The 115,343-nt window shown below is 47.3% G+C and carries 89 protein-coding genes, 3 tRNA genes and 1 pseudogene (2 of these 93 running past the window's edge); 50 read left to right on the top strand and 43 right to left on the bottom strand.

Features of this window, described 5'->3' with window-relative positions; all coding sequences use genetic code 11:
* From BQ8005_RS13410 to BQ8005_RS13435, 6 genes are all read left to right on the top strand, one after another.
* A protein-coding gene (locus tag BQ8005_RS13410) for a DUF418 domain-containing protein (protein ID WP_075318407.1) crosses the window boundary here: on the top strand, nucleotides 1-93 show its 3' portion. 1,089 nt of this gene lie to the left of the window's left edge; 93 of the gene's 1,182 nt are visible here — the last part of the coding sequence; its start codon lies beyond the left edge, outside the window; the stop codon is at nucleotides 91-93.
* Between the two features lie 86 nt (nucleotides 94-179).
* Nucleotides 180-773, top strand: coding sequence for an RNA polymerase sigma factor (locus BQ8005_RS13415; RefSeq protein WP_075318408.1), 594 nt, complete (start codon nucleotides 180-182; stop codon nucleotides 771-773).
* A gap of 52 nt (nucleotides 774-825) precedes the next feature.
* The gene (locus BQ8005_RS13420; RefSeq protein ID WP_075318409.1) at nucleotides 826-1,803 is read left to right on the top strand and encodes a FecR family protein; all 978 of its coding nucleotides are present in this window, start codon (nucleotides 826-828) and stop codon (nucleotides 1,801-1,803) included.
* A 275-nt stretch (nucleotides 1,804-2,078) separates the two neighbouring features.
* The gene (locus BQ8005_RS13425) at nucleotides 2,079-5,336 is read left to right on the top strand and encodes a SusC/RagA family TonB-linked outer membrane protein (protein WP_234984094.1); all 3,258 of its coding nucleotides are present in this window, start codon (nucleotides 2,079-2,081) and stop codon (nucleotides 5,334-5,336) included.
* Between the two features lie 5 nt (nucleotides 5,337-5,341).
* The gene (locus BQ8005_RS13430; RefSeq protein ID WP_075319240.1) at nucleotides 5,342-6,982 is read left to right on the top strand and encodes a RagB/SusD family nutrient uptake outer membrane protein; all 1,641 of its coding nucleotides are present in this window, start codon (nucleotides 5,342-5,344) and stop codon (nucleotides 6,980-6,982) included.
* A 97-nt stretch (nucleotides 6,983-7,079) separates the two neighbouring features.
* Entirely contained in the window at nucleotides 7,080-8,645 is a 1,566-nt protein-coding gene (locus BQ8005_RS13435) for a sulfatase family protein (RefSeq protein ID WP_075318411.1), read from the top strand.
* A gap of 442 nt (nucleotides 8,646-9,087) precedes the next feature.
* Here the strand turns inward: BQ8005_RS13435 and BQ8005_RS13440 are convergent, their stop codons facing one another.
* On the bottom strand, nucleotides 9,088-10,551 hold the full coding sequence (locus BQ8005_RS13440) for a VapE domain-containing protein (protein WP_075318412.1): 1,464 nt from the start codon (nucleotides 10,549-10,551) through the stop codon (nucleotides 9,088-9,090).
* 652 nt (nucleotides 10,552-11,203) lie between these two features.
* Here BQ8005_RS13440 and BQ8005_RS13450 point away from each other — a divergent pair.
* The 13 genes from BQ8005_RS13450 to BQ8005_RS13510 all read left to right on the top strand — a co-directional run bounded on the left by BQ8005_RS13450 (nucleotide 11,204) and on the right by BQ8005_RS13510 (nucleotide 29,659).
* Nucleotides 11,204-12,694 carry an alpha-L-fucosidase gene (locus BQ8005_RS13450; RefSeq protein WP_075318414.1) on the top strand — a complete coding sequence of 497 codons (1,491 nt, stop codon included), beginning with the start codon at nucleotides 11,204-11,206 and terminating at the stop codon, nucleotides 12,692-12,694.
* Nucleotides 12,695-12,755: 61 nt separating this feature from the next.
* A complete protein-coding gene (locus tag BQ8005_RS13455) occupies nucleotides 12,756-14,978 on the top strand; it encodes an alpha-L-rhamnosidase-related protein (RefSeq protein ID WP_075318415.1) in 2,223 nt (740 codons plus the stop codon).
* Between the two features lie 14 nt (nucleotides 14,979-14,992).
* Nucleotides 14,993-16,171, top strand: a complete 1,179-nt coding sequence (gene uxuA / locus BQ8005_RS13460; RefSeq protein ID WP_075318416.1) for a mannonate dehydratase — start codon at nucleotides 14,993-14,995, stop codon at nucleotides 16,169-16,171.
* 100 nt (nucleotides 16,172-16,271) lie between these two features.
* On the top strand, nucleotides 16,272-16,739 hold the full coding sequence (rimP, locus tag BQ8005_RS13465) for a ribosome assembly cofactor RimP (RefSeq protein WP_021848123.1): 468 nt from the start codon (nucleotides 16,272-16,274) through the stop codon (nucleotides 16,737-16,739).
* A gap of 4 nt (nucleotides 16,740-16,743) precedes the next feature.
* A complete protein-coding gene (nusA, locus tag BQ8005_RS13470; RefSeq protein ID WP_021848122.1) occupies nucleotides 16,744-18,003 on the top strand; it encodes a transcription termination factor NusA in 1,260 nt (419 codons plus the stop codon).
* A gap of 128 nt (nucleotides 18,004-18,131) precedes the next feature.
* Nucleotides 18,132-21,110: a translation initiation factor IF-2 gene (gene infB, locus BQ8005_RS13475; protein ID WP_075318417.1), complete on the top strand. Its 2,979-nt coding sequence runs from the start codon at nucleotides 18,132-18,134 to the stop codon at nucleotides 21,108-21,110.
* Between the two features lie 148 nt (nucleotides 21,111-21,258).
* Complete coding sequence (locus BQ8005_RS13480; protein WP_075318418.1) at nucleotides 21,259-21,756, top strand: CvpA family protein; 498 nt, start codon at nucleotides 21,259-21,261, stop codon at nucleotides 21,754-21,756.
* Between the two features lie 36 nt (nucleotides 21,757-21,792).
* Nucleotides 21,793-23,247, top strand: coding sequence for a Fe-S cluster assembly protein SufB (gene sufB / locus BQ8005_RS13485; RefSeq protein ID WP_075318419.1), 1,455 nt, complete (start codon nucleotides 21,793-21,795; stop codon nucleotides 23,245-23,247).
* A gap of 108 nt (nucleotides 23,248-23,355) precedes the next feature.
* Nucleotides 23,356-24,114 (top strand): Fe-S cluster assembly ATPase SufC, encoded by a 759-nt coding sequence (gene sufC, locus BQ8005_RS13490; protein ID WP_021848118.1) that lies wholly within the window; start codon nucleotides 23,356-23,358, stop codon nucleotides 24,112-24,114.
* A 6-nt stretch (nucleotides 24,115-24,120) separates the two neighbouring features.
* Nucleotides 24,121-25,464, top strand: a complete 1,344-nt coding sequence (gene sufD, locus BQ8005_RS13495) for a Fe-S cluster assembly protein SufD (protein ID WP_075318420.1) — start codon at nucleotides 24,121-24,123, stop codon at nucleotides 25,462-25,464.
* A 27-nt stretch (nucleotides 25,465-25,491) separates the two neighbouring features.
* Nucleotides 25,492-26,706, top strand: coding sequence for a cysteine desulfurase (locus BQ8005_RS13500; protein ID WP_021848116.1), 1,215 nt, complete (start codon nucleotides 25,492-25,494; stop codon nucleotides 26,704-26,706).
* 89 nt (nucleotides 26,707-26,795) lie between these two features.
* A complete protein-coding gene (locus BQ8005_RS13505) occupies nucleotides 26,796-27,116 on the top strand; it encodes a heavy metal-binding domain-containing protein (RefSeq protein ID WP_021848115.1) in 321 nt (106 codons plus the stop codon).
* A 341-nt stretch (nucleotides 27,117-27,457) separates the two neighbouring features.
* A complete protein-coding gene (locus BQ8005_RS13510; protein ID WP_075318421.1) occupies nucleotides 27,458-29,659 on the top strand; it encodes a sodium-translocating pyrophosphatase in 2,202 nt (733 codons plus the stop codon).
* 78 nt (nucleotides 29,660-29,737) lie between these two features.
* Here the strand turns inward: BQ8005_RS13510 and BQ8005_RS17705 are convergent, their stop codons facing one another.
* Both BQ8005_RS17705 and BQ8005_RS17710 read right to left on the bottom strand, forming a co-directional pair.
* Complete coding sequence (locus BQ8005_RS17705; protein ID WP_075319242.1) at nucleotides 29,738-30,337, bottom strand: LysO family transporter; 600 nt, start codon at nucleotides 30,335-30,337, stop codon at nucleotides 29,738-29,740.
* Between the two features lie 90 nt (nucleotides 30,338-30,427).
* Nucleotides 30,428-30,661, bottom strand: a pseudogene (locus tag BQ8005_RS17710) (LysO family transporter); the annotation flags it as partial.
* Between the two features lie 85 nt (nucleotides 30,662-30,746).
* Between BQ8005_RS17710 and BQ8005_RS13525 the strand changes: the two are divergent.
* Complete coding sequence (locus tag BQ8005_RS13525) at nucleotides 30,747-31,352, top strand: ribonuclease HII (protein WP_075318422.1); 606 nt, start codon at nucleotides 30,747-30,749, stop codon at nucleotides 31,350-31,352.
* A 4-nt stretch (nucleotides 31,353-31,356) separates the two neighbouring features.
* Here the strand turns inward: BQ8005_RS13525 and BQ8005_RS13530 are convergent, their stop codons facing one another.
* Nucleotides 31,357-32,283 (bottom strand): magnesium transporter CorA family protein, encoded by a 927-nt coding sequence (locus BQ8005_RS13530; RefSeq protein ID WP_075318423.1) that lies wholly within the window; start codon nucleotides 32,281-32,283, stop codon nucleotides 31,357-31,359.
* Nucleotides 32,284-32,522: 239 nt separating this feature from the next.
* The gene (locus tag BQ8005_RS13535) at nucleotides 32,523-34,748 is read right to left on the bottom strand and encodes a TlpA family protein disulfide reductase (RefSeq protein ID WP_075318424.1); all 2,226 of its coding nucleotides are present in this window, start codon (nucleotides 34,746-34,748) and stop codon (nucleotides 32,523-32,525) included.
* Nucleotides 34,749-35,069: 321 nt separating this feature from the next.
* Between BQ8005_RS13535 and gpmI the strand changes: the two genes are divergently transcribed.
* The 3 genes from gpmI to BQ8005_RS13550 all read left to right on the top strand — a co-directional run bounded on the left by gpmI (nucleotide 35,070) and on the right by BQ8005_RS13550 (nucleotide 37,830).
* A complete protein-coding gene (gpmI, locus tag BQ8005_RS13540) occupies nucleotides 35,070-36,587 on the top strand; it encodes a 2,3-bisphosphoglycerate-independent phosphoglycerate mutase (protein ID WP_075318425.1) in 1,518 nt (505 codons plus the stop codon).
* Between the two features lie 325 nt (nucleotides 36,588-36,912).
* Nucleotides 36,913-37,494, top strand: a complete 582-nt coding sequence (locus BQ8005_RS13545) for a DUF3109 family protein (protein WP_075318426.1) — start codon at nucleotides 36,913-36,915, stop codon at nucleotides 37,492-37,494.
* A gap of 15 nt (nucleotides 37,495-37,509) precedes the next feature.
* Complete coding sequence (locus tag BQ8005_RS13550; protein WP_234984051.1) at nucleotides 37,510-37,830, top strand: DUF3784 domain-containing protein; 321 nt, start codon at nucleotides 37,510-37,512, stop codon at nucleotides 37,828-37,830.
* A gap of 21 nt (nucleotides 37,831-37,851) precedes the next feature.
* Here BQ8005_RS13550 and BQ8005_RS13555 read toward each other — a convergent pair whose 3' ends face one another.
* The 3 genes from BQ8005_RS13555 to BQ8005_RS13565 all read right to left on the bottom strand — a co-directional run bounded on the left by BQ8005_RS13555 (nucleotide 37,852) and on the right by BQ8005_RS13565 (nucleotide 39,811).
* Entirely contained in the window at nucleotides 37,852-39,201 is a 1,350-nt protein-coding gene (locus tag BQ8005_RS13555) for a retropepsin-like aspartic protease (protein WP_075318427.1), read from the bottom strand.
* A gap of 159 nt (nucleotides 39,202-39,360) precedes the next feature.
* Entirely contained in the window at nucleotides 39,361-39,579 is a 219-nt protein-coding gene (locus BQ8005_RS13560) for a winged helix-turn-helix domain-containing protein (RefSeq protein WP_075318428.1), read from the bottom strand.
* 4 nt (nucleotides 39,580-39,583) lie between these two features.
* Nucleotides 39,584-39,811 carry a winged helix-turn-helix domain-containing protein gene (locus BQ8005_RS13565; protein ID WP_021848104.1) on the bottom strand — a complete coding sequence of 76 codons (228 nt, stop codon included), beginning with the start codon at nucleotides 39,809-39,811 and terminating at the stop codon, nucleotides 39,584-39,586.
* Between the two features lie 312 nt (nucleotides 39,812-40,123).
* Here BQ8005_RS13565 and BQ8005_RS13570 point away from each other — a divergent pair, with 312 nt between their 5' ends.
* Nucleotides 40,124-41,410 carry an IS1380-like element IS942 family transposase gene (locus tag BQ8005_RS13570; RefSeq protein WP_055235773.1) on the top strand — a complete coding sequence of 429 codons (1,287 nt, stop codon included), beginning with the start codon at nucleotides 40,124-40,126 and terminating at the stop codon, nucleotides 41,408-41,410.
* 476 nt (nucleotides 41,411-41,886) lie between these two features.
* Here BQ8005_RS13570 and gyrB read toward each other — a convergent pair whose 3' ends face one another.
* The 3 genes from gyrB to BQ8005_RS13585 all read right to left on the bottom strand — a co-directional run bounded on the left by gyrB (nucleotide 41,887) and on the right by BQ8005_RS13585 (nucleotide 44,414).
* Nucleotides 41,887-43,860 carry a DNA topoisomerase (ATP-hydrolyzing) subunit B gene (gyrB, locus tag BQ8005_RS13575; protein ID WP_075318429.1) on the bottom strand — a complete coding sequence of 658 codons (1,974 nt, stop codon included), beginning with the start codon at nucleotides 43,858-43,860 and terminating at the stop codon, nucleotides 41,887-41,889.
* A 187-nt stretch (nucleotides 43,861-44,047) separates the two neighbouring features.
* The gene (rpsT, locus tag BQ8005_RS13580; RefSeq protein WP_075318430.1) at nucleotides 44,048-44,302 is read right to left on the bottom strand and encodes a 30S ribosomal protein S20; all 255 of its coding nucleotides are present in this window, start codon (nucleotides 44,300-44,302) and stop codon (nucleotides 44,048-44,050) included.
* A gap of 40 nt (nucleotides 44,303-44,342) precedes the next feature.
* Nucleotides 44,343-44,414, bottom strand: a tRNA-Glu gene (locus BQ8005_RS13585).
* 296 nt (nucleotides 44,415-44,710) lie between these two features.
* Between BQ8005_RS13585 and recO the strand changes: the two genes are divergently transcribed.
* Entirely contained in the window at nucleotides 44,711-45,439 is a 729-nt protein-coding gene (recO, locus tag BQ8005_RS13590; protein WP_075318431.1) for a DNA repair protein RecO, read from the top strand.
* Nucleotides 45,440-45,621: 182 nt separating this feature from the next.
* On the opposite strand, the gene BQ8005_RS13595 is transcribed toward recO, so the two are convergent.
* Nucleotides 45,622-46,755 carry a glycoside hydrolase family 88/105 protein gene (locus BQ8005_RS13595; protein WP_075318432.1) on the bottom strand — a complete coding sequence of 378 codons (1,134 nt, stop codon included), beginning with the start codon at nucleotides 46,753-46,755 and terminating at the stop codon, nucleotides 45,622-45,624.
* 659 nt (nucleotides 46,756-47,414) lie between these two features.
* On the opposite strand from BQ8005_RS13595, the gene BQ8005_RS13605 reads away from it, so the two are divergent.
* Nucleotides 47,415-51,707: a two-component regulator propeller domain-containing protein gene (locus BQ8005_RS13605; protein ID WP_075319246.1), complete on the top strand. Its 4,293-nt coding sequence runs from the start codon at nucleotides 47,415-47,417 to the stop codon at nucleotides 51,705-51,707.
* A gap of 257 nt (nucleotides 51,708-51,964) precedes the next feature.
* Here the strand turns inward: BQ8005_RS13605 and BQ8005_RS13610 are convergent, their stop codons facing one another.
* The 3 genes from BQ8005_RS13610 to BQ8005_RS13620 form a co-directional block, all read right to left on the bottom strand.
* On the bottom strand, nucleotides 51,965-52,387 hold the full coding sequence (locus BQ8005_RS13610; protein ID WP_021848313.1) for a SufE family protein: 423 nt from the start codon (nucleotides 52,385-52,387) through the stop codon (nucleotides 51,965-51,967).
* A gap of 20 nt (nucleotides 52,388-52,407) precedes the next feature.
* The gene (locus tag BQ8005_RS13615) at nucleotides 52,408-53,415 is read right to left on the bottom strand and encodes a M20 family metallopeptidase (RefSeq protein ID WP_021848312.1); all 1,008 of its coding nucleotides are present in this window, start codon (nucleotides 53,413-53,415) and stop codon (nucleotides 52,408-52,410) included.
* Between the two features lie 62 nt (nucleotides 53,416-53,477).
* On the bottom strand, nucleotides 53,478-54,407 hold the full coding sequence (locus BQ8005_RS13620) for a S66 peptidase family protein (RefSeq protein WP_075319248.1): 930 nt from the start codon (nucleotides 54,405-54,407) through the stop codon (nucleotides 53,478-53,480).
* 335 nt (nucleotides 54,408-54,742) lie between these two features.
* On the opposite strand from BQ8005_RS13620, the gene BQ8005_RS13625 reads away from it, so the two are divergent.
* Nucleotides 54,743-55,669 (top strand): phosphate acyltransferase, encoded by a 927-nt coding sequence (locus BQ8005_RS13625; protein WP_075318434.1) that lies wholly within the window; start codon nucleotides 54,743-54,745, stop codon nucleotides 55,667-55,669.
* 48 nt (nucleotides 55,670-55,717) lie between these two features.
* Nucleotides 55,718-56,800 carry a butyrate kinase gene (buk, locus tag BQ8005_RS13630; RefSeq protein WP_075318435.1) on the top strand — a complete coding sequence of 361 codons (1,083 nt, stop codon included), beginning with the start codon at nucleotides 55,718-55,720 and terminating at the stop codon, nucleotides 56,798-56,800.
* Nucleotides 56,801-56,838: 38 nt separating this feature from the next.
* Here the strand turns inward: buk and BQ8005_RS13635 are convergent, their stop codons facing one another.
* Both BQ8005_RS13635 and BQ8005_RS13640 read right to left on the bottom strand, forming a co-directional pair.
* Nucleotides 56,839-58,563: a M64 family metallopeptidase gene (locus tag BQ8005_RS13635; protein ID WP_075318436.1), complete on the bottom strand. Its 1,725-nt coding sequence runs from the start codon at nucleotides 58,561-58,563 to the stop codon at nucleotides 56,839-56,841.
* A 98-nt stretch (nucleotides 58,564-58,661) separates the two neighbouring features.
* On the bottom strand, nucleotides 58,662-59,051 hold the full coding sequence (locus BQ8005_RS13640) for a type IV secretion protein Rhs (protein WP_075318437.1): 390 nt from the start codon (nucleotides 59,049-59,051) through the stop codon (nucleotides 58,662-58,664).
* Between the two features lie 306 nt (nucleotides 59,052-59,357).
* Here BQ8005_RS13640 and BQ8005_RS13645 point away from each other — a divergent pair, with 306 nt between their 5' ends.
* Nucleotides 59,358-60,644, top strand: coding sequence for an IS1380-like element IS942 family transposase (locus tag BQ8005_RS13645; protein ID WP_055235773.1), 1,287 nt, complete (start codon nucleotides 59,358-59,360; stop codon nucleotides 60,642-60,644).
* A 764-nt stretch (nucleotides 60,645-61,408) separates the two neighbouring features.
* Here the strand turns inward: BQ8005_RS13645 and BQ8005_RS13655 are convergent.
* Together BQ8005_RS13655 and pnp are read right to left on the bottom strand one after the other, a co-directional pair.
* On the bottom strand, nucleotides 61,409-62,107 hold the full coding sequence (locus BQ8005_RS13655; protein WP_075318439.1) for a response regulator transcription factor: 699 nt from the start codon (nucleotides 62,105-62,107) through the stop codon (nucleotides 61,409-61,411).
* A 156-nt stretch (nucleotides 62,108-62,263) separates the two neighbouring features.
* Nucleotides 62,264-64,435: a polyribonucleotide nucleotidyltransferase gene (pnp, locus tag BQ8005_RS13660; RefSeq protein ID WP_075318440.1), complete on the bottom strand. Its 2,172-nt coding sequence runs from the start codon at nucleotides 64,433-64,435 to the stop codon at nucleotides 62,264-62,266.
* Between the two features lie 204 nt (nucleotides 64,436-64,639).
* On the opposite strand from pnp, the gene BQ8005_RS13665 reads away from it, so the two are divergent.
* From BQ8005_RS13665 to BQ8005_RS13675, 3 genes are all read left to right on the top strand, one after another.
* Complete coding sequence (locus BQ8005_RS13665; RefSeq protein WP_075318441.1) at nucleotides 64,640-65,794, top strand: thioredoxin-like domain-containing protein; 1,155 nt, start codon at nucleotides 64,640-64,642, stop codon at nucleotides 65,792-65,794.
* A gap of 184 nt (nucleotides 65,795-65,978) precedes the next feature.
* On the top strand, nucleotides 65,979-66,443 hold the full coding sequence (gene greA / locus BQ8005_RS13670; RefSeq protein ID WP_075319250.1) for a transcription elongation factor GreA: 465 nt from the start codon (nucleotides 65,979-65,981) through the stop codon (nucleotides 66,441-66,443).
* Between the two features lie 56 nt (nucleotides 66,444-66,499).
* Nucleotides 66,500-66,892, top strand: a complete 393-nt coding sequence (locus tag BQ8005_RS13675) for an HIT family protein (protein WP_075318442.1) — start codon at nucleotides 66,500-66,502, stop codon at nucleotides 66,890-66,892.
* 81 nt (nucleotides 66,893-66,973) lie between these two features.
* Here BQ8005_RS13675 and BQ8005_RS13680 read toward each other — a convergent pair whose 3' ends face one another.
* Complete coding sequence (locus BQ8005_RS13680; protein WP_021848300.1) at nucleotides 66,974-67,927, bottom strand: Rossmann-fold NAD(P)-binding domain-containing protein; 954 nt, start codon at nucleotides 67,925-67,927, stop codon at nucleotides 66,974-66,976.
* Nucleotides 67,928-68,082: 155 nt separating this feature from the next.
* Between BQ8005_RS13680 and BQ8005_RS13685 the strand changes: the two genes are divergently transcribed.
* The 9 genes from BQ8005_RS13685 to BQ8005_RS13725 all read left to right on the top strand — a co-directional run bounded on the left by BQ8005_RS13685 (nucleotide 68,083) and on the right by BQ8005_RS13725 (nucleotide 85,225).
* On the top strand, nucleotides 68,083-68,583 hold the full coding sequence (locus BQ8005_RS13685; protein WP_234984052.1) for an RNA polymerase sigma-70 factor: 501 nt from the start codon (nucleotides 68,083-68,085) through the stop codon (nucleotides 68,581-68,583).
* Nucleotides 68,584-68,986: 403 nt separating this feature from the next.
* Entirely contained in the window at nucleotides 68,987-70,180 is a 1,194-nt protein-coding gene (locus tag BQ8005_RS13690; RefSeq protein ID WP_075319252.1) for a FecR domain-containing protein, read from the top strand.
* Between the two features lie 416 nt (nucleotides 70,181-70,596).
* Entirely contained in the window at nucleotides 70,597-73,638 is a 3,042-nt protein-coding gene (locus BQ8005_RS13695; protein ID WP_234984053.1) for a SusC/RagA family TonB-linked outer membrane protein, read from the top strand.
* Nucleotides 73,639-73,665: 27 nt separating this feature from the next.
* Nucleotides 73,666-75,462: a RagB/SusD family nutrient uptake outer membrane protein gene (locus BQ8005_RS13700; protein WP_075319256.1), complete on the top strand. Its 1,797-nt coding sequence runs from the start codon at nucleotides 73,666-73,668 to the stop codon at nucleotides 75,460-75,462.
* Between the two features lie 105 nt (nucleotides 75,463-75,567).
* Nucleotides 75,568-76,425 carry a discoidin domain-containing protein gene (locus BQ8005_RS13705; protein WP_075318444.1) on the top strand — a complete coding sequence of 286 codons (858 nt, stop codon included), beginning with the start codon at nucleotides 75,568-75,570 and terminating at the stop codon, nucleotides 76,423-76,425.
* Between the two features lie 103 nt (nucleotides 76,426-76,528).
* Complete coding sequence (locus BQ8005_RS13710) at nucleotides 76,529-78,316, top strand: right-handed parallel beta-helix repeat-containing protein (RefSeq protein ID WP_075318445.1); 1,788 nt, start codon at nucleotides 76,529-76,531, stop codon at nucleotides 78,314-78,316.
* Nucleotides 78,317-78,363: 47 nt separating this feature from the next.
* Nucleotides 78,364-82,218: a TIM-barrel domain-containing protein gene (locus BQ8005_RS13715; protein WP_075318446.1), complete on the top strand. Its 3,855-nt coding sequence runs from the start codon at nucleotides 78,364-78,366 to the stop codon at nucleotides 82,216-82,218.
* Nucleotides 82,219-82,374: 156 nt separating this feature from the next.
* Nucleotides 82,375-83,922 (top strand): Gfo/Idh/MocA family protein, encoded by a 1,548-nt coding sequence (locus BQ8005_RS13720; RefSeq protein ID WP_075318447.1) that lies wholly within the window; start codon nucleotides 82,375-82,377, stop codon nucleotides 83,920-83,922.
* 124 nt (nucleotides 83,923-84,046) lie between these two features.
* Nucleotides 84,047-85,225 carry a porin gene (locus BQ8005_RS13725; RefSeq protein ID WP_021848290.1) on the top strand — a complete coding sequence of 393 codons (1,179 nt, stop codon included), beginning with the start codon at nucleotides 84,047-84,049 and terminating at the stop codon, nucleotides 85,223-85,225.
* Here the strand turns inward: BQ8005_RS13725 and BQ8005_RS13730 are convergent.
* The 10 genes from BQ8005_RS13730 to ribD form a co-directional block, all read right to left on the bottom strand.
* A complete protein-coding gene (locus tag BQ8005_RS13730) occupies nucleotides 85,222-86,472 on the bottom strand; it encodes a glutamate-5-semialdehyde dehydrogenase (protein ID WP_075318448.1) in 1,251 nt (416 codons plus the stop codon). The two genes, BQ8005_RS13725 and BQ8005_RS13730, sit on opposite strands and share 4 nt — an antisense overlap.
* Before the next feature lie 16 nt (nucleotides 86,473-86,488).
* Nucleotides 86,489-87,571, bottom strand: coding sequence for a glutamate 5-kinase (gene proB / locus BQ8005_RS13735; RefSeq protein WP_075319258.1), 1,083 nt, complete (start codon nucleotides 87,569-87,571; stop codon nucleotides 86,489-86,491).
* Between the two features lie 28 nt (nucleotides 87,572-87,599).
* Nucleotides 87,600-87,836, bottom strand: coding sequence for a DUF2007-related protein (locus BQ8005_RS13740; protein ID WP_021848287.1), 237 nt, complete (start codon nucleotides 87,834-87,836; stop codon nucleotides 87,600-87,602).
* 166 nt (nucleotides 87,837-88,002) lie between these two features.
* Nucleotides 88,003-88,848, bottom strand: a complete 846-nt coding sequence (gene murI / locus BQ8005_RS13745; RefSeq protein WP_075318449.1) for a glutamate racemase — start codon at nucleotides 88,846-88,848, stop codon at nucleotides 88,003-88,005.
* 144 nt (nucleotides 88,849-88,992) lie between these two features.
* Nucleotides 88,993-89,499 (bottom strand): OmpH/Skp family outer membrane protein, encoded by a 507-nt coding sequence (locus tag BQ8005_RS13750; protein ID WP_021848284.1) that lies wholly within the window; start codon nucleotides 89,497-89,499, stop codon nucleotides 88,993-88,995.
* Between the two features lie 61 nt (nucleotides 89,500-89,560).
* Nucleotides 89,561-90,076, bottom strand: coding sequence for an OmpH/Skp family outer membrane protein (locus BQ8005_RS13755; protein WP_075318450.1), 516 nt, complete (start codon nucleotides 90,074-90,076; stop codon nucleotides 89,561-89,563).
* 27 nt (nucleotides 90,077-90,103) lie between these two features.
* Nucleotides 90,104-92,728, bottom strand: coding sequence for an outer membrane protein assembly factor BamA (gene bamA / locus BQ8005_RS13760; RefSeq protein ID WP_075318451.1), 2,625 nt, complete (start codon nucleotides 92,726-92,728; stop codon nucleotides 90,104-90,106).
* A 46-nt stretch (nucleotides 92,729-92,774) separates the two neighbouring features.
* A complete protein-coding gene (locus tag BQ8005_RS13765; protein ID WP_075318452.1) occupies nucleotides 92,775-93,509 on the bottom strand; it encodes an isoprenyl transferase in 735 nt (244 codons plus the stop codon).
* A 21-nt stretch (nucleotides 93,510-93,530) separates the two neighbouring features.
* Complete coding sequence (locus tag BQ8005_RS13770) at nucleotides 93,531-94,847, bottom strand: DUF6242 domain-containing protein (RefSeq protein WP_075318453.1); 1,317 nt, start codon at nucleotides 94,845-94,847, stop codon at nucleotides 93,531-93,533.
* Nucleotides 94,848-94,981: 134 nt separating this feature from the next.
* The gene (gene ribD / locus BQ8005_RS13775; RefSeq protein ID WP_075318454.1) at nucleotides 94,982-96,007 is read right to left on the bottom strand and encodes a bifunctional diaminohydroxyphosphoribosylaminopyrimidine deaminase/5-amino-6-(5-phosphoribosylamino)uracil reductase RibD; all 1,026 of its coding nucleotides are present in this window, start codon (nucleotides 96,005-96,007) and stop codon (nucleotides 94,982-94,984) included.
* An 82-nt stretch (nucleotides 96,008-96,089) separates the two neighbouring features.
* Here ribD and prmC point away from each other — a divergent pair, with 82 nt between their 5' ends.
* From prmC to BQ8005_RS13810, 7 genes are all read left to right on the top strand, one after another.
* Nucleotides 96,090-96,926 carry a peptide chain release factor N(5)-glutamine methyltransferase gene (gene prmC, locus BQ8005_RS13780; protein WP_075319260.1) on the top strand — a complete coding sequence of 279 codons (837 nt, stop codon included), beginning with the start codon at nucleotides 96,090-96,092 and terminating at the stop codon, nucleotides 96,924-96,926.
* Nucleotides 96,926-97,405 (top strand): regulatory protein RecX, encoded by a 480-nt coding sequence (locus BQ8005_RS13785; RefSeq protein ID WP_394334105.1) that lies wholly within the window; start codon nucleotides 96,926-96,928, stop codon nucleotides 97,403-97,405. Before prmC ends, BQ8005_RS13785 begins: the two co-directional genes overlap by 1 nt.
* Before the next feature lie 88 nt (nucleotides 97,406-97,493).
* A complete protein-coding gene (gene pyrE, locus BQ8005_RS13790; protein WP_021848276.1) occupies nucleotides 97,494-98,132 on the top strand; it encodes an orotate phosphoribosyltransferase in 639 nt (212 codons plus the stop codon).
* A gap of 93 nt (nucleotides 98,133-98,225) precedes the next feature.
* Nucleotides 98,226-98,636: an SRPBCC family protein gene (locus BQ8005_RS13795; RefSeq protein ID WP_075318455.1), complete on the top strand. Its 411-nt coding sequence runs from the start codon at nucleotides 98,226-98,228 to the stop codon at nucleotides 98,634-98,636.
* Between the two features lie 25 nt (nucleotides 98,637-98,661).
* On the top strand, nucleotides 98,662-100,005 hold the full coding sequence (gene argH, locus BQ8005_RS13800) for an argininosuccinate lyase (RefSeq protein ID WP_075318456.1): 1,344 nt from the start codon (nucleotides 98,662-98,664) through the stop codon (nucleotides 100,003-100,005).
* 156 nt (nucleotides 100,006-100,161) lie between these two features.
* Nucleotides 100,162-100,237: transfer RNA gene (locus BQ8005_RS13805), tRNA-Gly, on the top strand.
* A 6-nt stretch (nucleotides 100,238-100,243) separates the two neighbouring features.
* Nucleotides 100,244-100,328: transfer RNA gene (locus BQ8005_RS13810), tRNA-Leu, on the top strand.
* Nucleotides 100,329-100,640: 312 nt separating this feature from the next.
* Here the strand turns inward: BQ8005_RS13810 and BQ8005_RS13815 are convergent.
* From BQ8005_RS13815 to argR, 13 genes are all read right to left on the bottom strand, one after another.
* Nucleotides 100,641-101,351, bottom strand: coding sequence for a hypothetical protein (locus BQ8005_RS13815; RefSeq protein WP_075318457.1), 711 nt, complete (start codon nucleotides 101,349-101,351; stop codon nucleotides 100,641-100,643).
* 3 nt (nucleotides 101,352-101,354) lie between these two features.
* Nucleotides 101,355-101,774, bottom strand: a complete 420-nt coding sequence (locus tag BQ8005_RS13820; RefSeq protein WP_075318458.1) for a hypothetical protein — start codon at nucleotides 101,772-101,774, stop codon at nucleotides 101,355-101,357.
* A gap of 2 nt (nucleotides 101,775-101,776) precedes the next feature.
* Nucleotides 101,777-102,070 (bottom strand): hypothetical protein, encoded by a 294-nt coding sequence (locus BQ8005_RS13825; protein WP_075318459.1) that lies wholly within the window; start codon nucleotides 102,068-102,070, stop codon nucleotides 101,777-101,779.
* A 1,056-nt stretch (nucleotides 102,071-103,126) separates the two neighbouring features.
* Entirely contained in the window at nucleotides 103,127-104,785 is a 1,659-nt protein-coding gene (locus BQ8005_RS13835) for an AMP-binding protein (protein WP_075318461.1), read from the bottom strand.
* A gap of 13 nt (nucleotides 104,786-104,798) precedes the next feature.
* Nucleotides 104,799-105,347 (bottom strand): helix-turn-helix domain-containing protein, encoded by a 549-nt coding sequence (locus BQ8005_RS13840; RefSeq protein WP_022021402.1) that lies wholly within the window; start codon nucleotides 105,345-105,347, stop codon nucleotides 104,799-104,801.
* Between the two features lie 31 nt (nucleotides 105,348-105,378).
* The gene (gene proC / locus BQ8005_RS13845) at nucleotides 105,379-106,155 is read right to left on the bottom strand and encodes a pyrroline-5-carboxylate reductase (protein WP_075318462.1); all 777 of its coding nucleotides are present in this window, start codon (nucleotides 106,153-106,155) and stop codon (nucleotides 105,379-105,381) included.
* Between the two features lie 213 nt (nucleotides 106,156-106,368).
* Complete coding sequence (locus tag BQ8005_RS13850; RefSeq protein WP_075318463.1) at nucleotides 106,369-107,493, bottom strand: aspartate aminotransferase family protein; 1,125 nt, start codon at nucleotides 107,491-107,493, stop codon at nucleotides 106,369-106,371.
* Between the two features lie 45 nt (nucleotides 107,494-107,538).
* Nucleotides 107,539-107,925 carry a four helix bundle protein gene (locus BQ8005_RS13855; protein WP_022021404.1) on the bottom strand — a complete coding sequence of 129 codons (387 nt, stop codon included), beginning with the start codon at nucleotides 107,923-107,925 and terminating at the stop codon, nucleotides 107,539-107,541.
* A 20-nt stretch (nucleotides 107,926-107,945) separates the two neighbouring features.
* Nucleotides 107,946-108,914 carry an N-acetyl-gamma-glutamyl-phosphate reductase gene (gene argC, locus BQ8005_RS13860; protein WP_075318464.1) on the bottom strand — a complete coding sequence of 323 codons (969 nt, stop codon included), beginning with the start codon at nucleotides 108,912-108,914 and terminating at the stop codon, nucleotides 107,946-107,948.
* A 21-nt stretch (nucleotides 108,915-108,935) separates the two neighbouring features.
* A complete protein-coding gene (locus tag BQ8005_RS13865; RefSeq protein WP_021846382.1) occupies nucleotides 108,936-109,148 on the bottom strand; it encodes a PspC domain-containing protein in 213 nt (70 codons plus the stop codon).
* A gap of 10 nt (nucleotides 109,149-109,158) precedes the next feature.
* The gene (locus tag BQ8005_RS13870) at nucleotides 109,159-110,373 is read right to left on the bottom strand and encodes an argininosuccinate synthase (RefSeq protein ID WP_021846383.1); all 1,215 of its coding nucleotides are present in this window, start codon (nucleotides 110,371-110,373) and stop codon (nucleotides 109,159-109,161) included.
* Between the two features lie 32 nt (nucleotides 110,374-110,405).
* On the bottom strand, nucleotides 110,406-110,963 hold the full coding sequence (locus BQ8005_RS13875) for a GNAT family N-acetyltransferase (protein WP_021846384.1): 558 nt from the start codon (nucleotides 110,961-110,963) through the stop codon (nucleotides 110,406-110,408).
* Between the two features lie 19 nt (nucleotides 110,964-110,982).
* Complete coding sequence (argR, locus tag BQ8005_RS13880; protein WP_021846385.1) at nucleotides 110,983-111,453, bottom strand: arginine repressor; 471 nt, start codon at nucleotides 111,451-111,453, stop codon at nucleotides 110,983-110,985.
* A 249-nt stretch (nucleotides 111,454-111,702) separates the two neighbouring features.
* On the opposite strand from argR, the gene BQ8005_RS13885 reads away from it, so the two are divergent.
* Entirely contained in the window at nucleotides 111,703-114,465 is a 2,763-nt protein-coding gene (locus BQ8005_RS13885; RefSeq protein WP_075318465.1) for an alpha-L-rhamnosidase, read from the top strand.
* A 146-nt stretch (nucleotides 114,466-114,611) separates the two neighbouring features.
* On the top strand, nucleotides 114,612-115,343 hold the 5' portion of the coding sequence (rhaB, locus tag BQ8005_RS13890) for a rhamnulokinase (protein ID WP_075319264.1). The gene runs 729 nt beyond the window's last position; 732 of the gene's 1,461 nt are visible here — the first part of the coding sequence; its start codon is at nucleotides 114,612-114,614; its stop codon lies off the right edge, out of view.

Genomic DNA, 115,343 nt, shown 5'->3' on the forward strand with positions numbered 1-115,343 from the left:
CTTTTCAGCCGCTGGTGGCTCAGTCGTCACAGGCAAGGACCGTTGGAATGGGTCTGGAAGAAGCTGACTTGGCTGGGAGCTAAGAGATTTTAGTAGGAGAATGTGTTGAGATTAGCTAAAAAAATCTATTTTTGCCCGTTGTATATGCAGATATTAAGCCTTGATACCTTTGATATGAAATGACATTGCAGGGAGAACATACATTGATTGCGGAACTGAAGCGTGGCTCTAAGGAAGCTTTCGACCGGATATACAAGCTTTATGCCGGTCGGTTGCTGGCCTATTGCGTACATTATACCAAATCTCGTGAGGATGCAGAGGAGATTGTGCAGGATGTGTTTGTTGCTTTATGGAATAGTCGTGAAACCATTCGTCAGGAAGAGACCTTGCATTCTTTGTTGTTCACCATTTCTAAACATCGCGTTATCAATGCCTATCGCTCTACCCTTAATTCTCCTGTTTATGAAGATTATGTGGATTATCAGAATGAGTTGTCTGCAGGCGAGGATTGTGATCGGGTAGAATACGAACAATATGTAAAGATTGTCAAGGATGCCATTCGTCGGCTGCCTTCTACCCAACAACGCGTTATTACTCTTTCGCGTTTCTCTCAACTATCCAATAAAGAGATAGCCGAACGTCTTTCGTTGAGCGAACAGACGGTAAAGAATCAACTTTCCGTGGGATTGAAAACTCTTCGTGAACTACTTGCCAAGGTTCTGGTACTTTCTGTGGCAGGCTTGATATTAAATATTGTGAATAGATGGCTTTAGCATGGTACGTCGAAGCAAAAAATAGTGTCTTTACTAATAGACTGTGAACAATATGGATAAACTGCAACAAAAATATAGAAACGACAACTTGACTCCTGACGAACTAAGACGTTTGCGTGAGGAAGTAAACTCGATGAGTGATGACCGTTTGGAAGATTCGTTACGTGAAGCTTGGGAGTCTGCTGAGGCTTCTTCGAGCGATACCCATCGTTTGGATGAACTGAAGATGCGGATCGACCAACGGCTATTCCCTTCGCATCGAGTTGTGCCTCTCTATTGGAAGGTGCTTCGGATCGCGGCAGCTGTTCTTCTTCCTCTTTTTATGATCGCTACCGTTTACTTGTATCAGGAGAATACCGTTCTTTCTCAGAAAGATTTTGTAGCCACTACAGGTAAGGGAGAACAGGTAACTATTTCTCTGCCGGATGGTACACAAGTAACGTTGAATGCCGAGTCACGCCTTTCTTATAATTTGTCCAATTTCAATTCTGACGAACGTCGGGTGGCATTCGATGGTGAAGGCTATTTTCGTGTAGCCAAGAATCCTTCCAGTCCCTTCTCCATTACTGCAAAAGGATTGAAAGTATCTGTGTTGGGAACCACTTTTAATCTTCGTGCCCGTTCAGCCGACGCCACAGCAGAACTTTCTTTGGAGGAAGGCAGTGTTCGTTTCCAATCCTTGAAGACCGGGCAGGGTGTTATCTTGTCACCCAATCAGAAAGCAATTTTAGATCAGATACATGGAACCGTAACTGTTGAGGAAAGTAGTTATACCACAGATGCTTCTGCCTGGAGACGTGGGGAATTGGTATTCCGTAATGTACCGTTTGCGGAGGTTCTAGAAGAGATAGAGGAGATCTATCATGTGTCTATTGCTATAGAGACAAAAGGATTAAACTATCAGGATGATTTGTTTACAGGGGTTCTGAGTCGTACGAATATCAATGAAGTATTGGAAGTGATCGAACACTCGTATCATCTGAAGGCCACGTTGAAGGATGGAACCATAAGGTTGGTGAATTTACACTAAAGATTGGATAGGGTAGCATTGGGTTAAATCCTATTTCTCAGCATAGTGCTTTAAGCTTTATGTACGGGAATAGGATTTTTTTGTTTTATATGTTCTTTAACATGTGTTTTCTTTGGTACGAATTTGCTTTGGTCTTGTCTTTACTTATAGACAAGCTTGTTAAACCTTTTAATTTTCAGTAATCATTAATCTAATAACCGAAAAGAAACATGAATAATCAATTAAAGTTGCAGAGATTGCTTTGCGTGGCGGTTTGTTTCTTCTGTATAGGCATTATGACAGCTTTTGCTCAAGAGCAGAAAGTAACTGTCGAGCTGAAGAACGCTACCTTGAAGCAAGTTTTCAAGAGTATTGAGGGACAGACTACCTATCGTTTCTCCTATCGGAATACGTTGGTGGATGACAAAAGTGACATTACTATCTCGAAACGTCAGGTCGGTGTTTCTGTTGTGCTCAACGAGGTATTAAAAGGGCGTAATCTGACGTATACTATTGTATCTCCAAAGTCCATTGTTATCAGTGATCTGAAGGAGCAAGCTACTCTATCGAAGAATAAGCGCGTGTCTGGTACTGTGAAATCGGCCAATGGAGAGCCAATTATTGGTGCGAATGTTAAGGTAACAGGTACTACAATTGGTTGTATTACTGATTTAGATGGAAATTTTACGCTTGACGTACCAGAGGATGGTCAATTGACAGTTTCTTATATTGGTTTTCAGACATTGGAAGTGCCTATAGGTGAAAAGTCTTCATTGAGTGTTGTGTTGAAAGAAGATATGGAGATGCTGGATGAGGTCGTAGTCGTTGGATATGGTTCCCAGAAGAAAGTGAATGTAATCGGTTCGATTTCTACGGTAGACAGCAAGGTCTTGGAAGCGAGATCTACTCCCAATGTAACGAATATGTTGACCGGACAGATGCCTGGTGTGACTATTACGCAGACCAGCGGTAATCCTGGTCAGGATGGAGGTACCATCCGTATTCGTGGTGTAGGTTCTTTCGGTGCCACTCCCGACCCGTTGGTATTAGTGGACGGTTTACCTGGTGACTTGAATACCCTGAGCCCTGCTGATATTGACAATATTTCGGTTCTGAAAGATGCTTCTTCAGCAGCTATTTATGGCTCGCGTGCAGCCAATGGCGTCATCCTTGTAACAACCAAAAGAGGCAAAGAAGGAAAGGCTCGTGTCGTCTACAATGGATCTGTAGGCATGAGCCAGGCTACCGAACTTCCCCAAATGGCCCATTCTTATGAGTATGCGGAATTTTATAATATGGCTATGGGGACTGAAACGTATACCAAGGAACAAATTCAGAAATATCGTGACGGTTCGGATCCTGACAATTATGCTGACGAAATGTATCTGGAGGATTTGCTCGGTGGCCATGCTTTTCAGACCAAACATGACTTGAGTGTGAACGGAGGTAATGACCGTGTGCAATATATGGCCTCTTTGGGCTATCTGCGTCAGGATGGTTTACTGGAAAATAACTATTTTAATCGCTATAATGCTCGTTTGAACTTGAATGCAAAGCTGGCGGAGAACATAGACTTGAGCATCCGTGTGAATGGTATGACATCGGATCGCCATGAACCTTCGACGCCGGGTATTCTGGATCAAGCTGGTTATAAAGGAATCATTAGCCAAGGCGTTCGTTATCCGGGTTTGGTACCCACGAGATTACAGAATGGTGAGTATGGGCTGGGGCCGAAATTGCAGGGTACGCCTGTGGCATGGCAGGAATGTGCTTCTTTCTATCGTGAGGATAATGACAGATTTGAAGGGAGTGCCGAGTTATCTTGGAAAGTACTCAAGGGGCTCACTTTAAAGGCCATAGGAGGCTATAACTATAGCTTGAATCATATCCGCCACTATCGTGCCGATATGACGTTGACGGGTGATAGAAGTACAGGACCTTCCAGTCTTGAGGATGATATGACTCGTACCGCGTACAAAACATTTCAGGCATTGGCTGATTATAACACGACAATAGCCGAAAAGCATAACTTGGCAGTGTTGGTAGGTTATACATGGGAGGACGAAAGCCAGCGTGGTGTAGGCGGTTATCGCATGAATTATCCTTCTGATGATGTTCCTTATTTAGATGCCGGCGGAGCTGACGGACAAACCAATTCGGGGGGAGGTTATGATTGGGCTATTCAATCCGTGTTTGGACGTTTGACTTATAATTATGACCAGCGCTATTTGTTTGAAACGACCATGCGTTATGATGGCTCGTCCCGCTTCCCTTCTGATTCAAAATACGGTTTCTTCCCTTCGGTAGCGGTAGGATGGCGTATTTCAGAAGAATCTTTTTGGAAAGAAAATGAGAATTTGGAATGGTTTAACAATCTGAAGGTGAAAGCTTCTTACGGCGTTTTGGGCAATAATAATATAGGTAATTATCCATATCAGTCGGTGTATACTCTTGGTCAGGGACAAAATTATGTGTTTGGCGGTGTCTATACCCAGGGGGCTTCAATTACCACTTATGTGGATCCTACTTTGAAATGGGAACGTACGCGTACGATGGATTTCGGTATCGAAACGGCGTTCTTTAACAATAAGCTTACTCTTAATGCTTCTTATTTCTATCGCAAGACAACTGACGTCCTTTACAAACCTTCTGCCAGCTATTCGTCTATCTTCGGTCTGAATGTATCTGAAGTCAATACCGGTGAAGTTGAGAATAAGGGTTGGGAATTTGAGATAGGTCATCAAAACCAGATTGGCAAATTCAAGTATCATGTCAATGCAAATTTCTCTATTATCAACAATAAAGTGTTGACTTTGGGTGTAGGTAATGTGGAGCAGAACAACGGTATGGTAGGTAATGGAAGCGATTTGTTTATTGGTTATCCAATGAATATGTATTATGGTTATAAGACAGATGGTGTCTTTCTGTCCGATGCAGAAGTGGCTAACTGGTATGACCAAAGTAGCATTGCTCCGGGTTCCGTAGCTGGTGATATCCGTTATGTGGATACGACAGGCGACGGCATTGTGAATGCCGACGATCGTGTATTCTTGGGCTCTTCCATTCCGAAATATACTTTTGGATTGAATTTGGGGGCGGAATATGCAGGATTTGATTTCAGCATGTTGATTCAAGGCGTAGCCCATGTGAACAGCTATCTTTCCGGCTATTCAGGTTGGGCCTTCTATGGCGAAGGAAATATCCAGAAATGGCAAATGGAGGAATGCTGGAACGTGCAGACGGATAACCGTTATCCTGGCTATCCAAGATTGGAAGTAATGTCGAATGCGGGTTCGAACAATACGTTGACATCGGATTTCTGGCTCTTGGACGGCTCGTATGTAAAGGTGCGTAACATCCAGTTGGGTTATACTTTGCCTCAGACTGTTGTCAAGAAGTTCGGCGCAAGCGGATTGCGGCTGTATGTGTCGATGGACAATCCTCTTAGTTTTAACAAGTTCCACGAAGGATGGGACCCGGAAAATGGGAATGATAATGGCAATTACTATCCCATCATGTCTACTTATACCTTTGGTTTAACTTTAAATTTTTGATGGATATGAAAAATATAAAATATACAGCTTTGGCTCTGTTGGCGGCTACCACTTTTTTTCAGTCGTGTGACCTGGAGCGAGTTCCGTTAACTGATCTTTCTGAAGAGACTTTTTGGGAACAGGAGAAAAATGCGTCGTTGGCGTTGACTTCTTTGTATAGAGGGGGGATAACGAACGGCCTTGAGTATAGTGTTTCGGACTTTTGGTCTTATCACGGCCTGCTTCTGATGGAACATTTGTCGGACAATGCTTTTGACCGTCGCGGAGAAAGCAATCCGTTTTTTAACATTTCAAGTGGCAAGTTGACGAATACGAATACCTTTATTCTGAACTATTGGACATCTGCCTATTCACGTATCGGCAAGTGTAACCGCTTTTTGGAAGGTATTGCTTCGGCTTCCGATTCGGAGAGTAAGACGAGGATGATAGCCGAGGCTCGTTTCTTGCGTGCTACACAATATCATTATTTAGCCAGTTATTTTAAGGATGTGCCTTTGGTGACGGAAGTGCTGACCGGTGAAGAGTCGAATAATGTGAAGAAAGAAACGCAGGCTAATATTCTGTCTTGGTGTGCAAATGAATTTAAGGAAGCCGCTGCCGATCTGCCGCGTTTCAAGGATCTGGCTTCTTCCGAAACGGGCCGTGCCACCAAGCAGGCAGCACTGGCATTCCTGGGGCGGACTTGTATGTTGCAGAAAGATTGGGCTGGAGGAGCTGCTGCTTATAAGGAAATCATTGATTATGGTGACAATGATATCCATGCCAAATATAGCGAACTGTTTTGGCCGGGAACCGGCGTGGGAAACAAGGAAAATATCTATTATATCGCTTATCTGGAGAATTTCTTCGGTGCTGGTTTCCCTCAGCAGATTTTGTCGGCCAAGGATGGCGGATGGAGCTTGTCCAATCCTTCGGCTGGTTTGTTTGAAGCGTATGAATTTTTAGATGGTACTCCTTTCAGTTATGATGATTCTCGTTATAATCCGAATAATCTAGGCGAGAACCGCGATCCTCGTTTGGATTATTCAATCTATTATAATGGTAGCACTTTCATGGGGACGGAATATCGTATGAGCCCTGATTATGATGCCTCGTTGAAAGAACGTATTGACTATTCTTCCGAAGCATCTAAAACAGGCTATATGTGGCGTAAATATTTTGATGAGAATCCTATTGCCGATCTAACCAGTTATAGCGCTGTGACTCCCATAATACGTTATGCGGAAGTTCTATTGAGCTATTTGGAATGTTTGATAGAGAGTGGGCAGTCTATTAATCAGTCTATTTTGGACGCTACCATCAATAAGGTTCGTTCACGTGCGGATGTAAACATGCCGCCCAAGACCGAGACAAATCCGGCTGTATTGCGTGAACTGGTGAGAAATGAGCGTCGTGTGGAACTGGCCTTTGAGGGTATCCGTTATTGGGATCTGTTGCGATGGGGGATTGCGCATGAAGTTTTGGTCGGAGAAATCTGGGGCGCTCCTTATCCCGATTCTCCGTTGTATGCCACTTCTACTAAGGAAGTGGACCCGACGGGACATTGCCGTTGGTATGTCGGTCGTCGTGACTTCCGCAATCCGCAGGATTATCAGTGGCCAATCCCGATATCCGAACAGAACGTCAATCCGAATCTTCGTGAATAACGCATTGGTGTGAAAAAGGAATGGGCATACCGGAATGAAAGACTGTGACAGTTTAAGTTCCGGTATGTTTAATATTACTTTATAATGTAAATAACTTATGAAACAATCTCTTCTAACTTTCACTTTATTATCTCCTGTGCTGGCTGGAATAGCCGCAGGAGCAGAAACACCTAAAAAGAATAAAAAGGTGCAGGAACAGGAAAAGCCCAATGTGGTGATTATTTATGCAGATGATTTAGGATATGGTGATTTGGAGTGTTATGGTGCAGAAGGCGTGAAGACACCTAATGTGAACAAGCTGGCTTCTGAAGGTATTCGTTTTACAAATATGCATGCTGTGGCTGCTACCAGTACACCCTCGCGCTATTCACTGCTAACAGGTGAGTATGCCTGGCGTAAACCAGGAACAGATGTGGCTGCTGGTAATGCTGGGATGATAATCCGTCCGGGGCAATATACCTTGGCGGATATGTTCAGTCATTGTGGCTATACGACAGGAGCTTTTGGTAAATGGCACTTAGGACTGGGCGAGAAGACTAGTGAACAGGATTGGAATGCTCCGTTACCCTCTTCTTTGGATGATTTGGGTTTCGATTATCATTATATTATGGCTGCCACCGCCGACCGTGTGCCTTGTGTTTTTATAGAGAACGGAATGGTGTCCAATTATGATCCTTCCGCACCGATTGAAGTAAGTTACATTCAGAACTTTCCAGATGAACCTACCGGAAAAGATAATCCCGAGTTACTCTATAATTTGAAGCCCAGCCACGGACATGACATGTCCATTGTTAATGGCATCAGTCGTATTGGTTTTATGAAAGGTGGAGGCAAGGCCTTGTGGAAAGACGAGAATATTGCTGATTCCATTACAGCCCATGCTGTGGATTTTATCAAGGCTCATCAGCATGAACCTTTCTTTATGTATTTTGCGACGAATGATGTACATGTTCCTCGTTTTCCGCATGAACGTTTCCGCGGACAATCGTCCATGGGCTTGCGGGGTGATGCGATTGTGCAGTTCGACTGGAGTGTTGGGCAGATTATGCAGACTCTTGAAGAATTGGGTATAGCCGACAATACACTGATTATACTTTCGAGCGATAATGGTCCGGTTGTAGATGACGGATATCTGGATCAGGCTGAGGAATTGCTTGGTAATCATAAGCCTACGGGCCCGTATAGAGGGAATAAATATAGCGCATATGAAGGTGGTACAATGGTTCCGTGTGTTGTACGTTGGCCTAAGAGTATCTGCCCGGGCAAAGAGTCAGATGTCTTAATGTCGCAGGTGGATTGGATGGCTTCGTTGGGTGTACTGATTGGCGCTAAGTTGCCCGAAGGAAGTGCTCCTGACAGTTTTGATCGTTTGGGAAACTTGTTGGGAACTGATAATTCAGATCGGCCTTGGGTGATTGAACAATCGGCAAATCATGTTCTTTCTGTGCGTACGAGAGAGTGGAAATATATTGAACCGAATGATGGACCGAAGATGATAACATGGGGACCTAAGATTGAGACTGGTAACAACAGTACGCCGCAATTGTATCGTATGACGGATAAACTGGACGAACAGGAGGATGTAGCTTCTCAATATCCTAAAATCGTTTTTGACTTTGAAATGTTGTTACGCAAGGTTCGGGCAGGTAATCTGAAACCGTGATAGGATGGGGAGATAATGCATGCCTCAAAATGAAAAAGTCTCAAATTAAGTTTCGGATGTTTCGGAATTTGAAAAGGAGGCTGTTTCAAAATAAAAAATAGAGATAGGCTTACTTGCAATCTATAAGCTACAACATAATAATCTCCTGCTTTTAGTCCTATAATTGCAATAAGCAAGGGCTAAAGCAGGAGTTTTTTACTTCTAAGTTTCAATCTATAAGATTTTTACTTTTGCAATTCTATTTTGAGACAGCCTCGACTTTTCTATAAAGAACGATAGATGTTTCTTTAGAGGGAGAATATAAACGTTTGTTATTTTCAGGGAACAAAGTGAAGATTCTTTAAAACCGTTACTTGCGGATCCAAATCCCTCACTTCGTTCCTTTAAATGACATAACGTTTTGATTATACTTTTTTATTTTGAGACAGTCCTTTTAGTCAGTTTATATTCTCTTCACCCAATACCCATTCCCATACCTTGTGTGTACCCTTTGCCCCAACTGGGCCAACAAGCGGCTGAACGAAGTACAGGAGCAATCTTTTAAGGCAGCGGGATTCTTTTTCTTCAGCACGGTATAAATATCTGCCGCAGACATCAGGCGGGCACCTTGCTCGCCTGTCTCGGCAAACGCAAAGCAACTGCCAATAAGTTCTTCGGCGGGCGTTATGCGGTAGAAAGGACGGTTAGCAGCCTGGATTTCTGCCTCTTCGGCCTTGCTGAACCAACAACGCTCGCCGTTATTCAACTCATGCAGCAATTGGGCATAAAGCTGGGCGTGGTCGATGGGGGTCGTACAGTCGATGGCATGCTCCACTTCCACGCAAATGAAACGGCGGCTGCCCGAAAGGTCGGTCAGCAGGTCACGGCGGTTGCTCGTGCCAATGAATGAGGCAATTCTTGGCAAGGCTTCGGCTGAACGGCGGTAGGCACGGCGCACACGAAGGTCTTCCATCTGCATCAGGTTCTTCAGCTGGGGCATCCGGCTGACGGGAAGGCGGTCGAACTCGTCGAGGTTGATCAGACCGTAGGAGGCCAGTTTGTTCTCCGCCGACGAGGCGTTGGTCAGGTCGAAGCTCTCTGTGAAGTAATCACGCAATTCTTGGGGGAGCAACATACGACAGAAAGTGGATTTACCCAACCCCTGTGTGGGGCTGACCAAAAGCGGAGCCGCACTATTGGCCCTGCGGCCACGGTTGCCCGAGCCTGTCCACTGAGCTGTGACGGCCAGCATCCAGCGGTGAAAGGAACGTACCCAAACGTCTTTATCGGATACACGTTTTGCCAACTCCGTTACGCGGTCTTTACCGTCCCATTCGGGCAGGTTCTTGAAATAGAGTTCGAAGGGATGGTAGGCTTGTACGTGGTCGGATTCCACATATCGCTTGATGTCACGATCCCAGCACTCCACACCGTTTTCGATGGCACTGAGAGCAATGCCGTTCAGGGTGCGGCTGTCTACGGGTGTATAAGTAAGATGGTGAGCTTCATCGGCTTTTTCTGCATTCAGACGGGCACATTCCGTCCGCTCCGTCAGCAGATTGTAGCGGAAAGCGTAGTGCAGCTTCAGGTAGCGTGAGAGGCGTTGTATCATCCGCTTTTGTTTCGGTTCCTTTTCTCTTTTTTCTATATCTACAGATTTTTGTTCTTTCGTAGCAGTTGGAGCGGCTTCTATCCATTCTGTCACCTCATCCTGCCCGTTCAGGCTGAACATGCGCTTTTCAGGGCTCGCCTGTTGCGGCTTCCAAGTCAGGCGGACGGTGAACTCGCCGTCGCCTGTCACGAGAAAGGCCTGTCCTTCGGGCAGACTGGAACAAGCACGGTTCAGGTCGGCAAGCAGCCGGTCGTACGACGAAACGGATGGTTCTTCACGAAAAAAGAAATCTCTCAATTGGCAGATCAGATTCATAGGCGTATCTTTTTCTCGTAAAGATACGACATCAAAAAGGCGAAGTCAAGTTTTTCAACGTAAATAACGGACGATAATCAACAATAATCAACGGAAATCAACATTGCATTGCTTTCACAAATTGATTTCAGAGCTTATTGGCTGTGAATTCATTGTAAACTGTTTAAATTCAGCATTTTGCAATGAAACATGCCTAATCCCCGTATTTGTACGCTTTTGCTTTCACCATAACTCTCACGTTTAAAGTAAGATACGACGATTGTGAAGCCGTGAAGCCATTTTAGGGTAAACGTATTTTTACTTATGAATGTGAAAGCATCGTTTTCGGTAAAACGGTGTTTTGTTCCTTGTAAAGCAATGCTTTCTTGAGAATAAAACGGTGTTTTGTGTCAAAGGGGACATTGGAGAATAGGGAAGATAACTTGGCTGGTATAAACATGGACTTGACGGGCGTAAAGAGGGACTTGGGAAGTGTAACTATGGACTTGGTGAAAGGGGATATTGAAAACTATGTTTTCATTTGTTTCTGCTTTCAACTTTCCCTATCTTTTGATAAGATAGGAGGCGTCTCAGCAAAAAAATCAAGCAAGCTTGTTTCTTCTGCTTTCAACTTTCCCTATCTTTGTCGTGGATTGTTTAAACTAAATAGGACATGAAAAAATATTTATTATTGGGCTTTCTGCTGATAGCAGGGCTTTGTTGTACGTATGGGCAAGCCATCACGCCGGCTGAGGAGCCTAATCAGACGCAGCGTGAACTGATAGAGCGCGGGTATGGTATGTTTGTTCATTTTGGGGTGAATACTTTCTCGGGCGATGAATGGTCGGACGGGACAGTGCCGGTGGATAAATATAACCCGACACGTTTGGATTGTGACCAGTGGGTACGGGTGGCACGTGATGCTGGTTTCCGATATGTGTTGCTCGTAACGAAGCACCATGACGGTTTCTGCTTATGGGACAGCCAATATACGGATTACGATGTGGCTTCTTCGCCCGTTAAGACGGATGTGGTAAAGGCGGTTTCGGATGCCTGTCGGAAATATGGACTTCAATTTGGTGTTTATTATTCGTTGTGGGACAGGCACGAACCGTCGTATCGTGATAAGGATCCGAAGAAATATATCGACTATATGATTGGGCAGCTTCGGGAGTTATTTTTGAACTATGGTCCGATTTGTGAATTATGGTTTGATGGCGGTTGGGACCGTCCTGTAAAGGATTGGGATCTTCCTCGTGTATATGCCGAGGTGAAGAAGATGCAACCTAACTGTGCTATCGGGGTGAATCATACGGTGGTCGATCGTGAAGGAAGCCGTAAACATATTTTGCCGGATTCGATGCTGGTGGACAATAAGTATTATCTGCAATACTTCCCTACGGATTTCCGCTTGTGGGATCCTAAGATTGCGCACAAGCTTGACAAGAAGCAATATCTGTATGGTGGGAATTCCTACTATCTGCCGTTTGAGCATACGGTCTGCATCAGTAAGGAGTGGAACTGGTTTCAGAAGAATACCCCCAAAACGGTGCGTAGCCTGGATGAATTGGAAGAATTGTTCTATTGGTGTACTTCGGGCAACAATACATTGGTGGTCAATGTCCCTCCCGATCAGACGGGACGTATCCGCGAGAATGAGGCCAATCATATCATTGCGTTGAACAAGGAACGTTTGCATTTGTATCAAGACCGCCCGCTGCCCGTAGGAAGTGCGTGGCTGACTGAGGGTGGGATGGCTACGGCTTCATCGGTTTATGAAAACAATGAAGAACAGTATGGTGCAGCTTATGCGATCGACGGAGGAATGCAAACCCGTTGGGCGGCGGACGATGTGCATGCGGAACTCGTCATTTCGTTCGACGGCATGAAATCGTTCAACAAGGTCGTAGTGTTTGAGCATTGTGATGCGGTGAATTCTTTTGACGGCTTCTCGAACAAACGTGTGAATCGGATACAATCCTATCGTATCGATATCTGGAAAGATGGCGATTGGGAGTGTGTATATGTTTCTGACGAACCGATGGGAGATTGTAAGGTGATCAGATTTCCTTATATCTATCAGACAGACAAAATTCGTCTGAAAGTGCTGAATGCTTCCTTGCCTCCATCGATTGACGAGATATATGTTCAGGAAGTCGACTGATATTTGCTGTTTTCGAAAAAAATTACGAATATTGCACCTCTACACAAACATTGGATAAGATATGAAAACGATATTTAGTATTGTGTTCGCTTTTTTGTGCGCAATCGTCTGCTCCGCACAAGTCTTGACTTTACCTGCCTCGGAGGCAGTGTCGCCTGGTATGTGGATCTGTTATCGTATGGATCTGCGCTTGGAGGACGAGCCGTCGGATGTGGAACTTCGCGTCGCGGCGGACAGCAAGTATTGGCTTTGGGTGAATGGCGAATTGCAGGTGAGGGAAGGCGGACTGAAGCGGGGACCCAATCCGAAGGATACGTATTGCGACGTGCTTCGTGGGTCGCAGGGCTTGCGCGAAGGCGACAATACGGTGGCCGTATTGGTGTGGTACTTTGGCAAGGACGGGTTCAGCCATCGCAATTCGCCGACGCCGGGGTTGGCTTTCCACTTGTCGGTGGACGGTAAAGTACTGGATACGGACAAAGCTTGGAAGGTATGCAGGCATCCTGCCTATTATTTGCCTGAAGGAGAAGAGCCCAACTATCGTTTGCCCGAGTCGAACATCGGATTCGATGCCGCGAAGGACATTGCTTTTCAGCAACCCGACTATGATGACAGCAGTTGGAGCAAGGCTCGACGGGTGTCGTTGGAGGAGGCCGGATGGAATCAGTTGGTGGATCGTCCCATTCCTCAATGGAAAGACTATGGCCTGAAAACCTATACAAGGACGGAGCGGCAGGGAAATCAGATTCTAGCTTATTTGCCCTACAATGCGCAGATAACTCCTTATCTGAAAGTAAAGTCGGTAGCCGGCCGAAAGATTGACATCCGTACGGATGACTATCGGGGTGGTTCGGCTACAAATGTGTTTGCCGAATATATTACGCGTGAAGGCGTTCAGGAGTTTGAATGTCGCGGATGGATGAACGGCCATTATGTCATCTATACCATCCCTGAAGGTTGTGAGGTGCTGGAGCTGAAAAATCGCGAGACGGGATATGAAACGAATTTTGCAGGCAATTTCTGGTGTGACGATCCTTTCTTGACCCGCCTGTGGACGAAGTCGCAACGTACACTCTACATCACGATGCGCGACACCTATATGGATTGCCCCGACCGGGAGCGGGCGCAATGGTGGGGCGACGTGGTGAATGAACTTGGCGAGGCTTTTTATGCCTTGGACGAGAAGGCACATCGGCTGACGCGCAAAGGCATCTGTGAGCTGATGGACTGGCAGCGAGCGGACAGTACGATCTTTGCCCCTGTGCCTGCTGGCAATTACAAGGACGAACTGCCCATGCAGATGCTGGCCAGTGTGGGCTATTATGGATTCTGGACGTACTATATGGGGACGGGCGACAAGGAACTGATTGAATACGTGTTTCCCAAAGTGAAGAAATACATCCATGTCTGGAAGACGTCCTCCGACGGACTGGTTATTCCCCGCAAGGGTGGATGGACATGGGGTGACTGGGGCGACAACAAGGATATGGAACTTCTGTTCAGCCTGTGGTATTCCATCGCTTTGGACGGCTATGCCCACATGGCCCGTCTGGTGGATGAGCCGGCAGAAGCACGTTGGGCGGACGAAACCAATGACCGTCTGCGCAAAGTCTTCCATCAGAAGTATTGGACGGGGGCGTATTACAAGTCGCCCGACTATGAGGGACAACCTGACGACCGTGCCCAGGCCTTGGCCGTTGTGGCGGGTGTGTTGCCTAAGGAACTTTATCCGACTATTCGTCCTTTCTTCCGTCAGCAGTACCATGCCAGCCCTTATATGGAAAAATATGTCTTGCAGGCCCTTTGTGAGATGGGATACTATCAGGATGCGATGGACAGGATGAGGCTACGCTACGAAGCGATGGTGGACAGTCCGCTGACCACCTTGTGGGAAGGCTGGGGCATCGGCAAGGAAGGCTTTGGAGGTGGTAGTTATAACCATGCCTGGAGCGGAGGCCCGCTGACTATCTTGAGTAGTTACGTGGCTGGCGTGAAGGTGGTAGAGCCTGGCTTTAAAGTCTTTTCGATTTGTCCCAATTTAGGAAACTTGAGCCATGTGAAAGTGACGGTGCCGCTTGCGGGCGGACGCTTCATCGAGGCCGATGTGAAAAAGGATACAGAGCGATGTGTGCTTGAACTGGCAGTGCCCGAATGTACGGCTGGATTGGTGGACTTGCCTGACGGATATACACAAATGCGTGTGAATGGGAAACCTGCCGAAGCAGGAATGGTATTGAAAACAGGCGTTTGGAAGATCGAGTTTGGAAATCTTCCTGATAAATAAGATTTGAGCAGATTATGGAAAAGACATGGAGGTGGTTTGGTAAAAAAGATCCGATTACGTTGGACATGCTCCGACAAATTGGTGTGGAAGGCATTGTGACGGCGTTGCACGATATCCCCAACGGCGAGATCTGGCCGCTGGAGGCGATTGCGGAGCTGCGCGACTATATAGAACGGGCAGGATTGCGCTGGTCGGTGGTGGAAAGTTTGCCCGTGAGCGAAGCCATCAAGTATGGTGGCAAGGAGCGCGATCGCCTGATAGAAAACTATGGAATAAGCCTGGCAAACCTGTCGAAAGCAGGGATCAAAACAGTGTGTTATAATTTCATGCCCGTCATCGACTGGATACGTACTGACTTGAACCATCGATGGGAAGACGGCTCTTCCTCGTTGTATTTTGACAAGATACGTTTTGCCTACTTCGATTGTCGGATTTTGCAACGTAAAGGGGCTGAAGCTGACTATACGGCGGAAGAATTGCAGAAGGTGGACGAGCTAGCAAAGACCATTACGGATGAAGAAAAGTATGAGTTGATAGATACTGTAATTGTCAAGACGCAAGGCTTTGTGAATGGCAATATTGACGGCCATACGCCCGATCCTGTACAATTGTTTAGAGAACTTTTGTCGCGCTACGAGGGGATCGACCGCCATCAGCTGCGTGACAACCTGTGTTATTTTCTGTCAGCCATCATGCCTGTCTGCGATGCTTGCGGCGTGGATATGTGCATACATCCCGATGATCCGCCTTATCAGATGCTGGGATTGCCTCGTATTGTTACTTCGGGTGAAGACATCGACTGGCTGCTCAAGGCGGTGGACAATCCTCACAACGGGTTGACCTTCTGTGCCGGTTCGCTGAGTGCAGGTTTGCAGAATGACGTGGTCGAACTTGCCCGTCGCTTTGCCTCACGTACTCGTTTCGTGCATTTACGTAGTACAAATGTCATGGAAGATGGAAATTTCATGGAAGCGTCCCATCTGGAAGGGCGCGGACGCGTGCCTGAGCTGGTTGCTTTTTACGAAAAGAATCTGCCCGATGTGCCTATGCGTGTCGACCATGGCCGGCTGATGTTGGATGATAGAAACAAGGGCTATAACCCCGGTTATTCCTTCCATGGACGGATGCTTGCATTGGCTCAGGTGGAAGGTATGATGGCAATGGTGCGTAAATTTCCGACTTTTTTCTCCTAATATTTTGTAGTCGAACAGATTATTTATATCTTTGCAAACGGAAACGGATGAAAGGTGGAGGGGCAATCAAGCTCCTCTTTTTTATTCTTATACGGTTTATATGATAGAGAAAAAAACGATTTGTGAAATTGTAGAAGATTGGTTGAAGGACAAAGATTACTTCCTGGTGGAGGTAACGGTGAGTCCTGATGACAAGATTGTGGTGGAGATCGACCACAAAGACGGTGTTTGGATAGAAGATTGTGTGGAGTTGAGCCGCTATATCGAATCCCGCCTGAACCGCGACGCGGAGGATTTCGAACTGGAAGTAGGCTCGGCCGGTATCGGACAGCCTTTCAAGGTACTTCAGCAGTACATGAACCACATTGGTGAGGAGGTAGAAGTGCTGACCAAGGATGGACGTAAACTGAGTGGCGTACTGAAGGAGGCCGATGAACAGCATTTTACGGTTACCATCCAGAAGAAAGTGAAGGAAGAGGGCATGAAACGCCCGAAGATGGTGGATGAAGATTTGAACTTTACGTACGAAGAAATAAAATATACTAAATACTTAATCAGTTTTAAATAAGATTATGGCCAAGAAAGAAGAGACTGTCAGCATGATTGACACATTTTCGGAGTTTAAGGAGCTGAAGAATATCGACAGAACCACGATGGTGAGCGTACTTGAGGAGTCGTTCCGTAGCGTGATTGCGAAAATGTTTGGTACGGATGAGAATTACGACGTCATTGTAAACCCCGATAAGGGTGACTTCGAAATCTGGCGTAACCGTGAGGTGGTTGCCGATGAGGACCTGACGAACCCTAATCTGCAGATATCCCTGAGCGAGGCACAGAAAATAGATGCTTCGTACGAAGTGGGTGAAGAAGTGACAGACGAGGTGAACTTCGCGAAATTTGGCCGTCGTGCCATCCTGAACTTGCGCCAGACGTTGGCCTCCAAGATATTGGAACTGGAAAAAGACAGCCTTTACAACAAATATATCGACAAGGTAGGAACGGTTGTGAATGCCGAAGTCTACCAGATTTGGAAGAAAGAAATGCTGCTGCTCGACGATGAAGGCAACGAATTGCTGCTGCCTAAGACCGAGCAGATACCGAGCGACTTCTATCGTAAGGGAGAAACAGCCCGTGCGGTGGTGGCTCGTGTAGACAACAAGAACAACAATCCGAAGATTATCTTGAGCCGTACTTCTCCCGTCTTCTTGCAGCGTCTGTTCGAGATGGAAGTGCCTGAAATCAATGATGGTCTTATTACCATCCGTAAGATAGCCCGTATCCCTGGCGAACGTGCCAAGATTGCTGTAGAAAGCTATGACGACCGTATTGATCCGGTAGGCGCATGTGTCGGTGTGAAGGGAAGCCGTATCCACGGTATTGTACGCGAACTTCGCAATGAGAACATTGATGTCATCAATTATACTTCGAATGTACAGCTGTTCATCCAGCGCGCGTTGAGTCCTGCCAAAATTTCTTCCATCCGCTTGAATGAGGAAGAACGCAAGGCAGAAGTGTTCTTGAAACCAGAAGAAGTTTCGTTGGCTATTGGTAAAGGTGGTTTGAACATCAAGTTGGCCAGTATGCTGACTGAATATACCATTGATGTCTTCCGCGAAATTGATGGAAATGTGGAAGATGAAGATATCTATCTGGATGAATTCCGTGATGAAATCGAAGGTTGGGTTATTGATGCAATCAAGGGTATCGGTATCGATACAGCCAAGGCTGTATTGAACGCTCCTCGTGAGATGCTGATTGAAAAAGCCGACTTGGAGGAAGAAACTGTAGACGAAGTGCTGCGCATTTTGAAACAGGAATTTGAAGAAGAATAATAGATGTGTTAATATATATGATTTGAATGTGCTAATGTACTGGTGAAAGCAGTGAGGCACATCGAGGAAGAGGGGCGATTTATTGGCACATTAGTACATTGGCACATTAAAATCATTAAAAGTAAAATATGACGATAAGGTTAAATAAAGTAACACGAGATTTGAATGTGGGAATTACGACGGCTGTTGAATTCTTACAGAAAAAGGGTTTTGTCGTAGAGGCAAATCCGAATACGAAAATTACCGATGAACAGTTTGAGTTGCTGAAAAAAGAATTCAGTACAGACAAGGATCTTAAAATGAAGTCCGAGCGTTTCTTGCAGGAACGTCAAACCAAAGAACGCAACAAAGCGTCTGTGGCTATCGAAGGCTATGAAACGAAGGAATCCGTGAAGGAAAAGGTGGAGGAAATTAAAACTGTAATTCCCGAAGATGTACGTCCTAAGTTTAAACCTGTAGGCAAGATTGATTTGGATAATCTGGGTAAGAAACCTGTGGTTGAGAAAGAAAAAGAAGTGGAAGAGCAGAAACCAGGACCGGTTGTAGAGCCAGTTCAACCGAAGCCGGAAGTTAAAGAAATGCCTTCGGAAGAGGTTGAGGCACAAGTTGCCGAAAAAGTTTCGGAAGTAGAGCCTGTTCAGGAAACCGTGGAAGAGAAGGCTGTCGAAGCGCCTGTGGAAGAACCTCAGACTCAGGATGTGACTGAAGAGGAACACCATTCGGATGAAACAACAGACGTGAAGGTGGAAAAAGAAGAGGAAGCTCCAGTTGAAGAAACAAAGTCGGCTGATAGCTCTGAGGAGATCTTTACAATTCGCAAACCTGAGTTTGTTTCGAAAATTAACGTTATCGGTCAAATAGACCTTGCTGCTTTGAATCAGTCGACTCGCCCCAAAAAGAAGTCGAAGGAAGAAAAGCGTAAAGAACGCGAAGAGAAGGAAAAACAACGCCTTGACCAGAGACGTCAGATGAAAGAAGCCATCATGAAAGAAATCCGTCGTGAAGGCAGCAAGATGAGGGATGAAAATGACGGTGAAGGCGGTGGTAAAAAGAAACGCGTTCGTATCAACAAGGAGAAAGTAGATATCAACAACGCTTCCAGCTATCAGAAAGGCGACCATCAGAAGGGTGGAAATGCCGCCGGACAGCAACAGGGGGGCAAGAAAAATAAGGATCGTTTCAAGAAACCTGTTATCAAACAGGAAGTCAGTGAGGAAGATGTTGCTAAACAGGTGAAAGAAACTTTGGCACGCCTCACATCGAAAGGCAAGAGTAAAGGAGCCAAATACCGCAAGGAGAAACGTGAACAGGCTGCCGACCGTATGCATGAGCTTGAAAGTCAGGAAATGGCTGATAGCAAAGTATTGAAGTTGACAGAGTTTGTGACAGCCAACGAGCTGGCCAATATGATGGACGTACCCGTTACGCAAGTCATCGGTACCTGCATGAGCATCGGTATCATGGTGTCCATTAACCAGCGTCTGGATGCCGAGACCATTAATCTGGTGGCTGAAGAATTCGGCTTTAAGACGGAATATGTAAGTGCGGAAGTGGCACAGGCCATCGTGGAAGAAGAGGATGCAGAGGAAGATTTGGAACCTCGTGCTCCGATTGTAACCGTGATGGGTCACGTAGACCATGGTAAGACATCGTTGCTCGACTATATCCGTAAGGCGAATGTGATTGCCGGTGAAGCGGGCGGTATTACGCAGCACATCGGTGCTTATCACGTGACGTTGGAAGACGGACGTAAGATTACGTTCCTTGATACGCCGGGTCACGAAGCATTTACCGCCATGCGTGCCCGTGGTGCCAAGGTGACGGATATTGCCATCATCATTGTGGCAGCCGACGATAACGTCATGCCGCAGACCAAGGAGGCTATCAACCATGCCATGGCTGCCGGCGTTCCCATCGTATTTGCCATCAACAAGATAGATAAGCCGACTGCCAATCCCGATAAGATCAAGGAAGAACTGGCCAACATGAATTTCCTGGTAGAGGAATGGGGCGGTAAGTACCAGTCTCAGGATATCTCGGCTAAGAAAGGTATTGGCGTTCCTGAATTGATGGAGAAAGTATTGTTGGAGGCTGAAATGTTGGAACTGAAGGCTAACCCCAATCGTAAAGCTACAGGATCTATTATCGAGTCGTCGCTTGACAAAGGTCGCGGTTATGTAGCAACTGTGTTGGTATCCAACGGAACGTTGAAAGTAGGTGATATCGTTTTGGCCGGAACCAATTATGGTAAGGTGAAAGCGATGTTCAACGAGCGTAACCAGCGAATGACACAGGCCGGTCCGTCTGAACCTGCTCTTATTCTGGGCCTGAACGGAGCCCCTGCCGCAGGTGATACGTTCCACGTGATTGAAACCGAACAGGAAGCACGCGAGATTGCCAACAAGCGTGAGCAGTTGCAGCGTGAACAAGGTCTGCGTACACAGAAGATGCTGACGCTCGATGAAGTGGGCCGCCGTCTGGCATTGGGCGACTTCCACGAGCTGAATGTCATCGTGAAAGGTGACGTGGACGGTTCGGTAGAAGCCTTGAGCGATTCGTTGATCAAGTTGTCTACAGAACAGATCCAAGTCAACGTTATCCACAAAGGCGTGGGACAGATTTCTGAATCGGATGTATCCTTGGCTGCTGCTTCGGATGCCATTATCGTAGGCTTCCAGGTGCGTCCTTCGGGAGCTGCTGCCAAACTGGCCGAACAGGAGGGTGTAGATATCCGTAAGTATTCTGTCATCTATGATGCTATCGAGGAGGTGAAGTCTGCAATGGAGGGTATGCTTGCTCCGACATTAAAGGAACAGGTTACCGCTACTATCGAAGTGCGTGAGGTCTTCAATATCAGTAAGGTTGGCGTAGTAGCCGGTGCGATGGTGAAGACCGGTAAGGTGAAACGTACCGATAAGGCTCGTCTGATTCGTGATGGTATTGTGGTATTTACCGGCAATATCAATGCCTTGAAGCGCTTCAAGGATGATGTGAAAGAAGTCGGAACTAACTTTGAATGCGGTATTAGCCTGACTGGTTGCAACGACATCAAGGTGGGCGATGTCATCGAAACATTCGAAGAAGTGGAAGTAAAACAGACACTCTGATTCTGAATAGTTAGACTTTCAGCCGCAGACAACGCGGACGACACGGATTTTATGCTGCGCGAATCAATCGTGCTGCCGAGCTGTAGGAACGGGTGAAATCTGCGTTGTTGGTGTAGTCTGCGGCTGATTTATTTATATCATAAAAAGTATGACCACCATAGATATCATTATACTCGTCATTCTGGGGGCGGGAGCCATAGTGGGGTTTGCCAAAGGCTTTCTCAGACAGTTAGCTGGTTTGCTGGGGCTTGTAGCCGGTCTGTTGATCGCCAAGGCATTGTATGCTACCGTGGCCGAGCGGATATTTCTGCCGCTAACCGACTCGTTGACAGTGGCACAGGGCATCGCTTTCGTGATTATTTGGCTGGCTGTTCCGCTGGCATTCTTGCTGTTGGCTTTGTTGTTGACCAAGGCGATGGAAGCCGTTTCGTTAGGATGGGTCAACCGTCTGCTGGGTGCCGGATTAGGCCTGCTGAAGTCTGCTTTGCTGGTAAGTCTGCTGATTTGTGTGGTCGAATATATTGATACGGACAATACGCTCCTGAAGAAAACAAAAAAGCGGGAGTCTGTGTTATATTATCCGTTGGAAAAGTTTGCAGGTGTCTTTTTACCTGCGGCTAAAGAAATGGCTGTCGAATTCTTATGACAGTGAAATTTTGATGAACTTGAATATAGACAAGATATGCGACAAGAAGAACCTAATAAATATGTCAAGGAACTTACGCAGGAAAAGTACAAGTACGGTTTCACGACCGATGTGCACACTGACGTCATCGAGAAGGGCTTGAACGAAGATATCATTCGCTTGATTTCCGAGAAGAAGGGCGAGCCCGATTGGATGCTGGAGTTTCGCCTGAAGGCTTATCGCCATTGGTTGACGCTGGAGATGCCTACATGGGCTCACCTCCGTATTCCTGAAATTGATTACCAGGCCATTTCCTATTATGCTGACCCTACCAAGAAAAAAGAAGGGCCGAAAAGTATGGACGAAGTCGATCCCGAACTGATCAAGACCTTCAATAAGCTGGGTATCCCTTTGGAAGAACAGATGGCATTGAGTGGTATGGCTGTGGATGCTGTGATGGATTCTGTCTCCGTGAAGACTACCTTCAAAGAAACATTAATGGAGAAAGGTATCATTTTTTGTTCCATGAGTGAGGCTATCCGTGAACATCCCGATTTGGTGCAGAAGTATTTAGGTTCTGTGGTGCCTTATCGCGACAATTTCTTTGCCGCGCTCAATTCTGCTGTGTTCTCTGACGGTTCTTTCGTTTATATTCCCAAAGGAGTGCGGTGCCCGATGGAATTGTCTACTTATTTTCGTATCAATGCGCGGGGAACGGGGCAGTTTGAGCGTACGCTCATTGTGGCCGATGATGATGCTTATGTTTCCTATCTCGAAGGCTGTACTGCTCCTATGCGTGATGAGAACCAATTGCATGCTGCTATCGTAGAGATTGTAGTACATGATCGTGCGGAAGTGAAATACAGCACTGTACAGAACTGGTATCCGGGTGATGCTGAAGGCAAAGGTGGCGTGTACAATTTCGTTACCAAACGTGGCATTTGTAAAGGTGTAGATAGTAAGCTGTCGTGGACACAGGTAGAAACGGGTAGTGCCATCACGTGGAAATATCCTTCTTGTATCCTGGCGGGTGATAATTCGATTGCTGAGTTTTACAGTGTGGCTGTAACCAATAACTACCAGCAGGCCGATACGGGTACGAAGATGATCCACATCGGAAAGAATACCCGTTCGACTATCGTCAGTAAAGGAATTTCTGCCGGACGGAGCGAGAACTCCTACCGTGGACTGGTACGTGTTAGCCCTAAGGCTGACAATGCGCGTAACTACAGTCAGTGTGATTCGCTCTTGTTGGGTGACAAATGCGGTGCACACACCTTCCCTTATATGGACATCCATAACGAAACTGCAGTGGTGGAACATGAAGCGACCACCAGTAAAATCAGTGAAGATCAGATATTCTACTGCAATCAACGTGGTATTTCGAGTGAAGATGCCGTAGGACTTATTGTGAATGGTTATGCCAAAGAAGTGCTTAACAAGTTGCCGATGGAGTTTGCCGTTGAGGCTCAGAAGCTGTTGAGTATTTCGTTGGAAGGAAGCGTGGGTTAAATAAAGAACGGATAATAAAGAATTAAGAATAAAATGAGTCGGATGAGGAAGATAGGATGAGGAAAGGCAACTTTCATTCTTTATTCTTCATTCTTAATGATAAAAATTATGTTAGAGATTAAAGACCTTCATGCCAGCATCAATGGCAAAGAAATATTGAAAGGCATCAACCTCACGATTCGTGACGGTGAGGTGCACGCCCTTATGGGACAGAACGGTGCCGGAAAAAGTACGTTGAGTAATGTTCTCGTGGGACATCCCGCTTATGAAGTGACACATGGTTCTATTACCTTCAATGGCAAAGATTTATTGGCCTTGTCACCCGAAGACCGTGCTCATGAAGGTATCTTCCTGTCTTTTCAAACACCTGTTGAGATTCCTGGTGTGTCAATGGTGAATTTTATGCGTACGGCTGTCAATGAGCAACGCAAGTATCGCCACCTGCCTGCCTTGTCGGCTTCGGAGTTTCTGAAACTGATGCGTGAGAAACGGGCTATTGTGGAACTGGACAGTAAGTTGGCCAACCGCTCTGTAAACGAAGGTTTCAGCGGCGGCGAGAAGAAACGTAATGAAATCTTTCAGATGGCGATGCTCGAACCGACTTTTGCCATTTTGGACGAAACGGATTCTGGCCTTGATGTGGATGCTTTGCGTATTGTAGCTGAAGGCTTCAATAAACTGCGTACGGAGCAGACGTCTGCGATGGTCATCACGCATTATCAACGCTTGTTGGATTACCTGAAGCCTGATGTGGTGCATGTCCTTCTGGGTGGCCGTATTGTGAAGACGGGCGGACCGGAATTGGCAACGGAAATCGAACGCCGCGGCTTCGACTGGATAAAAAAAGAGCAGTTAAATGAGGAGTGAGGAATTATGAGACCCGAACAACAATACATTGATCTGTTCTCGCAGTGTGAGGCTATGATATGCCAGCATAGTTGTGAGGTAATGAATGCTCCGCGTGCTGCGGCCTTTGCAGACTTTGAGCGCCTCGGTTTCCCTACCCGTGAGGACGAGAAATACAAATATACTGATATCAGTAAACTCTTTGAACCTGACTATGGGCTCAACCTGAAACAGCTTGATATCCCCGTTAATCCTTATGACGTGTTCAAGTGTGATGTGCCCAACATGAGCACTTCGCTCTATTTTGTCGTTAACGATGCCTTTTATGACAAAGTATTGCCCAAGTCGCACCTGCCTGAAGGTGTGCTTTTGGGAAGCCTGCGACAGTTGGCGACAGAACATCCAGAATTGGTGAAGAAGTATTACGGGCGTTTGGCCGATACCGAGAAAGATGGCGTGACGGCCCTCAACACCGCCCTGGCCGAGGACGGTGTGCTGCTCTACGTGCCCAGTGGTGTGGTGGTAGAGCGGCCCATCCAATTGGTAAATATATTGCGCAGCGATGTCAATCTGATGGTAAACCGTCGCGTGCTTATCGTATTGGAGGACGGTGCACAGGCACGGATGCTGGTTTGCGACCACGCCATGGATGCTGTCAATTTCCTTGCTACGCAGGTGGTGGAAATCTTTGTGGGACGCGATGCTGTTCTTGACCTTTACGAACTGGAAGAAACCCACAACAGTACTGTACGTGTCAGCAATATGTATGTCCAGCAGGACAGCGGAAGCAACGTGCTACTGAACGGTATGACCTTGACGGGCGGTACGACGCGCAACTCCGTCAATGTTACTTTGGCTGGCGAGGGGGCTGAAATCAACCTCTGCGGCATGGCCATCGCCGACAAGAACCAGCACGTGGACAACCACACGAGCATTGACCACGCCGTGCCCCGCTGCACGTCGAACGAGCTCTTCAAGTACGTGCTCGACGACCAGGCCACGGGCGCTTTCGCCGGACTTGTTCTGGTGCGTCCTGGGGCACAGCATACCTCTTCGCAACAGACCAATCGGAACCTATGTGCTACGCGTGAAGCCCGTATGTACACGCAGCCGCAGCTGGAAATTTATGCCGATGACGTGAAGTGCAGCCACGGGGCGACGGTCGGACAGTTGGACGATGCAGCTCTGTTCTATATGCGACAGCGCGGCATTCCGATGCATGAGGCTCGTCTGCTGCTGATGTTTGCTTTCGTCAACGAGGTTATCGACACTATTCGTCTCGACGCCCTGCGCGACCGGTTGCACCTGCTGGTAGAGAAGCGCTTTCGTGGCGAGCTGAACAAATGTCAGGGGTGTGCTATCTGTAAATGAAATCAATGACAATCAATTGTTATTATTATGTATAATGTAGAAGAGATAAGGGCTGATTTTCCGATTCTCGCCCGTACTGTTTATGGCAAGCCGCTGGTTTACCTGGACAACGGCGCTACTACCCAGAAGCCCCGATGCGTAGTTGATGCCATCACTGATGAATACTACAGCGTCAACGCCAACGTCCACCGCGGTGTTCACTTCCTTTCTCAGCAGGCTACTGAACTCCACGAAGCCAGCCGCGAGACTGTCCGTCGTTTCATCAACGCCCGCAGCACTAATGAAATCGTCTTCACCCGCGGCACCACGGAGAGCATCAACCTGCTTGCCTCCAGCTTCGGCGAAGCCTTCCTCGGCGAGGGCGACGAGGTCATCGTCTCCACCATGGAGCACCACAGCAACATCGTCCCCTGGCAGTTGCTGCAGATGCGCAAGGGCATCAAGCTTCGCGTCATCCCTATGAACGACTGTGGCGAGCTGCTGCTCAACGAATACGAACGGCTCTTCACCGAACGTACCCGCATTGTCTGCGTGACGCACGTTAGTAATGTACTTGGCACGGTCAATCCGGTCAAAGATATGATTGCCACTGCCCACGCTCACGGCGTACCCGTGCTGGTGGACGGCGCCCAGAGCATCCCCCACATGCCCGTCGACGTGCAGGCGCTCGACGCCGACTTCTACGTCTTCTCCGGCCACAAGGTCTACGGTCCAACGGGTGTCGGCGTGCTCTATGGTAAGGAGGAATGGCTCGATAAACTGCCTCCCTATCAGGGCGGCGGTGAAATGATCCAGCACGTCTCTTTCGAGCGGACCACGTTTAATGAACTGCCCTTCAAGTTTGAGGCCGGCACACCCGACTATATTGGCACCACCGGACTGGCCCGTGCACTTGATTATGTTACGACCCTTGGCATGGACCGCATTGCCGCCTACGAGCACGATCTGACTGAGTACGCAACTCGTCGCCTGAAGGAAATCCCCGGCATGCGCATCTTCGGTGAGGCTGCCGAGAAGGGGAGCGTTATATCCTTTCTTGTGGGCGACATCCACCATTTCGATATGGGTACTTTACTCGACCGTCTCGGTATTGCCGTCCGTACGGGTCATCACTGCGCTCAGCCGTTGATGCAGCGCCTTGGCATTGAGGGTACTGTCCGTGCTTCGTTTGCCCTGTATAATACGAAGGAAGAAATTGATGCGTTGGTTGCCGGTGTGGAGCGCGTCAGCCGAATGTTTTGATCGGGTGTTGAAAAATAACGGCTCGCTGCAACTTTTTGCCACTGCGCTGCGTCTAATAGAAGCAAATGACTTTTTAAAACGAACGAATTATGTTATTGACAACAACTTCTATGATTGACGGCGGGAAAATCACCCGCTATTACGGCATCGTTTCTGGCGAAACCATTATCGGTGCCAATGTTTTCCGCGATCTCTTTGCCAGCATCCGTGACATTGTGGGCGGGCGCAGCGGCTCTTACGAAGAAGTGCTCCGCGAGGCCAAGGAGACGGCCCTGCGCGAGATGGAAGAACAGGCGCGCGCATTGGGCGCCAACGCCGTCATCGGCGTCGACCTAGACTATGAGACCGTGGGTGGTAGTGGCTCCATGCTGATGGTGACCGCTGCAGGTACGGCTGTGACGGTGGAGTGACGCTTCTGAGCCTCCCACATTGGGCAACGAGGGCGAGACACGTTCCGCAACGCTTTGATGCGAGGTACATGTTTCGTTCTCGTTTCGTTTTTCATTTTCACGACATATTTCTGCCTGTTTTGACAGTGCACAAGGAATAGTTCGTAGCGATGGTCCGTCCTTTGAAGTAGGCTGGCAGAGGCGTTGTCTTGTTTGTAGGTAAGAAGGGTTTTGGTTTTTGTTTTTTAACGGGATATAGCTTTTGTTCAGGCGATATTCATGGCGTACGGATTTGCTTTTTTCATTCTAAATCCATATTTTAGCGCAATCAATCATTTCGAACCTTTAAAATTGAGAATGCTATGGACCAACTGCTTTTCTGGCTGGTGCCGGCAGCTTCCGTGCTGGCTCTCGGCTTTGCCTGGCACTTCCATTGCCAGATGATGAAACAGAGTGAGGGTACGCCTCAGATGATTAAAATTGCCGCAGCGGTACGCCGAGGCGCCATGTCTTATCTCAAGCAGCAGTACAAGATTGTGGGCTGGGTTTTCTTAGGCCTTGTTATCCTGTTCTCAGTCATGGCTTACGGTTTTGATGTGCAGAACCACTGGGTGCCCATCGCCTTTCTGACGGGTGGTTTCTTCTCGGGCTTGTCGGGCTTTTTGGGCATGAAGACGGCTACGTATGCTTCGGCTCGTACGGCTAATGCTGCCCGGCAGTCGCTGAATGGTGGTCTACGCATTGCCTTTCGCAGCGGCGCGGTGATGGGGCTGGTTGTAGTGGGATTAGGTCTGCTGGACATTTCATTTTGGTATTTGCTGCTAAACGCTGTTATTCCAGCTGACGTACTGACGCCTACGCACAAACTTTGTGTCATTACTACTACGATGCTGACCTTCGGTATGGGTGCATCTACGCAGGCACTGTTCGCTCGTGTGGGTGGTGGCATCTATACGAAGGCTGCCGACGTAGGTGCTGATCTGGTAGGTAAAGTTGAAGCAGGTATCCCTGAGGACGATCCGCGCAATCCGGCGACCATCGCAGACAATGTGGGCGACAATGTGGGCGACGTAGCTGGTATGGGTGCCGACCTCTATGAAAGTTACTGTGGTTCCATTCTCGCTACGGCGGCACTGGGTGCAGCGGCCTTTATTCATTCGGGGGATACGATGATGCAGTACAAGGCCGTCATTGCACCAATGCTCATCGCGGCGGTGGGAATTATACTTTCCATCATTGGTATCTTCTCGGTACGTACGAAGGAGAATGCCACGATGAAAGATCTGCTTGGTGCGCTTGGCTTTGGTACAAATCTCAGTTCGGTACTTATCGTTGTGGCTACGTTCCTCATCCTTTGGCTGCTTAAGCTCGATAATTGGATGTGGATTTCCTGTTCTGTCGTCGTGGGGCTACTGGTAGGCATCGTTATTGGTCGTTCGACGGAGTACTATACTTCGCAATCCTATAAACCCACGCAGCGCTTGAGTGAAAGTGGTAAGACAGGGCCGGCTACGGTCATTATTTCGGGCATCGGGTTGGGTATGCTTTCTACAGCCATTCCAGTAATTGCTGTGGTGGTGGGTATCATTGCTTCCTATCTCTTTGCCTCAGGTTTTGATTTCAGTAATGTAGGTCTTGGTCTGTACGGAATTGGTATTGCTGCTGTAGGTATGCTTTCCACGCTGGGTATTACGCTGGCTACAGATGCTTACGGTCCTATTGCCGACAACGCCGGTGGTAACGCTGAAATGTCCGGACTGGGCGCCGAGGTACGCAAACGTACTGATGCCCTTGATTCGCTAGGCAATACGACGGCTGCTACGGGCAAGGGCTTTGCTATCGGCTCTGCCGCACTGACGGGGCTGGCATTACTTGCGTCGTATGTCGAGGAAATCCGCATTGGCCTGACCCGCTTGGGAACGACCGAAATTTTTGTAGGTGATAAGGCTATTCCACTTCAGGATGCTACATTCTTCGATTTTATGCATCACTATGATGTGACGCTGATGAATCCGAAAGTCCTCTCGGGTATGTTCATCGGCTCCATGATGGCCTTTCTCTTCTGCGGTCTGACGATGAATGCCGTGGGCCGTGCCGCCGCACACATGGTGGACGAGGTGCGTCGTCAGTTCCGCGAAATCAAAGGTATCCTCACGGGTGAGACTGAACCCGATTATGCACGGTGCGTAGCCATATCGACCAAAGGTGCACAACGTGAGATGGTGGTGCCATCGCTCATAGCCATCATTGCTCCTATTCTGACAGGCCTTATCTTTGGCGTACCGGGTGTATTAGGGTTGCTTATCGGCGGATTGAGCAGTGGCTTTGTACTGGCTATCTTCATGGCAAACTCGGGTGGTGCTTGGGACAATGCCAAGAAATACGTGGAGGAAGGTAACTTTGGTGGCAAGGGGAGCGAAGTGCATAAGGCTACCGTAGTGGGTGACACGGTGGGTGATCCGTTCAAAGATACTTCTGGTCCCAGCTTGAATATCCTCATTAAGCTAATGTCGATGGTAGCCATTGTGATGGCCGGATTGACGGTTGCATGGAGTCTCTTCTAGGGAAAGGATGCGAAAAAAGAAGGACAGGGAGTACGTGTGGCAACTCTCTATCCTTTTCTTTTTATAAGGCGTGAGCTCTCATAGCGAGCAGAATAACGTTACGAGGAACGGTACACTGAAGTCCGTTACAAATCCGTGGAAGATAGACACAACGACGAATTCCTGCCCCGAAACGCGGGTGATGACGGGCAACGTCGTATCCATCGTCGTGGCGCCCCCGGCGGAGATAGGAGCTAACGGGCCGAACCATCGGGCAAGCAATGGAGCAGCAAGTAGTGTTAACAACTCTCGGCTAATGTTGGCCAGCAGTGCAATGGTGCCCAGCTCGGCGCCGCGATATTCGGTGATGAAGATACTCGACAGGGAGTAATAGCCGAAACCCGAACCGATGGCGAGGCAGTCCGTCAGGCTACGATGCGTCAGCAGCAGGCTTACGACAGCTGTTCCTGCCAGTGTACCGAGGATAGTCATTACGGGTAAAAATACTAGCCGTGGGTTTAGTGAACGGAAGTTTTTCAGCGTCTGAGGGTCGTTCCCTACACTGATCCCTACACACGTCATCAGGCCGCAGAGTGCATAGAAGCTGACACGGCTACCCACATGTCCAGGGACGATTCCCATAAGGCTACATAGTACGCCCAGCACGAAGAAGCCTACGATGACGAGGCTTCCTTTCAGAGCGTGCAGCGTATCGCTTTGTGCCGGCTGGGATGTGTTGGTTTCCGATGGCCTCTTCTTTTTTCCGTCCGTCAGTGCCTGCCATAACAGTCGGGCTGCTGTTACGCTGCCCAACGTACCGCCTAGGGTCAATACCACGGCCTCCAGCCCGATGGTGTGCAGGCCGCGGATAATGGCTTCGTTGCCACCCACCTCGATGCCCAGCAGGAAGAGCAGCGCCCAGATAAGCACGGTGATGGCTGGATGGATAAAACTCAGGTTGCGTTTGCGCAATAGAAATCCTGTCAGCATACCTGCCAGCATGAGTCCGATAACTGTGAACATATCTAAATCTTTAGGATAAAAACGGGGCAAAGATAACAATATTTTGTCAGCTTCCTCTTATCTTTGCGTTGTGTAAAATAAGACCATGTTACTTCCCTATCTGAATGCCGATCTGACGGAGGCTGGTTGCGATGAAGCCGGTCGCGGTTGCTTGGCTGGAGCTGTTTATGCCGCTGCCGTCATCCTGCCGAAGGATTTCCGTAACGAGCTGCTCAACGACTCCAAACAATTGACCGGGCATCAGCGCTACGCCTTGCGCGAGGTTATCGAACGTGAAGCCGTAGCATGGGCTGTCGGTGTCGTTTCGCCGCAGGAAATTGATGAAATCAACATCTTAAACGCTTCGTTCTTGGCCATGCATCGTGCCATCGACCAGCTCATTGTTCGTCCGCAGCACTTACTCATCGACGGCAACCGTTTCCGCAAGTATCCAGATATTCCCCATACCACGGTAGTGAAAGGCGATGGCAAGTATCTTTCTATCGCTGCCGCGTCCATCTTGGCCAAGACCTACCGCGACGACTACATGAACCGCTTGCACGAAGAATTCCCCTGCTACGGATGGAACCGCAATAAGGGCTATCCCACAAAAGAGCATCGTGCCGCCATTGCCGAGCATGGCACGACGCCCTATCATCGTTTGTCGTTCAACTTGCTGGGTGACGGCCAGCTCTCCCTGGACTTCGGTTGAGATATCAGAACCACTTGATTCGCCTGAACCACACGAATGTCCCTGCCGAGATGGCTGCTGACAGTAGTACGATGAACAGGAAAGCATGGGGGAACGAATCCAGATGGATGTCTACGTTCATGCCGTAGAAACTGGCGATTACAGTGGGTATCATCAGTGTGATGCTGAGGCTCGTCATGCGTTTCATGATGTCGTTCACGTTGTTCGAGATGATGGAAGCAAAAGCATCCATTGTGCCAGTGAGGATGTCGCTATAGATGTTCACCGTGTTGTAGGCTTGGCGCAGTTCGATGACGGCGTCGTCAAGCAGCTCCATGTCCAGCATGCCGGTGTTTTGGAAGATGTTCTTCAGGCGGCCTATCAGTACCTCGTTGCCGCGGATAGAGGTGTCGAAGTAAACGAGCGTTTTCTGGAGCTTCATCAGGCGCAGCAGGTCTTCGTTGCGGATACTCTTTTCCAGTTCTTTTTCGGCGTTGGCCACTTCGTTGTTGATCTGCTTCAGGTACTTCAGGAACCAAACGGCCGAGGAGTAGATGAGGCGCAGAATCAGTTCCAGCTTGTTGTTTACACAGATGTTCTTGCGGCGCGTATGCTGGATGAAGTCCGGCAGCAGTTCCGTACGATGATAGCAGACGGAGACAATGATGTCGTTGTTGGTGATGATGCCGATGGGCACGGTGATGAAGGGAATCTGCGGATTGCTGCTTTGCATGGGGATGCGCAGGATGGTGAGCAACCAGTTGCCTTCGGTTTCGGTACGGGGCCGTTCGTCGGCGTCGGCAATGTCTTCGAGGAAAGATTCGGGAACGTTCAGCTCGCGGGTGAGGAACTGGAAATCGTCGTGATCGGGGCATTCTACGTTTACCCAGCAATTGGGCGCCCACAGAGGTTTCTCAACGAAACCGTTTTCGCTGTAGAGATACTTTCTCATCGGTTAAGGCCTCCTTTCTTTGGTTGCGTACGGAGGCTGGCGATGCAGAAGTTCTCCGTCCGCGGTTAGGGATTCATACTGTTGTTACACGTTCGTGGATTGGAATCGTCCATATCTGTTGTTCTCAATTTTATTTTTGCGGCGTAAAGATAGAAAATCGGAGGCATTTGCGGTGTCTCCGATTCTGTTTTTTAGGTTTTGTTTCGATTTTCACGATGTTGCCATCTGAGGAAACAGGTTTATTGTTTATCCTCAAAACGTCGTTTCAGGAAGTCGGCCAGGTTGTGGGCACCCACTTCTTCGGTAGAGATGCTACCATCTTTCTCCACCACTACGTAATGTGGAATGCCGTTGAACTGGAAGAGCTGGCGCATGTACTTGTATTCCGTGTCCGACAGGCGGTAGCAGGCCTCGCCTTTCAGGTGCTTCTCCACATAGTCCGTATAGGATTTCTCGGGCGATTCGGTTTCGCTGGTGATGTAGACAAACTGGAATTCGGGATGGTTATGGTATTGCTTGCGCAGGTCGGCTGTGGCTTGTATGCCTCCCCGGCAGGGACCGCAGGTGGTGGCCCAGAAGTCGACAAACAATACCTTGCCTGCATGAGGAGCGATGATGCGGCGGAAGATGTCGGTGGCTTTCCCCTCAGGCAGCTGATAGGATGCAGGTCGGGTTTCGGGACACAGCTTTTCCAGCAGATTGCGGGCCGTGGTTCGCAGGTAGGGATGGGTAAGGGTCTTCTCCATCCGGCTGAGAAAGATCTCGGCATCCTGTCGCCGCTTCAATACATTGGACAGCGTAGAACGCAGGTTACGCACACAGGCTACCTGCCAGAGGAAAGACGAGGGCGTGGCGCACAGACTGTTGATAATACTGTCTTTTTTCTCATAAAATCTCAGTTGGAGCCGCAGCATCCTTTCATCGGCAGGCAGGGCTTGGAAGGTTTCATCGTTCTGCAAGTTTTTCTGATCCTGATAGACAGCGGAAAGGGGACTCATGAACTCAAAGCGGTTGATGAAGATTCCAATAGACAAATCTGCCAATGCCGACGGTTCATCCAAAGGTATCTCTTTCAGGAAATGGTAGTACGAAGCGTCGGGCTGTACCTTCAGTGCTTGGTTGGTGCTGTCTTGCTGTGCATAAAAACTGCGCATCAATTGAAAATAGAGGAAATACCTTCCTTTTTGGAGGTTCATGTGGTTGCGTATCAGCGACGCGGCTTTTTGCGAAGGGGCATAGAGGCGGCAGAGCGAGTCGGCCTGCTGTTGCCATTGGGCCACAACGGGTTTCAGTTGTTCTTGGAATTGGGCAGGCGTCAGTGTCTTTTGCGCCTTGTCCTGTTTGGCGTATGGATACTCAAAATACTTGCTCAGCGTAGTGGCGAGGTAAGATAGGTCGGCTCTTCTTCCCATATGGGCTGTATGAGGGAGCGGATAGCTGTTGTCGCGTGCCCGGCTGCGTGCCATGAGGTCTTCCCAGTTCAGGTAGAGGGTGACGGTGTCGCCCGGCTCGGCATAGTAGGGTATCCAGTTGTTGTTGAGCAACAGGTTGTGGCAGATGGGATGTTGCAGGACAAACTTACACTGAAAGCTACCATCGGGTTTGATGGGAACAACCACGGGATATTCCTGACCGATGATATTGTCTTCCAGATACAGGATGCCGCTGTCGAAGCCCAGCCTCGGGTCGTAGCCATCCAGGTAGCCTTGTAGGCAGACGCTGTCGCTGCGGAAGAAGTCGTCGCCGTAGCCGTTGTCGGCTTCCACGGCAGGTGTGTCGGGGCGGGTGCGGATGTAGCGTTGCGGCTCGCCGCCGTCAAGGGCGATGAGGCAGGAACCGTCCTTGCGGGGTGTCAGCTGCAGCGTTACGGAAGAGCCGTCGGCGCGGCTTTGTGCAGCCAGTATCAGCCGTTTGCCTTTCTTGCGACATTCCTTCAGGTCGTACAGACGGTTGTTTGCGATGACGAGTGAGTCGTAGATGCCATACGCCCATCGGCCTTGTGTGTCGTCGGCAAACCAGTTGCCTTCCACCGACTTCAAGGGCTGTTTGTCCTTGGGAGCGGGGACGAGCGAGATGTCGTAAGTATTGCTTTCGTTACCGTTTGGGTCAATCAGGTGGATGGTCTCTGTTTCCTTGGGCAGGGGCTCGAACAGCAGGACGAAGTCCGTTGTACCCGAGTCGGGCATGACGATTTTTTCTTTCAGCTGGATGCCTTCGGCTCCCGTTTGTGCGTAGCGTTTGCCAGTGGCGGCATCTTCCAGATAGCTGTCGCCGTCCTCCATGATCCACCAGTGCGGGCGGAAGATGGCGTGGATATAGACTTTGGTACACTGGGGCGTCCGTTCGATGCGGGTGATGTTGCGGATACTGCCGTTGCGGGCCTTGAACGTGGGGTTCTCGATGGTTTGTGCCGTTAGCAGGAGTCCCGACAAAAGAAACAAAAGACTGCAAAAGATTTTTTTCATTGGATTCATGGTGATATCAGTATTGGTTATATCTACTTAAGTTTCGTACAAAGGTAAAAAAAAGGCAGATAGATGAAAAATATCGTGTAGGAAAATGATGTGAAGATTGATATTTCTTTTGTTCTCTTTTCAGGAAAGAGGCCGTAGCATCGGATGCTGCGGGGTAAAACTTACTGAGAGGGTGCGGATAAGATAAGAGTAGCGAAAGCAGGTTTCTTTGCCAACTTAACATAGATTAATCCCTCAGATACGCATCTTTTTTTGTAACTTTGCGGGCGAAAAGAAATAAGACAGATTCAAACTTTAAATACTTTAAGCATTATGGCAAAGAAAGCTCTTTTAATGATTCTCGATGGTTGGGGTTGTGGCGACCATCAGAAGGACGACGTGATCTTCAACACTCCCACGCCTTATTGGGACAGTCTGCTGGCCAACTATCCGCACTCACAGCTCCAGGCGAGCGGCGAGAACGTAGGTTTGCCCGACGGTCAGATGGGTAACTCTGAAGTAGGTCACCTGAACATCGGTGCGGGCCGTATCGTTTATCAGGACCTCGTGAAGATCAACCGCGCTTGTGCCGATGGAAGTATCCTGAAGAATAAGGAAATCATCTCTGCCTTCTCTTATGCGAAGGAGAATGGCAAGAACATCCACTTCATGGGTCTGACTTCGAACGGCGGCGTTCACTCTTCGTTCGACCACCTGTTCAAGCTCTGCGACATCGCCAAGGAATATGGCCTGCAGGATACGACGTTCATTCACTGCTTCATGGACGGACGTGATACCGACCCGAAGAGCGGTAAGGGCTTCATCGAGCAGCTGACCGCCCACTGCGCACAGTCGGCCGGTCGCATCGCCAGCATCGTGGGCCGCTTCTATGCTATGGACCGCGACAAACGTTGGGAGCGTGTGAAGGAAGCTTACGACTTGCTCGTCAACGGACAGGGTCGCGTGGCTACCGACATGGTACAGGCCATGCAGGAGTCGTATGACGACGGCGTGACGGACGAGTTCATCAAACCCATCGTAAATGGCGCTTTCGACGGCACCATCAAGGAAGGCGATGTAGTGATCTTCTTCAACTACCGCAACGACCGCGCTAAGGAGTTGACCATCGTACTGACCCAGCAGGATATGCCGGAGCAGGGCATGCACACCATCCCCGGCCTGCAATACTACTGCATGACGCCGTACGACGCTTCGTTCACAGGCGTACACATTCTCTTCGACAAGGAGAACGTACAGAACACACTGGGCGAATATCTGGCCAACAACGGCAAGACGCAGCTCCACATCGCCGAGACGGAGAAATACGCACACGTAACCTTCTTCTTCAACGGTGGCCGCGAAACTCCGTATGCCAACGAAGACCGTATCCTCGTTCCTTCTCCGAAAGTTGCTACGTACGACCTGAAGCCTGAGATGAGCGCTTACGAAGTGAAGGACAAGCTGGTTGAGGCTATTGGCACCCAGAAGTACGACTTCATCGTGGTGAACTACGCCAACGGCGACATGGTAGGCCACACGGGTATTTACGAGGCTATCGAGAAGGCCGTTGTAGCCATCGACAACTGCGTGAAGGATACCGTTGAGGCTGCCAAGGCCAACGGTTACGAGGTGATCATCATCGCCGACCACGGTAATGCCGACCACGCTCTGAACGCCGACGGTACACCCAACACCGCTCACTCGCTGAACCCCGTGCCCTTCGTTTACGTGACGGACAACAAGGACGCCAAGGTAGAGAACGGTGTGCTGGCCGACGTAGCTCCGTCCATCCTCCACATCCTCGGCATGCCTCAGCCTGCTGAGATGACCGGTAAGGATCTGATTAAGTAATTATTCGGAAGAATATAAATGAATAGAGGGCAGGCAGAAGGTGCTGATATAAAAGATTCCTTCTGTCTGCCCTTGTATTTTTAAGGAATGTCTTCCTTCACGAGGGGCACTGTTTACTCCGTTTGTACTGTCAGTTTAAAGCCTTTGTACTGTCAGTTTACTCCGTTTAAACTACCAGTTTAGTACGTTTAAACTGCCAGTTTATCAGCATTAAACTGAGAGTTTATTTTTCTTAAACCAAAATAAACTGATATATATTTGATTCATAACGGTTTATGTGAACGCCCGATTGTGAGGAAAGTCTTTGATAAAAGAACGGTAATTTATGATACAGATAGACGATGTAGTGGTAAGTCTCGACGTGTTGCGCGAGAAGTTTCTGTGCGACCTGTCTGCCTGCAAGGGCGAGTGTTGCATCGAGGGAGATGCCGGAGCGCCGGTCGAGCTGGACGAGGTGGAGAAGCTCGAAGAAGTGCTCCCCGTGATATGGGACGACCTCAGCCCCGAAGCGCGGGCCGTCATCGACCGTCAGGGGGTGGTATATACCGATTGTGAGGGCGACCTGGTGACGTCCATTGTCAACAACAAGGATTGCGTCTTCACCTGCTACGATAACAAGGGGTGCTGCTATTGTGCCATCGAGAAAGCCTTCCGCGAAGGCAAGACCGACTTCTACAAGCCCGTTTCCTGTCACCTCTATCCCATCCGCGTGGGCGACTACGGGCCCTACAAGGCGGTGAACTACCACCGTTGGGATGTCTGCAAGGCCGCCGTCTTGCTGGGGCGCAAGGAGAATGTTCCTGTCTATAAGTTCCTGCGCGAACCGCTTATTCGCAAGTTCGGCGAGGCGTGGTACTGCGAGCTGGAGCTTGCGGCGGAGGAGCTGGAGAAGCAGGGGATGTTGTAATTAAATAAATATAGAATGATGGATAGTTTGTTTGTCTGGCTCTTCGCAGCCATTTTTGTTCTTCTGGGTCTGCTTGTACGCAAGTATCCCAAACTGATAGCCGGGTATAATACGATGTCGCCCGAACGGCAGAAGCTGGTCGATGTCAAGGGACTGACGACTTTCATGTGCCGGGCGTTTTGTGTCATCGGGCTGCTTGTAGTCCTTGTTTATTACCTGCTGTTGTGGGACGGGATAGCCGAAATGGCGGCCAGGCTGGTCAGCATAATCGCGGTGCCCGTTGTCGGCTCGGTGGTGATGGTAGCCGGTGCCCAGCGTTATGACCACGGGCGATGAGGCGTGGTAAATGTTCGCGCCTCATTCCGCGTCGATATACATCTCTTCCAAATTTAGCGTCACGTGGCGGAATCGCTCCAGCAGTCCTAATCCGATAATGCCGTCTATATCGCCGATGCCAAACATTTCTCCAACGGGCTGGCCTGTGTGCAGGTCGAGGCCCGTGCTGGCGTGTACGTCTTCAATGGTCGCTTCACCTCGCCCGATGCGGTAGGTGAGGTGGGGGATGCGATAGGTCTTCTGCCTGCTCACGCCCCCGATGCCGGCCATGCGGAGCGAGTCAGGCTGACCCTGTGCCTCCACTTGGGTGCGGTGAGTGGCATACCAGCGGGCGGTCAGGTCGCTACCATACGAGCCCGTGTCGAGATGCATGTACATCGGGCGCCCCTCGTCGTCGCGGCTCTCCACACGCAGACCTTCGCTATCCGTGCGCAGCAGGTTGCTTTCACCTAACGGATTAGGTGTTGGCGTGGCGGGAATCACCAGTTCGCGGTGTTCAAAATCAAACTGCACTTCTTTCATGCTCAGCATAATGGGGAGGCCGATGACGGGCTGGAGCATCCCTCCGACGCTGTCGGCTTCGGCATCGCCCGTGCGTGTATCGACAATCAGAAAGGGAACATTCTGCCACGTCATCGGGCCGATGCACAGCGTGTCGGCTATAGCGATGCGTCCTTGCTGCCTGCCGATGCCCTGCATGTCGATGCTGATGTCTGTCAGTCGTAGGCCACACGCTTCGGCCTGGTTGCTGCTGATGATGTTCATGCCAGCACCGGTGTCGAACACTACCGGTTCGCTTGTATCGTTGATGCGTGCATCCAACATTAGGAAGTGTCCCTGCTTCTTGTATCCCTTGTGCATGTCGTCGTTGAATGTAAAGGGAATGTGATATTCACCTGCCGGATGAAGCGGGCGGCAGAGGGGCGACTCGCGGGCATACATTGTGTAAAGGTCGGCCGCCTTGAGGATAGAGGCTGTGGTAGCGGTGTCCACGCCCTGTGCTTGTAGCTGCTGGGCCAGGCTCTGCATCAGTGCGGCCGCTTCTTCATATCGGCCGCAGCGTGTCAGGTTGGTGGCCATCAGTGCTGCCATGTTCACGGAGTTTTGTCCACCTATTTCTTCCTGATGTTCGTTCAGCACTGTGCCGATGGCGACGCAAGCCGAGTCGGGGCGGTTGAAGTAGTGGGCCGTCATGGCCGTTCCCATCCGATAGAGCAGGGGACTGACGGAGTCGCGGGGTGTCACCTCCATCGTGCGTTTCAATTCGAACCAGTTGCTTTCGTTGATGAGGGTACCGATGCGCGTGTCGGCGGTTTGTGCGAGGGCTGTCTGCGCGGTGGCGAGGCAGATTGCCAATAATAACTTCTTCATGGGTTTTCCGTTTTTGCTTTTCGGGCTTAAAGATGGAGTTTTTGTCGGAACGCGCCAAGAAAACAGTCTTATTAAGTCTTAACTCCGATGGAAAAGAAGAGCGCCGGAGCGGAAGCGTGTCCCGTCCGGCGCATTTGTTCTTTCTTGCCGTATTCTGCCTTAATAGTAGACATTGACGGAAAGGTAAAGGAACTCCGTACTGTTCTTATCCGTTTCGAAGTAGACTTTATCCTCGCGTGCCAGCCATCCGATGGCGGCGTTCAGGTCTCTGTCCGTCAGTCCAGAGGCTTTTTTCAGGTCTTCGTAGCTCCAACGCTTCCCATTGTTCAGCAGTTTCCAGACGATGCCGGCGTTGTTTCCGATAGTGTATTTATCCATAAAATTAACCGATATAATAGTTCAATTCAATATAGATTACGTTTCTTCTTCCGACTTTTGTTTCGTCGATGGTCAGTTTTCCTTCACGTGCCAGCCATCCGATAGCGGTATTGATATCTCTGTCCGACAGTCCTGTTTCTTTCTTGATTTCTTGGTAGTCCCATTTTCTGCTTTCGCTTTGGAGTAGTCTCCAGATAATTCCTGCATTTTCGCCGATACTTTGTACGTTCATAAGCTAAAATTTAAAATGTTTTTATCCTACTTATCACAAACCGTTCGGGGCAGCAATGTGTTACCCTCGCGGGAGGTCGGGTTGGTTTTCGAAGCGCCGTATTTTCTGTTTTTTTTGTTACAGAAGGCTCCCTTCTGCTACCAATTTGTGGCAAAATTAGACTTTTTAAATTATACCTTAATTCCGCAACACTATAGTTTAACATTATTTATAAGTGCCTGAGCAACAAAAAGTTGCCCAGGATTTTGCCATGTCAGAATTTTCACTTACCTTAGTGTTGCGAAAAGAAGACAAGCAAAACTCTAATATGACATGGCAAAGATACAAATAAAATCTGAGAAACTCACTCCTTTTGGAGGAATTTTTTCTATTATGGAGCAATTTGATGCTCTTTTAGCTCAAACCATAGATTCCACCTTGGGATTGAGATGCACTATGTTTGGTTATCAATATAGCGAAATTCTACGCTCTCTGATGTGCGTATATCTTTGTGGCGGCTCATGTATTGAGGATGTTACAACTCACTTGATGAAACATTTGTCTCTTCATCCAACTCTTCGCACTTGCAGCGCAGACACCATATTGCGTGCTATCGAAGAACTGACTTGTAAGAACATCACCTATAAATCTGCTTCTGGCAACTCCTATGATTTCAATACTGCAGACAAGATGAACTGCTTATTGATCAAAGCCCTGCTTGCTACTGGTCAATTGAAATCCGGTCAAGAGTATGATTTTGACTTTGACCATCAGTTCATTGAAACAGAGAAGCATGATGCAAAACCAACCTACAAGAAGTTCCTGGGCTATAGTCCAGGTGTGGCAGTCATTAACGACATGATTGTCGGTATTGAAAATAGAGACGGCAACACAAACGTGCGCTTCAACCAAAGAGAGACTTTGGAAAGAATCTTCAAGCGACTGGAGGCATCAGAAGTATATATATCCCGTGCCCGCATGGATTGCGGCTCATGCTCGGAGGAAATCGTAGATATGGTAGAGGCTCATTGCAGGCATTTTTATATTCGTGCCAACAGATGCTCTTCCTTCTACGATTCCATGTTTGCCTTGACTGGATGGAAAACTGTTGAAATCAACGGTATTGAATTTGAGCTGAATTCCATCCTTGTTGAGAAATGGAAAGGAAAACCGTATCGTCTTGTCATACAGAGACAAAGGCGAATAGATGGAGACCTTGACATTTGGGAAGGCGAATATACCTACAGATGTATACTGACTAACGATTACAAGTCGAGTGCAAGAGACATCGTGGAATTCTACAATCTTCGTGGTGGCAAGGAACGCATCTTCGATGACATGAACAATGGCTTTGGCTGGAATCGATTGCCAAAATCGTTCATGGCACAGAATACTGTATTCCTGCTTATGACAGCTCTCATCAGAAACTTCTACAAAGCTATTATGCAGAGATTGAAAACCCATGAATTTGGATTGCGTGCCACCAGCAGAATCAAGACCTTTGTTTTCAAGTTCATCTCTGTTCCTGCGAAATGGATTAAGACATCACGTAGGCATGTATTGAATATTTACTCAGACAACAATGCTTATGCCAACCTGTTCAAGACAGACTTTGGTTAAAGACCATGCTTTTCTGGTTAAACCAGCGTATTACCTCAAGTCGCTTTATGGGGTAAGGGGATTTTGTGTCTGCGACATTTCTGTTGTGCAAGAAATATGTACAATAAAATGAATTTTGTCGCTTTGCAAGCAAAATCCCACTAAACCCTATAGGTTGCGGATTTGAGGTTATAAAACAACTTTTCCGTAACTTTTTTTCTTGTGCTTTTATCTTGTATGTCGCTTTTGCCGCTTTTTTTGTTCAATTAGACTGAAAGTTTTTCAGGAATGTTACGGCTATTCATGATATCGACAGTTCTTATTCGTTTTTATGGTCAGATAAAAGAAAAGTCCCGACCACAGGATTATCCTGTTCTGCCGGGACTGCCTCGTTGTAAGATGTGAGGTTGGTTAATTAATGATGGTTAGATAAATATTAATAAGAGATTGACTGTGGGCATTAACCATCTTGACTACCTACAGTGATCTGTTTTTCTTTATGCGTCGATGTTGGCGTAAGTGGCGTTTTTTTCGATGAACTCGCGGCGTGGTCCTACGTCTTCACCCATCAGCATGGAGAAAATGTAGTCAGCTTCGGCTGCGTTTTCGATGTTCACCTGCTTCAACATACGGTTCTCGGGGTTCATGGTTGTCTCCCACAGCTGTTCGGGATTCATTTCACCCAAACCTTTGTAGCGTTGTGTGTGGATGGCATTTTCCGAACCGCCGCCGTAAGTATCGATGAAGCGTTGGCGTTGCTGGTCGGTCCAGCAGTATTCTTTTACCTTACCCTTTGTACAGAGGTAGAGCGGGGGAGTAGCGATGTACAGGTAGCCCTGCTGGATAACTTGCGGGAAGTAACGGAAGAACAGCGTCATGATCAGCGTGTCGATGTGAGATCCATCGACATCGGCATCGGTCATGATAATCACCTTCTTGTAGCGCAGCTTGTCGATGTTGGCTTCCTTACTGTCTTCGCCGTTCAGGCCGAAGCGAATACCCAATGCCTGAATGATGTTGTTCACTTCATCGCTTTCGAAGGCTTTGTGCCACATGGCTTTTTCTACGTTCAGGATTTTACCGCGCAGGGGCAGGATGGCTTGGTATTGACGGTTTCGTCCCTGCTTGGCCGATCCGCCTGCCGAGTCACCCTCGACGAGGAACAATTCGCATTCTTCGGGGTCCTTGCTGGAGCAGTCGGCCAGTTTGCCGGGCATGCCTCCGCCGCTCATGGGCGATTTGCGTTGTACGGACTCACGAGCCTTGCGGGCTGCTACACGGGCAGTTGCGGCAAGTATCACTTTGTCGACAATCAGTTTGGCTTCTTTCGGATGTTCTTCCAGGTAATAGGTCAGAGCTTCGCCCACTGCCTGATTGACGGCGCCGCTCACTTCGCTGTTGCCCAGCTTCGTCTTGGTCTGTCCTTCAAACTGAGGTTCGGCTACTTTGACGGAGATGACGGCGATGAGTCCTTCACGGAAGTCTTCTCCTGAGATTTCTACTTTGGCTTTCTCCAACTGCTTGGCACAGGTCTCTTCGCCGTATTTTTTCAGTACGCGGGTCAGGGCGGCGCGGAAGCCGGCTTCGTGCGTACCACCTTCCTTCGTGTTGATGTTGTTCACGTAGGAGTGTAGGTTTTCACGATAGCCTGTGTTATACATGATGGCGCACTCGATGGGTACACCTGCCTTTTCAGTATTCAGGTAGATGACGTCATCGAAGAGCGGTGTGTTGTTGCTGTTCAGGTAGCGGACAAATTCCTTTACACCTTCTACTGAGTGGAATACTTCCTTTACGTATTCACCGTTTTCGTCCTGTTGACGGCGGTCGGTTAGGGTAATGCGGATACCGGCGTTCAGATAAGCCAACTCACGCAGGCGGGCCTGCAGGGTGCTGTACTTATATTCGGTCGTGGTGAAGATGCTTCCATCAGGCCAGAAAGTCTGCTTTGTGCCTGTAAAGCCAGGTTCGCAGGTGCCTACTTCCTTGACGGCGTAGAGTGGTTTGCCGCATTCGTATTCCTGCTGATAGATTTTTCCGTTGCGGAATACTTGGGTCGTCATGTGCGTGGAAAGTGCGTTGACACACGATACGCCGACACCATGCAAACCGCCTGATACTTTGTAGGAGCCTTTGTCGAACTTTCCACCAGCATGGAGTACGGTCATTACGACCTCCAGTGCCGATTTCTTTTCTTTTTCGTGCAGGTCGACGGGGATACCGCGGCCGTTATCTTGTACAGTAATGGAGTTGTCTTCGTTGATGGTCACTTCGATGTGGTCGCAGTAGCCGGCCATCGCTTCGTCGATGGAGTTGTCCACCACTTCGTAGACCAGGTGGTGCAAACCGTTTTCGCTGATGTCGCCAATGTACATGGCGGGGCGTTTTCTTACCGCTTCCAATCCTTCCAGCACTTGGATGTTGCTGGCCGAATAATTGTTTTCACCGTTTATTTTTTCTGCTTCAGTCATAAATTTGTGCTTATTGTAATAACTGAGCAAAAATAGTGAAAATCTTTGGATTATGCCACTGAGGTGAGGAGTTTTTTCTGCCTTTACGGCTTTTTAGCATCCTTGTTTTGGGGATGTCTATAAACAAGAAAAGGTCGGACTTTTGTCCAACCTTCTTGTTATACGTTACTTAACTTTACGCTCTTTATTACGCAAGCTTGTTGATGTGCAGAGCCAATTTAGACTTCAAGTTATTGGCTTTGTTCTTATGAATAACGTTAGTCTTAGCCAACTTATCCAGCAACTTAACCAATCCAGGATACATAGATACTGCTGCAGCCTTGTCAGTAGTAGCACGAAGTTTGCGAACAGCATTTCTCATGGTCTTGCCATAATATCTGTTGTGAAGTCTTCTTTTCTCTTCTTGTCTGATTCTTTTCAGTGATGATTTGTGATTTGCCATCTCGACTAATCTTTTTAATTCGTTTATCTTTTTATTTTAGTAGCCCGTGGGGGAATCGAACCCCCCTTTCAAGAATGAAAATCTTGCGTCCTAACCGATAGACGAACGGGCCATCCTTTTGTTGAGCGTTTCCGCTCGCAAGCGCTTTATCTCTCGTTTGCGGATGCAAAGGTAGGAACTATTTTTGAATTGGCAAAATGTTCCGGCTATTTTTTTTGAACTTAATATTGGAATTTCTTTTAAATATGAATGCTGGCATCTGGTATACAGTGGTTTAAGTGAAATGAAAAAATGTCGTGCGGACCGTGATTTTTTTTAGAAAGAAAGAGGAGGACGCTATTATATCTTCATTTATCGCTTCTTTTTTTGTAGATTTGTAGGCGGATTTATGATACAGACGGACGAGATATGTTGCAAAAGGCGGAAGGAATCGTGCTTCGCACAGTGAAATATAAGGATACAGCTTTTATTGCTGACGTCTATACGGACGTAGCAGGGAGGGTGTCTTTTATGGTGCCGTTGCCTCGTTCGCGTAAGGCGTCGGTTAAGTCTGTTTTGTTTCAACCTTTGTCATTGGTCGAGCTGGAGGCGGATTTTCGTCCTAATACTTCTATATATAAGATAAAAGAGGCTAAGTCATGGCATCCATTTATTTCCTTGCCATACGATCCTTATAAATCGGCTATTGCTTTGTTCCTTTCGGAGTTTTTGTGTCGTGCTGTTCGTGTGGAGGCTGATAATCGGGCTCTTTTCTCTTATTTAAGGCATTCTATCGTGTGGCTGGACGAGTGTCGCACGGGCTTTGCAAACTTTCATCTGGTTTTTCTTATGCGCCTTTCTCGCTTCTTGGGACTTTATCCAAATCTTGAGGGCTATTCAGAAGGCTGTTATTTCGATTTGGTGAATGCCTGTTTTACGTCGCTTCGTCCTTCGGGGCATTCTCATTATATCGGGCCGATTGAGGCGGCACGTCTTCTTACGTTGATGCGGATGAACTACGACACGATGCACCTTTTTGCCATGAGCCGTGTGGAGCGGATGCGTTGTCTGACGGTCATCGAGCAATATTATCGTTTGCACCTGCCCGACTTTCCAGAGCTGAAATCTTTGGATGTTCTGAAAGAACTTTTCGACTGATGGTGTTAAGCTTTGAGGAAAGCATCGTTTTCTTTCGATGAAAACGGCGTTTTTCGAGGAAGAAAGCAGTGTTTTCTTTGAAAGGTATCTGGCATAGATAAAAAAAGTCCGCCGTCTTCGTCCGAAATTGAGAGATCCGGAAAAGAAGACGGCGGAAGTCTTTTGTGTGTGAATCTGTGTTGTTAATCCTCTAACTTGTAGACTTCACTTCCTGCCAATAGGAAACATCCTACGCCAAAGTCTTCAAAATCGGGAATTTTGTCGTAAGTGACAGGTTGGCTGTCTTTGGGCTCTTTGCCTGTCCCTTGTACGTAACCTAGGCAGCCATTGGGATGGACGGCCTCTTTGACCATTGCATTCCATGCCTTCAGCAGGATGGGGAGGTATTCTTTCTTGTCTAAGAGCCCGTTACGTACACCCCAAGCCATGCCGTAGACAAAGAGAGCTGTGCCAGATGTCTCTTTCCCGCCGAAGTTCGATTCGTCGTGGAGGCTGACATTCCAAAAGCCGTCTTTGCGTTGACAGTCTTTGAGTGCCTTGCTCATGGTCAGGAAATCATTTATATAGTTTGTGCGGTGTTGTTCGTTTGCAGGTATTTCGTCCAGTACTCTGACGAGTGCGGCGTATACCCATCCGTTGCCTCTGCTCCAATAGCAATTCTTTCCGTTAGGTTCCTTGTAGGGAGGATCGAAGTCTTGGTCTCTCCACCACAGGCCTTCTTTTTCATTGTACATACCATTTTCTCCATGTACATTTCTTGTATATTCGTACATGTCCCACATCTTGTCGAAGTATTTTTGTTCGCCTGTCAGTCGTCCCAGTTTGGCGAAAACAGGCATACCCATCTGGATAGCGTCTATCCACCACCAGTCGTTCACTTGAGGGGTGTTGACCAGCATGTCAATGTTAGCCTTTGCTTTGCGTATCTTTTCAGGGTTGGGGCAGATATTATATAAATCAATGTATGTTTGACTTGCGCAATAATCGTCAGCGTTGCGTGTGATGGTGCCATTTCTGAATCCCCATTCGTGATATTCAGACCAGTCGTTGGCGTATTTATAATAGTCGTCCCTCGGGTAGATGGAATAAAGGGCCATCAGTCCTTCATAATAAACGCCTCTTGTCCAGATGTTGCTGGGGCGGATGACCTTGTTCACATAGGACGGAGTCCGATAATCGCTGTACTTCTTCATGAAGTAGTCGTTGACTTTGACAATAGTCTTCAACGTTTCTTTTCGGTCAGGCATTTCCTGTGCGGAGATGATGCTGAAGCTGAAAAGTCCGATGAGCAGGGCTGCTATTTTTTTTGTTTTCATGTTTAAATAGATTTTTGTCACAAAAGTAGTTGCCGGGATTTTGTTTTACAATGGAGATTTGTACAGTTTCCATGAATTTTATACAATGAGGTTTTAAGTGGTGATTTTTTTCTCGCAATTGAATGATTTTGTCCATTTTTGAGAAAGTATGTCATAATGTGGTCGGTTAAATGGAAGTGCTTTTTTGATAGTTTTTTTTAAGATAAATGGATTTAAGAGGCGGTGTATTGTTGAGTTTTCGGCATAATTAAAATGATTTTATGAATAATTGTTTTGATTTTACATTCTTTTATAGCATATCTGAGAGACATGTGTACATGCGATTGTACAATTTTCCATTTTCCGATATATGAAACTTATCATATATTTGCCGACGTCTTCATAGTGAGATATGAGATTTTGTTTTAATAATGTTTAATTTAATATTTAATGTATGAAAAACAGCAAAAGATTACGTCTGTTTAGCCGAATGTATTTCATTCAGTGGCTATTTCTTACAGTTCTCTTTTCGTTAGTTGCGATGAGTGGCTATGCGCAGAGTAAAACTATTACAGGTAAAATCATTGATTCGACCGGTGAACCGGTTATTGGTGCTAGTGTGCTGGTGAAAGGTACTATTTTTTTGTACATTTGTTCGCTATGGAACATATGATTTGGGTATGAGAAAACTATTTTTACTGCTTGTATCTGTATTATTCAGCCTGTATGTCGCGGCTGATGTTGAAATACGTTCGGAACATCTGACGACGAGTAATGGAATTTCTAATAATTCTGTTCGTTGTATGTATCAAGACAGCAAGGGATTTATCTGGATGGGAACTCTGAACGGATTGAGCCGATATGACGGCAATTCTTTTGTGACTTACCGGCCGAGCCAGAAAGGAGGAATTGCGTTGGGAGATCATCGTATCCGTGATTTGGTAGAAGATAAAAATGGTTTTTTGTGGATAGCAACTTCGGCAGAGGTATATAGCTGCTATGACTTGCAAAGGGAATGTTTTGTAGATTTTACTGGGTGTGGTGAATATCGAGAACTCTATAGCGACAAAATTATAGACCGTAATGGGAATGTCTGGCTTTGGTTGAATGGAAATGGATGTCGGAAAGTAACTTATGCGGACGGGCAATTTTCCTCAATCGTCTTCAAGACAGAAAAGAATAATTTGCCTTCCAATAAGGTGACGTACGTATATGAGGATTTACAAGGAGGTGTCTGGATTGGTACAGATAACGGGGTGGTTCAAGTTATTGGAGATCGTACTGTTTTGGTCGTTCCTTCACATCGGGCTTCTAAGATTATTTCCGATGGAGGAAATTTGTTTTTCTTGTCAGCGGATGGCCGTTTTGTCGTAAAGAAAAGGGAGGAGGAATGCAAGTATGTAGCTCGTCTGCAAGAAAGCGGAATTCGCATTGATGAGGAACTGCGCATTCAGGACGATTGGGTGATATTTACCAACAAGGGGTGTTATGTGTTCAACTTAAAAACGTTTGAACTCAGAAAGAGTACGCTGCTGGATGTACAGAATGGACAGGTACAGAAAGATAATCGTGGAAATTATTGGGTGTTCAATCATACAGGAAAGGTTTGGTATCTTGATACAAAGACTCGTGCAGTCAAGTCTTTTCAGCTTATTCCTTCCGATAGGGTTAATTATATAGACGAAGAACGTTATCATGTAGTCTGGGATTCACGAGATCTGATTTGGATATCTACGTACGGAAACGGATTGTTTGTTTATGATCCTACTCATGATGTATTGCAGCATTTTACTGCTGATATGAGCGGTTTCAGTCATGTCGCGTCTAATTATCTTCTTTATCTTATAGAGGATCGTACTGGAGGGATCTGGGTAAGTACTGAATATGCGGGTGTTTCTCATTTGTTGGTGCTGAATGAGGGAGCTGACAGGGTCTTTCCGGAAAAAGGGGCATGGGACGGTCGTGCCAATACAGTAAAGATGATTAATCGTATGGCAGGCGGAAGCATTTGGTTGGGCACACGCCAGGGTGGGCTGTATGTGTACGACCAATCATCGCGAACATTGGAAAAGCGTGGCTTTTATGATTCGAACGTTTATGCTGTGGCCGAAGGGCCCGATGGTAGTCTTTGGCTGGGTACGCGTGGAAATGGTCTTTCTGTAGATGGGAAATGGTATAGAAACACTTCGGAAGATGCATTTTCGCTAGGCAGTAACAGTATTTTTGCTATGTTGCGTGACAAGAAGGATCGTATGTGGGTTGGTACCTTTGGTGGCGGATTGAATTTGGCTGTTCCTGACGAGGCTGGAGATGGATATCATTTCCGTCGTTTCTTTACCGATACGTATTCGCAAAGGCAGATACGTGTCATTTGTGAAGAACCCAATGGCTATTTATGGGTCGGTTCGAGTGCGGGAATCTTTATTTTTCATCCAGACTCTCTTCTACAAGATCCTCAGAATTATGTAGCCTATAATATAGACAACGGTGCTTTGCGAAGTAACGAAATTAAGTGTATGTTGCGCGACAGTAAAGGGCGTATGTGGTTGGGCACATCGGGTAAGGGTTTTAGTATGTGCCGTCCTGAGGGAAATTATAAAGACCTGGACTTCGTCCATTTCGACGTGAGCGATGGGCTGGTAAACAGCATGGTACAGTCGATTGTAGAGGACCGGAACGGAAAGTTGTGGATTGCTACAGAATTGGGGCTTTCCTGTTTTGATCCTGATAGCTATACATTCGAGAATTTCTTCTTTTCATCTTATATCTTGGGAAATGCTTACAGCGAAAACAGTTGTGCGGTGGCTGATGATGGGACATTACTGTTTGGATCGAACTACGGACTGGTGGTTGTAGACCCTGCGGTTGTGGTGGGCAATACGCAGGCGTCACCGATGGTGTCGTTCACTAATCTGCACGTTAATGGTATAGCTGTGCGTCCGGGTGACGTGGATTCGCCACTGGAGCACGCGATGATCTATACCGACAAAATTGAACTGAAACATTACCAGAATTCGTTTGTGATAGATTTCTCTACATTCGAATATTCGATGGTCAACGACATCAAATATACTTACCGTTTGGATAACTACGACCGGGAGTGGAGTGCTTTGTCTTTCTTGAATTTTGCTGCCTACAAGAATCTAGATCCGGGGCATTATACCTTGCGTGTGAAGGCATGTAACGGTCAGGGAGTTTGGGCGGAGAAAGAAGCAGTTTTGCAGGTTGTTATTGTTCCGCCGTTTTGGCGTACGGGATGGGCGTTCATTCTTTACGTACTCGTGTCTGCCGTGGCACTCTATGTCGCCTTCAGGTTGGTGCGTAATTTCAATGTTCTGCGCAACCGCATTCAGGTGGAGAAGCAACTGACGGAATACAAGTTGGTTTTTTTTACTAATATTTCCCATGAATTCCGTACGCCGCTGACGCTGATACAAGGTGCTCTGGAGAAGGTGCAGCGCATGGAGAAGATCCCCAAGGAGATGAATTACTCGCTTAAAGTAATGGAGAAGAGCACCCAGCGTATGCTGCGTCTGATTAACCAGTTGCTCGAGTTCCGCAAGATGCAGAACAACAAGCTGGCTCTCTCGCTGGAGGAAACCGATGTCGTCGCCTTTCTTTACGAGATATTCCTAAGCTTTAGCGATGCCGCAGAATCGAAGAACATGGATTTCCAGTTCGTGCCTTCACGTACGTCCTACACGATGTTTATCGATAAGGGACATTTGGATAAGGTGACCTACAACCTCCTGTCCAATGCTTTCAAGTACACTCCCAGTGGCGGCAAGGTGACTTTCACTGTCGATGTGGACGAGGAGCGGAAGAAGCTTGTCATTACAGTTCGCGATACAGGAGTCGGTATACCACCTGAAAAACGTAGCGAGCTGTTCAAGCGCTTTATGCAGAGTAGTTTCTCCGGCAGCAGTGTCGGCGTGGGGTTGCACTTGAGCCATGAGTTGGTTTGCGTACACAAGGGTACCATTGAGTTCAGCGAGAATGAGGGCGGTGGTTCCGTCTTTACTGTAACTCTGCCTACCGACCCTTCTGTTTACGAGGAGAAGGACTTTCTCATCCCTCACAACGTCCTGCTCGAAGAGGAGCGGAAGCACCAAGAGCAGGTGGCCGCTGCTCGCATGGAGGCCGACATTGAGCTGCCCGAGGTGGAACCTATCAACAAGAAACGGGTGCTTATCATCGAGGATGATAACGACGTACGCGAGTTTCTCAAAGAAGAGGTTGGGCGCTATTTTGAAGTCATGGCTGAGGCTGATGGTGTGGCAGGACTGGCACGTGCTCGCGAATACGATGCCGACCTGATTATTTGTGATGTCTTAATGCCCGGTATGACGGGTTTCGAAGTGACTCGCAAGTTGAAGAACGATTTCAACACGAGCCATATTCCCATCATCCTGCTCACTGCTATGAACTCCGCCGAGAGTCACCTGGCTGGTGTTGAGAGCGGAGCAGACGCCTACATCACCAAGCCATTTAGTCCTAAGTTGCTTTTGGCTCGTGCTTTCAAGCTGATAGAACAGCGCGAGAAGCTTAAGGAAAAATTTTCTAACGCTCCTAACATGCTCCGGCCCACTATTTGCTCCTCCGACAAGGACAAGGCTTTTGCCGACCAGTTACAAGCCGTCGTTGAGCAGCAGTTGGAGAATGCCCAATTTACCGTCGATGAGTTCGCTTCCATCATGGGGCTGGGACGTACGGTTTTCTACCGCAAGGTACGTGGTGTAACCGGTTATTCGCCGAACGAGTACATCCGCATCGTGCGCATGAAGAAGGCTGCCGAGTTGCTGTTGGAGAGTAACTATACCGTGTCCGAGGTATCCTACAAGGTGGGCATCAACGATCCGTTCTACTTCAGCAAGTGTTTTAAACACCATTTCGGCGCCTCGCCCTCGGCCTACCGTGAAGGTACGGCGGCAAAGCCCGGGGAGACGCCTGCCGGCGGGGGAGACGAGGCTTGAGTATTGCTCGTTGTCCAGTGTATCTGTCTCGCCGCAGACGAAAAAGTTCGGCCGCTGTCCAATGCCGAGTCTTTTGCATGTCTGTCAGGAGCACCGGTTTGGTTTCGGCTGCCCGTATATTCTGATTTTGATCCGTTTGTTTAATAACAAGTGCATAAACAAAGTGTCGGAGACCCTGGCGAGTTTCGGAGGGAAACAAAAACGTGCATTCCAAAGGAGTTGGAATGCACGTTTGGGCAGTGTGTGCTAATGTTAGGTTAGCTTTCCTTTGCCTTGAAGGCGAGTGCGTACATGCGCATCTGTTTCACCATGGCTAGCAAGCCGTTGCTGCGGGTGGGCGAGAGGTGCTCCTGCAGGCCGATGCGGGGGATGAAGTAGAGGTCGGCGGCAAGAATCTCGTCGGGCGTGTGCCCGGAGAGCACCTTGATGAGCAGGGCGATGATGCCCTTCACGATAAGGGCGTCGCTCTCGGCTTGGAAGATGACTTTGCCGTCCTCTTCGTCGGCTTGCAGCCATACGCGGCTTTGGCAGCCTTCTATCAGGTTTTGGTCGGTCTTGTAGCGTTCGTCAAGAGCCGGCTGTTCGTTGCCTAGGTCGATGAGCAGCTGGTAGCGGTCCATCCAGTCGTCGAAGTCACTGAATTCGGCGATGACTTCGTCTTGCATTTCGTTGATTGTCATATCTATTGTCTTTTTTGAAATTATTTTTCGTTGTAGATTACCTCCAGTACCGTCTGCCCTACGGCCATCAGCGTGTTCTTGTCTATCACGTCCATGGTGTCGTCCGTGGTGTGCCAGAAGTCGCCGAAGCCCGTGTCGCACTTCGGGTCGTAGTTGATGATGTCCACGCAGGGTATCTTGCGCAGGTTGTAGACATAGAGGTGGTCATCCGTCACTTCTGTTCCATCTTCCTTGGGGAAGAAAGCTTCGAATCCCAGGCGGTGGGCGGCGTCCCAGATTTTTTTCACCTGCTTACCCGCCGTGCGCTTGGAGAAAAGCTCCTGGTAGAAAGTAGCGTTTTTGCCGCCCACCATGTCGAGCAGGATGCCGAAGCGAGCGTTGTAGTTGTCCACATGGGGCACGCGCCCCCAGTATTGCGAGCCTAGGCACCAGGTGTCGGGCTTGTATGGCCCCTTGTGGAAGGTTGGTGTGCCATAGTCTTCGGCGTCGAAGAAGATGATGTCGATGCCGATGGCAGGTGCTTGCCGTTGTAGCTGGCGTGCCACTTCGAGCAGCACACCTACGCCGCTGGCACCGTCGTTCACGCCCAGGATAGGCGTCTTGTGCTTCGACTTGTCCTTGTCCTCGTCGGCATAGGGGCGGCTGTCCCAGTGGGCGAAGAGCAGCACGCGTCGGCGGCTGTCGGGGTTGTAGGCGCCGATGATGTTACGCGCTTTCAGAATGGTGTTGTCATAGGCCACGAGGTCGGCATACTGGTTGTAGACTTTGGCACCGAGCTGTTCCAGTTTGGCAGCAAGGTAGTCGCCGCAAGCTCTGTGAGCAGCCGTGTTGGGTACACGGGGACCGAAGTTGGCCTGTATCTGGACATAGGCGTAGGCGCTGTCGGCGTTAAATGCGGGTACGTTGACAGATTCCGTTTTGTCTTTGTTTTCCTCTGTGCCGGAGGCGTTGCTCTTGTTGCCGCAGGCGATGGCAGCCACCACCATCAGCAGGAGCAGGGAAGCAAAGGTGCATTGTTTTCTTTTCATAATTGGGGAATTATTTTTTTCTAGTTAGGAAAATAGATTTCTCTAGTTAGGGAATAATCTAGCTATAGTTGGAAGGTGAGCCGCACTCCCTTTTTGTCGACATCCAGCTGGACAGGTGCGCCGCAGACGAGTGGCAGGTTCATCGTGACATGGCCCACGGGGAAGTTGAAGCAGACGGGGTAGTCGTATTCCTTCACTAGGTCGGCCAGTGCTCCATAGAGTTCCTTGCCCAGCTGTTTTTTCTCTTCGTATTCGGTAAACTGGCCGATGACGAGGCCCGACAGACGTTCGAGCACACCGCCCAGCTTCAGGTTGTACATCATGCGCTCAATGGCATGCGGGCGTTCGCCCACATCTTCTATAAAGAGCACGGTGCCGTCGGTGGGGATATCGTAGGGCGTGCCACGTAGGCCGTTGAAGACGGCAAAGTTTCCTCCTCGCAGGATGCCTTCGGCCGTACCGCGGCGGTTTAGCTTGTGAGCGTCACAGGTATAACTGAAACTTCCTTCGGGTGTGGCGGCGGCTCCAGTCAGTATGTTGCGCAGGGCTTGCGTACAGAAATCATCTTCGGGTTCTACGGTGAGATGGCGTGCCATGGGCGCATGCAGCGAAGCGAAGCCTTCCTTCTGCCACAGGTTGTGCAGGGCGGTGATGTCGCTGAAGCCGATGAGCCACTTGGGTGACTCCCTGAAGCGGCTGAAGTCTAGCTTGCCTACCAGATGCACCGCACCATATCCGCCGCGACTGCACAGAATGGCTCGTGTGTTCGGATCGTCCATCGCTTCCTGCAAGTCTTCCAGCCGCTGGCTGACAGTACCTGCATAGACTCCGTTGGAACTGCCTGCGTGGCGTGACAGCACGGGTTGCAGGCCCCATGAGGCCAGCCGCTTGACGGCTCCCTTCAGGAACGACTTGTCTATCTTGCCGGAGGGCGAGAGGATGACAACCTTGTCGCCTTCATACAGGTAAGGGGGAATAATCAGCTTGTCCATATACATTCATCATAATTTATGTTGCTGCAAAAATACAGAAAGGCGAGCGGAGAACAAAATATTGAAACTTGTTTCGGATATTTTTTATCCCGAGCTGCTTCTTGTTTTTGTTTACCATAGATTAGGCAGATTGCCACAGAGCGTTTTTATTCACAGTCTGCCTCTACCGAGAGGAAAATTTGTGTCCATCTGCGTATCTGTGGTCGGTCCTGATGTGAATTCTGTCGTGGGAAGGGATGGGAGTTGTCAAAATGTTATTAAACAACTGCAAAAATAGGCGGATGGATGCTGTATTTTTCGACATTTTTTCGGATATTTGCTAAAAATCTAACGTCATGAAACCTATACGCAACTTTAATCAACTGACGGAACACCTGAAGACGCTGAACCGCAGGAAACGCATTGCTGTGGTCTGTGCCAACGACCCCAATACCGAGTATGCCATTGCAAGGGCCTTGGAAGAGGGCATTGCCGAGTTTCTGATGGTTGGTGACTCGGCCATTCTTGAGAAATATCCCTCGTTGAAGCAATACCCCGACTACGTTCGTACCATTCACATCGAGGATCCCGACGAGGCGGCTCGCGAGGCGGTGCGCATTGTGCGCGAGGGTGGAGCCGACATCCTGATGAAGGGCATCATCAATACCGACAATCTGCTCCGCGCCATCCTCGACAAGGAGCATGGCCTACTGCCCAAGGGCAAGGTGCTGACGCATCTGGCCGTGATGCAGATACCCACGTACGACAAGTTGCTGTTCTTCTCCGATGCTGCCGTTATCCCGAGGCCCACGCTTCAGCAACGCATCGAGATGATCTGGTACGCCATTCGCACCTGCCGTCACTTTGGCATCGAGCAGCCCCGTATTGCCCTGATACATTGTACGGAGAAGGTCAGCGCCAAGTTCCCCCACTCGCTGGATTATGTGAACATCGTCGAGCTGGCCGAGGCGGGTGAGTTCGGCAACGTCATCATTGATGGCCCGTTGGACGTGAAGACCTCGTGCGAGAAGACCAGTGGCGACATCAAGGGCATTGTGTCGCCCATCAATGGCGAGGCCGACGTGCTTATCTTCCCCAACATCGAGTCGGGAAACGCCTTTTACAAGGCCGTTTCTCTCTTCTCGCATGCCGATATGGCGGGGTTGTTACAAGGTCCTGTCTGCCCTGTGGTGCTGCCTTCGCGTAGTGACAGCGGTCTGTCCAAGTATTACAGCATCGCTATGGCCTGTCTTACCAGCAATGGACAAGACACCATTGAATGACAGGAAATGAGCAGTTTGATCGTTTACCATTAAGTATTAACTATTCCCATGAAGATATTAGTTATCAACCCCGGTTCCACCTCGACCAAGATGGCCGTTTTCGAGGACGAAAAGCCTGTATTTGTCAAGACGCTGCGACATTCTGTCGACGAGCTGGTACACTATCCACGTGTCATTGACCAGTTTGAGTTCCGTAAGAATCTGGTGCTCGCCGAGCTGAAACATGAGGGCATCCCCTTTGCCTTCGACGCCATCATCGGTCGGGGCGGCCTGCTGAAACCCATCCCCGGCGGTGTCTACGAGGTGAACGATGCTATGATCAACGACTGCATGCATGCCATGCGTACCCATGCCTGCAATCTGGGTTGCCTGATAGCCTCCGAGCTAGCTCACGCCCTGCCCGGCTGCCGGGCATTTATTGCTGACCCTGGCGTGGTGGACGAACTGGACGAGGTGGCCCGCGTCACGGGTTCGCCTCTCATGCCCCGTATCACCATCTGGCATGCACTGAATCAGCGCGCCATCGCCCGCCGTTATGCTGCCGAGCGGACGGCGGAACAGCCCGACAGGCCCGTGCGTTACGAAGACCTGAGCCTGATTGTCTGCCACCTGGGTGGCGGCATCTCCGTAGCTGCCCATCGCAAAGGCCGCTGTGTGGATGTGAACAACGCCCTCGACGGTGAAGGCCCTTTCTCACCTGAACGGGCTGGCACCCTGCCTGCGGGCGATCTCATTGATCTCTGTTTTTCTGGCAAGCTCTCGCAGAGCGAGCTGAAGAAACGCATCTCGGGGCGTGCGGGCCTGGCAGCTCACTTGGGTACGACCGACGTGCAGGCAGTGGTGAAACGTATTGAGGAGGGCGACGAGCATGCCCGGTTGGTGTTGGACGCCATGATTTATCAGATAGCTAAGAGTGTGGGCGCGGCGGCAGTCGTGCTCTACGGAAAGGTAGATGCCATTCTACTGACGGGTGGTATCGCCCATTCGGATTACATTACCTCGCGCCTCAAGGAGCGTGTGTCCTTCCTAGCGCCCGTCCGCGTCTATCCCGGCGAAGACGAGCTGAAAGCTCTGGCTCTGAATGCGCTGGGCGCGTTGCGGGGGGAGTTGGAGGTGCAGGTGTATCAGTAATCATAGATGACTAATTCTAGATAGAAAGATTCATTGTCCTATTTAAGATTGGAAATATCCATATTTGTAAACTGAGGTGGTGAGAAAGGTCGCGACATTTCGTTATCGCTAGCCCGGGTTGTGATTTTAATTGGGGTTGGGAGATGTGCTAAGTCAAAAGTCGTAAACTCATCATATGTATATGTCCAGTTATCATCATGGGCTGTGCTCATGACCCGTTTGTAGATTGCTTCACGAGATGGTGCATTAAAGCCATGGATGTTGCTGCGCATCATACTTTCTTCTGTAGGGCGATAAGCTCCGGACCAATAGGTACAAGCACCCGTGTATACTCCTAGAATTTCGCCATAATTGTCCGCATTTTGATAACGTTCATCTTGTAGAAACTGATTCCAGAGTACTCTGCTTTTATCATAGGTGAAATCTACATTGGCAGCCCAGCCCAATGTTTGTTGTTGATTTTGGATGGATATGATTTCACTTCTAGGTATAGCTCCATACTCTTGATATGAATATTCGTCTAATAACTTGGCAAATCCGTGTCCGACGCATTCATGACAGAGAACGCGTCGGAACATATCATCCTCCAAACCATAAATCATTGGGCAATAACCGATTGCTAGATTTGTAATGTTCGTGTTATCGTTAAAACCAAAATAGCAGGTACCTGCATATTCTTCTGTGTTTAGGACTACAATACAGGTGGCTTCGTTGAGTAGTTCCGGTTGAATCTGAAATTCGGGAATTTCCAAAGCATATTCGATTACCGTTTGGTGGTCACCTTCGATTAATGTACTTCCTCCTCTTTCCAGGCGGCAATCGAAGCATGTGGAGTGATTGCCAAAGCTGTTGCTGGCCGATACGGCATTTATGTACCACACGTCAAAATATGCTTGCAAGCTTTTGACAGGTTCTTCAGTAAAGAAATTCTGCATGGCCTTTTCCATCACTTGACGGTAACGGCCGCTTTCGATATCTTTGTCCAGGAAACCATCTCCCATGAATACTAAAGGAATGCCTTTGCCCAGTGTATGCTTCTGTAATTGTGTAACCTGCTTGTCGGCACTGTAGTCGGTTGAAGTTTCGATGGGCGTAGCTTCCTGGTTAATAGTGATGGTGGATGATTGCACGGGCATTTCTATGCCTCCAAACATGACTTGGAGCACGAAGGAGGCACTGCGCGGTTGGTGCGTGGCATTGTTTTGTATAGCCAATGTAACTTTCCCTTCTTGTAGCGCCTTGGTGTTGTTTGACTTCAGAGTAATCCAAGACAGGTCAGTCGATGCGACGGGACTAATTTGCAAGTTCGGGGAGGCTAGGTTGGTGGTGAATAGTATTTCAATGTCCTGTTTTTCCGATGTCAGAGAGTAGCTGGTTTGTGCTACATCCAGCATACTTATGGAGCTTTGTCGGATTGTGATGGCTTTGCGAATGTTTGTCGCAGGCAAGGTGACAAGAAGGGTTGCTGTTCTTTCTTCTCCGGTCAGATTGTTTTCTTTGGTCAGCAGGTGGATAGAAGCCTCACCAGCTGGGCCGCTCTTTGGGGAGAGTGCTATCCATTCGCAATCTATGGACGCCTGCCAAGGGTGGGTGGCAGTGAAGGCTAAAATTTGATCTGAGTTGCCCTTTGAGCCTACTTGCAGAATACTGCTTTGTGCATTTAATGTGATTTTGGGTGTGATGTTTTCTTCATTGGAGCAGTTAGTCGCAAGGATGATTTCTCCTAATAGGAGCAATAACAAATAAAGGCTCTTGAGTTTCATGATTTTAAGATGTATCTATAACATATTGCCCTTTATTGATAGAGATTGTATCAATAAAGGGCAATGGATGTTTCAGTTGTTAGGCTCGCATGGTAACGTTAGTCTCTTACACCATTAAAGTTCGTTATGCTTCCGTCTTTATTCAGGAAACTGATATTAATGGCTTTTCCTGTCACTGTAATCGTTATGTTGACAGAAGATTCACTTTCAAATATGTATTGGCCGTTTTGATAGGTGATGTTATAATTTTCTTCACCATTAGAATAAAAGGCTGCTCTCACGCAAACTACTGTAGAAGATATTTTTTCTACTCTCACTACGTAAGCGTCTTCTATAACACTGCCGTTCACGGTTAGTTTGCCCGTATAAACTCCGCTTATTGCACTTGCATAGTCGCTTGTCGGGTCATCGTCGTCACTGCAGCTTGTCATACAAATAGTCATTGCCATCATCATGAACAGCATTGACAGGTACTTCATTGTTTTCATTTTCTACTGATTTATAATTATATTTGTAATTAATTTCGTCACAAATATAGAGACTATAGTCCGATGTCTAGGTAAAAGGGTGTTATCAATATGTTTACATGTATACTTATTGGAGACACTGTTTCTCTTGACATTTCTTTTGGCTTGTTTCTGCTTCTTTCCTTTTCTTCCTTAATTCCGCAACACTATAGTTTAACATTATTTATAAGTGCCTGAGCAACAAAAAGTTGCCCAGGATTTTGCCATGTCAGAATTTTCACTTACCTTAGTGTTGCGAAAAGAAGACAAGCAAAACTCTAATATGACATGGCAAAGATACAAATAAAATCTGAGAAACTCACTCCTTTTGGAGGAATTTTTTCTATTATGGAGCAATTTGATGCTCTTTTAGCTCAAACCATAGATTCCACCTTGGGATTGAGATGCACTATGTTTGGTTATCAATATAGCGAAATTCTACGCTCTCTGATGTGCGTATATCTTTGTGGCGGCTCATGTATTGAGGATGTTACAACTCACTTGATGAAACATTTGTCTCTTCATCCAACTCTTCGCACTTGCAGCGCAGACACCATATTGCGTGCTATCGAAGAACTGACTTGTAAGAACATCACCTATAAATCTGCTTCTGGCAACTCCTATGATTTCAATACTGCAGACAAGATGAACTGCTTATTGATCAAAGCCCTGCTTGCTACTGGTCAATTGAAATCCGGTCAAGAGTATGATTTTGACTTTGACCATCAGTTCATTGAAACAGAGAAGCATGATGCAAAACCAACCTACAAGAAGTTCCTGGGCTATAGTCCAGGTGTGGCAGTCATTAACGACATGATTGTCGGTATTGAAAATAGAGACGGCAACACAAACGTGCGCTTCAACCAAAGAGAGACTTTGGAAAGAATCTTCAAGCGACTGGAGGCATCAGAAGTATATATATCCCGTGCCCGCATGGATTGCGGCTCATGCTCGGAGGAAATCGTAGATATGGTAGAGGCTCATTGCAGGCATTTTTATATTCGTGCCAACAGATGCTCTTCCTTCTACGATTCCATGTTTGCCTTGACTGGATGGAAAACTGTTGAAATCAACGGTATTGAATTTGAGCTGAATTCCATCCTTGTTGAGAAATGGAAAGGAAAACCGTATCGTCTTGTCATACAGAGACAAAGGCGAATAGATGGAGACCTTGACATTTGGGAAGGCGAATATACCTACAGATGTATACTGACTAACGATTACAAGTCGAGTGCAAGAGACATCGTGGAATTCTACAATCTTCGTGGTGGCAAGGAACGCATCTTCGATGACATGAACAATGGCTTTGGCTGGAATCGATTGCCAAAATCGTTCATGGCACAGAATACTGTATTCCTGCTTATGACAGCTCTCATCAGAAACTTCTACAAAGCTATTATGCAGAGATTGAAAACCCATGAATTTGGATTGCGTGCCACCAGCAGAATCAAGACCTTTGTTTTCAAGTTCATCTCTGTTCCTGCGAAATGGATTAAGACATCACGTAGGCATGTATTGAATATTTACTCAGACAACAATGCTTATGCCAACCTGTTCAAGACAGACTTTGGTTAAAGACCATGCTTTTCTGGTTAAACCAGCGTATTACCTCAAGTCGCTTTATGGGGTAAGGGGATTTTGTGTCTGCGACATTTCTGTTGTGCAAGAAATATGTACAATAAAATGAATTTTGTCGCTTTGCAAGCAAAATCCCACTAAACCCTATAGGTTGCGGATTTGAGGTTCTTGACTTCTTCGGTATAAATTGAAAAAAAATCATGTTCGAGTATCGTGGATATTTTGACGAGTAATTCTGTGTCTATGGAGTATTTTCCTAGTATTTTATAGACATTGGTTCTGCTACATGATAATTCTTTGGCTAGCCAGACAACGCTTTTTTGTTGTTCTGATAATTTGTTTTTGATGAGTTTACCTATATGTAACATATCGATGTTTTTGTGGTTTGACTTATGAACTCTCAATTTCTTTCAATAAATGGGGCGTTATTGATAAAATATTGCAAATGTAGTAAAATAGTTGAAATATAATGCTGGTAAATGATTTGTTTATTTACCGCATGTGGTGAATTTTAGAATTATATGTCTTGTGTATTTCTTTTGTATAAGCGTTTTTCTTTGAATTTAGACTTGATCTAATAATGAACATTTACATCTTTATCAATTTTAAGCGTGATATGTCCATGGAAATTACTCTTGTTTTATTGTTAAGTGAAGGGATGGGTATGTTAAAAAAGTTGGGGATGTGGTAGAAGCTGTTGTATGGCGTACTACATTATATGAAGGTGTTTGCAACAATAAGCTGACGAGGATAATTGTTTTTCATTCCGCCACCAGCATCAGCCCCACGCCGCGGACGGTCTTGATTTCGATGTCGGCGTCAGCCTCGAAGAGCTTGCGCAGCTTGGAGACGAAGACGTCGAGGCTGCGCGAGGCGAAGTAGTCATCCTCCGTGTTCCAGCAGCGGCTCAGGATGGCTTCGCGGCGCACGGTTTCATTTTTGTTTTGGGCCAGGATGTGCAGGATGTTGGCTTCAGTGGCGGTCAGTGCCTGGCTTTTGCCTGTGCGGTCGTTGCGCAAGGTGTTGCGTTCGGTGTCCAGCGTGTAGGGACCGAACTGACAGAAGCCTGTTTCTGTACGCATGTGTACACCTTGTGTCATCTTCAGTACGGCGTGTATGTGCGCGTCCAGCTCTTCGGCGATGAAGGGCTTCTTTACGTAGTTGTTTACACCCAGCTGGTAGCCGAATCGTACGTCTCTGGGTGAGGTGAGGGCTGAGGCAAACAGGATGGGGGTATTGGCATCGGTTTCACGGATGCGGCGTACCATCTCGAAGCCGTCCATTACGGGCATGTCGATGTCGCTGATGATGATGTCGGGTTTGAATGAAGCCCATGTTTTCAGTCCTTCTTCGCCGTTGACGGCCGTCTGCACGTCGTAGCCGCCGATGATGTCTTCCAGTCCGCACTGCACCACATAACGCAGGTTGGGGTCGTCTTCTACCAGGAGTAACTTGATCATGATATCTGTGTATTTTGAAGCAAAGATACGGATTTTTTCAGATCTCAGAGCTCGGATTTCAAGGGTTCTTGCGGAGTAGTAGAACCTTCAAAAACAAAAAAAGTGTACCGCCACGGCGGTACACCTTATTATTATATAGAAAAGATTGGTTGTCCGTTAGTTGTTGGATTTCTTTTCTCTTCTGGGTCTTTCGGGCTTTTCGCTGTAACCTTCAGGTTTGGGGATCAGTACCTTGTGAGACAGTTTGAACTTGCCTGTCTTCGGATCGATGTCCAGCAGCTTCACTTCGATGTCGTCGCCTTCTTTGAGTCCGGCTTCTTCTACCGTTTCGAGGCGTTTCCAGTCGATTTCGGAGATGTGGAGCAAACCGTCCTTGCCTGGCAGGAATTCAACGAATGCACCGTAAGGCATGATGGAACGGATCTTTCCTTTGTAGACTTCTCCTATCTCGGGAACGGCTACAATAGCCTTGATCATCCGGATGGCGTCATCGATGCTCTGCTTGTTGGTGCCGGCGATTTCGATCTTGCCTACGTTGTCTTCTTCTTCGATGGTGATGGTAGCACCTGTCTCTTCCTGCATACCCTGAATGATCTTTCCGCCCGGGCCGATGACAGCACCGATGAATTCTTTCGGAATGGTCATGGTTTCGATGCGCGGAGCGTGCGGTTTCAGTTCGGGGCGCGGTTCGGCGATACATTCTGTCAGTTTACCCAAAATGTATTCGCGACCTTCCTTGGCTTGCAGCAGAGCTTTCTCCAGAATGTCGTATGACAGACCGTCCACCTTGATATCCATCTGGGTAGCGGTGATACCGTTCTTTGTACCTGTTACTTTGAAGTCCATGTCACCCAGGTGGTCTTCATCACCGAGGATGTCGGAGAGGACTGCATATTTTTCTTCGCCCGGATTTTTGATAAGGCCCATGGCGATACCCGATACAGGGTTCTTGATCTTCACACCGGCATCCATCAAGGCCAGCGTGCCGGCACATACGGTAGCCATGGAAGAAGAACCGTTGGATTCGAGGATATCAGAAACAACGCGTACTACGTAAGGATAGTCTTCAGGAATTTGTCCCTTTAATGCACGCCAAGCCAAATGGCCGTGACCAATTTCACGACGGCCTACACCGCGCTGTGCCTTGGCTTCGCCTGTAGAAAATGGGGGGAAGTTGTAGTGCAGCAGGAAGCGCTCTTTGCCGTGGGTCAGCACGTCGTCGACGATTTTCTCATCAAGCTTCGTACCCAGTGTGGCTGTAGACAGTGACTGTGTCTCACCGCGGGTAAAGATGGCCGAACCATGAGGGCCAGGCAGCGGGCTTACTTCACACCAGATGGGGCGGATCTCTGTTGTCTTACGGCCGTCGAGACGCTTGCCTTCATCTAGGATACAACGGCGCATAGCCTCTTTTTCTACGTCGTGATAGTAGCGGTCGATGAGCTGAGCTTTTTCTTCCAATTCCTCTTCTGTGAATTGAGCCTTGAATTCTTCGCAGATGGCGTCGAAGGCATCCTGACGTTCGTGCTTGTTACGGTTGCCACTGGCGGCAATAGCATAAGCCTTGTCGTAGCAGGCTTCGTGTACGGCCTTTCGCAGGTCTTCGTCGTTCACTTCGTGGCAGTATTCGCGCTTTATGGTGGAACCTACCTCTTCGGCCAGTTCCATCTGTGCCTTACACTGTGGCTTGATGGCCTCGTGGGCAGCTTTCAGGGCGGCCAGTAGGTCTTGCTCAGATACTTCCTTCATTTCGCCTTCCACCATCATGATGTTCTCGTAGGTAGCGCCGACCATGAGGTCCATGTCGGCCTGCTCGAGCTGTTCGAAAGTGGGGTTGATGACGAATTCTCCGTTGATGCGCGCTACGCGTACCTCAGAGATAGGACCATTGAATGGAATGTCCGATACGGCCAGTGCGGCAGAAGCGGCCAGTCCGGCCAGTGCGTCGGGCATGTCTACGCCGTCGGCCGAGAAAAGTATAATGTTTACATATACTTCTGCGTGGAAATTGTCGGGGAAAAGGGGGCGGAGAGCACGGTCAACCAGGCGGCAAGTCAGAATTTCGTAGTCCGAAGCGCGTCCTTCACGTTTGGTGAAGCCGCCGGGGAAACGTCCGAATGCGGAGAATTTTTCTTTGTACTCTACCTGAAGCGGCATAAAATCTGTTCCGGGAACTGCGTCTTTTGCGGCACAAACAGTAGCCAGCAGCATGGTGTTGCCCATGCGGAGCATTACAGAACCGTCTGCCTGTTTTGCCAGCTTTCCCGTTTCGAGCGTGATGGTTCTGCCATCAGGAAGCTCGATCGTCTTAACAATTGGGTTAATCATAAAAAAACTTTTATATCTATTTTCTTTCAAAATTCGTGCAAAGATAGTGATTTTATTCTCTTAATCAGGTGGAAATGAGTTTAAAAGTTTCGATTTCGGTCTTTTTTTTATGTTTTGTGGTGGAAGAAGCTGGAAAAATGCTTTGACTAAGCGTGAAAAGGAGTATATTTGCACGTTGATTTTGAAAATAAATACACTGACAATATGAAGAAAATAGTAGTGATGGCATTTGCCATGGCAGCTTTGAGCGCTTGCGATTCAGAACCGAAGTTTAAGGTGGAAGGTGAAGTGACGGGTGCTGAAGGGAAGATGCTTTATCTGGAAGCATCTGCATTGGAAGGGATTGTTCCTCTTGATTCTGTTAAACTGAACGCTGGAGGTGCCTATACCTTCAAGGAAGCTCGGCCGGAATCTCCTGAATTTTACCGTTTGAGGGTAGAAGACAAGATTATCAATTTCTCGGTAGATTCTACCGAAACCGTTCGAATTAATGCCGGATATGATAATTTTGCGACGGATTATACGGTTGAAGGTTCGCCCAGCAGCGAGAAAATCAAGGAGTTGTCGTTGAAACAACTTCAGTTGCAGAATAAGGTGGATGAATTATATCGGGCTATGCAGGCTCATAGTATTGGTGTAGATGTGTTCCAGGATAGTCTGACTGCGATGATGAAGCGGTATAAAGATGAGGTGAAGATCCGCTATATTTTCGCGGCTCCCAATACGGCGGCTGCCTATTTTGCTCTGTTCCAGAAGGTGAACAATTATCTGATATTCGATCCTTTGAATAGTCGTGATGACATCAAATGCTTTGCGGCCGTAGCTACGAGCCTGAACAATTATTATCCTCATGCCAACCGTTCAAAGAATCTGTATAATATCGTCATCAAAGGCATGAAGAATACACGTACTCCTCAGCAACAGACGTTGGAGTTGCCCGAACAGGTACAGGTGTCGGAAACGGGTGTGATTGACATTAACTTGCGTGACTTGAAAGGAAATGCCCATAAGCTGACAGACCTCAAGGGGAAGGTCGTTATTGTGGACTTTACCGTATATCAGAGTGCAGTTTCGGCCAGTCATAACTATATGTTGCGTGACTTGTATGACAAGTATGCTTCTCGTGGGCTGGAGATTTATCAGGTGTCTTTGGATGCCGATGAACATTATTGGAAGACGACAGCTGACAACCTGCCGTGGATTTGCGTGCGCGATGCCAACGGTGTCTACTCGTCAGTAGCAGCTGCTTACAATGTGCAGAACCTGCCGACCTTGTTCTTGGTAAATCGTAATAATGAGCTGAGTGCTCGTGGCGAGACTATTAAGGATTTGGATGCCGCTGTGCAGAAGTTGTTGTAATTTGTTATAATGGAGGACGAACTCCATTAAATATGTTACAAAACAGCGATTGGCACTTGACGCATATTGTTTAAAGTGCTATCTTTGCGAACAAATATTGGAAGAGGGTTCCAGCATGGTTGACATGTTGGAATTCTTTTTTGTTTATAATATATCAATTAAGAATAATAAGGAGGAAAAAATTATGGCTTATATGTCAGAAGAAGGCTACAACAAGTTGTTGGCTGAATTGAAACAGCTGGAAGCAGTGGAACGTCCCAAGGTGGTGGCTGCCATTGCTGAAGCACGCGACAAGGGAGACTTGTCCGAAAATGCAGAGTATGATGCAGCTAAGGAAGCACAAGGATTGCTCGAGATGAAAATCAGTAAGCTGAAAGCGGTGATTGCCGATGCTAAGATCATCGACGAGTCTAAGCTGAAGACCGACTCTGTACAGATCCTGAACAAGGTGGAGTTGAAGAACGTGAAGAACGGCATGAAGATGACCTATACCATCGTGTCGGAGAGCGAAGCCAATCTGAAGGAAGGCAAGATTTCAGTCAATACCCCCATTGCACAAGGTTTGCTTGGCAAGAAGGTGGGTGAGAAAGCACAGATCAAAGTGCCACAAGGCATGATTGAGCTGGAAATATTGAACATATCATTTTAAACAGTAAGGCAGGCCATGTGTTGTGGCTTGCCTTGTTTTTTTAATATATTATCGTTATGGCAACCATATTCAGTAGAATTGTAGCAGGCGAAATTCCCTGTTATAAAGTTGCGGAGGACGAGCAATTCTTCGCATTTTTGGACATCAATCCGTTGGTAAAAGGACATACGTTGGTCATTCCGAAACGTGAGGTAGACTACATCTTTGATTTGAAAGATGAAGAACTGGCCGCTATGCACGTTTTTGCCAAGAAGGTAGCACTGGCTATCGGAAAGGCTTTTCCTTGTAAGAAGGTTGGAATGGCTGTCTTGGGTTTGGAAGTGCCTCATGCTCATATTCATCTGATTCCGATGCAGAGCGAGAAAGATATGCTTTTCTCCAACCCCAAGTTGCAGCTTTCTGCTGAAGAGTTTGCAGAAGTGGCCGAAGCGATTCGCAACGCGTTCTGACAATCCCCTCCTCCTCATAGATAAAATAAAGGGACGGCCTATCAGGCCGTCCCTTTATTTTATTGAATGTTATTTAAAGTTTTATAGGCTTTCTAACAGGCGCTTCAGTACGACGGTCGCTGAAATTTCGCGGTTGGCCGCTTCAGGAATAACGATGCTTTGCGGGCTTTCGATGACATCGTCCGTCACAATCATGTTGCGGCGTACAGGCAGGCAATGCATGAAATAAGCGTTGTTGGTAACGGCCATCTGGCGGTCGCTTACTGTCCATGCACGGTCTTTGCTCAGAATTTGTCCATAATTGTCGCCAGAGTAGGCTGCCCAGTTCTTGGCATAGACAAAATCGGCGCCTTCGAAGGCTTTCATTTGATCATATTCTACACGAGCGTTGCCTACGAATTTCGGATCCAGTTCATAGCCTTCAGGGTGGGTGATGACAAACTCATAATCAGTTGCATTCATCCATTCAGCAAAAGAATTTGGAACAGCTTGTGGCAGGGGACGTGGATGGGGAGCCCAGCTCATTACGACTTTGGGTCGTTCCTTCTTTTTGTATTCTTCAATAGTGATGAGGTCGGCAAAGCTCTGCAAGGGGTGTCGGGTTGCTGCTTCCATCGAGAATACTGGACGGCCTGAGTATTGGATGAACTGATTCAATATTACTTCGTTGTAGTCGTAGTCTCTGTTTTCGAAACGTGCAAAGGAACGGACACCGATGATGTCACAATAACAGCCCATTACAGGGATAGCCTCCAGCAGGTGTTCTGGTTTATCACCATCCATGATGACGCCACGTTCAGTTTCCAGCTTCCATGCGCCTTGATTAATATCGAGTACGATAACATTCATTCCCAAATTCAGGGCCGCTTTTTGTGTGCTTAAACGGGTACGTAAACTGGAGTTGAAGAAAATCATCATCAACGTCTTGTTGCGTCCTAATTCTACGTATTTAAACCGATCTTTTTTGATCTCGAACGCTTCGGCAAGTGCAGTTTTCAGATTACCGATATCCTGCACGCAGGTAAAATTCTTCATAACGACTTACTTTTTTAAATATATAATTGATAGCAAAGATAGTGAAATGTATCGGGTTTTGAATGAAGATGTCTGTTTTTTAGTATCTTTGTCGAATGTTATCGGGTCGTTAAAAAAAGAAGGAAGCCTTGTTTATGCATAGTCATAGTAGCCATATGGATGAACGTTTGCTTAAACGTCTTTTTGAAGCATATTCCAATGATTTGCTTTACTATGCTCAGTATCTTGTTCGCTCTAGAGAAGAAGCGGAAGAGATTGTAAGCGATGTTTTCTTTGAAGTATGGCAGCATCGTGACAGGTTCTCTGAGGTGAAAAACGAGAAGGCATGGTTGTTGAAGGTAACTCATAACAAGGTAGTGTCCTGGTTGCGGAAAAATGGAAATGGTCAGGTGCTTGTGCCATGGGATGAAGTAGGCGACTATGGTACGCTTGTTGATTTGCAGACTCCTGATTCACGGATCATTAGTCGGGAGGAAATATCTCGTATTAACCAGGTCGTAAATCAGCTTCCTCCCCGTTGCCGGCAAGTCTTTGTGTTGGCCAAAATCGAAAAGCTTCCATATAAAGAGATTGCCGAAGTATTGGGTATCTCTGTGAAAACGATCAATATTCATGTAGCCAAAGCGCTTGAATTTATTTCCTCTGTCTTGAAGTGAGATGGCGTCAATGAGGGTAGTTGCGTCTCTCAAGTTGATGTTTAGCACGCCAATGTAGGTGTTTAGCGTGCTGAAGTAGATGTTTATGTTGAAGAAAAGCACCCTTTTGTCCTGCTTAAAACAGTGCTTTCTTTTGTCTAAAGCATCGTTTTTTCTCTGCTTGCGCGATTGCATTGTTCAACTTGAATAGGTGGCGTGAAGGAAGAAACTTTTTTTGTTTTTATCGTTCACTCTTTCACAAGCTGTTATCTTGCTGATTTTTAGTAAGAAACGGTGAAAGATCTTCTTTCACCGTGAAAGAAGATCGGCTTGTTTGAAATAAAAAACAAACTTTTTTTAAAAAAAAGACGAAACCTATAGGAGATTTTTTCGGAAACAGCGTCTTGTTTTATATAATTCGATGATGAAAGACGACAAAAAAGAACATAATAATAAGTATGAAAAGTTAGCGTCCTTTCTGGAAGACCCACAGGACCTGACCAATATGAATGAGGCTTCTTCCGACGATGAGGTCCGTAAGCTCTTGTTCATGTGGAATGAATGCCAGCCGGCTGCAACTGATTCGTCAGAGGTTTGGGAAAAGACGCTGCAACGGATCAGGCAGGCTCAAGCACAGGAAGCCGAAAGTCGTAGAAGACATCTCTCGCTTGCTTGGAGATGGGTGGCGGCCGCTTCGGTTGTCCTCTGTGTCGGCTTGGGTTCGCTTTGGTTCTCGAAAACGGAAGTTACGGTGGACGAACGAAGCCGTATGGAGCAGATGCTGCTGGCTCAGGTCGATACGGGCGAAGTGAAGGAAGTGACCCTTGTGGTTTCCGACCGTAAGAAAGTGGAGCTGGCCAATAATGCCAAAGTGGCTTATAATGCCTCCGGTCAGGTCAGTGTCAATTCGGTGAAACTGAAGGAACCGTCCGTACAGAAAGAAGAAGCCTCGGCACAAACCTCTTCTGAGGAAGCTATGGAATATAACCAGCTGATTGTGCCCAAGGGACGTCGCTCTATGATTGTATTGGCTGACAACAGCAAGATGTGGATTAACTCCGGCAGTAAGGTGATCTATCCACGTGCTTTCAAGGGTGACAGACGTGAGATTTTTGTGGAAGGGGAAGTTTATCTGAAAGTGAGTCGTGACGAATCGAAGCCTTTCATTGTAAATACTTCAGCTTTCGATGTGGAAGTGTTGGGCACTTCTTTTAATGTGTCAGCCTATAAAGGCGATGCGCATGCTTCTGTGGTGTTGGTTGAGGGTGCGGTTGATGTGAAAGATGCAGCGGATAAGCATGTTCTGATGCAACCGAATGAGCGGGTACAGTTGGATGAGGCTGGTGAGTTGAAAAAGGAAACAGTAAATGCTCTCGATTATATCCATTGGGTAGATGGAGTTTGGATCTTGAATGGTAAACCTTTGAAAGAAGTGCTTGCTTATTTGAGTGAATATTATGGACAGAAGATTGTTTGTGATCCATCTATTGCCGATGAGGCATTTTATGGTAAATTATTTTTGAATGAAGAATTGAAGAAAGTGTTAGAATCAATTTGGCAAACCTTGCCTGAGGACTTAGGTGCCTCGAGAGAGTCTATCTATGTACAGGTGAATTGATTACCAGGTTGTGAATAATAATGTTGATCTTAAAATATATGTCTATGAAATAGAAAGAATTTGTGTTGTAAAAAAAGAGGGTCGGACAATACTCCCAATATTGCCCGACCAGAAATGATTTTAATTATTCCATTTTTAGTAACCAAAATCAGTACGAAAGTATGAAAAAGAAAACGACTTTTGGTCGGATGAAGGGAATTTTTTTCTCTCTTTATCTATTAATTAGTGTTTTTTTATTGACGGAGGGTGCTTTGGTCCCTCTACATGCCGCTGATACTCGCGGAAGTAACAAACAAGCTGTAGCAATAACTCAGACGCTGAAAGAGTTGTTTAGCTACATTGAGAAAAACAGCAATCTTGTCATTCTTTATTCCAAGGGACTTTTATCCGAATTGGATAAAAAAGTTTCCATTAATATGAATGGTAAGAAAGCCGAGGAAATCTTGAAGGAACTGGCAGATGCTGCCAATCTGGAGATTAAAATTAGTGATCGTCAGGTGACGGTGATGAAGAAAGCTCCGATTGTACAACAAGGCAACAACATCAAGGTGACCGGACAGGTTTTCGATGACATGGGTGAAACAGTTCCTGGCGCTAACGTGACCGTTAAAGGTAACACTTCTATCGGAACGGTAACCGACTTGGATGGTAATTTTACCTTGGAAGTTCCTAAAGGTACAACCTTGGTGGTTTCTTTTATCGGATATGCCAATTATGAATATGTCGTACAGAGCTCCGACAAGGTGACCATTAAACTGTCGGCCGATTCAGAAGCGCTGGATGAAGTGGTCGTGGTAGGTTACGGTATGCAGCGCAAGAGCTCTATCACCGGTTCTATTTCTTCCATCAAGGCAGAAAAACTCAAAGACGTCACTACTCCGAGTGTAGCCAATATGCTGCAAGGTAAAGTGGCCGGTGCTGTTGTCGCTCCTACTTCCGGTCGTCCGGGTGAGGGCGTAAGCATCCGTGTGCGTGGTATCGGTTCTATCCGTGGTAATGTGGAGCCTTTGTGGGTAATCGACGGTGTGGTTGGTGCCTCTTCTGCCGACCTGAACCCGAATGATATCGAAACCATTTCTATCCTGAAGGACGGTTCTGCTACGGCTTTGTACGGTTCTCGTGGTGCCAATGGTGTTATCCAGGTAACTACCAAGCGTGCTACGACTGGTACCTCTCAGATTGATTTGTCTGCCAAGTTTGGTGTGTCGCAGTTGCAGAAAGGTAACTTGGAAATGATGTCGGGTGCCGAGTATTATGATTATGTATATACAGCTTATAAGAATGCTGGCACATTGGATTCGCAAGGTTGGCTGCAACCCTATTTGCGCGATCGTAACTTCGACTGGTGGGACCTGGCTACTCAGAATGCTTTGACGCAAAACTATAACATCGGCTATCGTTATGGCAATGACAAAATCAAGTCGTATGTGTCCGGTGACTACTATACGGAAGAAGGTACCATCAAGGGATTTGATTACGACCGCTTCACGTTCCGTTCGAATACGGATTATATTGTGAACGACCGCTTGACCTTGAAGGCCAAAGTGGCTGCAAGTTATAAGGAAACATTCAGCCAGGAATATTCATTGGCGCACACCAGCTATACTCCGTGGGATACTCCGTGGGATTCGCAAGGTAATCTGAAGGATGGTAGTCAGGGTGTACCGACTGCAGATGCTGCTCCTACCGCCAACCCGGATGACTACTGGTATTCCGATGGTGGTTCAAACTTCTTGTATGATCGTCATCTGAATTGGGGAAAAAGCCGCAGTAATGGAATCGACTTGGGTGTCGGTTTTGATTTCAAGATCATTGACGGATTGACTTTTGAATCGAATAATCGTATCGGTTTCAATAATAGTTATTCCAGCTCTTATGTAGATCCCAATAGCCGTTCTGGTGCAGGTACGGATGGATCTTATTATGATGGTGAGTCCAATACACGTTCCATCTATACCAGCCAGTTGCTGCGTTTCTTGAAGACTTTTGGTGAAAAGCATGAAATCAATGCTTATTTGGGTTATGACTACGATGAATACCGCTATTGGGATTTGGCTGCCACAGCTTATAAGATTTTCTCGGGTGCCGAGATTATCAATGCGGGTGCTGAGGATCCTACAGCCAGTGGTACCAAATCGGAATCGAAAAATGCCGCTATCTATCTGAATGTCAACTATTCGTTCGACAGCAAGTATCTCATTCAAGGTATGATTCGTCGTGACGGTTCTTCAAAGTTCGGTAGCGACAAACGTTGGGCTACCTTCTGGTCGGTGGGTGCCGGTTGGAATATGCACAAGGAAGAATTTATCAGCCAGTTTGAGTGGATCAATGAATTGAAGCCCCGTGTTTCTTACGGTATCAGCGGTAACCAACCGGGTGGCGCTTACGAATGGGCTACCATCTTCGGTTACACTTCTCAGTATGCCAATGAAATCGCATTCTTGTCCAACTATCAGGGAAATCCTGATTTGTCTTGGGAGGAAACGGCCAACTTCGACGCCGGTATTGATATCCGCCTGTTCGACCGTGTAAACATTACATTCGACTATTACTTGAAGAAGGTGAAGAACCTGATTTATCTGCGTCACTTGTCCGCCGTAACAGGCTTTAACCGCCAGACGGCCAACAACGGTAAGATGGAAAACTCGGGTGTGGAACTGACCATTACGCCTGAAATCATCCGTACCAAGGATTGGTACTGGGACATCAGCTTCAATATGGGATATAACCGTAACGAAGTGACCTATTTGCCAGATGGAAATGACCTTACGATGCAGGCGGTAGCTATGGGCTATCCTTATATGAACTGGTATATGAAGGAATGGGCCGGTGTAGACACTATGACTGGTACTCCGTTGTGGTTCAAGGTGGATCCAGAAACAGGTGAAAAGACAGTGACGGGCAATTACAATGAGGCTACTAATGTATTACTGGATGCTTCTCCGACGCCGAAAGTGAACGGTGGTCTGAGTACGAACCTGAGTTGGAAAGGCTTGTCGCTGAATGCCAACTTTACGTTCAGTGCCGGTGCCAAGATATACAACGGTATGCGTGCCGGTGCGCTCGATCGTGACGCCGAACGTCCTTCACAGCCGGCTATGAAGCTGGCTGACGGTTGGAGCCGTTGGGAGAAACCGGGTGACATTGCTACGCATCCGCAGTTGATAGCCGGTGGTAATAACGGCGCTTCCAATACTTCTACCCGCTATCTGGAGAATGGTGACTATTTCAAGCTGAAATCGTTGACCCTCTCCTACAGCTTCCCCAAGAAATGGTTGGATCCGTTGAAGATTAAAGGTGCCAACTTGAGTGTAGGTGGAGAAAATCTGTTCACCATTACCAAGTTCTCCGGTCAGGATCCCGAAATTCTGCTTTCTTCTTCCTACAACGGAAGTGCCAGCGGTTTTGGCTATCCTACCGTAAGACGTTTCACCGTAGGATTGAATGTTAACTTCTAAGTAATGATAACCAATAAGATAGAAATTATGAAACTGAAATATACATTAGGTGCCCTGGCTGTTGTCTCTTCATTGGCAAGTTGCAGCTTGGACGTAAATATGTACGAAGGCGTGACGGGTGAAGACGTTACGGCTCGTAATATTGTGGAATTGTCGCAAGGCAGTTACAGCATGTTGAAATACGATGGCGGTTTGATTGATTATGGCTATTACTTTTGGGCTTACGGAGGCGATGACCTTTCTTGGGGTGGTACGTCTACCGATACCAAATTTGATATTTATGATTATAGTCGCAATATTACCAGTTCTGTTACTGAGTATGCTTGGGAGTTAGGTTACCGTACGATCGGTAACTGTAACAAGGTAATCGAAATGGGAGCCGAACTGGGTGAAGATTTGACTGCTGAGGAGAAGGTGATTGTCGGTGAGAATTATTATCTCCGTGCCTTGTGTTATTTCCTGTTGGTCAACGAGTTTGCACAACCCTATTCCAACAATCCGACTCAAAACCCGGGACTTCCTTTGAAGCTGAACAGCGATCCCGATGATTTGCCCCAAAGCCGTTCTACAGTGGCCGAGATTTACGATCAGGTGGTAAAAGACTTACAAGATGCCATCACTTATATGACATTGCCGGCTGGTCTGTCTCCCAAAAACAGTTGTTATGCCACGAAGGAGGCTGCCGAAGCTTTGCTGGCCAGGGTATATCTCTATATGGAAAATTGGGAAGGTGCCTGGGAAATGGCAAATAATGTCATTTCTTCTGGTCGTTTCGAATTGTTGCGTGGCGAAGAATATGCCATCTATTCTCAGCATGTTCCCGAAGAAAATTCGGAAACCATTTTTGCCGTACGCCGTACCAAATTGAAAGATGATGGAGGCTATGGTAAGATGGGAGGTTTGTATATTCATGTTGATAATAGTGGTTGGGAAGAAATGTACGCATCGTCTCCTTATCTGGAGTTGTTGGAACTTTATTTGGATGACAAGGGTTATCCGCAGGATTTGCGTAGCAATTTTATTACCAAGCGATATGTAGAAGATGGTACTAATACCGATATTTATCCGATTACAGGTAATCCTGTAAAGAATTATCAGGATTGGACGTTTGCCTATACCGCCAAACAAGGCAATACCGCCAATTACGAATATCGTCAGATTTCTGTTGAAAAACAGGCTGATGGGACGTATGCCATGAGTGCTGCAGATGCCGCATCGTTCCGAAGCGCTACTATTCAGTCTGAACCTTATAACTTGGGTACCCGATATTATGTAGTAGCATCAGATGGAACAAAATATATTGGTCGCATTGAGCCGCGAGTATATGATGCTAGAACTCTTCGTCAAAAGGAATCTATCTTTTTAGTGTATGCTATTAATAAGTGTTCTTATCAGGAACAATATTATCATTTGTGGTCACCGATAATTTCTCGTTTAGCAGAGATGTATCTGATACGTGCTGAGGCCAATTTGGAAAAGGGAGGCGATACGCAGGCTACGTTGGACGACGTGAATGTGCTCCGTGAGAGAGCTGGTATTCCTGAGTGGACATTGGACAACATAAAGACAGCTGAGAACGGTCAGCCGAAGGATATTCACAAGATCATTGAAGAAGAACGTATGTTGGAGTTTGCTTGGGAAGGTCATCGTCGTTTCGACGTGTTCCGTTGGCGTCAGACGTTGGATCGCAAATATCCAGGCGGACATACGTTGAGACAGGGTGACCGCTATCTGGAGATTCCTTACAATTCTCCGTCGGTATGCGAATATATTCCGCAGGCTCAATATGATGCTTATCCTTATAAACTGGAACAAAATCCCTGATTTTGAAGGATTGTCATGAATATCTACCCGTTTCCTCTATTAAGGGAGGAGCGGGTAGATTCAAAGAAGTCTTTATAACATCATTAAAATAACAGAATTTGTAAAATGAAAAAAATATCATATTTATTATTGTTGCTTTTGGCATTTGTTTATGCCGGATGTGCTGATACGGAGCAGCCTTATGTGGGTTATGTCGTGATTGAACGTGCTGTAGTAGAGGCAGAAGCCAGTTCAACTACTACCATAACTGCTGACACGGATATTGACTCACCCATTGAAATCAAATCGATTGATTTTGGCGAGGGGGTGGACGAATGGTGTACCATTACAACTAAAGGAAAAGAAATTACAGTAACTACTACACAGGCCAATACGGGTTCGAACTATCGTACGGCGACTGTCAATGTGAAATGTGGTTATTGGTTGAAGTCATTCCAAGTGCTGCAGAAATATGCAGGACAGGAATACCTGCAATATGACTGGACTCGCTGGACAGCCACAGGTAACAGTGTCGAGAGCAGTGATGGTGGGGGTTATGCTAGTTTGTTCAGTGAAGATCGTACAACTTATTGGCATAGCCAGTATAATGGTGATGCTCCTTCTTTACCTTATTGGATTGTAGTGGACATGCAGGAAGAATTGGAGATTGCTAAGTTCGATATCGGTAGAAGATATTATGCCGGAAATGGCAACAATTACGGTTCAGTAAAGACTTTAAAGCTGTATGCTAGTACGGATAATGAAAACTTTACTGAGGTTGGAGGCTTTACTTTTACTTTCCCTTGGACCGCTCCTGATGGTACGGTGGTTGAAGGTCCTAATAGTCCGTTGATTCCAGCTTATGAGGAGATTGTTCCTGCAGAACCGGTGAAGGCACGTTATATGAAAATGGAAATTACTGAAACGAACACAGATAACAATGCCTGCCAGATAGCTTATTTTAAGGCATACGAAAAAATTTAAAGCCATAATTTCTTCTACCTTTTTAAAATCTAAGTATCTTTGCAGAGGATGTCTGATAGGTTCAGACATCCTCTTTTTATAATTCTAACTGAATCTAAAGATCATGAATAAACAGAAAGTGCTGTGTTTGTTGTCAGGACTATTGTTAGCCTCTCTTGTCTGTGCACAGGATATAAAAGTGTATGATGTGTCCGATTTTGGTGTAAAAGCCAATAGCTCAAAAAACATGTCGGTTATTTGGCAGAAAATGCTGAAGAAAATTAATGCTGAATATAGAGAAGGTGACAGTATCGTAATTCGTTTTCATCCAGGTACCTATCATTTTCATGAGAAAGGGGCGGCTATAAAGGAATACTATATTTCTAATCATGATCAGGACAATCCGAAAAAGGTTGGCATTTCTCTGGAAGGAATGAAGCATCTGACATTGGATGGTGGTGGAGCTTCATTTGTTTTTCATGGTAGAATGTTGCCGATTTCTCTAGTGCATTCAGAGAATTGTGTTTTAAAGAATTTCAGTATTGATTTTGCAAATCCACATATCGCACAAGTGGAGATTGTGAAGAACGATCAGGAACAAGGGATTACTTTCCGTCCAGCTCCTTGGGTGAAATATCGTATTGCTAAAGATAGTGTCTTTGAAGCCTATGGCGATGGATGGACAGTAAGACATAGTTGGGGAATTCCTTTTGAAAAGGATACAAGACGTATTGTCTACAATGCTGGTGATCGTGGATGCAATACCAAGGGAGCTTCTTTGACATCAGATGGATGTGTGTTGGCACCGAACTGGAAAGACAGTAAACTGGTACCGGGAACGATATTTGTGATGCGTGGATGGGGACGTCCCACTCCGGGTATTTTCCTTTCGCACAATCTTAATACCCGTCTGGAAAATATACAGGTACATTATGCAGAAGGAATGGGCCTGTTGGCCCAAGTATGTGAAAATGTAACGCTCGAGAAATTCCGTGTGTGTCTAAAAGGGGAGGAGGATCCTCGCTATTTTACGACTCAAGCGGATGCTACCCACTTTTCGGGTTGCAAGGGAAAGATCATTTCATGTAACGGGTTGTACGAGGGGATGATGGACGATGCGATCAATGTGCACGGCACTTATTTGAAAGTAATCGGTCGTAAGGATGGCCATACCTTGGTGGGGCGTTATATGCATGACCAGTCTTGGGGCTTTGAATGGGGGCGTACGGGGGACGAAGTACAGTTTATCTGTTCAACGACCATGGAATTGATCGGTACCCCCAATAAAATTACGGCTATCACCCCTTATGATAAGAACTGTATAGAGGGAGCCCGCGAATTTCTGATAAGTTTTGAGAAGCCAGTAGAGGCCGGTATTGATGAAAAGGGAAGCTTTGGCATCGAGAATTTGACCTGGGCTCCAGAAGTCTTATTTTCGGGTAATCTTATTCGCAACAATCGGGCACGTGGTGCTTTGTTCAGCACTCCCCGTGAGACAATTGTCGAGAACAATACATTTGATCATACGTCTGGAACGGCCATTTTGCTTTGTGGGGATTGTAACGGATGGTTTGAGACAGGGGCTTGCCGCAATGTTCAGATACGGAACAATCATTTTATCAATGCATTGACCAGCATGTATCAGTTTACCAATGCTGTAATTTCTATCTATCCGGAGATTCCTGAACTGGAGAAGCAACAAGCTTATTTTCACGGAGGAAAAGAGGGAGGTATCGTGATAGAAAACAATGTATTCGATACGTTTGATGCACCAATCCTCTATGCAAAATCCGTAGATGGTCTTGTCTTTCGGAACAATACGATAAAAACAAATACGGAATATCCTCCTTTCCATTTTAACAGAAACCGCTTTGGGTTGGAAAAGGTGAATCGTGTGTCCATTTCAGAATAAAATAAAATGTGAGTAACTTCTAACTTAAATTATAAAACTCGTATAGCATGAATGGTAATCTTGAGCGTTGGAAAGCGATGCCTTTAGCATTGGCTTTACTATTATTATCTCCTCAGCAGGAGGCTCAAGCTGTGTGTAATGAAAAAAACGGTGTCGAGGCTACACAACAGGCTGCGATACGGATTGTCGGAGCTGTCCAAATCAATCCGACTACGGTAGAAATTCTCTTTTCAAATAATCAGCGCATGACGCTCGATTTTTATGGGGAGAATATTTTCAGAATGTTTCAGGACAATGCGGGAGGTGTCATTCGTGATCCCCAAGCTGAGCCGGAAGCAAAAATTTTGGTGGGCCAGCCACGTAAATCTATTGTAGGATTGAATTTACAAGATGAGCCTGGACAATTGTCGGTGGCTACGGAGAGAATCAAGATCGTGTTTGATAAGAATACGACATTGATGAAGGTAGTCAATTTGGAAAACGGAAAGGTTGTGATTGAAGAAGTGGAGCCTATCGTGTTCGAAAAGGATATGGTTACATTGAAACTGAAAGAGCAATTTGATGAATATTTCTATGGCGGAGGTGTACAGAATGGACGTTTCTCCCATAAAGGACGATCTATTGCCATTGAAAATCAGAATAGTTGGACGGACGGTGGTGTAGCGTCCCCAAATCCTTTTTATTGGTCGACAAACGGTTATGGCATCATGTGGCATACGTTTAAAAAAGGAGTTTATGATTTCGGACGTGAAGTAGCTGGAGTTGTCAAGTTGTCTCATCAAACAGATTATTTGGATCTCTTCGTGATGGTCAATGAGGGGGCTGTACCTTTGTTGAATGATTTTTATCAACTGACAGGAAATCCTGTACTGATACCGAAATTTGGTTTCTATCAGGGACATCTGAATGCTTACAATCGTGACTACTGGAAAGAAGATGAGAATGGCATCTTGTTTGAAGACGGGAAGCGTTATAAGGAAAGTCAAAAAGACAATGGTGGCATCAAGGAATCATTGAATGGCGAAAAGAACAATTATCAGTTCTCGGCTCGTGCGGTGATCGATCGATATAAGAATCATGATATGCCTTTGGGCTGGTTGCTTCCTAATGACGGATATGGTGCCGGTTATGGACAGACAGGTACGCTGGACGGTAATATTCAGAACTTGAAGAGCCTGACAGACTATGCCCACAAGAATGGAGTGGAGATAGGTCTTTGGACCCAGTCGGATTTGCATCCGAAAGAAGGGGTTGAGGCGTTGCTTCAACGTGATATTGTTAAAGAAGTGAGAGATGCAGGTGTGCGCGTACTGAAGACGGATGTCGCTTGGGTAGGTGCCGGTTATTCATTCGGATTGAACGGTATTACGGATGTGGCACAAATCATGCCTTATTATGGCAATAATGCACGTCCTTTCATCATCAGCTTGGACGGTTGGGCTGGTACTCAACGTTATGCAGGGTTATGGTCGGGTGACCAGACTGGTGGTAACTGGGAGTACATCCGTTTCCACATCCCAACCTATATTGGTTCAGGCCTTTCGGGTAATCCTAATATTTCTTCAGATATGGACGGTATTTTCGGTGGAAAGAATTTGGTAGTAAATACCCGTGATTTCCAGTGGAAAACCTTTACTCCTATGCAGCTGAACATGGACGGCTGGGGAGCAAATGAAAAATATCCGCATGCTTTGGGTGAGCCTGCTACTTCTATCAATCGCTGGTACCTGAAGTTAAAGTCGGAATTGATGCCCTATACTTATAGTATAGCACGGGAATCAGTAGATGGCTTGCCTATGATTCGTGCGATGTTCCTTGAATATCCTAATGCTTATACATGGGGTAAGTCTACCCAATACCAATATTTGTATGGTCCTTATTTCTTGGTTGCTCCGATTTATCAGGCTACGAAGGCTGATGGACAGGGTAATGATGTCCGTAATGGAATTTACTTGCCAGAAGGTGAGTGGGTTGACTATTTCTCTGGTGATGTCTATCAGGGTGGCTGTATCATTAATAACTTTGCTTCACCGCTTTGGAAGCTTCCTGTGTTTGTGAAGAAAGGGGCTATTATTCCAATGGCAAATCCGAACAACAATGTGCGTGAGATAGATCAGCATCTGCGTATCTATGAATTGTATCCTTATGGCTATTCATCATTTACAGAGTACGATGACGATGGCGTGTCGGAAGAATATCGTGCGGGTAAATTTACGACTACGTTGATTGAATCGGATGTGAATGAAAAGGGTGAGTTACAGGTAACAATCCATCCTGCACAGGGTGATTTCAAAGGCTTGGTAAAGGAGAAGGCTACTGAATTCCGAATCAATGTCACTGAGAAGCCGAAGAAGATTGTAGCCAATGTTGGTAAAAACAAGATTAAGCTCACTGAAGTCACTTCTTTGGAAGCATTCAAGGCGGGCGAGAATGTGTATTTCTACAATCAGTCTCCTAATTTGAACCAGTTTGCGACGCCAGGCAGTGATTTTGCCAAAGAGGTGATAACAAAGAACCCTCAATTGCTGGTGAAACTGGCTGTTTCGGACATTACGGGCGCTGCCACTACTTTGACGGTGAAAGGTTTTGCCTTTGCTCCTGCTGACAAGTATCGCATTTCGACAGGAACATTGCTTGCTCCTCAGCCACAGATTTCTGATGAAAACACCGAAGCTTATACGTTGAAACCCACATGGGCGAAAGTTGAAAATGCTGATTTCTATGAAATAGAGTTCGATGGTATGTTTTATACTACCATTCGCGAAACCGAACTGCTGTTTGAAGGTCTGAAGGCAGAAACCGCTTATTCTTTCAAAGTACGTGCTGTAAACAAGGAGGGTGTATCTGATTGGGCAGAATGCAGTGCTACCACGAAACAGAACCCGTTGGAATTTGCGATTACAGGTATGATGGGTGAAACCTCTGTACCTAATCAGGGAAATTCGATTCGAAAACTGTTTGATTTTGAAGAAGGTGAGATTTGGCATACGAAGTACAATGAAAAAGCTGTACCGTTCGATTTGATTATTGATTTGCGCTCTATCAATCAGATCGAAAAACTACATTATCTGCCTCGTGACAATGCCGGCAACGGAACGTTGTTGAAAGGAACGATCTATTATAGTATGGATAAGGAGAACTGGACAGAAGCAGGTGCTTTTGATTGGAAGCGTGACAATGAGACGAAGATTTTCAACTTCGGACAGAAGCCGACAGTTCGTTACATCAAGATGAGTGTGACAGAGGCTGTAGGCGACTACGGTTCTGGACGCGAGATCTATGTGTTTAAGGTGCCAGGCACAGAAAGCTATCTGCCGGGCGACATCAACAATGATAAAAAGATTGACGAGAACGACCTGACTTCGTATACCAATTACACAGGTTTGAGAAGAGGTGATTCCGATTTCGAAGGATATATCAGTCGTGGCGACTTGAATGTAAACGGTCTGATCGATGCTTATGATATCTCTGCGGTGGCTACTCGCTTGGAAGGTGGTGCACATGTTCGGAATGTGGAAAAGGTAGAAGGCAATATTACGCTGACCACAGCTAAGCGCTCATATACGAAGGGCGAGACGGTTGAAATCCAGGTAAAAGGTATAGGACTGAAGGCTGTCAATGCTTTGAGTTTTGCTCTTCCTTACAATCCTGCCGATTACGAATTTGTAGGAATTGAGGCAGGTGCCGTCAAGGATATGCATAATATGACGAACGACCGTCTTCATACCAGTGGTGAGAAAGCATTGTATCCGACCTTTGTCAATCTCGGTAATCGTGAGACGCTGGAAGGCGATTGTGACCTGTTTGTCATTAAACTGAAGGCCAATCGAAATGTGAAGTTCGACCTGCAGGCAAAAGATGGTTTCTTGGTAAATAAACGAATGGAGGTCAGAAAGTTCTGAAAAAGAGAGGCATCTTCTTGTTTGATCGACAAGTAATGCCTATCTTTGCAACATGTGAATAAAGGAAGGGGTGTACGTATGTAAAATGGCGTACCCTCTGTCCTCTTGATATAGATACAACATTTTTATTCTTTAACTTTTAAATTAAAACCATTTATGAAAAAAATTGGAACATTACTGTTGGCCATGTGCCTTGCATTGGGCGCATGCTCTACACAGTCGACCTCTACCGTTCAGACGAACGATAAGGGTACGCAGTGGGAATGGAAGAACGGAACCATTGTAGTAAAAACACCTGAGCGTCCTGCCGGACAGCAAAGCGTGTTGGGCCTGACTACTCCGAAGATGGAAGTGGTACGTGTAGGTTTTGTCGGCTTGGGTATGCGTGGCCCGGGTGCTGTCGCTCGTTTTACTTATATCCCTGGTACTCAGATTGTAGCTCTTTGTGATTATGAGCAAAAACGTGCTGAGGCTTGCCAGCAGATTCTGAAGAAAGCTTCTCTGCCGAAGGCTGCCATTTATTCAGGAGCCAATGGCTATGAAGAGCTCTGCAAACGTGATGATATTGACTTGGTTTACATTGCCGCTGACTGGTTGCACCACTTTCCCATCGCCAAGTGTGCGTTGGAGAACGGCAAGAACGTCGCTATTGAAGTACCTTCTGCCATGAACTTGAAGGAATGCTGGGAGTTGATAGATCTGAGTGAAAAAAATCGCAAGCACTGTATGATTCTGGAGAACTGCTGCTATGACTGGTTTGAAATGAACACCCTGAACATGGCTCAGAATGGTGTGTTCGGCGAAGTGATCCGTGCACAAGGTGCTTATATCCATAACTTGAGCGAATTCTGGGATTACTATTGGAAGAACGGCGAAGGCGACAAGCTGGGCTGGCGTCTGGACTACAACATGCGTCATCGTGGCGACGTATACGCTACTCACGGCCTTGGTCCTGTTGCACAGGCGCTTGATATCCACCGTGGTGACCGTATGACTACGCTGGTAGCTATGGATACCAAATCTGTTATCGGTAAGGCATTGGTTGAAGAAAGAACAGACTCTACCTGCAACAACTTCCGTAACGGCGACCACACTACGACGTTGATCCGCACTGCCAATGGTAAAGTGATTGAAATCCAGCACAACGTGATGACTCCTCAGCCTTACAACCGTCTGTATCAGCTGACTGGTACTAAAGGCTTTGCCAATAAATATCCTGTAGAAGGTTATGCTCTCGATGCAGCTCAGCTGAGTGCTTCTGGTGTACAGCCTAAGGTTGATGACCTGAGCGCACATGGTTTCATGTCTGACGCTGACATGAAGGCACTGGTAGAGAAATATCAGCACCCCATCCTGAAAAAGTATGGTGAGATGGCTAAGGAAGTAGGTGGTCACGGTGGTATGGACTTCATCATGGACAGTCGTCTGGTATACTGCTTGCAGAATGGGCTGCCTTTGGATATGGACGTATATGACTTGGCTGAATGGTGCTGTCTGGCCGAGCTGGGCGAATTGTCTATGGACAATGGTTGTGCAGCAGTTGAATTCCCCGACTTCACTCGTGGCGAATGGAATGTAGTGAAAGGCTACAAGCACGCTTATGCAAGCCCCGAAGATGAGGCTGCCAGCATGGAGAAGGCTAAAGCTTTCACTGCCAAGCTGAAAGAACAAGGTGCCAAAGAATGGGCAGAAGAAGGTAAATAAAACATAGTTTTCCATATAGGAAAGCAATGGAATCTTTATCCCATTCCATCTTTTTATAGTATAAAGCCGGCTTAGTCCGGCTTTTTTACTATCTTTGCCTGTGCTGACCAAATTAAGATCTGAAATGAAAAAGACGTTGTTATGGGCCTGCTTTCTGATAGGATGTGCAAGTGTGCAGGCGCAGGATCCCCTTATTGAACCTGAAGAAGGACGGACGTTGCTCGAACGTTTCACCAAAGGTGGAAAATCCATTTCATCCAGTAGTATGAATTTACAATTCTATACGTCCGCTGCAGCCAATTTCATAGATGGCTCGTTGGACGAGGCTGCATTTAAAATCAATGGAGTCCGTTTGGAGTTGTTGGGAGATTTTGGTAAAAATTTCGCTTATCATTTCAGACAATCGTTCAATAAGTACAGCAATCCTCGTGCGGTGGACAACCTGTCTTCCTCTGTAGAGTGCGCTTACGTAGACTGGCGGATGAATCCTCATTTTATGTTGACGGTAGGAAAGCAGGCTATTCAGCTGAGTGGTTATGAATATTGGGTGAATGCAATTCGGGTGCGTGAATTCAGTGATTTCAATAACTATATTGATTGTTATCAGGCTGGTCTAAATGGAGCCATCATCTTTTCGCCTACACAACGGTTGAATTTACAGGTGCTGAATAATTCGGCTGCTAAGGGAGAGGAGTCTTTTATCTATGGACTTCCCGAAGGGGTGAACAAGGTGAAAGTTCCTGTACTTTCCACTCTCAACTGGGATGGTTATTTCTTCGACAGAGGATTAAATTTGCGTTATTCCGCTTCGTGGGGAGAGTTGGCCGACAAGCGTGACATTCTTTATCTGACCGCTGGTAATGTGTGGGAGAAAGGCCCTATTGTGGCATATGCGGATTTTATGTATTCACGTGAGGGTATTGATACGAAAGGGCTGATCAGTGAGCTGTCTGCTACTTTGGCTGATGGAGGTGTGACGGCGCAGCATGTCCATTACTTTACGACTATTCTTAATTTCGATTATCGGGTACATAAACATTGGAATGTGTATGCAAAAGGTGCTTACGAATTAGGGGGCGTGTATAAAGCAAATGGCCCTTATGAGAAAGGCCTTTATCGTCGCACATGGAATGCACAACTGTGCGCAGAGTACTTTCCGATGGACAATAGTGAATTGCGTATCTACCTGCACCTGTTGTATAAAGATCATGGGCTGACGTCACGTGCTCGTGCGTTGGGAGCCGATGACTATACGTCGCAGCGCATTTCGTTGGGTTTGGTTTATACCATTCCTGTTTTCTAAGGCTTTCTGATTTGTCCGTTGCCTTCGATAATCCACTTGTAAGTAGTAATTTCTTCCAAAGCCATCGGGCCACGTGCATGTAGTTTTTGAGTGCTGATGCCTATTTCTGCGCCTAAGCCGAATTGGGCTCCGTCAGTAAATGAAGTCGGGGCATTGACGTAGACACAGGCTGCATCTACCTTGCGGCAGAACAGGGCAGCATTTGTCGGACTTTCTGTCACGATGCATTCGCTATGTTTGGAGCTGTAGTGTTGGATATGATTCAACGCTCCCTCTATTGAACTACAGGTTTTAATGGACATTTTGTAATCCAGAAATTCGGTGCCAAAGTCTTGATCTGTGGCCATTTTGAGTAATTCTTGTGGATAGTTCCCTTGCAGTGCGGCATAAGCAGGGGCGTCAGCACAGATGATGACGTGGCTGTTGGCCAGTGGCGCACAAAGTTGGGGCAGATCGTGGAGGCGTTCGGCGTGGACAATCAGGCAATCCAAGGCATTGCATACACTGACGCGGCGTGTTTTGGCATTGTTGATAATGGCTGTTCCCTTTTGCAAGTCACCTTCTTTATCGAAGTAAGTGTGGCAGATGCCTGCGCCGGTCTCAATAACAGGGATTGTAGCATTCTGGCGGACGAATTGGATGAGATTGCTGCTACCGCGGGGGATTAGCAAGTCTACATATTGATTGGCATGGAGCAGTTCGGCGGTTGCTTCATGGGTGGCGGGGAGGAGTTCGACAATGTGTGGATTGAGTTGAAAATGTTTCAGCACCTGATGGATGACGTGGATGATAGCACGGTTCGAACAGTCGGCATCGCTTCCTCCCTTTAGGATACAGGCATTACCACTCTTCAGGCAGAGTGAGAAAACATCGAAGCTGACGTTGGGGCGTGCTTCGTAGATGATGCCTATGATGCCAAAAGGAACGCTGACTCGCCGAATGCACAACCCGTTGGGTAGTGTGTTTTCTTTCAGCGTACGACCTAGCGGAGAGGGCAGGGTGGCAACGTTGCGGATGTCGGCAGCAATGCTTTGAAGACGCTCTTTCGTGAGCTTCAGACGATCATATTTTGGATTGGCCGGATCCATACGCTCCAAGTCTTTAAGATTTTCAGACAGAATGAAATCTGTCTGTTCGATGGCGGCTTTGGCCACAGCCAGCAGGATCTTGTTGATATCTTTGTCGGTCAGTTCCAATAATTGTAGGCTGGCCTCTTGTACTGCTTCAAATGTATGGATCAGGTTCATTGTTGTTTTTTTGTGGTTATTCGATGTATAGATAATCGTAATGGATGATGGGTTTCTCGCCGTGTTTGCCCATGACTTCACGGGCTTGGTCTGAGCTGCAATTGGCTTTTCCGACCCCAATTGGCTTTCCTTCTGCATTGATGATGCGGACGATATCGTCTTTCTCGAACTCACCTTTGACGTCTGTGATACCTACCGGTAGGATACTGGCAGCTTTGTCGGCAACTATAATTTCGGTGGCTCGTGGGTTGATGTGTAGCTCTCCTTTGGCGAATCCTTCGCTATGTGCAATCCATTTCTTGATGCTGGAGACGGGTTGCGGTGCTGGCACGAAGCGAGTGCAGAGCGTGTCTTCAGGTTTTTCTATCAAGTCAGTCAAGATATTGTCACGTTTGCCGTTGGCGATGATGACCGTAATCCCTTCGTCGGCAACCTTACGGGCTATACGAGTTTTGGTCAGCATTCCTCCACGTCCAAAGCTCGATTTAGAGGCTTGGATGTAGGAGGTCAAGTCACAGTTTTGTTCGATTTTGCGGATGACTTTTGAGGTGGGATCGGATGGTAGCCCATTATAGATGCCGTCAATGTTGCTAAGTATGACGAGAGCTTGTGCGTCCATCATGGTGGCTATCAAGCCTGAGAGTTCATCGTTGTCAGTAAACATCAGTTCAGTGACGGAAATGGTGTCGTTTTCGTTGACGATGGGAAGAACGCCATTGTCCAGCATCACGTTCATGCAATTCTTCTGGTTAAGGTAGTGGCGTCGTGTGCCGAAACTTTCTTTCATGGTAAGCACTTGTCCCACAGTGATACCATATTCGCGGAACAGTTCATAGTAGCGGTTGATGAGCTTTACTTGCCCGATGGCAGAAAATAGTTGGCGTTGGTCTACACTGTCCAGCTTTTTGATAGGTGAAAGTTCGCTTCGACCTGAAGCTACAGCTCCCGAAGAGATAAGGACTATCTTGATGCCAGCCTTGTGTAGGGCCGCAATTTGATCGACCAACGCAGACATGCGGGTAACGTCCAATGTCCCGTCGGCACGAGTAAGTACGTTGCTGCCAATTTTGACAGCAATTCGGTTCAATGTTTGTTTCATATTTGTGGTTCGGTCGTTTGTCTTTGTCTTAGCCATTTTGCTCCCTGTCGCGTTCACGCATCACTTGCATGGCTGCTTCATAGTCTTCTTCGTTCACCAGTACGGCTACGTCTATGGCCGTTTCGGGGAGGGCTATGTTGACTGCGATACCGTCTTTAGTGGCAGATTTCACTCCGTTTGCTTCCAGTAATCCTTTTACCAACTCGGCTTCCCATAAGGAACCTTTGAATACTTCAATGAGTTTGCTTTTGTCTTCCGCTTTCATAACTTCCCGATTTAAAAGGTTTGGGTTTACAAAAATAACAAATTCATTTTTCAAAAGCTTATAATGTGTCGGATTATTTATGGATTACGTTGTATTCTTATGGCTAAACATCTACTTTAGCGTTGTAAAGTGCCTCGTTAGAAGTCTAAAGTGCCACTTTACGACGCTAATCATTAAGGTCCAGATGACTGACTTGGATTGATTCATTGAGGAAAGTCGAGGCAGAGTCGGCAAATTTCTCTTCGGCTTCCGTAGTAAAGTAAGTACAAGTTCCGCCACGCGTGCATCGCGCATCCATTTCGGGATGACGTTTGAGGTAATCTTGTAAACTTCTGGCTACTAATTCGCCTTGTGATACGATGTGGATACCTTCTGGTACATATTGTTTTATTTTGGGTAGAAGCAGAGGGTAATGAGTGCATCCCAAGATGATTGTGTCAATCTGATTATCCTTAGCAAGCAGCTCGTCGATGTATTTCTTCACGAAATAGTCGGCGCCTGGTGCTTGGGCTTCGTTATATTCAACGAGGGGAACCCACATTGGACACGCTTGTCCTGTTACCTTGATTTCAGGGAAAAGTTTATGTACTTCCATGATATACGATTCCGATTTGATTGTGCCGGAAGTGGCCAAAATACCGACATGTTTGCTCTGGGTGATACTATCGATACGCTCTACGGTAGGGCGGATAACGCCCAATACACGTCGGTCAGGATCGATTTGAGGGAGATTGTTGATTTGTATGCTACGTAAAGCTTTGGCTGAAGCAGTGTTGCAAGCCAGTATGACCAGGTGGCAACCCAACTCAAAGAGTCGTGTGACAGCCTGTAAAGTGAATTCGTATACGATTTCAAAGGAGCGTGTTCCATAAGGGGTCCGAGCGTTGTCGCCCAGATAGATGAAATCATTATGCGGGAGTATTTCTTTGAATTTGCTCAGGATGGTCAGTCCGCCATAGCCAGAGTCGAAAACGCCAATAGGGCCTGGTTGGGATGGTAATGTATGTTTCATGCGTTGTTTTGAATAATCTATTCACAAACTTACTGATTTTATTCGAATTTCAAGGCTGTTGCCGGAGGCTATTTCTTGTATATGCAAAAAAAATCCCGAAACACATGGAATGCATTTCGGGATCGCTTGATTTATAATTTGTGATTATTTTATTCCGAGTTGGGTTTTTACCTTGGCGGTCAGGTCGATGCTTCCTGTACCGATGTAAGCAACCGGTGTACGTGCGATATCGAAGATATAAACAACACCTTCTGCCTTACCTACAGCCTGAACTGCATCGTCCAGTTTCTTATAGATAGGTACCATAGCCTCTTGCTGAGCCTTTTCCATTGCCTGATAGGCTTCCTGTTGGAATTGTTGCTGGCGTTGTGCCATGTCCTGTACTTCCTTTGAACGTCTTTCCAGAATGTTCTTAGGTAGAGAATCTTGCTGTTGGAGCAGTTCCTGATACTTTCTGTTGAACTCTTCTTCCGAACGTTGCATTTCTTCACGATATTGTTTTGACAATGCATCCAAGTCGGCCTGTGCTTTAGTGAATTCAGGCATCACGGTGATGATTTCCTGCGAATTCATGTGGCCGAATTTGGCTTGTGCCATCGCTCCCAAGGGGAGGATGAACATAACTGCGATGAGTGCGATTTTTTTAAGCATAATGTTTATTTTTAAATTGATTATTTCTTCTTTTAGTGACTTTCGTGCAAATGTATTGATTTTAATTGGAATATCCTAACCTTGCCAATACTTCGTTGCTGATATCGATATCAGGAGAGGCGAATATAATGCTGGAAGCCGATGCACGATCGGTTACAACTGCATATCCTCGTTGGGTTGCGATTTCTTTGACGGCGTTGTAAATTTGATCTTGAATCGGACCTATCAAAGCTTCACGTTTCTTATAAAGTTCGCCTTCTGGGCCAAAATATTTGCGGCGGAGCTCAGCTAAAGATTTTTCTTTTTCTACGATTTCATTCTCTTTTTGGGTGCGTTGTGCTTCTGTCATGCTCTTGGCAGTAGCCTGGTAACTCTCATATAGATTTTTAGCTTCCTGCCCTGCTTTTTCTATTTCTGCCTGCCATTGTTTGCTGGCTTGTTCCAGTTGTTGGTTGGCACTTTCGTAAGCAGGGATATTCTCAAGGATATATTCCATGTCAATCAATGCAAACTTCTGCGCATAGGTTGCCACACTGAAGATGGTCAGTAGTAACAGGGTAAAAACACTCTTCTTCATAACTTATCGGTTTTGGTGAAACTAATGTTAGAATTCTTGTCCCAGAATGAAGTGGAACTGGCTTCCGCCATACGAACTTGATCCACGTACTTTGTCGAAACCATAAGCCCAGTCGATACCCATCATACCTACCATCGGGAGGAAGATGCGGACACCGACACCTGCCGAACGTTTCAGTTCGAAGGGGTTGAAGTCGTTTACCTCCTGCCAAGCATTACCGGCCTCGACAAAAGTCAGGGCATAAATGCTGGTACTGGTTTCGAGCATCAGCGGGTAGCGCAATTCAAGGCCAAGGCGGGTGTAGGCATAACCTTCGCTGCCGTAAGAGGCCAATGAACCGTTTTCGTAACCACGCAGGGCTATTGTTTCGGTTGCGTAATAGGAATAGCCGGTCATACCGTCACCACCCACTTCGAAAGTACCGAACGGTGACTTTTTATATTTATTGTAATGACCCAGCAAACCGAACTCAACACGACCCATGAGGACAGGTGTACGTTTCACGTTGTAGGGGTCCATCAACGGGATGTACACTTTTGATTTGAATTTCCACTTGTGGTATTCTACCCATTTGTGCATCTTGTTGATATCATCCTGGTTGTTCAGGTTGTATTTGCTGTAGTCTACTCCGTCGAACAGAGAATAAGGCGGTGTAAACTGTACAGAGAGCGAGAACTCGGATCCTTGGCGCGGATAAATCGGGTTGTCGATAGAGCTGCGCGAAAGGGTCAGGTTTATACTCAAGTCGTTGCACTTTCCATTGGTTACAGGGAAGTATTGCCACTCTTTCAAAACATAGCGTTGATAAGAGAGCTCTGCGGTGAACTGGAAGTAGTCATCAGGCCACTTCAGACGCTTACCAAACATGACGGCCAAACCATACATCTGAACTGATTTGTCGGGGTCATAATAGTTCTCGTAGTTAGTATAGTTGCCATAGTTGTAGAGGCCATAACCGTACATACCACTATAAAGACTGTTATAGTAGCTATTATAATAAGCATCGTTATAGTAACGGCTGCTGATATCCGTCTGGCGAGAATAGAAGGCTGACACTGAGAAAGCATTCGGACGCTTGCCGCCGAACCAAGGATCGTAGAATGATACACTATACGACTGGTAGTATTTAGCATTGGTTTGGCCGCTGATGGTCAGTGTCTGTCCGTCACCTTGTGGCAGGATGCCTCGATAGTTCTCGCCCGGGTGTAACAAGTTGGCCAGTGAGAAGTTGGTAAACTTCAGACTCAATTTACCGATGACACCTGTCTGTCCCCAACCTGCTGAAAATTCGACCTGGTCGTTAGCTTTGGAAACAAGCGGATAGCCGATATCCACCGTACCGTCTTCGGGACGTGGTTTAATGTCCGGCTGGAGTTGTTCGGGGTCGAAGTGTCCCATCTGCTGGATTTCACGAAGCGAACGCATCAATTCTTCACGGCTGAAAAGGTCGCCCGGGCGGGTACGAAGTTCGCGACGTACAATGTTCTCGTAGACGCGGTCGTTACCACTGATGATGATCTTGTTGATGGTTGCCTGGCGTCCTTCGTAAATACGCATTTCAAGGTCGATGGAGTCACCTACGATGTTTACTTCTACAGGATCAAGGCTGTAGAACAGGTAACCGTTGTTGTAGTACAAGTTTCCGATAGCATCTTCATCGGTCGATGTACGTTCTTCAAGTAATTTCTGGTTGTAGACATCGCCTTTCTTCATGCGAAGCAAGTAGTCCAACTGCTCAGATGGATAAAGCGTGTTACCTACCCATGTCACGTTACGCAGGTAGTATTTTTGTCCTTCTTCGATTTGCAGATAGACGTCAACGGTTTTTTCATCGTAGGGTGTCACACTATCGGCCACAATCATGGCGTCGCGATAACCCAGTTCGTTATACTTATCAATGATGAGTTGCTTATCTGCCTCGTAGTTTTCCTCTACGAATTTCTTAGTGCGGAACAGGTTCAACAGTTTACCTTTTTCGTTGGTTTTCTTCATCACGCGCTTCAGCTTCTTGGCGGTGATGGCTTTGTTTCCTTCGATCGTAATCTGATGTACCTTTACTTTTTCTTTTTTGTCGATTTCGATGTCGACAATCACTTGGTTTTCGTTGTTCTTATCATCTTTTTGGTTGATGATGACTTCTGCGTTTTTGAATCCTTTGTCGTCGAAATAACGTTCTATCAATGTTTTAGCACGGTCTATCTGATTGGGAGTAATCTGATTCCCCTTAATCATGCCGATCTTGGTTTCCAAATCTTCACGTTCAGACTTCTTGACGCCATGGAAATGGATTTCCGATACACGCGGACGCATCACCACGTGGATGGTGAGCCATGCCTTGTCGCCTTCTACCTTGTCGAATGTGATAGAAACATCGGAGAAAAGTCCGTGACGCCAATAACGTTTACAGGCTTGGGTGATTTCATCGCCAGGAATGGTGATCAGCTGTCCTTTTGAGAGGCCGGACAGGTTGATGATGACATAATCTTCATAATTTTCGGCGCCTTCCACTTTGATGTCTGCTATTTCATATTTTTTCGGGGTGCCATAGAGTACAACGGGTTTTTCAGACTGATTGTCTTGTGCAAATGCCGTCGGCAGGCAGCTAATGAGGAGAAAGGCTGTTACGAGTATGGAGAAGATACGATAATGCATTATTTCACTGATTACAGATTACTATTCTATTTCTTTATTTATGGTTTCAACTGATTTGCTCACTGGTTTTACCAAACCTTCTTTCACGTTTCTGGTAGTCACAAATGGCACGGCAGAATTCTTCTTCGTGGAAGTCGGGCCAATAGGTGTCGCAGAAGTAAAGTTCCGAATAGGCACATTGCCATAACAGGTAATTGCTTAATCGGATTTCGCCTCCCGTCCGTATCAGCAAGTCGGGATCGGGCATGAAATTGGTAGCCAGATGCCGGCTGATGGTACGGTCGTCTATCTGCTCTGGAGACAGAATCCCATTTTTTACCTCTTCGGCTATTTGACGTGTTGCTTCGGTTAGCTCCCAACGTGAGGAATAACTCAAGGCCAGAACGAGACACATGCCCGTATTGGCTGAGGTATGTTCGATACAACTGTTCAAACGGGTTTGTACATTGGCAGGCAGTTTGGCGATATCACCTATCACGCGGAAACTGATGTTGTTCTTCATGAACGTTTCTTCCTCAATGGAGTCAAACAGCAGTCCCATCAGTGCACTGATTTCTGTTTCAGGACGGTTCCAATTTTCAGTGGAGAAAGTGTAGAGGGTCAAATATTTGACACCCATCCTTGCTGCTTCTTCGGCAATGATGTGCACAGTCTCTGCACCGGCTTGGTGACCAAAACTGCGTTCGTGTCCGCGTTGTTTGGCCCATCGTCCGTTTCCATCCATGATGATGGCTACGTGCTGTGGCACCCGGTTAAGGTCGATTTGTTCTTTATATGACATCTTTATATCTATAAAGCGGTATTAGTATTTCTTTAATTTGTTGAGGCAACCACGCCATACTTCATTGGTGGTACCTCCCCATATGATCCAGATGAAATTGTTCTTGTCTACTGTGATTGTGTATGAGGTACCTTTCGAAGCAAATTCTGCGGGGAATACGACTTTTTCTTCCTGTTTCTCCCATGCGATGCCACCTGTTGCCGATTTATAAAAGGCTTCCAGTTTGCCTCCCATAATGTAGAGTGCATCGTCGTAATAGATGATGCTGGGATTGGTCAGGGCTGGACAATGGGAAGTGGTAGTGGTGCTCAGGTCCACCCAGCCATAACTGCTCATGGAAGACCAGGGTACGGTTTGTTCATTGTCATCTTGCGATACGTTGCCTACCAGGAATGCCTTGTTCAGGCCGTTTGATGTAGTCAAGGTGCAGGCTGAATAGTTGGCGGTTGGGAAACCTTCGGGCACTTCGTCTTGCTGAACCCATGTGGTGCCGTCGGTAATACAGAAGTAGTTTTTACCGTCGGTTTCGTTCTTCATAATAGCACTCAGTTGGGTAGGAGTACCGCTGATTTCATTGGCGGGGAAAGCTGTCAGCAGACTTACGATATGCCCGCTCAAAGATTCCTGCTTTTGCCAGTTGATGCCGTCTGTTGAAGAGTAGACGGAGCCGTCTTCTGTATTGACCCAAAGTCCTTCTTGGAAATTGGTAAGCGTACTGAGTATTGCATTGGTTGGCAGGTTGGGTGTAATGCCTTGCCAACTGTATTCACTGGGGACGATGGATGTCTTGTAGCCGGCGTTGGGGGCATTGTAGACAAACAATTCGTCGTTCAATACAATCGATTTCAGACCTTGTGCCGTTGTCGTGATAGCAGGCGCAGAAGTCATTTTATGCCATACCAGCGAATCGGGATCTTCCTTGTGGACATTGATAATCAGTCTGTAGAGGCGGCTTGTGATGCCATCTGCGGCTACCACCTTGAATTGCAATCCGCTTGCCGAGTTCATGGCGGGAAGCAGGTTCTGGTAGTTGTCTGCATTGAACAGCGTGTCAGGCGTACCCGACATGATGATGCCACTTGTTGTCGTAAATGTCGTGATTTTGATACTGTCTATAAGGGTATCCGCACTCATGGGAAGGGAGTCGCGGTTATAGATGAGTCGCTGGATTTGGTCTATTTCGAATTTGTAGTTTACGCCATAAATCGTGTCAAGCTCGAATGCGTGAACGGTAGCATCGGTGCTATATTCATAGTTGTTGTCTGAGTTCAGGCACGAACTGATGACGATAGATACAGTGAGAAAACTTATGATAATGGATAAAAACTTCAGTCTCATTTGTTGTTATATTGTTTATTCAAGCTGCAAAAATAGGAACATTTTTTTCTATAAATACCTTTGTGGGGAAGTTTTATATAAAATTATAGATAATATGAGCCTTTTTGTCGATTAAATGGCTCAATTTGCAGGCGTTAGAAGCCTTGCCGGGCAGGGTCGTCTGTTTTCATCAGAAGCTTTTCCTGTGTGAAGTAATGACGGTATCCTCGTCCGAAATGGCATTCCCTGCGGTAGATGTCCTGCGGGGATAGCAAGGGGGCTTTTACGCCTTCGCCCAATATCATGGGGGCTTCTTCTACTATGATTTCGTCCCATAAGCCTGCGTCGATAAACGACTGGAGAAGTCGGCTTCCTCCTTCGACCAAAAGAGATTGTAGCTGGCGTTCGTACAGATCTTTCAATATTTCGGACAAGTTTTCTTCTGTGTATACCAGTGTGGGTTGGGAGCCGTCGAACAGGTTAAGGTCTTGGGGCAACCGATGGTGGCGGTCGATGGTGATACGCACGGGGGCGGGGCCATACCAGTGGCGCACGTTGAGTCGGGGGTTATCGAGCCGTGCGGTGTCGGTGCCTACGAGGATGGCAGCATGTTCCGTTCTCAGTTTGTGAACCAGCATGCTGGTCAGTGGGCTGGAGAGCACGGTCGGGTTGCCTTCCGTCCTTAGTCGGTCGATAAAGCCGTCGGCCGATTCTGCCCATTTCAGGGTGATGTAGGGACGCTTGCGGGTGTGGAAGGTGATGAAACGGCAGATCAGTTGTCGGCATTCTTCTTCGAGTACCCCCACGATTACCTCACGGCCGGCGTCGCGTAGCTTCTGTATGCCCCTTCCTGCCACTTTCGCAAAGGGATCTTGACATCCGATGACGATGCGTGGTATCTGTTTTTCTATGATCAGGTCGGCGCAGGGGGGTGTCTTGCCATAATGGGCGCAAGGCTCCAGGCTGACGTATATCGTCGACTCCTTCAATAGGGCAGGGTCTTTGACGGAGCGGATCGCATTCACTTCGGCGTGTGCCTGCCCGCAACGCACATGATATCCTTCTCCGATGATGCGGCCGTTGTGTACGATGACTGCTCCCACCATCGGGTTAGGGGCTGTGTTGCAGAGTCCGTTGCGTGCCAGTTGGATGCAGCGGCGCATGTATTTTTCGTCTTCCATATATTTCTTTGTTTAGGGATAATGTGTACTTTTGCAGCTTAGTTCTAAAAGACTTTCTTATCCCTTTTGGTTATAAATAATGATGAATAAGATCGTTGCCTATATCCGTAGCCGACTTCAGCCTTATTATACGGCAGAAGAAGTTTCCGCCCTTTCACGTATCGTGTGTTGTGATCTGTTGGGACAGGCACCGACCGACTATTATCTGGGCAAAGATATAGTTTTATCTTCAAAAAAAGAACAGGAACTGGAGGACATTCTGCAACGTTTGTCCCGATTTGAACCTTTGCAATACATCGAAGGCCGTACTTTGTTCCTTGGAAGAGAGTTTTGGGTCGCTCCTGGTGTGCTCATCCCGCGCCCTGAAACAGAAGAACTGGTGGAGCTGATGCTGAAGGAGATACCTGCGGATGCACGGATATTGGATGTGGGGACAGGTAGCGGTTGTATCGCCATTTCCTTGGCTAAGGAATTACCCGATACTTTGGTAACGGCTTGGGATGTGTCGCCCGAAGCCCTCAGTGTGGCGCGTGTTAATGCCCGCAAACTTCAGGCGAACGTGCGTTTTGTGGAGTGCGACGTGCTCGCTTGCCAGGTGGACGAGGTAGGACTGTATGATGTCATTGTAAGCAATCCGCCCTATGTCACAGAGGCCGAAAAGGCAGATATGGAGCCGAATGTGCTTCAGTGGGAGCCCTCACTTGCCCTGTTTGTGCCTGACGATGATCCCCTGCGCTTCTATCGCCGCATTGCCGTCTTGGGGCGTGACATGTTGGCCGATGGCGGCCGGCTTTATTTTGAGATCAATCGGGCTTATGGCCGCGAGATGGTAGAGATGCTTCGTACGATGGGGTATGTCGGGGTTCGTGTAGAAAAGGATTTGTCACAAAATGATCGTTTTGTAATTGCTGAAAAATAATGATGAACAAGGAAATGGATGCAAAGGAAGCCTTGGCGCGTCTTTCTGCCTATTGCTCCGTGGCAGAGCGTTGTCGGGCGGATGTGGAAGAAAAGTTGTTTCGTTGGGGGCTGGATAGTGAAGCGAGAGAAAGCATAGTTTTAGCCTTGGAAAAAGACCGTTTTTTGGATGAGAAAAGATACTGTTGTGCTTTCATTCGCGATAAGTATCTTTTTGCCCGTTGGGGAAAGGTGAAAATCGGACAGGCATTGAGGGCCAAACATTTGTCGCCGAATGTTTACGAACCCTTGCTGGACGAGGTGATTGATGAATCCGATTATTTGTCGGGGCTTCGGTCCTTGCTGGCTGCCAAGCGGAAGACGGTGCGTGCCGCCAATGCTCGCGAATTGGAAGGAAAACTTGTTCGTTTTGCCTTAGGGCGTGGGTTTGCAATGGACGATATACGCCGTTGTATGGACATTTCTGAAGAAAATGAATAGGTAGGCAAAAAAATATGTATCTTTTCGTTTCTATTTTCATTCCGATTCTGTATTTTTGTACCATATTTGATCATAAGAATAGTTTGCTATGAGAAATTTAGAAAAATTGTTTGCAGAGAAGTTGCTGAAAATCAAAGCTGTAAAGATACAGCCTGCTAACCCCTTCACTTGGGCCTCAGGTTGGAAATCGCCTTTCTATTGTGATAACCGCAAGACCCTTTCTTATCCTTCTCTTCGCAATTTTGTAAAGATTGAAATTACGCGACTCATTTTGGAACGTTTCGGACAGGTGGACGCTATCGCCGGCGTAGCTACGGGTGCCATTCCTCAAGGTGCTTTGGTGGCCGATGCGCTGAACCTTCCGTTTGTATATGTACGCTCCACTCCTAAGGACCATGGATTGGAGAACTTGATCGAGGGCGAGCTTCGTCCTGGTATGAAGGTCGTTGTCGTAGAAGACCTCATTTCGACGGGCGGCAGTAGCTTGAAGGCTGTTGAGGCTATTCGTCGTGACGGTTGCGAAGTGATAGGTATGGTGGCTTCCTATACTTATGGCTTCCCCATTTCCGAGAAGGCTTTCAAGGAAGCAAAAGTGCCTTTGGTTACACTGACCAACTATGAAGCTGTGCTCGAAGTAGCTTTGCGTACCGGCTACATCGAAGATGGCGATATCCCTACGCTGGAAGAATGGAGAAAAGATCCTGCGCACTGGGATGCTGGAAAGTAAGAAATCTTGTTTTATGGTGATAGTTAAAGAAAGAACTGTTCGGGCAATTTTGCCCGAAGGGTTCTTTTTTGTCTTTATTTAAGCTGAACATATATGACGAAATTTGAGAGTGGAGTGAAGGTAATTCCCGCCTCCCAAAGTGCCGTTTACGGCAAATTGTCCGATTTGAGCAATCTGGAGAAAGTCAAGGATCGCCTGCCCGAAGACAAGGTGAAGAACCTGTCGTTCACGGCAGATACCCTTAGTGTCGAAGTGCCCCCCGTTGGAACCATTACGCTGGAGATTGTCGAACGCGAACCCGAGAAATGCATCAAGTTCGGCACTACCACCTCGCCGCTGCCCTTCAACCTGTGGATACAGATTGTGCCTACGGGCGAGGCCGAGTGCAAGATGAAGCTCACCATTGGCATGGAGCTCAATCCCTTCATGAAAGCCATGGTGCAGAAGCCCTTGCAGGAGGGGCTGGAAAAAATGGCCGACATGCTGGCCCTGATACAATATTAACCGTTTTGTGAGGAGGAAAAGTGACATGGCACAGAAACTTTGGGAAAAATCAGTACAAGTAAACAAGGATATCGAGCGCTTCACCGTGGGGAGCGACCGCGAAATGGACCTCTACCTGGCTAAGCACGACGTGCTGGGCTCCATGGCCCACATCACCATGCTCCAGAGTATCGGATTGCTTGAAAAAGACGAACTGGAGCAGCTTTTGGCCGAGTTGAAGCAGATTTATGCTTTGGCCGAGCGGGGCGAGTTCGTCATTGAGGATGGCGTCGAGGACGTCCATTCGCAGGTAGAGCTCATGCTCACCCGCAAGCTGGGTGACGTGGGCAAGAAGATACATAGCGGCCGCTCGCGCAACGACCAGGTGCTGCTCGACCTCAAGCTCTTCACCCGCGAGCAGATCAAGGACATCGCCCTGGCCGTCGAGCAGCTCTTCGGCGTGCTCATCCGTCAGAGCGACCGCTACAAGGACGTCCTCATGCCTGGTTATACTCATCTGCAGATAGCCATGCCCTCGTCCTTCGGCCTGTGGTTCGGCGCCTATGCCGAGAGCCTCGTGGACGACATGATGTTCCTGCAGGCCGCCTTCCGCATGTGCAACCGCAACCCCCTCGGTTCGGCTGCCGGCTATGGCTCCTCCTTCCCCCTCGACCGTACGATGACCACCCGCCTGCTGGGCTTCGACTCGATGAACTACAACGTCGTCTACGCCCAGATGGGCCGCGGCAAGATGGAGCGCAATGTAGCCTTCGCCCTGGCCACCATCGCCGGCACCCTCTCCAAATTGGCATTTGACGCCTGCCTGTTCAATAGCCAGAACTTCGGCTTCGTCAAGCTGCCCGACGAGTGTACCACCGGCTCCAGCATCATGCCCCACAAGAAGAACCCCGACGTCTTTGAGCTGACTCGCGCCAAATGCAACAAGCTCCAGTCGCTGCCCCAGCAGATCATGATGATAGCCAATAACTTGCCCTCGGGTTACTTCCGCGACCTGCAAATCATCAAGGAAGTCTTCCTACCCGCCTTCCAGGAACTGAAGGACTGCCTGCAGATGACCACCTACATTATGAACGAAATCAAGGTGAACGACCATATTCTGGACGACGACCGCTATTCGCTTATCTTCAGCGTGGAAGAAGTCAATCGCCTGGCGCGCGAGGGCATGCCCTTCCGTGATGCCTACAAGAAGGTGGGACTCGACATCGAAGCCGGGCGCTTCACTCCACGCAAAGAAGTGCACCACACCCATGAAGGCAGCATCGGCAATCTGTGCAACGACCGCATTACTCAGCTGATGGAGCAAGTTGTCGAAGGTTTCAACTTCTCCACGATGGAGCAGGCTGAAAAAAACTTGCTGGGACGTGGTTGAAAGTGATGCCCGTATGCGCCCCTTGTGAAATAACAATATCGAGGAGGTTTTCTGCAAATGGTGATTTTCTTGCAGAAGACCTTCTTTTTTTGTGTCAAATGTTTGGCTGTAATGCTGAAACTGTTTATCTTTGCACCCGTTCTTTCAAACGATTCTGCGGAAATAGCTCAGTTGGTAGAGCACAACCTTGCCAAGGTTGGGGTCGCGAGTTCGAGTCTCGTTTTCCGCTCCAATGGATGCTCGAATGGTGGAATCGGTAGACACGAGGGACTTAAAATCCCTTGGCCATTGCGGCTGTGCGGGTTCAAGTCCCGCTTCGAGTACAATATGTATTGTATAACTCCTTGTAAGATAACAACTTGCAAGGAGTTTTTCTTTATATACATAAACATGGCATAAACAAAGTGGCTTTTGGCTGTTTATGGGCAATAAAAAAGCCATCCTACAATGTGAAGATGGCTTCTCTATGCTGATATGCTGTATTTGCTTTTATATATGCTGTAATTTTCAACTATTAGGGGGTGGGGCGTACCCTATACCCCTTTGGGGAAGAAATTGCCTAAAAAGGCTGGATATAAAAGTGGATTTTTTATTTTTTTGTATTGGCTGAATTATAGGTGCTTTAAATAAAGGCTTTATAAATCGTCTGGCCATCCATTTTCAAAATCGTATTTTGTTATTGTTCCATCTCCATCTATTTCTTGAGTGTAAGTATAGGGTTTCCTATATACATAGTACCATGAATATGATTTAATTACTTTTTCTTTTTTTGTTGTTTTATGAATCCCTCGACATTCATATTTTGCAAATGTGTCGGTAAGGTATTGTACGCCTATATAGGTTATATCATAATATTTGTTTAAACCATACATGCCTGGCCCATGCTCAACTCCAATTTGGGACGGTGATATGGTTTCTTCACTTTTAGTGAGGCTGATTTGTATTGTTTCTTTGTTTTCGCTATTAAATAGGAAAATGTCACCTTTAATGTTTATGGTATTTTGCGACAATTCAATTTTAATCTTATCAGTTTTATTAGTATATGAATTATTTAATGTAGCTACATTGTCCTTAATATTATAAGTTCCACTGCCCATTAAATGGTCATTCAAACAAAATGTGTATTTTCCTCCTTCTGTAAAAGAAATAAAGTATTCATCATTTGATAATGATGTCCATACACCACTTAAATCAGAATTATCAAGTATTATGTTATCTTCATTGTCAGTTGTTTCTATAATTTCTTCTTGTTTACTACAAGCTGAAAATAAAATTAAAATTGAAATGTAAAATAGTTTTTTCATTCCAACGATTATATTTTTGTTTGTTGCGTTATATACATTCATCGTTTATTCATTGTTAAATATTTGTTTATATACATTTCTAATAGCAATACTTTTAAGTATGGCTTTATCGTCTTCTTTGTTTTTTTCAAACTCTTCCTCAAAATCATTTAAGTCTCCGTATGTGCTTCCATACTTAGTATATCTATTAGGGTATTCAAGTATTTTATTTAATTTATATAAATATCTATGTCTAAAATTACCTGAGTAATTGGAGTTCCTAATAGTTTCTATGATTGAATTATATTCACTATGCAGGCTCTTATATTCCCTATCAATCGCCTCCTCTAAATCCTTCTTCATTTCCATTTCTCTCATTTCTTCTGTTCTTTTCTTGTCGTAAATGTTGTATGAAATAATGGAGATAATTAAAAGGGCAGAGGCAATTATAATGTATTTTTTTAGGGTCTTTACTTTTATTTCCATTGCTATCTCTTAGAAAAAGTTCTTCCTATGATTATAGAACAAGAGCCAAGTACAATCCATATAAGACTTTTTATCATAACAGCTGCTGAACGAGATGCTGATATTATGTAATTGTAAGCATCACCTCCAACATACTTTTTCTCATCAAAATCAAACACTCCATAAGAGCCACATTCTAAATCGTTACTATAATAGTTAAAGCCTATTAATAAGAATATTATTCCAATAATGTAAAGCCCAACTTCCATTACTTTAGTAAAGGTTACATTTACTTTTTTTTCTTCTGCATTTTCCATTTTTCTAATTCTTTTAATTAAACATTATCTATATAAAAATAAAAAGCGTGAGCAAATACTATGCTACGCTGATAGGTATCGCCAAACACCCAGACCCATAACAAGTACGCCCACGCATATCGTGAGCATTTACTTATTGTTAGTTGGGTCTTCGATTAAATTGGCGATTTTATCAGCCCAAAACAATAGCAAACGCTAAAGTTCAATAGTATGTCTTGAAATAGCATTACTGCTAAATCGCTACAAAGGTATAAATTAATTATATATCTATAATAAAGTTCTTATAATTAAATATATAATTGTGCGTAAATAATATATATGGGGTAGATAGAATGAACATTATGGGCTGATGTTGCTATCTATATATCCCAACTTTTTTGTAATTAGAGAAGATAAATCCCACTCGCATAAAGAGCTTCTAAGTTTACTGATTAGGTTGCTGATAAACTGGCCAAATGATGAATTTATGTATGCCGTTATTTTTGCTAGAGGGCAAATAATGATGTTTCCTGATAACACAAAAAACGGGTTGACAATATTTGATGAAATTTTGTTAACTCAGTTTCATAGGTGTGTTTCAAAAAGATATTCCGATAATTAGTTTATATCAGTATCGTTTTACTTAATTATAGGAAAACAAACATGTTTATAGATGACTGGCGGATTCAGATTTTATAAGCCTTGCCAACTGTTGCAGGATTGTGTCAGGTACTATTGGGCACGTCCTATATTAGTGCTGAGGATTTTCAGCTATAATTTGTCTTTCTCGTCTATGTTTCACCATATAGTTCTTATTTACAGGGAACTATAATCTTGTGAAGGCGTGGAACTTTCACCCATATAGTTTGATATAGGTAGAGTGGGAAAGAGAATTGCTTTCACAAATGTTTTAATTGCCTACATTAGCCTGCTAACTACCTACATTAGCCGCGTAACTATCTACTTTAGAAACGCCAAGTTCATGGTTATGTTGAGTAAATAGAAAAAGCCGAAACTCCTTTTCCTGATGTTAGGAAAAGAGGTTTCGGCTGAGGCTATGAAGGGTAAGCCCGCGGCTTATTGTTTCTCGTCGTTCTTGCGGATTTCGACGCGACGTATCTTGCCGCTGATGGTCTTGGGCAACTCGTCCACAAACTCGATGACACGCGGATACTTGTAGGGGGCGGTGACGCGCTTCACGTGGTTCTGAAGCTCCTTGATGAGGGCGTCGCCTGCCTTGTCCTTGTAGGCCTTGGAGAGGACAATGGTGGCCTTGACAACCTGGCCGCGGATTTCGTCGGGCACGCCGGTGATGGCACACTCTACGACGGCAGGATGGGTCATCAGCGCACTTTCCACTTCGAACGGGCCGATGCGGTAGCCCGAACTCTTGATGACGTCGTCCGCACGCCCCACGAACCACAGGTAGCCGTCTTCGTCTTTCCACGCCACGTCGCCCGTGTAGTAGATGCCGTCGTGCCAGGCTTCACGGGTGCGCTCGGGGTCGCGGTAGTATTCCTTGAACAGGCCGAGGGGCTTGCCCTTGTCGGTGCGGATGACGATCTGTCCCTGCTCGCCGGCCTCGACGGAACGGCCTTCGGAGTCGATGAGGTCCACGTCGTATTGCGGGTTGGGCAGGCCCATGCTGCCGGGTTTCGGCTCCATCCAGGGCATGGTGGCCACGGTCAGGGTGGTTTCGGTCTGTCCGAAGCCTTCCATCAGACGGATGCCCGTGAGCTTCTTGAAGGTGTCGAACACGGCGGGGTTCAGTGCCTCGCCTGCGATAGTGCAGTACTCGAGGTGCGACAGGTCGTACTTCGTGAGGTCTTCGTGGATAAGAAAGCGGAAGATGGTGGGCGGTGCGCAGAGCGAGGTGACGTGGTAGTCCTGTATCTTTTGCAGGATGTCGGCGGGGGTGAACTTCTCGTGGTCGTAGACGAAGACGTTGGCGCCGGCTATCCACTGGCCGTAGAGCTTGCCCCACACAGCCTTGCCCCAGCCGGTGTCGGCGATGGTGAGGTGGAGGCTGTCGGGCTTCAGATTGTGCCAGATGTAGCCCGTGACGATGTGTCCCAGCGGATAAGTGAAGTCGTGGGCCACCATCTTGGGCTCGCCCGTGGTGCCACTGGTGAAGTACATCAGTGAGATGTCGTCGTTGGTGTTGGGGTGTTCGGGCTTGACGAAGGGTGCGGCGGCCTCGATGCCCTTGTGGAAGTCTTCATAGCCTTCAGGTATTTCAGGGCCTACGCTGACCAGACGCTTCACGCTGGGCGACTGGGGCATGGCGGCGGTGATGTGGTCGGTGATGACCGTCTCGCCCGCGCAGACAATCATCTTGATGTCTGCGGCGTTGCAACGGTAGACGATGTCCTTCTTCGTCAACAGGTGGGTAGCGGGGATGACGACGGCGCCCAGCTTGTGGAGGGCCACGATGCTGAACCAGAACTCGTAGCGGCGCTTCAGGATGAGCATCACCATGTCGCCGCGGCCGATGCCGAGGCTCTGGAAGTAGCTGGCCGTCATGTCGGTATAGCGCTTCATGTCGCCGAAGCTGAACTGACGGTGCTCGCCCTTGTCGTTGGTCCAGAGCAGGGCGGGTTTGTCGGGTTGCTCGGCGGCCCAGGCGTCGACGACGTCGTAGCCGAAGTTGAAGTTGTCGGGTACGTTTATCTTTAGGTTATCTATAAAATCCTGTTGGGAAGTAAATGTGGTTTGTTGGAGAAATCTTTCTATCATAGTTGTGCTAATTTTACATGATGATTGCCAGGAAGCGCACGGTCTTGCCGTCGAGGGCCTTCATGCCGTGGGGCAGGCTGGAGTTGAAGTAGATGCTGTCGCCCGGGGTCAGGGTGAGTTCCTTGCCGCCGATGCTCAGGAGCAGGGTGCCTTCGATGACGAGGTTGAACTCCTGTCCGGCATGCGTGTTGTAGTGCATGGGACGGTCGTTGGGCTCTACGGTCACAATGAAGGGGTCGGCCTTGCGGTCCTTGAATCCGGCAGCCAGCGACTGGTACTTGTAGGCCTTGGTGCGCTCCACGCTGATGCCCTTGCCGGCACGCGTCAGGAAGTAGGTGCTCATCTTGGGTTCTTCGCCGAACATCAGCGCGTCGAGGGCGATGTTGTAGTGGCGTGCTATCTGTTGGAGCATGCTCACGGAGATGTCGTGTTCGCCCGACTCGGCGCGTTCGTATTCGTCCTTGTCGATGCCGCATTCGTTGGCAATGTCGTTGGGAGTCAGTTCCATGGCGTCGCGCAATCCGCGCAGGCGCTCGGCTATTTGTTTAATTTGTTCGTCCATACTGTTATTTAGTGATTAGAATGATAAATGCTTAAGTGGTACTTGATTTTATTGCATTGATAATGGCCGATGTGAATCCGTCGTGCTCCAGGCTGTTGATACCTTTGATGGTGAGTCCGCCGGGGGTACACACTTTGTCTATTTCGAGGGCAGGGTGCGTATCGTTGTTGAGGATGAGCTCAGCGGCACCTTTGAGAGACTGGGCTACCATTTTCATGCCGTCTGTGGGACGGATGCCAAGCTCCACACCGGCTTGCATGGCAGCCTGGATGTACTTCAGTGCATAGGCAATGCCGCAGGAGGTCATAGACGTGGCGGCAGCAAATTTCTCTTCGGGTAGGAGTATGGCAAGCCCCATTTCGTTGAAAATATCCAGTACCTGTTTGGCCTGTTCAGAGGTGGCGTAGGCGCTGGTAATGAGCGTCATGCTTTGCATCTCGCTGATACCGGTGTTGGGAATCACACGAAAAAGGGGAAGTGGCTGACAATTCAGCATGTTCCACAGTTCGCCCAAGTTGATGCCGGCGGCAATGGATATCAGCATTTGTGGAGCTTTCGGCTTTATTTCGCTAAGTACATCGTTTACCAGCCAGGGTTTTACGGCCAGAATGATGAGATCGGCGTCTTTTGCTGCCTTCCGGTTGTTTGAGGTTACCTGTATGTCGGGAATTTCGGCTTTCAGAACGTCGAGTTTGCCTTGCGTGGGGTTCGAAACGATAATCTCTGAGGCAGGGATAATGGTGCCTTTTGCCAGTCCGCGGGCGATGGCTCCGCCCATGTTTCCTGCTCCGATGATGGCTGTTCTCATAAGCGTTTGTTTTAGATAAAGATTGATTTCTGGCAAAGTTAATAAGTTTTGGAAAGAAATTTGTACACCTTGCCAGAAAAATGCAACGGGAACCTTGCTTTTTGTTGTCGACAGAAAAATTAGACCGGTATGAAAAGACTTCGGCGTGGAGAACATAAGTGTCCGAAGATGCTTATGCCATTCACGCCGAAAGGGGAGATGGATAAAAAGGTATCAGCCCAGCACTTTCTTGAACCGCTCGAGGAAGAGGCTGGCCTCGTCCATGGACAGGCAGAGGGGCGGCAGGAGGCGGATGACGTTGGTGCCGCTCACGCCCGTAAAGACGTGCTGCTCCTTGAGCAGGCGCAGGCGCAGGTCTTTGATGGGTTCGTCGAACTCGAGGCCGATCATCAGGCCGCGGCCGCGTACATCCTTGATTTGGGGCAATTTCTTCAGCTCGTCCAGTAGGTAGGTACCTACACGGGCGGCATTCTCGACCAGGTGTTCCTGCTCCATGACGTCGAGCACGGCCAGGGCGGCGGAGCAGGCCAGGTGGTTTCCTCCGAAGGTGGTACCCAGCTGGCCGTAGACGGGTGTGAACATGGGGCTGATGAGCACGCCGGCCATGGGGAAGCCGTTGCCGATGCCTTTGGCCACGGTGATGATGTCGGGACGGATGTCCTGGTGCTGGTGGGCGAAGAACTTGCCGCTGCGTCCGTAGCCGCTCTGTATCTCGTCGAGGATGAGCACCGTGCCCGTCTCCGTGCAGGCCTGACGGAGGGCGTGCATGAATTCGTCGGTGGGCAGCTGGATGCCGCCTACGCCCTGGATGCCTTCGATGATGACGGCGCAGACATCACCCTTGGCCAGCTCGGCCTGCATGGCGGCCGTGTCGTTGAGCGGCAGGTAGGTGACGTGGCCGCAATCGTTGATGGGGGCGATGATTTTGGGGTTGTTGGTCACCTCGACGGTCAGCGACGTACGGCCGTGGAAGGCCTTGGCAAAGGACACCACCCGTGTGCGTCCGTTGTGGAAGGAGGCCAGCTTGAGGGCGTTTTCGTTGGCTTCGGCACCGCTATTGATGAGGAAGAGCGAGTAGTCTTCGTAGCCACTGGCCTTGCCCAGGCGTTCGGCCACCTGCTGTTGGAGCTTGTTGATGACGGAGTTGGAGTAGAAGCCCAGGGTGGCTACCTGGTGGCTGATCATCTCCACGTAGTGCGGATGGGCGTGGCCGATGGAGATGACGGCATGGCCGCCGTAGAGGTCGAGGTACTCCGTACCGTTCTCGTCCCACACGTGGCAGCCTTTCCCTTTGACGATGTTGATGTCGAACAAAGGATATACATCGAATAAGTTCATATTTTAAATGAAGAATTAAGAATTAAGAATGAAGAATTTCAGAGTTTATTCCTCACTCTTTTTCTGGTTATTTTTTACTGTTCGGATGGAGGAAATGAGTAGGGCGATGAGTTCGCCACAATCGTTTTCCATGCTTTCGAACGAATTGTCGTTTATGTATTGCGAATCGTGAAGCAGATTGAGCCAATAATCCGTCTCGTTTGCTTCTTTCAACGCTACGCTCAGTTTGTTAATGAAGTCGGCTTGGCTTTGGGCAAACTCCGATTCACGGACCAGTGCGCCGATGGCCGTACCCGAACGAAGAACTTGCTTACTCAGCACGAATTCTTGTTCCTGCTCTCTCAAGTACCTGTTCATGCCGATTACCCTCAATGCAAAAGCGTAACTCTTGGCATGCAGTAACGAATCCTTCCTGTTGCGTGAATTCTTCATTCTTCGTTCTTCATTCTTCATTAAAAAGCACTCGGCTTCAGCCTCAGTCCTACCGTCTCTTCGAGGTTGAACATCAGGTTCATGTTGTGGACGGCCTGGCCACTGGCACCCTTCAGCAGGTTGTCGATGCACGAGATGATGAGCAGCTTGTCGCCGTGCTTCTCCAAGTGGATGAGGCACTTGTTGGTGTTGACTACCTGCTTCAGGTCGATGTTTTTGTCGACGATGTGCGTGAAGGAATCCTTGGCATAGTATTCTTCGTACATGCGGCGGATTTCCTCGAGAGCTACCTTGGTCTTTACGACAATGGTGGCGAAGATGCCGCGGGCGAAGTCACCACGATAGGGGATGAAGTCGATTTCGGAGTTGAAGCTGTTCTGGAGCTGACGGAGCGACTGCTTGATTTCGGGCACGTGCTGGTGTTCGAAAGCCTTGTAGACACTCAGGTTGTTGTTGCGCCAGCTGAAGTGGCTCGTGGCACCCGGCTTGACGCCTGCGCCCGTGCTGCCCGTGATGGCGTTCACCATGATGTCGTCGTTCAGCATTAGGTTCTTGGCCAGGGGGAGCAGGCCCAGCTGGATGCAGGTGGCGAAGCAGCCGGGATTGGCTACGTGCTTGGCCGTGCAGGTGGCGCGACGGTTCAGCTCGGGAAGGCCGTAGATGAAGTCGTGGTCGTCGCTCTTGAGGCGGTAGTCCATCGAGAGGTCGATGATTTTCAGGTCTTCGGGTACGTTGTGGCTCTCCAGGAACTTGCGCGTGTCGCCATGGGCGGTGCAGAAGAAGAGCACGTCGATATCGTCCAGCGGGAGCTGGTCGGTGAAGGTTAGGTCGGTTTCGCCGTAGAGACCTTCGTGCACGTCGGTTATCTTGTTGCCGGCGTTGCTCGAGCTGTTGACGAAGACGATTTCCGCCTCCGGATGGTTCAGCAACAGGCGGATGAGTTCGCCTGCCGTGTAGCCGGCTCCGCCGATAATTCCTACTTTAATCATAATATGTAATATCTGTCTGTTTTAATCTTGAAAGTAACGGTTTTCCTCTTCGGGGATAATCAGCATCAGCAGAAAGTAGATGATGACACCCGAGAAGGCGGTGAATACGGTCGCGAGCGTGTAGACAACGCGGATGACGGTGGGGTCGAGTGCAAAGTAGTTTGCGATGCCGGCGCATACACCGGCCAGCATGCGGCCGGTGCGCGGGCGTCTGAGTTTCTTTTCTGCTTCCATGGCGGAAAAATCAGATGTTGTTCAGTTCATCCTTGTGCGTGGCGTAGTAGGCACGGAGCGGAGTGGACGAAACTTTGATGAAGCCCTTGGCGTCTTCGGCCGTCCAGCCCTTCTGCATCTCGCCATATTCGCCGAACTTGTTCTTTACCAGGTCGTCGGCGCTCTCCACGCCTACGGTGTGGAAGCCCAGCGGGCGGAGTTCGAGGATGGCGGTGCCGTTCACGTTGCGCTGGCTCTCGGTCAGCATGGCTTCGATGTCGCGCATTACGGGCTCCAGATACTGGCTTTCGTGGAGGAACATGCCATACCAGTTGGCCACCTGGTCCTTCCAGTACTGCTGCCACTTGCTCAGGGTGTATTTCTCGAGGAAGCGGTGGGCGCCGATAATCAGCATGGGAGCGGCAGCTTCGAAACCTACACGGCCCTTGATGCCGATGATGGTGTCGCCCACGTGCATGTCGCGTCCGATACCATAGGCGGCGCCGATTTCTTCAACCTTCTGGATGGCCTTGATGGGGTCGTCGAAGCGTTCGCCGTTCACGGCCTTCAGTTCACCCTTCTCGAAGGTGAGGCGCAGCTGCTCGGAGCCTTCCTTGGTACAATGCTTCAGGTAGGCACTCTCTGGCAGACCCTGTGCCGAGTCGAGGATTTCGCCTCCGCAAATGCTCGTGCCCCAGATACCTACGTTATAGGAATATTTCAGTTTGGCAAAGTCGGCGGCAAAGCCGTGCTTGTTCAGGTAGTCGATTTCTTCCTGGCGGCTCAGGGCCATGTCGCGGGTCAGGGTGATGATTTCCACGCCCGGAGCCATGACGAGGAAGGTCATGTCGAAGCGCACCTGGTCGTTGCCTGCACCCGTAGAGCCGTGGGCAATGGCATCGGCGCCTATCTCGTTGGCGTAGCGGGCGATGGCCAGTGCCTGGAAGATACGTTCGGAGCTGACGGAGATGGGGTAGGTACCGTTGCGCAACACGTTGCCATAGACCATGTATTTCAAGCTCTTTTCGTAGTATTCCTGCGTTACGTCGAGGGTGACATACTTCACGGCACCCAGCTTGTAGGCATTCTCTTCGTTGGTTTTCAGCTGCTCGGCGCTGAATCCGCCCGTGTTGGCACAGGCTGCATATACTTCATAACCTTTCTCCTTGGCCAGATACATCACGGTGAACGAGGTATCCAATCCGCCGCTGAAAGCGACCACTACTTTTTTCTTCTTTGCTTCCATTGTTCAATATGTGTTTATTTATTCATTTCTTCTTAGATTTTATCCTCCTCGTGCAGGGCAGGGTCATAGAGCATGGCCGTGCAGATACAGAACTTGCGGTTCTTGGCCACCAGGATGTCGTGGTTGATGCAACCTTCACATCCTTTCCAGAAAGCCTCGTCGTCGGTCAGCTCGTTGAAAGTGACGGGTACATAGCCCAGTTCGGTGTTCATCTTCATGACGGCCGCGCCGCTGGTAAGGCTGAATATCTTGGCCCACGGCCAGCGGAGGCGTGCCAGGCGGAAGGAGGCCTGTTTGATACGCTTGGCCAGTCCGATACCCTGATATTTGGGGTGTACTATCAGACCGGAAGTGGCTACGTACTGCTTGTTGCCCCAGCTTTCGATGTAGGTGAAGCCTGCAAACTCATTGCCACAGAGGGCGATGATGGCTTTCCCCTCTTTCATTTTGGTGGCTACATATTCGTGTGTGCGCTCGGCAATTCCTGTGCCGCGTTTCTTGGCGGCTTCCCTTATGGTGTCGAGAATTGTATCCACATAAACTTCATGTGAGGCGTCTGCCACCATCACATCAATTTGTTTAGAATCCATTTCTATCTTATTGTTTTGTTTAAATATTCGGTATGATTTCGGAGAGGAAAGTGCGCACGTCGTTATGTGAGGTTTCTTCGGCCAGTACTAGCATGATGGTGTCGTCGCCGGCGATGGTTCCGAGGATGTGGGGGCATTCGCGGTTATCAATATCGTAAGCGATGCTGCTGGCATAGCCGGGGCGGGTACGGATGACAGCAATGTTATGCGAGAATTGCAACGACACGAAGCCGCTAGACATAAGCATTTCGCTTGCGCTTTGGTGGTTGTGGCGCTTATACATGATGTCATTGGGGAGTACGTATACATATTTCCCATTTGTATTGGCCGCTTTGGCTACCTTTAGCTGCTTCAAGTCGCGCGAAAGGGTGGCTTGCGTCAGTTCGAATCCTTCCTGCCCCAGGGCTTGGAGCAGCTCTTCCTGCGAACCGATTTCCTTACTCGAAATAATCATCTTGATGGCGTCTAACCGATTGGCTTTCTTCTTCATCTTTTTGCATGTTTATTCTAACTGGGTGCAAAATTAGAGAATATATTTGAAAGAATATGCAAAAATGAGCATTTTTTTAGGGCTTAATTCTTCATATATATACTTTAAAAGATAACTTGGCATTGCTAAGTGGCAAAATCAATAAGATTACAGCCAAAATAAAGAGAGGAGTTTTGGAGAAAGTTGTGTATTTTTGTCATATGGAAAAATGAATCTGATTTATTTACCAATACAAAACCTGTGAATATTATGAATAAACGATTGATGACTTGTGTACTGGCTTTGGGCGCATGCGGATTGTTAAGCGCCCAAGATATCGCATGGCCGGAAATGTCGGTTGAGGCTAAGCCGGGCGCTCGTTGGTGGTGGATGGGAAGCGCCGTTGATAAGGCGAATCTTACCCGCAGTTTGGAAGAATATGCTGCCGCTGGTATGGGTACAATGGAAATAACTCCCATTTATGGTGTTAAAGGAAACGAGGCACGTGATATTTCATTTCTTTCTCCTCAGTGGATGGAAATGTTGGGACATGCAGAAAGTGAAGCTGCTAGGTTGGGTATGCAGATGGATATGAATACGGGTACAGGTTGGCCGTTTGGAGGACCAGAAGTGACTATTGAGGATGCCGCCTGTCGTCTGCTTATCGAAGAATATCAGTTGAAGAAAGGGGAGCGCCTGGACCAGAAGGTGGAGACTACGGATAGCAAACAGAAACCTTATGCAGTACTGGAGAGACTGATGGCCTTTTCTGAGGATGGAAAATGTTTGGATTTGACCGATAAGGTGCACGAAGGCCAGTTGGACTGGAAGGCTCCAAAAGGAAACTGGCGACTGATTGCCGCATTTTGTGGTAAAACATTCCAAAAGGTGAAGCGGGCTGCTCCTGGCGGGGAAGGATATGTGATGAATCACTTTTCGCATGAGGCTGTTGAACGTTATTTAGGCCGTTTTGATAAGGCTTTTGAAGGCATGCAGGGGAATATTCCTTACCCTCATAACTTCTTTAATGATTCTTATGAAGTTTATGGAGCTGATTGGACGAAAGGACTATTCGACGAGTTTTTGTCGCGGCGTGGGTATAAATTGGAAGAATATCTGCCTGAGTTTCTGTCGGAGGAGGGGCGGACGGATGTGGCACGCCGCATTGTATCCGACTATCGTGAAACATTGGCTGAAATGCTCCAGGAAAATTTTACGCGCCAGTGGACGGAGTGGGCTCATCGACATGGAGCAAAGACGCGTAACCAGGCACATGGTTCTCCTGGCAACTTGATTGATCTGTATGCGACGGTTGATATTCCTGAGTGTGAAGGATTCGGCCTTTCTGATTTTGGTATTAAGGGTCTGCGTAAGGACTCGTTGACTCGTCCGAATGACTCAGATCTATCCATGCTGAAATATGCTTCCTCGGCGGCACATATTGCGGGAAAACCTTATACTTCTTCTGAAACATTTACGTGGCTGACGGAACATTTTCGTACCTCCTTATCTCAGTGTAAGCCAGATATCGACCTGATGTTTGTTTCGGGTGTCAACCATGCTTATTTCCATGGTACTACTTATTCTCCTGCCGATGCTGCCTGGCCGGGATGGAAATTCTATGCGACGGTCGACATGAGTCCGACGAATAGTATCTGGCGTGACGCACCAGCTTTCTTTCAGTACATTACTCGTTGCCAAAGTTTCTTGCAGATGGGCAAGCCGGACAACGATTTCTTAGTATATTTGCCCGTGTACGACATGTGGCAGGAACAAAATGGACGCCTTTTAATGTTTGATATTCATAAAATGGCCGAAAGAGCTCCCCGATTTATCGAGGCAGTACATCGTATCAATGATGCCGGCTATGACATGGATTATATATCAGATGCATTTGTACGTACCTTGTGCTTCCGCGATGGTAAGCTAGAAACTTCGGGGGGTACTAAATACAAGGCTTTAGTGGTACCTGGGGTTCGTCTGATGCCGGCAGATGTGCTTGAAAAGCTTTGCCAGCTGGCTAACGAGGGGGCTACTATTGTTTTCTTGGATCAGTATCCTGAAGATGTGCCTGGATTTGGGGATTTGGAGAGTCGTAGAAGCGCTTTTAAAGCCGTTTGGAAAAAAATGCAATCTATGAAGCAAGCGGGTGGTGCACATATCTTGTTTGGCAAAGATTATGCACAGACTTTGGCGCAAACCTCTGCTGTTCCTGAGGTGATGAAAACTCAATATGGATTGAGTTGTATTCGCAGGAGCCATGCCGAAGGTTATCATTATTTTATAGCTGCTTTGACAGATAGGGATACAGAAGCCTGGATACCCTTGGCAGTAGAGGCTCGGTCGGCGATTTTTTATAATCCGATGGATGGTACTTCGGGAAAGGCTCGCCTGCGTCAAAAGGACGGAAGGACGGAAGTATTTATGCAGATGCGGTCGGGTGAATCGTTGATATTAAAAACGTTTACGAAAGATGATGTACAAGTACAGGCATGGACGTATGCTACTCCGATGCAGGATCAAATCCGTTTGGATGGTGAATGGAAATTTCGTTTTGTACAGAGTATGCCGACGGTAAGTGATGTACCTGAGGCGGTTGCGTTAGGTTCTTGGGCTGATTTAGATTTTGAAGGTGCGCGTACGGCGATGGGTACTGCTTGCTATACTAAGAGCTTTAAGCTGGATGCACCTGAGAATGCTTCTGGATGGATACTTTCGTTGGGAGATGTCCGCGAGAGTGCACGTGTTCGTATCAATGGTGTCGAAGTAGCTACATTATGGGCTGTCCCCTACCGTTGCGAGGTGGGCAAATACCTGCGTGCGGGTGAGAATGTACTGGAAATTGAAGTGACGAACTTGCCTGCTAACCGTATAGCTGATATGGATAAACGTGGAGTTGAATGGCGTATTTTCAAGGATATCAATATTGCGGCATTGGGCTATAAAGAAGGGAATTATGCAGGTTGGGATCCTATGCCGAGTGGCTTGTTGGGGCCTGTCTCGCTGATACCGATGAAGAATTTGGAAGAATGAATTTAGCAGGTGATTTGTTTATTCTTCGTTTATTTTGAAAAAAGGTGATTGTCAAATATAACAGATTTAGTATCAAAATAGACATCACTTGTTGAAGTATAAACGGTTACTTTTGTATCATCAATAAAAATATATAACTAATGACCATGAAACAATGTTTTTTCGCGGTTGATTTGGGAGCAACCAGCGGTCGTACTATTTTGGGAAGTTTTACTTCGAATGGTTTAGAAATGGAAGAAGTCAATCGTTTCCCTAACCATCTGATTGAAGTAAACGGACATTTCTATTGGGATATTTATGAACTCTATCGCAATATCATTGAAGGTCTGAAATTGGCCTCTCGCAAGGAAAATGTAGAAATCGTTTCTATTGGTATTGATACGTGGGGGGTGGATTTCGTGTGCGTAGGTAAGGACGGACATCTCTTGCGCCAGCCTTATTCTTATCGCGACCCACATACAGAAGGTGCACCAGAAGCTTTCTTCTCGCGCGTACCTCGGAAGCATGTCTATGAATTGACGGGTATTCAGGTGATGAATTTTAATTCTCTTTTCCAGCTGGATGCGATGCGACGTGCGGGTGATAGTGCGTTAGCTGCCGCTGAGAAAATACTTTTTACCCCCGATGCCTTGAGCTATTTGTTGACGGGCGAGATGGTGACCGAATATACCATTGCGACTACAGCTCAACTGGTCAATGCTTCAACACGCAAATTGGAAAGTGAATTATTGCAGGCTGTAGGTCTTACGGAGTCCCATTTTGGACGCTTTGTCTATCCAGGCGAGAAGGTGGGTGAACTTTCGGCTGAAGTACAGCGCATGACTGGTTTGGGTGCTATTCCAGTGATTGCCGTAGCTGGACATGACACGGCTTCTGCC

Source organism: Bacteroides togonis (genome assembly GCF_900130135.1).
Taxonomy (GTDB): Bacteria; Bacteroidota; Bacteroidia; order Bacteroidales; family Bacteroidaceae; genus Bacteroides; species Bacteroides pullorum.

Excerpts from the sequence above, each read along its gene's own strand:
- BQ8005_RS13565 (WP_021848104.1), bottom strand. The coding sequence starts at position 39,811 with ATGAACGTACAAAGTATCGGCGAAAATGCAGGAATTATCTGGAGACTA.
- BQ8005_RS13510 (WP_075318421.1), top strand. The coding sequence starts at position 27,458 with ATGGACCAACTGCTTTTCTGGCTGGTGCCGGCAGCTTCCGTGCTGGCT.
- BQ8005_RS13500 (WP_021848116.1), top strand. The coding sequence starts at position 25,492 with ATGTATAATGTAGAAGAGATAAGGGCTGATTTTCCGATTCTCGCCCGT.
- BQ8005_RS13530 (WP_075318423.1), bottom strand. The coding sequence starts at position 32,283 with ATGAGAAAGTATCTCTACAGCGAAAACGGTTTCGTTGAGAAACCTCTG.
- BQ8005_RS13610 (WP_021848313.1), bottom strand. The coding sequence starts at position 52,387 with ATGACAATCAACGAAATGCAAGACGAAGTCATCGCCGAATTCAGTGAC.
- BQ8005_RS13615 (WP_021848312.1), bottom strand. The coding sequence starts at position 53,415 with ATGAAAAGAAAACAATGCACCTTTGCTTCCCTGCTCCTGCTGATGGTG.
- BQ8005_RS13820 (WP_075318458.1), bottom strand. The coding sequence starts at position 101,774 with ATGGAAATAAAAGTAAAGACCCTAAAAAAATACATTATAATTGCCTCT.
- rpsT (WP_075318430.1), bottom strand. The coding sequence starts at position 44,302 with ATGGCAAATCACAAATCATCACTGAAAAGAATCAGACAAGAAGAGAAA.
- BQ8005_RS13595 (WP_075318432.1), bottom strand. The coding sequence starts at position 46,755 with ATGAAAACAAAAAAAATAGCAGCCCTGCTCATCGGACTTTTCAGCTTC.
- BQ8005_RS13415 (WP_075318408.1), top strand. The coding sequence starts at position 180 with ATGACATTGCAGGGAGAACATACATTGATTGCGGAACTGAAGCGTGGC.
- BQ8005_RS13680 (WP_021848300.1), bottom strand. The coding sequence starts at position 67,927 with ATGAAGAATTTTACCTGCGTGCAGGATATCGGTAATCTGAAAACTGCA.
- sufB (WP_075318419.1), top strand. The coding sequence starts at position 21,793 with ATGCGACAAGAAGAACCTAATAAATATGTCAAGGAACTTACGCAGGAA.
- BQ8005_RS13755 (WP_075318450.1), bottom strand. The coding sequence starts at position 90,076 with ATGAAGAAGAGTGTTTTTACCCTGTTACTACTGACCATCTTCAGTGTG.
- pyrE (WP_021848276.1), top strand. The coding sequence starts at position 97,494 with ATGAGAAATTTAGAAAAATTGTTTGCAGAGAAGTTGCTGAAAATCAAA.
- BQ8005_RS13855 (WP_022021404.1), bottom strand. The coding sequence starts at position 107,925 with ATGAAGAATTCACGCAACAGGAAGGATTCGTTACTGCATGCCAAGAGT.
- BQ8005_RS13850 (WP_075318463.1), bottom strand. The coding sequence starts at position 107,493 with ATGAACTTATTCGATGTATATCCTTTGTTCGACATCAACATCGTCAAA.
- BQ8005_RS13440 (WP_075318412.1), bottom strand. The coding sequence starts at position 10,551 with ATGAATCTGATCTGCCAATTGAGAGATTTCTTTTTTCGTGAAGAACCA.
- BQ8005_RS13665 (WP_075318441.1), top strand. The coding sequence starts at position 64,640 with ATGAAGAAAATAGTAGTGATGGCATTTGCCATGGCAGCTTTGAGCGCT.
- BQ8005_RS13555 (WP_075318427.1), bottom strand. The coding sequence starts at position 39,201 with ATGAAGAAGTTATTATTGGCAATCTGCCTCGCCACCGCGCAGACAGCC.
- BQ8005_RS13425 (WP_234984094.1), top strand. The coding sequence starts at position 2,079 with ATGACAGCTTTTGCTCAAGAGCAGAAAGTAACTGTCGAGCTGAAGAAC.
- BQ8005_RS13545 (WP_075318426.1), top strand. The coding sequence starts at position 36,913 with ATGATACAGATAGACGATGTAGTGGTAAGTCTCGACGTGTTGCGCGAG.
- BQ8005_RS13795 (WP_075318455.1), top strand. The coding sequence starts at position 98,226 with ATGACGAAATTTGAGAGTGGAGTGAAGGTAATTCCCGCCTCCCAAAGT.
- nusA (WP_021848122.1), top strand. The coding sequence starts at position 16,744 with ATGGCCAAGAAAGAAGAGACTGTCAGCATGATTGACACATTTTCGGAG.
- BQ8005_RS13620 (WP_075319248.1), bottom strand. The coding sequence starts at position 54,407 with ATGGACAAGCTGATTATTCCCCCTTACCTGTATGAAGGCGACAAGGTT.
- BQ8005_RS13815 (WP_075318457.1), bottom strand. The coding sequence starts at position 101,351 with ATGAATGTATATAACGCAACAAACAAAAATATAATCGTTGGAATGAAA.
- BQ8005_RS13560 (WP_075318428.1), bottom strand. The coding sequence starts at position 39,579 with ATGGATAAATACACTATCGGAAACAACGCCGGCATCGTCTGGAAACTG.
- proC (WP_075318462.1), bottom strand. The coding sequence starts at position 106,155 with ATGAGAACAGCCATCATCGGAGCAGGAAACATGGGCGGAGCCATCGCC.
- BQ8005_RS13430 (WP_075319240.1), top strand. The coding sequence starts at position 5,342 with ATGAAAAATATAAAATATACAGCTTTGGCTCTGTTGGCGGCTACCACT.
- ribD (WP_075318454.1), bottom strand. The coding sequence starts at position 96,007 with ATGGAAGACGAAAAATACATGCGCCGCTGCATCCAACTGGCACGCAAC.
- murI (WP_075318449.1), bottom strand. The coding sequence starts at position 88,848 with ATGAAACATACATTACCATCCCAACCAGGCCCTATTGGCGTTTTCGAC.
- BQ8005_RS13835 (WP_075318461.1), bottom strand. The coding sequence starts at position 104,785 with ATGATAGAAAGATTTCTCCAACAAACCACATTTACTTCCCAACAGGAT.
- BQ8005_RS13875 (WP_021846384.1), bottom strand. The coding sequence starts at position 110,963 with ATGGATTCTAAACAAATTGATGTGATGGTGGCAGACGCCTCACATGAA.
- BQ8005_RS13710 (WP_075318445.1), top strand. The coding sequence starts at position 76,529 with ATGAATAAACAGAAAGTGCTGTGTTTGTTGTCAGGACTATTGTTAGCC.
- BQ8005_RS13870 (WP_021846383.1), bottom strand. The coding sequence starts at position 110,373 with ATGGAAGCAAAGAAGAAAAAAGTAGTGGTCGCTTTCAGCGGCGGATTG.
- BQ8005_RS13770 (WP_075318453.1), bottom strand. The coding sequence starts at position 94,847 with ATGAGACTGAAGTTTTTATCCATTATCATAAGTTTTCTCACTGTATCT.
- BQ8005_RS13525 (WP_075318422.1), top strand. The coding sequence starts at position 30,747 with ATGTTACTTCCCTATCTGAATGCCGATCTGACGGAGGCTGGTTGCGAT.
- BQ8005_RS13675 (WP_075318442.1), top strand. The coding sequence starts at position 66,500 with ATGGCAACCATATTCAGTAGAATTGTAGCAGGCGAAATTCCCTGTTAT.
- BQ8005_RS13725 (WP_021848290.1), top strand. The coding sequence starts at position 84,047 with ATGAAAAAGACGTTGTTATGGGCCTGCTTTCTGATAGGATGTGCAAGT.
- BQ8005_RS13550 (WP_234984051.1), top strand. The coding sequence starts at position 37,510 with ATGATGGATAGTTTGTTTGTCTGGCTCTTCGCAGCCATTTTTGTTCTT.
- BQ8005_RS13750 (WP_021848284.1), bottom strand. The coding sequence starts at position 89,499 with ATGCTTAAAAAAATCGCACTCATCGCAGTTATGTTCATCCTCCCCTTG.
- BQ8005_RS13625 (WP_075318434.1), top strand. The coding sequence starts at position 54,743 with ATGAAACCTATACGCAACTTTAATCAACTGACGGAACACCTGAAGACG.
- BQ8005_RS13740 (WP_021848287.1), bottom strand. The coding sequence starts at position 87,836 with ATGAAAGCGGAAGACAAAAGCAAACTCATTGAAGTATTCAAAGGTTCC.
- argR (WP_021846385.1), bottom strand. The coding sequence starts at position 111,453 with ATGAAGAAGAAAGCCAATCGGTTAGACGCCATCAAGATGATTATTTCG.
- BQ8005_RS13645 (WP_055235773.1), top strand. The coding sequence starts at position 59,358 with ATGGCAAAGATACAAATAAAATCTGAGAAACTCACTCCTTTTGGAGGA.
- recO (WP_075318431.1), top strand. The coding sequence starts at position 44,711 with ATGTTGCAAAAGGCGGAAGGAATCGTGCTTCGCACAGTGAAATATAAG.
- BQ8005_RS13570 (WP_055235773.1), top strand. The coding sequence starts at position 40,124 with ATGGCAAAGATACAAATAAAATCTGAGAAACTCACTCCTTTTGGAGGA.
- BQ8005_RS13450 (WP_075318414.1), top strand. The coding sequence starts at position 11,204 with ATGAAAAAATATTTATTATTGGGCTTTCTGCTGATAGCAGGGCTTTGT.
- BQ8005_RS13720 (WP_075318447.1), top strand. The coding sequence starts at position 82,375 with ATGAAAAAAATTGGAACATTACTGTTGGCCATGTGCCTTGCATTGGGC.
- BQ8005_RS13605 (WP_075319246.1), top strand. The coding sequence starts at position 47,415 with ATGAGAAAACTATTTTTACTGCTTGTATCTGTATTATTCAGCCTGTAT.
- sufC (WP_021848118.1), top strand. The coding sequence starts at position 23,356 with ATGTTAGAGATTAAAGACCTTCATGCCAGCATCAATGGCAAAGAAATA.
- gyrB (WP_075318429.1), bottom strand. The coding sequence starts at position 43,860 with ATGACTGAAGCAGAAAAAATAAACGGTGAAAACAATTATTCGGCCAGC.
- BQ8005_RS13785 (WP_394334105.1), top strand. The coding sequence starts at position 96,926 with ATGATGAACAAGGAAATGGATGCAAAGGAAGCCTTGGCGCGTCTTTCT.
- BQ8005_RS13685 (WP_234984052.1), top strand. The coding sequence starts at position 68,083 with ATGGATGAACGTTTGCTTAAACGTCTTTTTGAAGCATATTCCAATGAT.
- BQ8005_RS13840 (WP_022021402.1), bottom strand. The coding sequence starts at position 105,347 with ATGGACGAACAAATTAAACAAATAGCCGAGCGCCTGCGCGGATTGCGC.
- infB (WP_075318417.1), top strand. The coding sequence starts at position 18,132 with ATGACGATAAGGTTAAATAAAGTAACACGAGATTTGAATGTGGGAATT.
- BQ8005_RS13640 (WP_075318437.1), bottom strand. The coding sequence starts at position 59,051 with ATGAAAACAATGAAGTACCTGTCAATGCTGTTCATGATGATGGCAATG.
- argH (WP_075318456.1), top strand. The coding sequence starts at position 98,662 with ATGGCACAGAAACTTTGGGAAAAATCAGTACAAGTAAACAAGGATATC.
- BQ8005_RS13700 (WP_075319256.1), top strand. The coding sequence starts at position 73,666 with ATGAAACTGAAATATACATTAGGTGCCCTGGCTGTTGTCTCTTCATTG.
- BQ8005_RS13690 (WP_075319252.1), top strand. The coding sequence starts at position 68,987 with ATGAAAGACGACAAAAAAGAACATAATAATAAGTATGAAAAGTTAGCG.
- BQ8005_RS13695 (WP_234984053.1), top strand. The coding sequence starts at position 70,597 with ATGAATGGTAAGAAAGCCGAGGAAATCTTGAAGGAACTGGCAGATGCT.
- sufD (WP_075318420.1), top strand. The coding sequence starts at position 24,121 with ATGAGACCCGAACAACAATACATTGATCTGTTCTCGCAGTGTGAGGCT.
- BQ8005_RS13655 (WP_075318439.1), bottom strand. The coding sequence starts at position 62,107 with ATGATCAAGTTACTCCTGGTAGAAGACGACCCCAACCTGCGTTATGTG.
- argC (WP_075318464.1), bottom strand. The coding sequence starts at position 108,914 with ATGATTAAAGTAGGAATTATCGGCGGAGCCGGCTACACGGCAGGCGAA.
- BQ8005_RS13825 (WP_075318459.1), bottom strand. The coding sequence starts at position 102,070 with ATGGAAAATGCAGAAGAAAAAAAAGTAAATGTAACCTTTACTAAAGTA.
- prmC (WP_075319260.1), top strand. The coding sequence starts at position 96,090 with ATGAATAAGATCGTTGCCTATATCCGTAGCCGACTTCAGCCTTATTAT.
- buk (WP_075318435.1), top strand. The coding sequence starts at position 55,718 with ATGAAGATATTAGTTATCAACCCCGGTTCCACCTCGACCAAGATGGCC.
- rimP (WP_021848123.1), top strand. The coding sequence starts at position 16,272 with ATGATAGAGAAAAAAACGATTTGTGAAATTGTAGAAGATTGGTTGAAG.
- gpmI (WP_075318425.1), top strand. The coding sequence starts at position 35,070 with ATGGCAAAGAAAGCTCTTTTAATGATTCTCGATGGTTGGGGTTGTGGC.
- BQ8005_RS13480 (WP_075318418.1), top strand. The coding sequence starts at position 21,259 with ATGACCACCATAGATATCATTATACTCGTCATTCTGGGGGCGGGAGCC.
- BQ8005_RS13705 (WP_075318444.1), top strand. The coding sequence starts at position 75,568 with ATGAAAAAAATATCATATTTATTATTGTTGCTTTTGGCATTTGTTTAT.
- BQ8005_RS13730 (WP_075318448.1), bottom strand. The coding sequence starts at position 86,472 with ATGAACCTGATCCATACATTTGAAGCAGTACAAGAGGCCAGCCTACAA.
- BQ8005_RS13885 (WP_075318465.1), top strand. The coding sequence starts at position 111,703 with ATGAATAAACGATTGATGACTTGTGTACTGGCTTTGGGCGCATGCGGA.
- pnp (WP_075318440.1), bottom strand. The coding sequence starts at position 64,435 with ATGATTAACCCAATTGTTAAGACGATCGAGCTTCCTGATGGCAGAACC.
- BQ8005_RS13435 (WP_075318411.1), top strand. The coding sequence starts at position 7,080 with ATGAAACAATCTCTTCTAACTTTCACTTTATTATCTCCTGTGCTGGCT.
- BQ8005_RS13420 (WP_075318409.1), top strand. The coding sequence starts at position 826 with ATGGATAAACTGCAACAAAAATATAGAAACGACAACTTGACTCCTGAC.
- BQ8005_RS13505 (WP_021848115.1), top strand. The coding sequence starts at position 26,796 with ATGTTATTGACAACAACTTCTATGATTGACGGCGGGAAAATCACCCGC.
- BQ8005_RS13455 (WP_075318415.1), top strand. The coding sequence starts at position 12,756 with ATGAAAACGATATTTAGTATTGTGTTCGCTTTTTTGTGCGCAATCGTC.
- BQ8005_RS13865 (WP_021846382.1), bottom strand. The coding sequence starts at position 109,148 with ATGGAAGCAGAAAAGAAACTCAGACGCCCGCGCACCGGCCGCATGCTG.
- proB (WP_075319258.1), bottom strand. The coding sequence starts at position 87,571 with ATGAAACAAACATTGAACCGAATTGCTGTCAAAATTGGCAGCAACGTA.
- uxuA (WP_075318416.1), top strand. The coding sequence starts at position 14,993 with ATGGAAAAGACATGGAGGTGGTTTGGTAAAAAAGATCCGATTACGTTG.
- greA (WP_075319250.1), top strand. The coding sequence starts at position 65,979 with ATGGCTTATATGTCAGAAGAAGGCTACAACAAGTTGTTGGCTGAATTG.
- bamA (WP_075318451.1), bottom strand. The coding sequence starts at position 92,728 with ATGCATTATCGTATCTTCTCCATACTCGTAACAGCCTTTCTCCTCATT.
- BQ8005_RS13765 (WP_075318452.1), bottom strand. The coding sequence starts at position 93,509 with ATGTCATATAAAGAACAAATCGACCTTAACCGGGTGCCACAGCACGTA.
- BQ8005_RS13715 (WP_075318446.1), top strand. The coding sequence starts at position 78,364 with ATGAATGGTAATCTTGAGCGTTGGAAAGCGATGCCTTTAGCATTGGCT.
- BQ8005_RS13535 (WP_075318424.1), bottom strand. The coding sequence starts at position 34,748 with ATGAAAAAAATCTTTTGCAGTCTTTTGTTTCTTTTGTCGGGACTCCTG.
- BQ8005_RS13635 (WP_075318436.1), bottom strand. The coding sequence starts at position 58,563 with ATGAAACTCAAGAGCCTTTATTTGTTATTGCTCCTATTAGGAGAAATC.